Annotated in this window: 108 protein-coding genes and 2 tRNA genes; 57 read left to right on the forward strand and 53 right to left on the reverse strand. The window is 38.8% G+C overall.

Features of this window, described 5'->3' with window-relative positions; all coding sequences use genetic code 11:
• Positions 1-108: 108 nt before the first annotated feature.
• From RMB03_RS11075 to RMB03_RS11085, 3 genes are all read right to left on the reverse strand, one after another.
• Positions 109-193, reverse strand: a tRNA-Leu gene (locus RMB03_RS11075).
• A 102-nt stretch (positions 194-295) separates the two neighbouring features.
• Positions 296-1,102, reverse strand: coding sequence for a protein kinase domain-containing protein (locus RMB03_RS11080; RefSeq protein WP_311076139.1), 807 nt, complete (start codon positions 1,100-1,102; stop codon positions 296-298).
• Positions 1,089-2,597 (reverse strand): DUF3336 domain-containing protein, encoded by a 1,509-nt coding sequence (locus RMB03_RS11085; protein ID WP_311076141.1) that lies wholly within the window; start codon positions 2,595-2,597, stop codon positions 1,089-1,091. The genes RMB03_RS11080 and RMB03_RS11085 overlap by 14 nt, the downstream gene beginning before the upstream one ends.
• A gap of 177 nt (positions 2,598-2,774) precedes the next feature.
• On the opposite strand from RMB03_RS11085, the gene RMB03_RS11090 reads away from it, so the two are divergent.
• Entirely contained in the window at positions 2,775-3,656 is an 882-nt protein-coding gene (locus tag RMB03_RS11090; protein ID WP_311076142.1) for an ATP-binding protein, read from the forward strand.
• A 110-nt stretch (positions 3,657-3,766) separates the two neighbouring features.
• Positions 3,767-4,864, forward strand: a complete 1,098-nt coding sequence (locus RMB03_RS11095) for a DUF6670 family protein (RefSeq protein WP_311076144.1) — start codon at positions 3,767-3,769, stop codon at positions 4,862-4,864.
• Here the strand turns inward: RMB03_RS11095 and tsaD are convergent.
• Positions 4,857-5,867, reverse strand: coding sequence for a tRNA (adenosine(37)-N6)-threonylcarbamoyltransferase complex transferase subunit TsaD (gene tsaD / locus RMB03_RS11100; protein WP_311076146.1), 1,011 nt, complete (start codon positions 5,865-5,867; stop codon positions 4,857-4,859). The two genes, RMB03_RS11095 and tsaD, sit on opposite strands and share 8 nt — an antisense overlap.
• A 145-nt stretch (positions 5,868-6,012) precedes the next feature.
• On the opposite strand from tsaD, the gene rpsU reads away from it, so the two are divergent.
• Positions 6,013-6,228: a 30S ribosomal protein S21 gene (gene rpsU, locus RMB03_RS11105; protein WP_001136722.1), complete on the forward strand. Its 216-nt coding sequence runs from the start codon at positions 6,013-6,015 to the stop codon at positions 6,226-6,228.
• 25 nt (positions 6,229-6,253) lie between these two features.
• Positions 6,254-6,700 (forward strand): GatB/YqeY domain-containing protein, encoded by a 447-nt coding sequence (locus tag RMB03_RS11110; RefSeq protein ID WP_311076148.1) that lies wholly within the window; start codon positions 6,254-6,256, stop codon positions 6,698-6,700.
• Between the two features lie 91 nt (positions 6,701-6,791).
• On the opposite strand, the gene RMB03_RS11115 is transcribed toward RMB03_RS11110, so the two are convergent.
• From RMB03_RS11115 to RMB03_RS11170, 12 genes are all read right to left on the reverse strand, one after another.
• Entirely contained in the window at positions 6,792-8,219 is a 1,428-nt protein-coding gene (locus tag RMB03_RS11115) for a M48 family metalloprotease (protein WP_311076266.1), read from the reverse strand.
• A gap of 142 nt (positions 8,220-8,361) precedes the next feature.
• Entirely contained in the window at positions 8,362-9,327 is a 966-nt protein-coding gene (locus RMB03_RS11120; protein ID WP_311076150.1) for a D-glycerate dehydrogenase, read from the reverse strand.
• A gap of 11 nt (positions 9,328-9,338) precedes the next feature.
• Entirely contained in the window at positions 9,339-9,986 is a 648-nt protein-coding gene (locus tag RMB03_RS11125; protein WP_311076152.1) for a hypothetical protein, read from the reverse strand.
• A 100-nt stretch (positions 9,987-10,086) separates the two neighbouring features.
• Positions 10,087-11,976 (reverse strand): M48 family metalloprotease, encoded by a 1,890-nt coding sequence (locus RMB03_RS11130; RefSeq protein ID WP_004643441.1) that lies wholly within the window; start codon positions 11,974-11,976, stop codon positions 10,087-10,089.
• A gap of 78 nt (positions 11,977-12,054) precedes the next feature.
• Complete coding sequence (gene purF, locus RMB03_RS11135; protein ID WP_017391993.1) at positions 12,055-13,596, reverse strand: amidophosphoribosyltransferase; 1,542 nt, start codon at positions 13,594-13,596, stop codon at positions 12,055-12,057.
• A gap of 25 nt (positions 13,597-13,621) precedes the next feature.
• A complete protein-coding gene (locus RMB03_RS11140; RefSeq protein WP_311076155.1) occupies positions 13,622-14,209 on the reverse strand; it encodes a CvpA family protein in 588 nt (195 codons plus the stop codon).
• Positions 14,210-14,215: 6 nt separating this feature from the next.
• On the reverse strand, positions 14,216-15,220 hold the full coding sequence (locus tag RMB03_RS11145; RefSeq protein ID WP_311076157.1) for a quinone-dependent dihydroorotate dehydrogenase: 1,005 nt from the start codon (positions 15,218-15,220) through the stop codon (positions 14,216-14,218).
• Positions 15,221-15,309: 89 nt separating this feature from the next.
• Positions 15,310-15,789 carry a type II secretion system protein GspM gene (gspM, locus tag RMB03_RS11150; protein ID WP_017388004.1) on the reverse strand — a complete coding sequence of 160 codons (480 nt, stop codon included), beginning with the start codon at positions 15,787-15,789 and terminating at the stop codon, positions 15,310-15,312.
• The gene (gene gspL / locus RMB03_RS11155) at positions 15,789-16,928 is read right to left on the reverse strand and encodes a type II secretion system protein GspL (protein ID WP_005039412.1); all 1,140 of its coding nucleotides are present in this window, start codon (positions 16,926-16,928) and stop codon (positions 15,789-15,791) included. The genes gspM and gspL overlap by 1 nt, the downstream gene beginning before the upstream one ends.
• Positions 16,929-16,950: 22 nt before the next feature.
• A complete protein-coding gene (locus RMB03_RS11160) occupies positions 16,951-17,406 on the reverse strand; it encodes a histidine phosphatase family protein (protein ID WP_003650745.1) in 456 nt (151 codons plus the stop codon).
• A 56-nt stretch (positions 17,407-17,462) separates the two neighbouring features.
• Complete coding sequence (locus RMB03_RS11165) at positions 17,463-18,536, reverse strand: NAD(P)H-dependent glycerol-3-phosphate dehydrogenase (protein ID WP_003650743.1); 1,074 nt, start codon at positions 18,534-18,536, stop codon at positions 17,463-17,465.
• Positions 18,537-18,570: 34 nt separating this feature from the next.
• Complete coding sequence (locus RMB03_RS11170) at positions 18,571-19,146, reverse strand: nitroreductase (RefSeq protein ID WP_003650741.1); 576 nt, start codon at positions 19,144-19,146, stop codon at positions 18,571-18,573.
• A gap of 210 nt (positions 19,147-19,356) precedes the next feature.
• Here RMB03_RS11170 and RMB03_RS11175 point away from each other — a divergent pair, with 210 nt between their 5' ends.
• Positions 19,357-19,737, forward strand: a complete 381-nt coding sequence (locus tag RMB03_RS11175) for a hypothetical protein (protein WP_005046134.1) — start codon at positions 19,357-19,359, stop codon at positions 19,735-19,737.
• A 39-nt stretch (positions 19,738-19,776) separates the two neighbouring features.
• On the opposite strand, the gene rhlB is transcribed toward RMB03_RS11175, so the two are convergent.
• On the reverse strand, positions 19,777-20,928 hold the full coding sequence (gene rhlB / locus RMB03_RS11180; protein WP_311076163.1) for an ATP-dependent RNA helicase RhlB: 1,152 nt from the start codon (positions 20,926-20,928) through the stop codon (positions 19,777-19,779).
• 102 nt (positions 20,929-21,030) lie between these two features.
• Complete coding sequence (locus RMB03_RS11185; protein WP_000126912.1) at positions 21,031-21,243, reverse strand: cold-shock protein; 213 nt, start codon at positions 21,241-21,243, stop codon at positions 21,031-21,033.
• 374 nt (positions 21,244-21,617) lie between these two features.
• Here RMB03_RS11185 and RMB03_RS11190 point away from each other — a divergent pair, with 374 nt between their 5' ends.
• The 5 genes from RMB03_RS11190 to RMB03_RS11210 all read left to right on the forward strand — a co-directional run bounded on the left by RMB03_RS11190 (position 21,618) and on the right by RMB03_RS11210 (position 24,349).
• Positions 21,618-21,863 carry a sulfurtransferase TusA family protein gene (locus tag RMB03_RS11190; protein ID WP_080027474.1) on the forward strand — a complete coding sequence of 82 codons (246 nt, stop codon included), beginning with the start codon at positions 21,618-21,620 and terminating at the stop codon, positions 21,861-21,863.
• A gap of 133 nt (positions 21,864-21,996) precedes the next feature.
• Positions 21,997-22,863 (forward strand): RNA polymerase sigma factor RpoH, encoded by an 867-nt coding sequence (gene rpoH / locus RMB03_RS11195; RefSeq protein ID WP_003650733.1) that lies wholly within the window; start codon positions 21,997-21,999, stop codon positions 22,861-22,863.
• 110 nt (positions 22,864-22,973) lie between these two features.
• Entirely contained in the window at positions 22,974-23,339 is a 366-nt protein-coding gene (locus tag RMB03_RS11200) for a DUF423 domain-containing protein (RefSeq protein ID WP_004643452.1), read from the forward strand.
• Between the two features lie 13 nt (positions 23,340-23,352).
• Positions 23,353-23,550 carry a sulfur carrier protein ThiS gene (thiS, locus tag RMB03_RS11205; RefSeq protein ID WP_003650729.1) on the forward strand — a complete coding sequence of 66 codons (198 nt, stop codon included), beginning with the start codon at positions 23,353-23,355 and terminating at the stop codon, positions 23,548-23,550.
• A 13-nt stretch (positions 23,551-23,563) separates the two neighbouring features.
• Positions 23,564-24,349 carry a thiazole synthase gene (locus RMB03_RS11210; protein WP_005039404.1) on the forward strand — a complete coding sequence of 262 codons (786 nt, stop codon included), beginning with the start codon at positions 23,564-23,566 and terminating at the stop codon, positions 24,347-24,349.
• A gap of 129 nt (positions 24,350-24,478) precedes the next feature.
• On the opposite strand, the gene RMB03_RS11215 is transcribed toward RMB03_RS11210, so the two are convergent.
• Both RMB03_RS11215 and yaaA read right to left on the reverse strand, forming a co-directional pair.
• On the reverse strand, positions 24,479-25,108 hold the full coding sequence (locus RMB03_RS11215) for a metal-dependent hydrolase (protein ID WP_231764884.1): 630 nt from the start codon (positions 25,106-25,108) through the stop codon (positions 24,479-24,481).
• A gap of 19 nt (positions 25,109-25,127) precedes the next feature.
• On the reverse strand, positions 25,128-25,901 hold the full coding sequence (yaaA, locus tag RMB03_RS11220; protein WP_231764883.1) for a peroxide stress protein YaaA: 774 nt from the start codon (positions 25,899-25,901) through the stop codon (positions 25,128-25,130).
• Positions 25,902-26,026: 125 nt separating this feature from the next.
• Between yaaA and RMB03_RS11225 the strand changes: the two genes are divergently transcribed.
• Complete coding sequence (locus tag RMB03_RS11225; RefSeq protein ID WP_004643457.1) at positions 26,027-26,659, forward strand: alpha/beta hydrolase; 633 nt, start codon at positions 26,027-26,029, stop codon at positions 26,657-26,659.
• Between the two features lie 60 nt (positions 26,660-26,719).
• Here the strand turns inward: RMB03_RS11225 and rtcR are convergent, their stop codons facing one another.
• The gene (gene rtcR / locus RMB03_RS11230; RefSeq protein WP_311076172.1) at positions 26,720-28,324 is read right to left on the reverse strand and encodes an RNA repair transcriptional activator RtcR; all 1,605 of its coding nucleotides are present in this window, start codon (positions 28,322-28,324) and stop codon (positions 26,720-26,722) included.
• Positions 28,325-28,391: 67 nt separating this feature from the next.
• On the opposite strand from rtcR, the gene RMB03_RS11235 reads away from it, so the two are divergent.
• The 5 genes from RMB03_RS11235 to rtcA all read left to right on the forward strand — a co-directional run bounded on the left by RMB03_RS11235 (position 28,392) and on the right by rtcA (position 33,053).
• Positions 28,392-29,366, forward strand: a complete 975-nt coding sequence (locus tag RMB03_RS11235; RefSeq protein ID WP_311076174.1) for a ribonuclease Z — start codon at positions 28,392-28,394, stop codon at positions 29,364-29,366.
• A 255-nt stretch (positions 29,367-29,621) separates the two neighbouring features.
• The gene (locus RMB03_RS11240) at positions 29,622-30,890 is read left to right on the forward strand and encodes an RtcB family protein (RefSeq protein ID WP_311076176.1); all 1,269 of its coding nucleotides are present in this window, start codon (positions 29,622-29,624) and stop codon (positions 30,888-30,890) included.
• 2 nt (positions 30,891-30,892) lie between these two features.
• Positions 30,893-31,276 (forward strand): hypothetical protein, encoded by a 384-nt coding sequence (locus tag RMB03_RS11245; RefSeq protein WP_311076177.1) that lies wholly within the window; start codon positions 30,893-30,895, stop codon positions 31,274-31,276.
• Between the two features lie 12 nt (positions 31,277-31,288).
• Complete coding sequence (locus tag RMB03_RS11250) at positions 31,289-31,747, forward strand: DIP1984 family protein (RefSeq protein ID WP_068933431.1); 459 nt, start codon at positions 31,289-31,291, stop codon at positions 31,745-31,747.
• 259 nt (positions 31,748-32,006) lie between these two features.
• The gene (gene rtcA / locus RMB03_RS11255; RefSeq protein ID WP_311076180.1) at positions 32,007-33,053 is read left to right on the forward strand and encodes an RNA 3'-terminal phosphate cyclase; all 1,047 of its coding nucleotides are present in this window, start codon (positions 32,007-32,009) and stop codon (positions 33,051-33,053) included.
• Between the two features lie 34 nt (positions 33,054-33,087).
• Here the strand turns inward: rtcA and RMB03_RS11260 are convergent, their stop codons facing one another.
• The 4 genes from RMB03_RS11260 to pheA all read right to left on the reverse strand — a co-directional run bounded on the left by RMB03_RS11260 (position 33,088) and on the right by pheA (position 38,693).
• Positions 33,088-34,548 carry an aminoacyl-histidine dipeptidase gene (locus RMB03_RS11260; protein WP_311076182.1) on the reverse strand — a complete coding sequence of 487 codons (1,461 nt, stop codon included), beginning with the start codon at positions 34,546-34,548 and terminating at the stop codon, positions 33,088-33,090.
• Between the two features lie 170 nt (positions 34,549-34,718).
• Positions 34,719-35,102 carry a hypothetical protein gene (locus RMB03_RS11265; RefSeq protein ID WP_004643460.1) on the reverse strand — a complete coding sequence of 128 codons (384 nt, stop codon included), beginning with the start codon at positions 35,100-35,102 and terminating at the stop codon, positions 34,719-34,721.
• A 127-nt stretch (positions 35,103-35,229) separates the two neighbouring features.
• Complete coding sequence (locus RMB03_RS11270) at positions 35,230-37,476, reverse strand: bifunctional prephenate dehydrogenase/3-phosphoshikimate 1-carboxyvinyltransferase (RefSeq protein ID WP_281834854.1); 2,247 nt, start codon at positions 37,474-37,476, stop codon at positions 35,230-35,232.
• A gap of 107 nt (positions 37,477-37,583) precedes the next feature.
• Positions 37,584-38,693 (reverse strand): prephenate dehydratase, encoded by a 1,110-nt coding sequence (gene pheA, locus RMB03_RS11275; protein WP_003650703.1) that lies wholly within the window; start codon positions 38,691-38,693, stop codon positions 37,584-37,586.
• 185 nt (positions 38,694-38,878) lie between these two features.
• On the opposite strand from pheA, the gene RMB03_RS11280 reads away from it, so the two are divergent.
• Both RMB03_RS11280 and RMB03_RS11285 read left to right on the forward strand, forming a co-directional pair.
• Positions 38,879-39,823 carry an alpha/beta hydrolase-fold protein gene (locus RMB03_RS11280; protein WP_311076186.1) on the forward strand — a complete coding sequence of 315 codons (945 nt, stop codon included), beginning with the start codon at positions 38,879-38,881 and terminating at the stop codon, positions 39,821-39,823.
• Positions 39,824-39,931: 108 nt separating this feature from the next.
• Positions 39,932-40,558 (forward strand): hypothetical protein, encoded by a 627-nt coding sequence (locus tag RMB03_RS11285; RefSeq protein WP_311076188.1) that lies wholly within the window; start codon positions 39,932-39,934, stop codon positions 40,556-40,558.
• A gap of 50 nt (positions 40,559-40,608) precedes the next feature.
• Here the strand turns inward: RMB03_RS11285 and RMB03_RS11290 are convergent, their stop codons facing one another.
• Positions 40,609-41,754, reverse strand: coding sequence for an acyl-CoA dehydrogenase family protein (locus tag RMB03_RS11290; RefSeq protein ID WP_056481145.1), 1,146 nt, complete (start codon positions 41,752-41,754; stop codon positions 40,609-40,611).
• Between the two features lie 163 nt (positions 41,755-41,917).
• A complete protein-coding gene (locus RMB03_RS11295; RefSeq protein WP_056481146.1) occupies positions 41,918-43,276 on the reverse strand; it encodes a dicarboxylate/amino acid:cation symporter in 1,359 nt (452 codons plus the stop codon).
• Between the two features lie 503 nt (positions 43,277-43,779).
• Here RMB03_RS11295 and RMB03_RS11300 point away from each other — a divergent pair.
• On the forward strand, positions 43,780-44,775 hold the full coding sequence (locus RMB03_RS11300) for a glycosyl transferase family protein (protein ID WP_017391973.1): 996 nt from the start codon (positions 43,780-43,782) through the stop codon (positions 44,773-44,775).
• A gap of 38 nt (positions 44,776-44,813) precedes the next feature.
• Here RMB03_RS11300 and RMB03_RS11305 read toward each other — a convergent pair whose 3' ends face one another.
• The 3 genes from RMB03_RS11305 to RMB03_RS11315 form a co-directional block, all read right to left on the reverse strand.
• Positions 44,814-45,221: a hypothetical protein gene (locus tag RMB03_RS11305; RefSeq protein ID WP_003650692.1), complete on the reverse strand. Its 408-nt coding sequence runs from the start codon at positions 45,219-45,221 to the stop codon at positions 44,814-44,816.
• 61 nt (positions 45,222-45,282) lie between these two features.
• Positions 45,283-45,555, reverse strand: coding sequence for a YeaC family protein (locus RMB03_RS11310; RefSeq protein ID WP_004643467.1), 273 nt, complete (start codon positions 45,553-45,555; stop codon positions 45,283-45,285).
• On the reverse strand, positions 45,552-46,460 hold the full coding sequence (locus RMB03_RS11315; RefSeq protein ID WP_003650688.1) for an NAD(+) kinase: 909 nt from the start codon (positions 46,458-46,460) through the stop codon (positions 45,552-45,554). The genes RMB03_RS11310 and RMB03_RS11315 overlap by 4 nt, the downstream gene beginning before the upstream one ends.
• A gap of 185 nt (positions 46,461-46,645) precedes the next feature.
• On the opposite strand from RMB03_RS11315, the gene mrcB reads away from it, so the two are divergent.
• Together mrcB and RMB03_RS11325 are read left to right on the forward strand one after the other, a co-directional pair.
• Positions 46,646-49,042 (forward strand): penicillin-binding protein 1B, encoded by a 2,397-nt coding sequence (gene mrcB / locus RMB03_RS11320; RefSeq protein ID WP_311076192.1) that lies wholly within the window; start codon positions 46,646-46,648, stop codon positions 49,040-49,042.
• A 21-nt stretch (positions 49,043-49,063) separates the two neighbouring features.
• Positions 49,064-49,615 carry a tetratricopeptide repeat protein gene (locus RMB03_RS11325; RefSeq protein WP_311076194.1) on the forward strand — a complete coding sequence of 184 codons (552 nt, stop codon included), beginning with the start codon at positions 49,064-49,066 and terminating at the stop codon, positions 49,613-49,615.
• A gap of 25 nt (positions 49,616-49,640) precedes the next feature.
• On the opposite strand, the gene RMB03_RS11330 is transcribed toward RMB03_RS11325, so the two are convergent.
• Complete coding sequence (locus RMB03_RS11330) at positions 49,641-50,543, reverse strand: NUDIX domain-containing protein (protein ID WP_311076196.1); 903 nt, start codon at positions 50,541-50,543, stop codon at positions 49,641-49,643.
• 136 nt (positions 50,544-50,679) lie between these two features.
• Between RMB03_RS11330 and hemP the strand changes: the two genes are divergently transcribed.
• On the forward strand, positions 50,680-50,850 hold the full coding sequence (gene hemP, locus RMB03_RS11335; protein ID WP_002118129.1) for a hemin uptake protein HemP: 171 nt from the start codon (positions 50,680-50,682) through the stop codon (positions 50,848-50,850).
• Between the two features lie 72 nt (positions 50,851-50,922).
• Here hemP and RMB03_RS11340 read toward each other — a convergent pair whose 3' ends face one another.
• The 4 genes from RMB03_RS11340 to RMB03_RS11355 all read right to left on the reverse strand — a co-directional run bounded on the left by RMB03_RS11340 (position 50,923) and on the right by RMB03_RS11355 (position 55,225).
• Entirely contained in the window at positions 50,923-52,263 is a 1,341-nt protein-coding gene (locus RMB03_RS11340) for a cell wall metabolism sensor histidine kinase WalK (protein ID WP_017391970.1), read from the reverse strand.
• Positions 52,260-52,922 carry a response regulator transcription factor gene (locus RMB03_RS11345; RefSeq protein WP_004643474.1) on the reverse strand — a complete coding sequence of 221 codons (663 nt, stop codon included), beginning with the start codon at positions 52,920-52,922 and terminating at the stop codon, positions 52,260-52,262. Before RMB03_RS11345 ends, RMB03_RS11340 begins: the two co-directional genes overlap by 4 nt.
• Before the next feature lie 105 nt (positions 52,923-53,027).
• Positions 53,028-53,387, reverse strand: a complete 360-nt coding sequence (locus RMB03_RS11350; RefSeq protein ID WP_005046092.1) for a NirD/YgiW/YdeI family stress tolerance protein — start codon at positions 53,385-53,387, stop codon at positions 53,028-53,030.
• An 80-nt stretch (positions 53,388-53,467) separates the two neighbouring features.
• On the reverse strand, positions 53,468-55,225 hold the full coding sequence (locus RMB03_RS11355) for a GspE/PulE family protein (RefSeq protein ID WP_311076203.1): 1,758 nt from the start codon (positions 55,223-55,225) through the stop codon (positions 53,468-53,470).
• Positions 55,226-55,513: 288 nt separating this feature from the next.
• Between RMB03_RS11355 and RMB03_RS11360 the strand changes: the two genes are divergently transcribed.
• The gene (locus tag RMB03_RS11360; RefSeq protein WP_311076204.1) at positions 55,514-56,785 is read left to right on the forward strand and encodes a DUF4010 domain-containing protein; all 1,272 of its coding nucleotides are present in this window, start codon (positions 55,514-55,516) and stop codon (positions 56,783-56,785) included.
• Between the two features lie 8 nt (positions 56,786-56,793).
• On the opposite strand, the gene tsaA is transcribed toward RMB03_RS11360, so the two are convergent.
• Positions 56,794-57,525, reverse strand: coding sequence for a tRNA (N6-threonylcarbamoyladenosine(37)-N6)-methyltransferase TrmO (gene tsaA, locus RMB03_RS11365; RefSeq protein WP_080632494.1), 732 nt, complete (start codon positions 57,523-57,525; stop codon positions 56,794-56,796).
• Positions 57,526-57,626: 101 nt separating this feature from the next.
• On the opposite strand from tsaA, the gene RMB03_RS11370 reads away from it, so the two are divergent.
• Positions 57,627-58,406 (forward strand): ferredoxin--NADP reductase, encoded by a 780-nt coding sequence (locus RMB03_RS11370; RefSeq protein WP_005039353.1) that lies wholly within the window; start codon positions 57,627-57,629, stop codon positions 58,404-58,406.
• A 53-nt stretch (positions 58,407-58,459) separates the two neighbouring features.
• Here RMB03_RS11370 and RMB03_RS11375 read toward each other — a convergent pair whose 3' ends face one another.
• Complete coding sequence (locus RMB03_RS11375) at positions 58,460-59,329, reverse strand: PhzF family phenazine biosynthesis protein (protein WP_311076208.1); 870 nt, start codon at positions 59,327-59,329, stop codon at positions 58,460-58,462.
• A gap of 231 nt (positions 59,330-59,560) precedes the next feature.
• Here RMB03_RS11375 and RMB03_RS11380 point away from each other — a divergent pair, with 231 nt between their 5' ends.
• Together RMB03_RS11380 and abeS are read left to right on the forward strand one after the other, a co-directional pair.
• Positions 59,561-61,021 carry a PLP-dependent aminotransferase family protein gene (locus RMB03_RS11380; RefSeq protein ID WP_311076267.1) on the forward strand — a complete coding sequence of 487 codons (1,461 nt, stop codon included), beginning with the start codon at positions 59,561-59,563 and terminating at the stop codon, positions 61,019-61,021.
• A gap of 258 nt (positions 61,022-61,279) precedes the next feature.
• Positions 61,280-61,609: a multidrug efflux SMR transporter AbeS gene (gene abeS, locus RMB03_RS11385; protein WP_003650669.1), complete on the forward strand. Its 330-nt coding sequence runs from the start codon at positions 61,280-61,282 to the stop codon at positions 61,607-61,609.
• 75 nt (positions 61,610-61,684) lie between these two features.
• Here the strand turns inward: abeS and RMB03_RS11390 are convergent, their stop codons facing one another.
• From RMB03_RS11390 to RMB03_RS11410, 5 genes are all read right to left on the reverse strand, one after another.
• A complete protein-coding gene (locus tag RMB03_RS11390) occupies positions 61,685-62,461 on the reverse strand; it encodes an ABC transporter ATP-binding protein (RefSeq protein ID WP_003650668.1) in 777 nt (258 codons plus the stop codon).
• Between the two features lie 12 nt (positions 62,462-62,473).
• Positions 62,474-63,187, reverse strand: a complete 714-nt coding sequence (locus RMB03_RS11395; protein WP_017387975.1) for an ABC transporter permease — start codon at positions 63,185-63,187, stop codon at positions 62,474-62,476.
• Positions 63,184-63,873: an ABC transporter permease gene (locus RMB03_RS11400; protein WP_005039343.1), complete on the reverse strand. Its 690-nt coding sequence runs from the start codon at positions 63,871-63,873 to the stop codon at positions 63,184-63,186. Before RMB03_RS11400 ends, RMB03_RS11395 begins: the two co-directional genes overlap by 4 nt.
• A gap of 91 nt (positions 63,874-63,964) precedes the next feature.
• A complete protein-coding gene (locus RMB03_RS11405) occupies positions 63,965-64,750 on the reverse strand; it encodes an ABC transporter substrate-binding protein (RefSeq protein WP_045125743.1) in 786 nt (261 codons plus the stop codon).
• Positions 64,751-64,924: 174 nt separating this feature from the next.
• A complete protein-coding gene (locus RMB03_RS11410) occupies positions 64,925-65,953 on the reverse strand; it encodes a LysR family transcriptional regulator (RefSeq protein WP_017391960.1) in 1,029 nt (342 codons plus the stop codon).
• A 197-nt stretch (positions 65,954-66,150) separates the two neighbouring features.
• On the opposite strand from RMB03_RS11410, the gene adeF reads away from it, so the two are divergent.
• From adeF to RMB03_RS11425, 3 genes are read left to right on the forward strand one after another with little or no spacing between them, the layout of a single operon-like run.
• Complete coding sequence (gene adeF / locus RMB03_RS11415) at positions 66,151-67,371, forward strand: multidrug efflux RND transporter periplasmic adaptor subunit AdeF (RefSeq protein WP_311076216.1); 1,221 nt, start codon at positions 66,151-66,153, stop codon at positions 67,369-67,371.
• Positions 67,372-67,377: 6 nt separating this feature from the next.
• The gene (gene adeG, locus RMB03_RS11420) at positions 67,378-70,557 is read left to right on the forward strand and encodes a multidrug efflux RND transporter permease subunit AdeG (protein ID WP_056481168.1); all 3,180 of its coding nucleotides are present in this window, start codon (positions 67,378-67,380) and stop codon (positions 70,555-70,557) included.
• A 12-nt stretch (positions 70,558-70,569) separates the two neighbouring features.
• Entirely contained in the window at positions 70,570-72,045 is a 1,476-nt protein-coding gene (locus tag RMB03_RS11425; RefSeq protein WP_281834879.1) for an efflux transporter outer membrane subunit, read from the forward strand.
• A gap of 62 nt (positions 72,046-72,107) precedes the next feature.
• Here the strand turns inward: RMB03_RS11425 and glyA are convergent, their stop codons facing one another.
• A complete protein-coding gene (gene glyA / locus RMB03_RS11430; RefSeq protein ID WP_311076221.1) occupies positions 72,108-73,361 on the reverse strand; it encodes a serine hydroxymethyltransferase in 1,254 nt (417 codons plus the stop codon).
• A gap of 59 nt (positions 73,362-73,420) precedes the next feature.
• Here glyA and RMB03_RS11435 point away from each other — a divergent pair, with 59 nt between their 5' ends.
• Positions 73,421-73,573 (forward strand): hypothetical protein, encoded by a 153-nt coding sequence (locus tag RMB03_RS11435; protein ID WP_080027506.1) that lies wholly within the window; start codon positions 73,421-73,423, stop codon positions 73,571-73,573.
• 32 nt (positions 73,574-73,605) lie between these two features.
• On the opposite strand, the gene RMB03_RS11440 is transcribed toward RMB03_RS11435, so the two are convergent.
• Positions 73,606-74,835 (reverse strand): alpha/beta fold hydrolase, encoded by a 1,230-nt coding sequence (locus RMB03_RS11440; RefSeq protein WP_311076224.1) that lies wholly within the window; start codon positions 74,833-74,835, stop codon positions 73,606-73,608.
• 247 nt (positions 74,836-75,082) lie between these two features.
• Here RMB03_RS11440 and RMB03_RS11445 point away from each other — a divergent pair, with 247 nt between their 5' ends.
• From RMB03_RS11445 to RMB03_RS11495, 11 genes are all read left to right on the forward strand, one after another.
• Positions 75,083-75,769, forward strand: coding sequence for a 3'-5' exonuclease (locus RMB03_RS11445; protein ID WP_205468767.1), 687 nt, complete (start codon positions 75,083-75,085; stop codon positions 75,767-75,769).
• A gap of 148 nt (positions 75,770-75,917) precedes the next feature.
• Entirely contained in the window at positions 75,918-76,550 is a 633-nt protein-coding gene (locus tag RMB03_RS11450) for a hypothetical protein (protein WP_311076227.1), read from the forward strand.
• Between the two features lie 101 nt (positions 76,551-76,651).
• A tRNA-Arg gene (locus RMB03_RS11455) sits at positions 76,652-76,728 on the forward strand.
• A 116-nt stretch (positions 76,729-76,844) separates the two neighbouring features.
• A complete protein-coding gene (locus RMB03_RS11460) occupies positions 76,845-77,780 on the forward strand; it encodes an ABC transporter ATP-binding protein (protein ID WP_003650650.1) in 936 nt (311 codons plus the stop codon).
• On the forward strand, positions 77,777-78,550 hold the full coding sequence (locus RMB03_RS11465) for an ABC transporter permease (RefSeq protein WP_005039203.1): 774 nt from the start codon (positions 77,777-77,779) through the stop codon (positions 78,548-78,550). The genes RMB03_RS11460 and RMB03_RS11465 overlap by 4 nt, the downstream gene beginning before the upstream one ends.
• Positions 78,547-79,359, forward strand: coding sequence for an NADPH-dependent 7-cyano-7-deazaguanine reductase QueF (gene queF / locus RMB03_RS11470; RefSeq protein ID WP_004643495.1), 813 nt, complete (start codon positions 78,547-78,549; stop codon positions 79,357-79,359). Before RMB03_RS11465 ends, queF begins: the two co-directional genes overlap by 4 nt.
• 23 nt (positions 79,360-79,382) lie before the next feature.
• Positions 79,383-80,033 (forward strand): hypothetical protein, encoded by a 651-nt coding sequence (locus RMB03_RS11475; RefSeq protein ID WP_017391955.1) that lies wholly within the window; start codon positions 79,383-79,385, stop codon positions 80,031-80,033.
• 127 nt (positions 80,034-80,160) lie between these two features.
• A complete protein-coding gene (rodA, locus tag RMB03_RS11480; protein WP_311076231.1) occupies positions 80,161-81,303 on the forward strand; it encodes a rod shape-determining protein RodA in 1,143 nt (380 codons plus the stop codon).
• A gap of 19 nt (positions 81,304-81,322) precedes the next feature.
• Positions 81,323-82,324: a lytic murein transglycosylase B gene (gene mltB / locus RMB03_RS11485; protein ID WP_017391953.1), complete on the forward strand. Its 1,002-nt coding sequence runs from the start codon at positions 81,323-81,325 to the stop codon at positions 82,322-82,324.
• 289 nt (positions 82,325-82,613) lie between these two features.
• Complete coding sequence (locus tag RMB03_RS11490; protein WP_003650639.1) at positions 82,614-83,225, forward strand: septal ring lytic transglycosylase RlpA family protein; 612 nt, start codon at positions 82,614-82,616, stop codon at positions 83,223-83,225.
• A gap of 570 nt (positions 83,226-83,795) precedes the next feature.
• Complete coding sequence (locus RMB03_RS11495) at positions 83,796-84,245, forward strand: Mpo1-like protein (protein WP_311076234.1); 450 nt, start codon at positions 83,796-83,798, stop codon at positions 84,243-84,245.
• Positions 84,246-84,288: 43 nt separating this feature from the next.
• On the opposite strand, the gene RMB03_RS11500 is transcribed toward RMB03_RS11495, so the two are convergent.
• From RMB03_RS11500 to rpsB, 6 genes are all read right to left on the reverse strand, one after another.
• Positions 84,289-84,606, reverse strand: coding sequence for an AzlD domain-containing protein (locus RMB03_RS11500; RefSeq protein WP_080027512.1), 318 nt, complete (start codon positions 84,604-84,606; stop codon positions 84,289-84,291).
• A gap of 1 nt (position 84,607) precedes the next feature.
• A complete protein-coding gene (locus tag RMB03_RS11505; protein ID WP_311076237.1) occupies positions 84,608-85,324 on the reverse strand; it encodes an AzlC family ABC transporter permease in 717 nt (238 codons plus the stop codon).
• Positions 85,325-85,417: 93 nt separating this feature from the next.
• Positions 85,418-86,242: an AraC family transcriptional regulator gene (locus RMB03_RS11510; protein ID WP_311076239.1), complete on the reverse strand. Its 825-nt coding sequence runs from the start codon at positions 86,240-86,242 to the stop codon at positions 85,418-85,420.
• Between the two features lie 105 nt (positions 86,243-86,347).
• On the reverse strand, positions 86,348-86,833 hold the full coding sequence (locus RMB03_RS11515) for a DUF3465 domain-containing protein (protein WP_311076241.1): 486 nt from the start codon (positions 86,831-86,833) through the stop codon (positions 86,348-86,350).
• 65 nt (positions 86,834-86,898) lie between these two features.
• The gene (gene tsf / locus RMB03_RS11520) at positions 86,899-87,774 is read right to left on the reverse strand and encodes a translation elongation factor Ts (protein WP_017391947.1); all 876 of its coding nucleotides are present in this window, start codon (positions 87,772-87,774) and stop codon (positions 86,899-86,901) included.
• 137 nt (positions 87,775-87,911) lie between these two features.
• Complete coding sequence (gene rpsB / locus RMB03_RS11525; protein ID WP_002118204.1) at positions 87,912-88,664, reverse strand: 30S ribosomal protein S2; 753 nt, start codon at positions 88,662-88,664, stop codon at positions 87,912-87,914.
• 210 nt (positions 88,665-88,874) lie between these two features.
• Here rpsB and map point away from each other — a divergent pair, with 210 nt between their 5' ends.
• The 5 genes from map to RMB03_RS11550 all read left to right on the forward strand — a co-directional run bounded on the left by map (position 88,875) and on the right by RMB03_RS11550 (position 94,246).
• The gene (gene map / locus RMB03_RS11530; protein WP_004643502.1) at positions 88,875-89,699 is read left to right on the forward strand and encodes a type I methionyl aminopeptidase; all 825 of its coding nucleotides are present in this window, start codon (positions 88,875-88,877) and stop codon (positions 89,697-89,699) included.
• A gap of 206 nt (positions 89,700-89,905) precedes the next feature.
• Complete coding sequence (locus RMB03_RS11535; protein ID WP_003650621.1) at positions 89,906-90,976, forward strand: OmpW family protein; 1,071 nt, start codon at positions 89,906-89,908, stop codon at positions 90,974-90,976.
• A gap of 413 nt (positions 90,977-91,389) precedes the next feature.
• Positions 91,390-92,736 carry an MFS transporter gene (locus RMB03_RS11540; protein WP_017391946.1) on the forward strand — a complete coding sequence of 449 codons (1,347 nt, stop codon included), beginning with the start codon at positions 91,390-91,392 and terminating at the stop codon, positions 92,734-92,736.
• 171 nt (positions 92,737-92,907) lie between these two features.
• Positions 92,908-94,122 (forward strand): MFS transporter, encoded by a 1,215-nt coding sequence (locus RMB03_RS11545; RefSeq protein WP_151743295.1) that lies wholly within the window; start codon positions 92,908-92,910, stop codon positions 94,120-94,122.
• Positions 94,112-94,246 carry a hypothetical protein gene (locus tag RMB03_RS11550; protein ID WP_005039176.1) on the forward strand — a complete coding sequence of 45 codons (135 nt, stop codon included), beginning with the start codon at positions 94,112-94,114 and terminating at the stop codon, positions 94,244-94,246. Before RMB03_RS11545 ends, RMB03_RS11550 begins: the two co-directional genes overlap by 11 nt.
• 119 nt (positions 94,247-94,365) lie before the next feature.
• On the opposite strand, the gene sthA is transcribed toward RMB03_RS11550, so the two are convergent.
• Positions 94,366-95,778: a Si-specific NAD(P)(+) transhydrogenase gene (gene sthA / locus RMB03_RS11555; protein WP_003650611.1), complete on the reverse strand. Its 1,413-nt coding sequence runs from the start codon at positions 95,776-95,778 to the stop codon at positions 94,366-94,368.
• Between the two features lie 196 nt (positions 95,779-95,974).
• Here sthA and lipA point away from each other — a divergent pair, with 196 nt between their 5' ends.
• The 3 genes from lipA (at position 95,975) to RMB03_RS11570 (ending at position 100,223) form a co-directional block, all read left to right on the forward strand.
• Complete coding sequence (gene lipA / locus RMB03_RS11560; RefSeq protein WP_003650609.1) at positions 95,975-96,988, forward strand: lipoyl synthase; 1,014 nt, start codon at positions 95,975-95,977, stop codon at positions 96,986-96,988.
• A 282-nt stretch (positions 96,989-97,270) separates the two neighbouring features.
• Positions 97,271-99,733 carry an acyl-CoA dehydrogenase gene (locus tag RMB03_RS11565; protein ID WP_311076249.1) on the forward strand — a complete coding sequence of 821 codons (2,463 nt, stop codon included), beginning with the start codon at positions 97,271-97,273 and terminating at the stop codon, positions 99,731-99,733.
• Positions 99,734-99,839: 106 nt separating this feature from the next.
• Entirely contained in the window at positions 99,840-100,223 is a 384-nt protein-coding gene (locus RMB03_RS11570; protein WP_311076251.1) for a carboxymuconolactone decarboxylase family protein, read from the forward strand.
• A gap of 38 nt (positions 100,224-100,261) precedes the next feature.
• On the opposite strand, the gene RMB03_RS11575 is transcribed toward RMB03_RS11570, so the two are convergent.
• Positions 100,262-100,798, reverse strand: a complete 537-nt coding sequence (locus RMB03_RS11575) for a cysteine peptidase family C39 domain-containing protein (protein WP_311076253.1) — start codon at positions 100,796-100,798, stop codon at positions 100,262-100,264.
• 223 nt (positions 100,799-101,021) lie between these two features.
• On the opposite strand from RMB03_RS11575, the gene ahcY reads away from it, so the two are divergent.
• The 6 genes from ahcY (at position 101,022) to RMB03_RS11605 (ending at position 110,882) form a co-directional block, all read left to right on the forward strand.
• Complete coding sequence (gene ahcY / locus RMB03_RS11580) at positions 101,022-102,404, forward strand: adenosylhomocysteinase (RefSeq protein WP_045125749.1); 1,383 nt, start codon at positions 101,022-101,024, stop codon at positions 102,402-102,404.
• A gap of 74 nt (positions 102,405-102,478) precedes the next feature.
• Complete coding sequence (gene metF, locus RMB03_RS11585) at positions 102,479-103,315, forward strand: methylenetetrahydrofolate reductase [NAD(P)H] (protein WP_004643512.1); 837 nt, start codon at positions 102,479-102,481, stop codon at positions 103,313-103,315.
• An 18-nt stretch (positions 103,316-103,333) separates the two neighbouring features.
• A complete protein-coding gene (locus tag RMB03_RS11590) occupies positions 103,334-104,056 on the forward strand; it encodes a 16S rRNA (uracil(1498)-N(3))-methyltransferase (protein ID WP_311076256.1) in 723 nt (240 codons plus the stop codon).
• Between the two features lie 135 nt (positions 104,057-104,191).
• Complete coding sequence (locus tag RMB03_RS11595; protein WP_311076258.1) at positions 104,192-107,044, forward strand: EAL domain-containing protein; 2,853 nt, start codon at positions 104,192-104,194, stop codon at positions 107,042-107,044.
• 237 nt (positions 107,045-107,281) lie between these two features.
• Complete coding sequence (locus RMB03_RS11600) at positions 107,282-109,552, forward strand: NADP-dependent malic enzyme (protein WP_003650593.1); 2,271 nt, start codon at positions 107,282-107,284, stop codon at positions 109,550-109,552.
• A gap of 91 nt (positions 109,553-109,643) precedes the next feature.
• Positions 109,644-110,882, forward strand: coding sequence for a multifunctional CCA addition/repair protein (locus RMB03_RS11605; protein ID WP_045430015.1), 1,239 nt, complete (start codon positions 109,644-109,646; stop codon positions 110,880-110,882).
• A gap of 42 nt (positions 110,883-110,924) precedes the next feature.
• Here the strand turns inward: RMB03_RS11605 and RMB03_RS11610 are convergent, their stop codons facing one another.
• Positions 110,925-112,100: a trypsin-like peptidase domain-containing protein gene (locus RMB03_RS11610; protein WP_311076262.1), complete on the reverse strand. Its 1,176-nt coding sequence runs from the start codon at positions 112,098-112,100 to the stop codon at positions 110,925-110,927.
• Between the two features lie 194 nt (positions 112,101-112,294).
• Between RMB03_RS11610 and RMB03_RS11615 the strand changes: the two genes are divergently transcribed.
• Together RMB03_RS11615 and RMB03_RS11620 are read left to right on the forward strand one after the other, a co-directional pair.
• A complete protein-coding gene (locus tag RMB03_RS11615; RefSeq protein ID WP_270902833.1) occupies positions 112,295-113,053 on the forward strand; it encodes a Nif3-like dinuclear metal center hexameric protein in 759 nt (252 codons plus the stop codon).
• 145 nt (positions 113,054-113,198) lie between these two features.
• Complete coding sequence (locus RMB03_RS11620; RefSeq protein WP_003650584.1) at positions 113,199-113,825, forward strand: superoxide dismutase; 627 nt, start codon at positions 113,199-113,201, stop codon at positions 113,823-113,825.
• The last annotated feature ends 197 nt before the right edge of the window (positions 113,826-114,022 follow it).

Below are 114,022 nucleotides of genomic sequence, written 5' to 3' on the forward strand. Positions count from 1 at the left end.
CGAACCTTGACGAACGGTTTTGGAGACCGTCATGCTACCATTACACCAATCCTCTTCCAAGATCTAGATGACTTAACATCCAAATCAACTTTAAGATTTAACTTAAAGTGGTGGGGGCGAAGAGACTCGAACTCTTACACCTTGCGGCGCTGGAACCTAAATCCAGTGCGTCTACCAATTTCGCCACGCCCCCGATGGCTGTGTATATTAGCGATAAGATCTAACAGTGACAAGTGTTTTTTTTCTAAAAAAAACTGACCGTGTAAATTGTATACAGATACTAGATCGATGATTTTTATAAGTTTGAATGTGCTTTTAAACAATTCAGCGCTTCAAACGCGTTTGCGAACCTATTTTTTTGTTGTTTTTGCAATAAACCTGAAAGGAATGGATAAAAATTCATAAACTGTGTTGGTAATTGAATGGTTAAATTTTGGCAATGCAATACTGCCCAATCATAGTAATTCCCTGCATCTAAGCGAGTTTGGGCTAACCATTCATACAAAACAATTCCAAGTGCATATAAATCGCTTTGCACACTCTTGCCATGACCTTGATAGAGTTCAGGTGCCATATAATGTGGTGTTGCATCCATCACTGAATCTGAACTCGTCAAAAGTCGGGCTTTCTCAAAATCAATCAAGTAAGGTTTTTGCTGAAACTTTCGAAAATGCTCTTTCTTAATATCCCCATGAATCCAACCCAATCTATGAAGTTCCGCAAGCTTATCTAGTGCGAACAAAATTGTATGGTACACATCTGTTAAATGAGTTTCATGAGGCAATGAACCAAACCACAAATCAGTATCAGGTAAAATTAAAACCTGACCTAAAGAATGGTTTAATTGAGGAAGTGCAGTAACTTCGATTAATTTATAGGGTAAAAGCCACGCAGGGTTCTTGTGATTAATTTCTTCGTAAAACAATTGTTCGTGTATGAAGTCTTGCTCACTTTGAACATGCGTTTCAGGTAAATGATATTTTAACCAGTAATTTCTAGCATCTACAGAACATGCCCATAGATGCCGTCCTAAAGCTGAACTTCTGGGCTTTGTAACATATGTTAAGTTTTCTATATGAGAAGCAAACTCATGCTTCAACATAGTATGACTCTGGCTGTTGTTGCTTTTCTTCAAAACGTAAAACTTCCAAGCAATGCTGAATCGTCTTGCCAATACGAGCATGGGTCTCAATCGAAGAAATTTTTGGCCAAGTCGCGCGTTCCCCTTCTCGTTGCAAACGTTTAAACAAATGTGGACGCGGGTTTTGCAAAGTATAGGTATAGTGACTCAAGCCATATTTAGCAATAATATTAACATCGCCATAATAACGCTGCCCCATTACGCCATATCCATGATCGAGTAATCTCCTAATCGGAGAAATAGAACCAAGTCTTTGACGCGTAAAGTCCATAAGTCCCATCGATAGTACTTTGCCTTGACGTCTTAAAATACGTTCGGGCCAACTTAAAACGTCTTTACGAAAGCGATCTGCATCATTTTGCATAAATGGCACAATATGCGGGTTCACTTGACTGGCGATGGTGTAATTTAAATTATATAGACGTGCCATTCTTTCTTGTGGAAAATCATTTCTTACACTGCCATCAACCCATTTTGTATTTGCCATATAAGGTGTATGTTCACCGTCATAACGTTTACTGGTTAAACGCACTGGTGGAAATAATACCGGTACAGCACATGAAGCCAACACAGCACTCCATACCAAAACGTTAGGGGTCATAATGGCATTCATAATTCGCGGGTTTTCTGTTGCATCATAGGGTGCAACCGCAACATTAATATTTAAACCAGATTTTTTGAAAGCTTCCTCAAAAGTAAGATCCCCTAAGTTTTCAACAAGGAATTTTTTCAAATAGTGCACATCGGCAATTCCACCATTTCCCTTAATGAGTTCACGAAGTTTTCTAAAATGGAAAGCATCGCTAAAGAATTGTTCTCCATTTAATAAATTTTGAACATCTTCACTGGCAGAAGTTCCAAGCATGCCTGTCATAATTGCCCCTGCACTTGAGCCAGACAACACTTTAGGCATTAAATCTTGTTCAATTAAAGCTTTACAAACCCCTGTGTGGAAAAGCCCCAAAGTCGCTCCACCCGAGAACATAAGAGCCGGTTGTCCATATGCTTTTTCACAATTTTCAAAAAACTCAATTTTTTCTTTGCGTTGGAAAGTAATACATTCACTTGAAGCTATATACGCCAAGCTTTGGCTAACTTCTTCAATATAATCCTCAATTAGTTTTTTTGTGCCCACATGCGTTGCAGCAAAAAGCATTGGGTGACCAATATTTGCAATATCGTAGGTTAGGCCTTCTTTGAGTAAATAAATGAGGTCTAGCGTTCGATGTTGCTGACGATATCTTTTCAGTAAGGTATATCGATAAGAAATGAGTTCTGCATCAAAATAAGGTGAACTATTATCGAATTTCCACTCTTGCACCCCTGTTTCTTCATCTAGTTTTAATGCAAAAGACTTCCACTCTTCATAAGATTCAGCCATGTCTAATTGACGTTGTAATTTTTTGATACGGTAAGCCTGATGCGGATTCATATCACTTCGTATTTTTTCAAACATATTTCGTCCTCATCTTCACAGATGATTTTACTGAATAGACATAACCACACTATGCGCGGTCTGAAGATTTCAATCAATTGCAAAACTGATAAACTGTATAGCAACAACTTTTTTGTCAGCCTGTTAATTTCGGTGTTAGTATCCTAGTAAATTACTGTTTAACATGATTGACTTACCATGGCTACCATTGATTTACCAGACAATTTAGTTCAGACATTATCACTTGTATTAAATCAGTTACAGCAGGTCTTACCTGAACCTAAACAAGAGACAGATTTTACTGCACCTGCCTTTAGATGGGAAAATCAGCAACTTAAAGCCATCTATACTCCAAAGAATATTTATTTAGATGACTTAAAAGGCATTGAACGCCAAAAAGAAAAAATCATCCAAAATACTTTGCAATTTTTAAATGGCTTACCAGCAAATGATGTACTTTTAACTGGCTCACGTGGTACAGGTAAATCATCTATTGTTCGTGCTTTATTGACTGAATATGCCCCTCAAGGGTTACGTTTAATTGAAATAGAACGTGATGACTTGGCAGATTTACCTAAAATTCAAAAACTCATTCAAAATCGACCTGAAAAATACATCGTATATTGCGATGACTTGGCTTTTAATGCTGAAGATGAAAACTATCGTAGTTTAAAAAGTGTATTGGATGGCTCATTACAATCTGGTGCGAGTAATTTTATTATTTATGCGACCAGTAATCGTCGCCATTTGTTACCCGAATTCATGCATGAAAATACACCTGTAACCAAGGTCGATGTTCCTCAATATACTGAACTACACCCTCAAGAAGCGATTGAAGAAAAGATCTCTTTGTCAGATCGTTTTGGTTTGTGGTTATCTTTTTATCCAATGGATCAGAATTTATATTTAGAAATCGTAGAACATTATATTCAAAAGGCAAATATGCCTTTTAATGATGAAGTTCGTGCCGAGAGTTTACGTTGGTGCCAAATGCGTGGTCAGCGCTCTGGTCGTGCTGCTTACCAGTTTTCAAAGCACTGGATTGGTTTAAATGGGTTAAAACTGTTGTCTAATAATTAAATGACGAATGTCCCGCAAAGCCTTGGCTTTGGCCTGAAAACCGCTTAGATTTGGCAGTTGTTTTTCATAACCTAAAACAAAGATAGTCCTATCCTTATTTAGGTTTATATATGAAAAAACAATTGCCAAAAATTTCCATAGGCAGCAAAGTCCTTGGTAAAAGCTTATTGCTCGCGCAAGGTGCCTTGGATCAAGCAGAAAAATACTCAACTCTTCCTTTTACTCAGCCTCATATCATCCGCCCACGAGTTGACGAAAAATATTATAGCTGGACACATTACGGTATCTTTTTTCCACTTTTACCCGAACCGCATCGTTATCTAAACATTATGATTTTATTAGGCACGCCTGGTGTGCTAGCCTTTGATCATGACAACATAATTAATGAAGACCCAAGAAAAACAGCCACGTTCTTTTCAAGTACTGCCGCGGTTGAGCAAGCTTTGCTTAAGGCTTATATCATTCCCAAAGATACACAAATTAATAAAGATGGAAGCTTAATAGAATTAGGCAAAGAAATTTCAATTCAAGGAAAATTCCCGCAAGTTCATATCCATGGACATTATGATGGGCTTGATTTCGACTTTGATATTGATGTTACAACACATGTTTCGTGGTTTATAAAAACACCAATTTATGATCATTTTAGTTTATTAGCAAAATTTAAAGGCTTTTTAAGTTATCAAGCAGAACGCATTGAAAGTGAAGGACTCTGTACGTATGAATATGCACGAACAGCTGGTCCACATAGTTTTATAAACAAACTTCTTCCTGACGCTTATAAACTGCCGCTTGATTTTTTTACTTATCAAATTATTAATTTAAACGAGACCACTCAACTTCTTCTTACTAAAGCAGATATTGCAGGAAAGACGGTAGCTTATAGCCTGCATATTAGATATCTTGATCAGCCAGCTGAAATTTATACAGATGTTAGCTTTGACGTTATTTCTCATCAAGTCGATGACTACATCTCACTGACTGGGGAAAAGATGCGACTTCCGAAATACTTTTCGTGGATTGCTCGAAATGAGAATAAACAAATTATTTTGAATATTCAGGCAGAAATTGACTGCCCATTCCGCTATGGTCATGGGCGTGGTTATGCTAGTGGCTATAAATTTACTGGTAATTACTTCGGCAATGAAGTTCAAGGCCGTGGTTATATCGAATACATTGATATCGAAAACCAAGAAGCTTTTAAATAGGAATAGTGAGTTCCGTCATTGGCCAACGTGGTGTCGTGGTTACAGCCAAACCATCATGTTGGCCTGCTTTTAACCGTTGATAACCAGCAAAAGCAATCATTGCACCATTATCAGTACATAAGGCAGGTTCAGCATAGTAAACTTGTGCCTTAATTTTACCCAATGAAGTTTCCAACTGTTCACGTAATCGTAAATTTGCGCTTACGCCACCTGCGATAACTAAACGTTTCAGTCCAGTTTGCTTTAGAGCTTTTACTGATTTTTTTACCAAGGTATCTACAATTGCTTCTTGGAATGAAGCTGCAATATCCGCGTCTCGGTTTTCACCATTCAATTTTTTCAATTGCACAGAAACCGCTGTTTTCAAACCACTAAAAGAAAAATTTAAACCTTGGTGAAGCATAGGTCGCGGAAATTCAAATGCTGACGGATTACCACTTAAAGCTAATTTTGCAATATTGGGACCGCCTGGGTATGGCAAGCTCATCATTTTTGCAACTTTATCAAAAGCTTCTCCAGCTGCATCATCAATAGACTCACCCAAAAGTTCATATTGACCAATGCCGTGAGCTGCCATTAATTGTGTATGTCCACCTGAAACTAATAAAGCCACAAATGGAAATTCGGGTGGCTGACTTGAAAGTAGAGGTGCCAACATGTGCCCCTCCATATGATGAACACCAATTGCAGGTTTATTTAAAGAAAAAGCTAAAGTTCTTCCAAATAAAGCCCCTGTCATTAAGGCTCCCATTAAGCCAGGACCACGCGTATAAGCAACTGCATCAATCTCTTGTTTTTTTATTCCACTTTGTTCAAGCAGTTGATTCATTAAAGGAATTAATTTACGAACATGGTCACGAGAAGCAAGTTCAGGTACTACTCCACCATATTCGGCATGAAGTTTAATCTGGCTATAAAGAACCTGTCCCCGCAAGCCGAGTTCGCTATCATAAAGTGCCAACCCTGTTTCATCACAAGAAGTTTCCAAGCCTAAAACAATCATCAAAACTGCCTTTTATATGAGTCAAAATATTGCAATCGCTATTATAGACTTGTGATATGAGTTGTAAATGAGTAAAATACTGACCTTCACTTGTGATCCGGCACAATAGTGTGCTTGATCTTATCCATAATCTAGAGGATTTTACATGCCACAAGTTAAGTTGAAAGAAGGCGAACCAGTTGACGTAGCTATCCGTCGTTTCAAACGTTCATGCGAAAAAGCTGGTGTTTTAGCTGACGTTCGTAAACGTGAATTCTACGAAAAACCAACTCAAGAACGTAAGCGTAAAAAAGCTGCTGCAGTTAAACGCTACCAAAAGAAATTGGCTCGCGAATCTGTACGTACTACTCGCCTTTACTAATTAATTTGTGATTGACTGCTGAATTATGACTACTTTAAAAAACCAAATTACTGATGCATTAAAAACTTCTATGCGTGCCAAAGATATGGCAACAGTGACGGTTTTGCGTAGTCTACAAGCAGCAATTAAGCAAATCGAAGTCGATGAGCGCATAGAGCTTGGCGACGCTCAGGTTCTTGCGGTCATTGAAAAGCAAATTAAACAACGTAAAGAATCGATCAAAGCCTTTGAAGGTGCTGGTCGTGATGATTTAGCTAGTAAAGAACAAGCCGAAACTGAGATTTTATCTCAGTTTCTACCAGAAGCTATGACTGAGGAAGAGCTTGATTCTCTCATTGAGCAAACGATTTCTGCTCAAGAAGCAACTAGCATGAAAGATATGGGTAAGGTGATGAATTCTCTACGTCCGATCATAGCCGGGCGTGCCGATCCTTCTATCGTTTCAGCAAAAATTAAAGCTAAATTAGCTTAATTTCCTCTCTTAAATTTTATATTCCTTCAAACCAAAATTCCTTTTAGTTTGTGCATATTCGCATATCTAAAAAAATTTAAAAGATATATTTTTAGATTTTCATTCGTCGCTCATCTTGCATTTGTTTTAATCTGCTGTCTATTCTAGCCGACATTGCTTGATTGTCTTTTGCTAATCGTTGAGCATGCAACATCGATTTAATTGCATTCTCTTCACTCCCCGACCAATATTCAGCTTCTGCTCGATAGCGCAAAACATTAACGGCTCTCAACTTTCCTGCCTTGTCCAAATTAGCAGCTTGCTGTAAAAATTGCCAACCTTGTATATCTCTTGGGTTTTTATTAATAAATCGCTGAACAAGCGTTTGAACTTGTGCAAATTTTCCTTGACGTAATAGCACTTCAGCCAATTTATAGCTGAAAGCTCTATTTTCAGGCATAGTCATTTGTGTAGAAGCAATTGAAGTATAGGCTTCATCCAGCTTGTTTTGCCCTAGATAAATATCTGTCTGCAATAGCACAACAAGAGGTTTTCCGCTAGATTTGGCTTGATCTAAGGTAGACTGTGCCTGTGCATAATCACCTTGTTTTACGTAAAAAGCTGCCAAAGCAATAAGACCTGCAATATTTTTTTGAGAGGCCAAACTCTGTAGTTGATTTTCAGTAGCCTGATTTGAAACCACCATTGTGTACCATTTTAAAATTTCAAAATCAGCATCATATATGCGATTTTTGACTTTAGGCATCTGGTTCGCACGAAGTCGAGCTTCACTCATACGCTCAGTCGTCAATGGATGAGTCAACCAGAAATCTGGTAAAAAACTTACCCGACTCGTCGCACGGTGCATTGTTTCAAAATAGTCTGCCATACTTTGAGGGTTGTAACCCGCTGCATACATATATTGCATGCCGATACGGTCTGCTTCACGCTCCTGATTTCGACTATATGTTAACTGGCTATCCATTAGTGCAGCTTGTGTTCCCAACATCACTGCTGCCCCAGCATCTCCACCGCCCTGTGCAGCGATTGCCACACCTGCCAAAAGCCCAGCCAAACTTAATAAAGTTTGCCCCTTAAAGGCTTCCTCTGAACGACTAAAATGTCTTTGAGATACGTGTGCAATTTCATGCGCCATAACCCCAGCAATTTCATCAATATTGCGAGCTGAAGCAATAAGGCCAGTATTAAGCGCGAATAAGCCACCCGGAACAGCAAATGCATTGATTTGTGGATCTTTAATTACAACTAGACCAATAGGCTGACCAAGTTGAGTCTCACTCAAAATACTTGAAAATACTTGGAAAAATTGATCTTCGAGCCAGATATCTTGGAGAACTGGCATTTGTTTATGAACTTCACGGAATACTTTTTCACCAATAAATTTTTCTTTTTGCTGATCAAGCAAACCTATCCCACTTCCAATATTTGGAATTTCCACCTGATTCGCAGATGACCGAGGGTCGAAAGACTGTGCATACGCAGCATTTGCTATAAAAGTCGCACTTAAAATAACTGGCAAAAATCTCAAAAGTTTTTCTCTATTAAAATTAAACCATAAAAAAAGTCTACTGATGTGAACCATAAAAAATGATGTTCAATCAATAGACTTTTACTATATCACTGGAAATCGACTAGTTTTGCAATGAAGTGTTATTCATCACTTATATAAAGTTTGGGTTTACCAGATATCTAGGTGTTTTATCCTCTAAAGCCTCAACCAGATTTTTATAGGCAAGATTTGCCATTTTTTTACGGGTTTCAGCAGTAGCTGAACCAACATGAGGTAAAGTGACTACGTTCGGCAATTTAAAAAGTGCTGAATCTTGTAAAGGTTCTTTTTCATACACATCTAAACCAGCAGCAAAGATCTGATTTTGCTGCAAAGCCTCAATCAAAGCTTGCTCATCAACTACCGAACCGCGCGCAATATTAATAAAAATAGCGTGTTTTTGCATAAGCTCAAATTGAGCTTTGCCCATTAAAGCTTTCGATTCGTTATTTAAATCAACTGCGGTTACTACAAAATCAGACTGTTGTAGTAATTGATCCAAACCAAGATATTGTGCGTTTAATGGCTCAGCTAATTCAGGCTTTTCACGACGATTATGGTAAACAATATTCATGTTAAATCCATAAAAACCACGTCGAGCAATTGCAGCCCCAATATTGCCAAGTCCAATAATTCCTAGTGTTTTTCCAAAAACATCTAAACCGAATTGCTGAGGCCCTACAGTTCTTTTCCATTCACCTTGCTTTGTCCAATGATCAAGAAAAGGAACTTTTCTAGCAGCACTTAGTAATAATGTAAAAGCAAGATCAGCTGTTGTTTCTGTTAAAACATGAGGCGTATTTGATAACCAGATTTTTCTTTGATTTAAATAAGCCAGATCATAATTGTCATAGCCCACCGTTACAGATGAAATAATTTTTAGTTTTTGGGCTGGTGCAAGGTTACTTTCATTCAGTAACCGTCCTGCACCAATCATCCCGTCAGCATCTACAACGTGTTGTCGTATTTGTTCATTAATATCACCCAGTTTTGGGTTAAGAACTACAACATGATAATTCTGTTGTAATTGAGACAAAATTTCTTCATCAATTTGGCTAAATACTACAACTTTTTTCATGTAAATCCCTACTACTCGTTGTTATCTTGCATTAATTTCCATAACCTTTTTTTAAGGAGTGGTTTCTCCAGCATTTCTTTTAAACTTGCTAAATAAATAATATTCGCGTGTTGAATATAAGAACAGTCACCAAGACACAATATCTTTTTCTCTGCTGCAACAGCATCTAAAAAGCCTTGTATATATGAACCAGCGCCCCGTTGATCTTGATAAGTCGCTAAAGGGAAAGGCCATTTCAATTCAGCATACTGCCCTATTTTTGCTTTTTGTATGTTACTCCAAAGCTGTTTTTCTTCTTCGCTTAAATTCGTAACATCCAAAAAAATAACACATTTTTCAAGAGAAAAAGCCTGCAACTCAAATGATGCAATCTTAATTACAGGTACTTGCACTTCATTGTGAGGTGCTATAACGGGCTGAACATCTATTGAGACTGGTGCCACAATTTCAGGTTCAACTTTTGGAATCTCGTTGATTTGTGGCTTTGTAGGCTGCTCAGGAACGACTGGTTCTACAGAAGGCAATATAATCGGTTCAGGTTCTTCAACAACATGATCTCGCCAAAGGCTTTGAGCATTATTTTTTTGGCACACTTGTGTCTTAGGAATCCATAAATCAATTCCTAAAGTTGCCAGTATATTTCTTTGCTGCCCAATCATGTTTGAATCAATACCTCTACTCAATCTACATTCTAACGGGCTTCAGTTTTTTTTTCAGTGTTTTATTTCGTTCAGCTGTTTTTATAATTGTAGATGTCTTTTAAATAATCATAACACTATTTCTTTTTTGCATTTGCTCAACAATTTCTTCTGTCTCAAAGCCGAAACGCCAATAAAGCAATTCAAGTACATCCAACTCATCTTGAGTGATAATGCGATCGCTCCACAAGCACATTTCCGCAATCGCTAAAATACTCAGACGGTCACGTAACAATAAACCCGCAATATCATTTAAAATTTCAGCCAAATCTAAAGGCTCATCCGAAATTTCATCATAAATATTCATTTCATCAGGATTGAGCAAAGAACGTAAAATACGATCACGGACTTCTAACTGATTTGGGCTGTTAATTTGTTGAACATGAAGTAAAGCATCAACCAAGCGAACAATTTGGGGTTTTACTTCTTCAAATGCAGTTGGTAAATGCAGCGGCATCAAATTCAGTTCATATTTAACCCGTTCTAACAAAAGTGCATCCAGCAACCCAATCTCGCCATCTTCTTGAATAATGAGCGCTAGTTTTGTGAGAAATTGCCGCGCAATGCTTGCCGGCATATGTCCAATGTTTTTACAGGCATCATGGAATATCTGAATATGAATACGACCATCCAGATTTAATAAGGCATCAATAATGGCATGGCTAACTGGCGCATCTTTAGGGATGAATTCTCGATATTGACGAATCATCAAAATAGCCACCATTACTTCACGTGACCCTGTAGCCGTTTGTAGCGCACGCTGAATTAGCTCAGGGCGCTTTTTATTGCGACGCACATCACTACTAAGGGGCTTAATCGCATCATTTAGTGCAAAACTAATAGGCGACAACCTTAGTAAAGGCAAGGGCTGTGGAGATGACCACGGAATATAAATTTCTTTCTCAGATTCCTCTAAAAAATGAAATAAGCTAAATAACGGACGGTTACGTAGTTTTTTCAAATTTTCTAATTGTAAATCTTGAAGCAAAGTCGGGTTTAATTCATAAATGCGTTCACGAATACTCGGATGAATATTCATCCAGCTTTGAGGGCTAAGTGAGTTTGCAAAACACATATGTGCGATTGATTCTGAATAAGCACTATGAATTTGAGAACCGGAATGATGAACATAAATACGCAATAAAGTCTGGGTATTCGCACTATTTTTTAATAACCGTACTGTTTTTTGGTCATTACGAAATGTGCGGCCACTCAAAGTTAAATACTTAATGAATCGAGTAATCAATACACCAAGGCTACCCGCCAACCAAATTACCCCACCAACTGCAACAAAGACGGTTTCAAACTTATGCTTATAACCTGGGCTATAGCGTTTAAAACCTTGTTTCGCTAATTTACTCCCCCACTGACTAAAAGTTGTTAAACCACTATATAAAATCTTTAATTTAGTGTTTTCAACTGCCTCCCCCGATAAAATCTGATTAAACTCATGGCCCAACAAGCCATATAGTTCAAGTTTATCCAGATTCTGCAAGGCTCCCCATGTCAGAATAATCACAATATCTTTAGGGTGAAAACCTGCTGTGAGTGCATTGACCCCAACTTCATCAGGTAAAACATACAAGGTTGGAACTTTTAGTGAGAAATTCTGCGCCAAATTTTCTGTAATTTTTAATGCTGCAAGTTCTTCTGGGGTACTTTCTTCTTTCACCAAACGACGTGCTTTAAGTTGTTTCGCTAAAGAATGTCCACCTTTACGCAGGATATAAAGTTCGGTAACTACAGACCAAACCATAATAAAAAGTAATAGTGCGACAAAATAAGGACTTAAAGTATGCCACCAAATTGGCTGACTATAATCAAAAAAATGAACGAGCAAACCTAAAATTAAATTTAAAATAAAAATAGTAAGCAGCACAGCAACCAAACACATAGTGATGGACCATGCCATATTCTTATTTTCGATTAGATAGTGGCTTACTTCTTTCAATGTAAATAATCCCAATTACATTGTTAGGTTTAATCATAAAAGAAAAAAGCGGGAAACACCCGCTTTTTTCAGCTATTCCTATTCTTCTTTAATGCCTGTTAAATCTACAGAAGCAGCATCAACATTAACATCAATGTAACCATCTTTTTTCTTTTTAGCAGAATCATTACGCTTCTGCTCCAAATTATTTAGATAAGCACCATCAATATCACCTGTTACATAGATTCCATCAAATACAGAGCAATCAAACTCAGTTAGATCAGGCACTTTGCTCGTACGTACAGCATTTTTCAAGTCTTCCAATTCTTGGAAAACCAAACGATCCGCACCAATAATTTCTTGGATCTCTTCTACGCTGCGTTCTGAAGCAATTAGCTCAGTTTTAGCAGGCATATCAATACCGTAAACGTTTGGATACATAACCTGAGGTGCAGCTGATGCAAAGTATACTTTTTTTGCACCAGAATCACGTGCCATTTGGATGATTTCGTTACAGGTTGTACCACGAACAATTGAGTCATCAACTAATAAAACGTTCTTGCCTTTAAATTCCAACTCAACAGGGTTTAATTTCTGACGTACAGATTTTTTACGCTGTTGCTGACCTGGCATAATGAAGGTACGACCGATATAACGGTTTTTCATAAAACCTTCACGGAACTTAACACCTAGAATATTTGCAAGTTCTAATGCTGAAGTACGGCTCGTATCTGGGATTGGAATAACCACATCAATATCGTGGTCTTCACCCCAGTCACGTAAAATTTTATGAGCAAGCTTTTCACCCATTTTTAAACGGGCTTTATAAACTGAAATTCCGTCAATAATGGCATCAGGACGTGCAAAATAAACATATTCAAAAATACATGGACGGTATTTTGGATTAGCCGCACATTGTCTTGAGAACAACTCACCATCAGCAGTGATAAAAATTGCTTCACCAGGTTCAATGTCACGCTCAATTTTGAAACCAAGCGCTGTAATAGCAACTGATTCAGAAGCGATGATGTATTCCATCTCGCCTTGTTCAGTCATACGTGAACCATAAATGAGTGGGCGGATACCGTTTGGATCGCGGAAACCAACCAAACCATGACCGGTAATCATCGCCACTACGCCATATGCACCTAGACAGCGCTCGTGTACACGAGTAACTGTATGGAAAATATCATCTGGTGTAGGGTTTAAAGTACCGTTCTTCTGCAACTCATGCGCGAATACGTTCAAAAGAACTTCTGAGTCCGAATCTGTATTCATATGACGTAAATCTGTTTTAAACAGGTCATCATGAATATCTTCAGCATTGGTTAAATTACCATTATGTGCAAGCGTAATACCGTAAGGTGAGTTCACATAAAATGGTTGTGCTTCAGCACTGCTAGCAGAACCAGCAGTTGGGTAACGTACATGGCCAATACCATAATTACCAAGTAATGCTCTCATATGACGAGTATGAAAAACATCACGCACCATACCGTTATCCTTACGAAGGAAAAGACGGCCTTCATGGCAGGTTACTATTCCAGCTGCATCTTGCCCACGATGTTGCAACATCGTTAAAGCATCAAACAACATTTGGTTCACTGGCGATTTACCGGCTATACCAACAACTCCACACATAGCAACCTCGCAGACAAGCTAGGAATTAATAAAAAGGATTCTTTGTCGAATGGTCGGATCGGTTTTCTAAATTTTCCGATTCGTCCATTGGTTTTGAAGGGGTGCTTGATGCACTACCTCCAGATGTTATTTGATGAAATGCCTCACTTGCTGCATCTTTAGACAATTCGGTAGCTAAAGGCGCATAAGGCATTAAAAATTGTATAAGTTTGGACTGTTTCCAGTGTGGTGAACTTTCAACCCAAGGCCCTACCCCCTGCATTGTAATCAACACAACCAACAAGCCTTTTAAAGAACCAAAAGCACCACCCGCTAAACGATTTAATGGCCCCAATTTCAGACTTTTCAAGAGGCCATTTAAAAATGCAGTGACGATCCATGTTAAAACAATGATCATAAGTGCGATAAATGCGAAAGCTGCAATTTTTTGAACAACCGGATCATGACTTAAACCTGACATGGACGGCGCAAGAAGGACAGCATATTTTGCACCCATAATTAATGCAATGATCCATCCTACCAAGTTCGCAAAGGCTTTGATAAATCCTTGTCGCAAACCGTTTAGCCCCCCAATGAGCAAAAGTATCAGAATAATGATATCAATTGTGTTCATATTCACTTAAATCATGGCTGCAACACATTGTTTTACTAATATAGGACCGGTATAAATCAATCCGCTATAGATCTGTACTAGTGTTGCTCCAGCTTGTTGTTTGGCTGCTGCTTGTTCACCCGACAAAATTCCACCCACGCCAATTAATGGGATTTGTCCTTTTAACGTTTGGGCAAATAAACGTAAGCATTCGGTACTTTTTTCAAAAACAGGCGCACCTGATAAGCCACCTGACTCATTACCATAAGGAAGATTCTCTACACCTTCTCTAGATAAAGTCGTATTGGTAACGATTAAACCATCAATTTTAAATTGCAATAATTGTGCTGCAATAAACTCGACATCTTCTGCTGTTAAATCAGGCGCAACTTTTAAAACCAAAGGAACATAATGGTTATATTGCTCGGCAAGCTCAAGTTGTCTTTCTTTTAAGGTTTGCAATAATTCAGTTAATGCATCACCACTTTGTAAACTTCTTAAGTTCTTAGTATTTGGAGATGAGATATTAACGGTAATATAAGAAGCGTAGTTATAAACTTTCTCAAGGCAAATCAGGTAATCATCAACAGCCTTTTCTACAGGCGTATCTGCATTCTTACCAATATTAATGCCTAGAATTCCTTTAAATTTTGAAGCTTTGACATTCTCAACAAGTTTATCAACACCATCATTATTAAAACCCATGCGGTTAATAATGGCTTTCGCTTCAGGAATACGGAACAATCGTGGTTGTGGATTACCCGATTGAGGACGAGGTGTAATTGTTCCAATTTCAATAAAACCGAAACCCAGTCCGGCTAAAGAATCAATATGTGCACCATTCTTATCAAGTCCAGCTGCCAAACCTACCGGATTTGGAAATTCAATTCCCATACAGGTTGTCGGTTTTGATTCTACGCTCTGGCGCAGCAGGCCGAACTTATGTGCTTTATCAAGCATAGATAATGTTAATTCATGGGCACGCTCTGGTGCTAAACTAAACAACATCGGGCGAGCAAGTGAATATAACATACCAATCACAGTCTACTGATTTTAGGTAGGCATATTATAGGCACAGGTAGCACAAAACACCATGCTTAAGAACACCATATTTTAATATGTTATTGAACCGTCGCTGTTAATTTAATCTGTCCATCACTTGAAACCATTTCCATTTTTTCAATACTTAAGCCCATTTGCGCAAGTTGGGTTAAAAAGTTCGCTAAAATTGCATAATTCTGATGAGTAACAATAATTTGTAACTGCTCACCATTTTGTTGAGAAGTGACTGTTAAGCCTTGCTGCTGAGCTACTCGTTGTATTTTTTCCGATTGGCCTAATTCGAGTTCATTCGCTGGTTTCATGGTAACTGCATTACTCTGCATCCATACCATTAAATCTTTTAAATCATTTAACCGTTTTTGCTGTTGTTCTGCCAAGGAATGCATTTTCCAAAGTGAAGCACCTACAATGGCAACCACAACAAAAATTGTAGTAAAGACCACCATAACCCGCTCACGTACAGTTAAACGATCTAAATATTGAGTGACTTGTTCAATCCACTGGTCAAAGCGGTTTTGCAATTGAGTTATCATTTTCATTATTGTATTTTCACCACCCCAATTGCCCCACCACCATCGGCTTGAACATTACCTAGCTCCGCTTTGAATCCCTGCTGGTTAAGTTGCTGTGTTAAAGCTTGCAAATCATCTGCCGACTTTGCTTTTAATGCCATAGTTAGTGTTGATGCATCATAAGCTAACTGCTGAGCTAAAATTTGTCTTTGCATTAAAATAGGACCAACACGGCTCAATAAAGAAAGTGCTTGTGTATCACCTTGCTTACTCATGCGTAAATGACTTTCAAATTGGCTTTTTATATTTTGCTCATTTACCCGACTTGAAGGACCAAACCAATATTTATATTGCTCGACCGTCTGTTCGGCGGTTTGATTCGCTACATTTCTTAATTTTACCCAACGCAATAAATCATAACTGAACTGGACCACTATAATTGCTAAAACAATAGCAGCACACGCTTTCCAATAACCAGAAACCGTGTGCTCTTGCCCTTTAGCTTTAGGCAGAACATTAAAAGGATGCTGTTTAGGTTTATCTAAACCCTGAAATTGATAGATAAATTCAGAATGATGCTCGGCATCCGATGCTGCCACCAAACTTTCGAGTTGCTCTGTTGTCAAACCACTATATTGATAATGAGTTTCGACTGATTGAAACTCTAAAAATAATGCTAAATCATCTAGTGAATTACCCACCCATTTACTTTCACGCACAAGTAATTTCTGGTCAATATTACATAAGACCACTTGCTGCTCTTGAGGTTCCGGTAAAATTAGAAAGTCTGGCAATAAAGCAACGAGTTTAATAGGCAGTAAAGCCATTGCATGCTGCCATGTTTCCACTGTTGTTTTTGCCACTCCCAATACGGTTAATTGATCAGCATGAAAATGATGCACCACTTTCATATGATCAATAGGCAAAGTTACAAATTCTTCAAGCAAATATTTAACGCCATCTGCCCCAAGTTGTTTGTAATGAGACTTTGCCATGTGCTGCTGGAGTACCTGAGCATGGCGACTAGGGAAAAAGATGACAGCTTCTTTTCCTTGATGTAATTGCAGGTCTTGTATTAATTGATCAAGACTTGCTGCCTGCAACCAGTTTTCTCCGTTAGACCAATGCCATATTCCATTGGTTTCAGGCATCCATAAATACAGCATAATGGGCTAAATGACCTTTTAATTATATTGTGGGTATAAAACTATTTTTTTGTGTTGATAAACCAGTTGCAATAACAGCCTGATCATAAATTCGGGCTTCGGCAAGTGCAAATGGATTAAAGTTTTCATGTGTCAGTAGTTCAGCAATATGCCCTACCACGTTCATATGACACACGACTACAATTGACTCATAAGGAACCTGAGACAACCATTCAACTGCTTCTTTCGCATTATCATCTGGTTTAATTTTATCGCATAACAACACAGGAACATCTTTAAAATAAGCTTGAATATGCGCCAATGTCTCTTGAGCACGTAATAAAGGACTAACTACAAAAATATCAGGCTTAACAATATCTTTTAAAAATGTTGCTGTCTGCTCAGCTTGAGCATGCCCACGAGCGGTAAGTGGACGTTTAGTGTCATTACCATTCACTGGAGGAGCGGCTTCCCCATGACGAACCAATGTCAGTTGCATAAATATTCCTTGTTAATAATTCTTGCATTATAACCGTAATTTATGACATTTCTTCTTCAGACTTCATGATGAGGTAAAACAAACTCAACATCACTACGGTGTCCATTTTTCATAAGAGATAAAGCAATATTTAAAGGTGGCGCACCCTCAAAAATAACCTCATATAAAGCATTGGTAATAGGCATATATACGTCGAGCTCTTCTGCTTTACCACGCACTTGAACAATCGTATTAATTCCTTCAGCGGTTTGCCCCAACTCTTTACTCGCTTGGTCAAGTGTTTTACCTGAACCCAAAGCATAACCAATCTGATAATTACGGCTTAAAGGGCTATTACAGGTTGCAAATAAATCACCAACGCCAGATAAACCTAAGAACGTTAACGGGTTTGCCCCTTGTTTGACTGCAAAACGGCTCATTTCAGCCAAGGCACGCGTTAAAATCATACTCTTGGTATTTTCACCAATCTTGTAAGCAGCACCAATTCCCATTGCAACTGCATAAATATTTTTAAGTGCGCCCCCTAGTTCAACACCATGCACATCATCACTACCGAAAACTCGGAATAAAGCACTATGAAGAGCATGCTGCACAGCATAACGAACTAACTCAGAATCACTGGCAATAACAGTACCCGATGGCATACCTGCCATAATCTCCTTAGCGAGATTTGGTCCAGATAACACACCATAAGGAACTTCCGGCAATTCTTCACGAATAATATCGCTCATGAAGCTAAAAGTTTTAGCCTCGACGCCCTTCGTTAGAGAGACAACCGCTTGTGCCGTAATAAAAGGCGCAATTTGTTTTAATACATCACGAAATGAATGACTAGGAATTGCCACCAAAATAATATCTCGATCACACACGGCTTGTTCTAGATCAGACACAGCGCGTAATGATGACTCTAAAACAAAGTCTGGCAAATAACGTTTATTAATATGGGTTTTATTGATTTCTTCTGCTGTTTCGGCATCACGAATCCAGATCATGGTGTCGCAACCATTACGTGCAGCTAAATTGGCCATCGCCGTACCAAAGCTACCTCCACCTAACACAGTAATACGTAATGCTGTTTTTTTATCAACCGCAACAGGTTCCACTAAATCTGTAAACTTAAATTCAGCCATGCTTTATTATCCTATTTCTTACTTTTGAGGCTCGTTAAGCCTGCCAAACCTTTACAAATTCTTTACTTTCAATCTCTGCACGCGGTGCAATCGCTTTAGCTGCTGTGCCCACATAAATAATACCTGAAATTAAATCATGTGGTTGCAATCCTAAATGCTGCTTTAACCAATTTGATTCAACAACCGCGCCACTACGCCACATGGTGGAAAAGCCTTGAACTTGTAAAGACAATAAAAGGTTCTGTACGGCAGCCCCAGTACTTAAAATCTGTTCAAAATGCGGAACCTTAGGATGGTCTTGCAATTGCGTAAGCGCTAAAATGAGTAAAGGGGCGCGAAAAGGATGTTGCTTAACTCGTTCAAGTTGCGCTGAGTCAGTTTCACCCAAATCAGCCAATGCTTTTGCTAAAACCTCACCAAATGCAGCACGTTGTTCAGCCTCGATAACGACAAAACGTGTTGGTTTAAGCCTATGATGGTCAGGAGCAGTTAAAGCAGCTTGAAAGGCCAACTCTAATTGATCTGCATTTGGTGCAGGCTCAATCAATTGACCAATAGATTGACGTTGGTGAATATTCTGATGAATTATCTGTGTTGCTGAATCCGTCATTAATATTGATCTAACTCAAAAAATTCAAAATAGATTAGCATAATCTACAGATAATCCACCATTGTATCTAGAACATAAAAAACAACGAGCTCATGCTTTGACATATTTTTAAGACAAAACATCAAAACTAATACAACGTCTTCAAAGTCAATTAGAAAACTTGTGTTCAAATAGTGAGATCTTTTGACGATTAACGATATTAGGTGAAACATGAAAAAAATAATTTTAGCGAGTGCGTTGAGCAGTGTTGTTTTATTACTAGGAGCTTGTGCCACTACCCCTAAAAACACCTTAGCGGTTCAAAAAGAAAATAATCAATTTGAAGTCACAGGCATTGGTAAAACAAATCTAATTGCAAAAAATAATGCGATTACTGCCGCTCAAAAAACTTGTTCAAAAAATACTACGCCCGTTGTTGTAGATGAAAAAACAACATACAACGGTGTATTAAAAGATGTAGTAAGCGAGAAAACAGGCCAAATGGTCGAAGCAGCAGCTGGTGTGATTGGTACATTAACTGGTAAAAATGCATCTCTAGCAAAAGATGATGATTATCAAACAACACTTACCTTCTATTGCAAAATTAATTAATCAAAAAAAATCCCAATCAAATGATTGGGATTTTTTTTATTAGCAATAACCCTCTAGACGGGTTAATGGCAATTTCTTACCAATTGCTTTTTCAATTTCCGGCAAGTAAAAAGCATCATCTTCTGAAAGAAAACTAATACTTACACCTTGTGACCCAGCACGGCCTGTACGACCAATACGGTGCACATAATCGTCTGACTGCTCAGGTAAGGTATAGTTAACCACATGAGATACACCATCAACATGAATACCACGGCCAGCAACATCAGTTGCGATCATGATGTTATTTTTACCCTGCTTAAACTGGTCTAACATTTTTAAACGTTTATCTTGAGCAATTTCACCTGAAAGCATCCCGACCCGATATCCATCTCTCTTTAAATGGTCATAAAGACGGCGTACTTGATCACGTCGATTAGCAAAAATCATGACTTTATCGATAGGCTCTTCACGCAAAATATCTTGTAGCAAACGATATTTATCTTGTTTAGCTACTACATAAACACGTTGCTCGACATCGTTATTGGTTTTTTGCTCAGGCTCAATTTCAACAGTGATTGGTTCAAACAACCATTGTCTCGCCAAATTAAGCACGTCATAACTAAAAGTAGCCGAGAACATGAGGGTTTGACGTTCTTCCTTACGCGGGGAATAACGCACGATACGTTTTACAGACGGAATAAAACCCATGTCCAATAAGCGATCTGCTTCATCAATTACTAGGAATTCAATTTGATCGAGCCAAACTTCTTTTTGTTCTACAAAATCAATTAGACGCCCAGGCGTAGCAACCATGATATCGACAAAATTAGCATCTAGCTGTTTCTTTTGCTTATCAAAATCTACACCACCTAATAGTGTCACGACGTGTAAATCTGAAAATTTTGTGAGTAACTTCGCATCGCTTTCAATTTGCAATGCCAATTCACGAGTAGGCGCCAAAATCAAGGCACGTGGCTCACCACGAAAGCGCTGCTCTTGAATCGGGTTATGTAACAAGTCATTAATTACACTAATCAGGAAAGCAGCAGTTTTACCTGTTCCTGTTTGTGCTCTACCAATTGCATCATGCCCGCCCAACGTATATTTTAAAACCTTTTGCTGAATCGGGGTCATTTGCTTAAACCCTAAAGCATCAATCGCCTTTTTAAGTTGCGGATGTAAATTCAAGGTTTCAAAACCAGATGTCATAAATACGTGCTCTAACAAACAATCTCTCTAATGAGAAGATCATTATAAACAAAAACGCCCCAATTCAAAAATTGGAGCGTCCATGATTCATCAAAAGATGAATTAGTCTAAAGGCTGAACGTTCTCAGCTTGAAAACCTTTTTGACCTTGTACTACACTAAATTCTACGCGTTGGCCGTCACGTAAAGAACGGTGACCGTCACCAACGATTGCACGGAAATGAACGAATACGTCGTCACCGCCGTTACGTTGAATAAAGCCAAAACCTTTAGTGTCGTTAAACCACTTTACTACGCCTTGTTCGCGAGCTGTCATAAGTCAATCCTCAGATGTTGAAAAAAGGACCTTCCGGTGTTGCAAACAGCAGAGCAAACAAGTTTTTAAAATATTTATAATCTTAAAGCTTGTAATCATTCTGTGAAACTATCAACAATTTCCGGTTACATCCATTTGTTATAGGATTTTAAACCAATTTAAGTGTGTGGTAAATCCTAAAACGGTTCGAGCTTACCACGGGTTTATGACAATTAATAGAATTTTTTTCAATTATTCCCCCTATTTTTAGTCCTTTTTTTAAACAGCTTATTACAATATTTTTTATAGGTAATTGCTTGTTTCTTCTTTTATAAAATGTGCGGTGTTTATAAAAAAATTTGTTAGAATAATCTTTTTAGTTGTTTTGATGATGAATGACCAACACTTCTTCTACTCCAGCACTTATTGAAATTAATGCCTTGGGCCAACCTTGTCCGATGCCTTTATTAATGCTTAAACGCGAACTCAAAAAAGTATCGGGTAAACAGCTATTTTTATTAAAATCTTCCGATCCCCATAGTGAAATAGATGTAACTCGTTACTGTGGTTTACATCATTTTATGTGTCAAACCACGCATATCTCCGAAAGAGAATTTCACTATTTAATTGAAACTCAATAATTCTTTGATAAACTAAAAGATTAGAAATTGCATAAAATTTTACATTTCTCTACCCAATTTTCCTTAATTATGAAGCTGATTCAAACTAAGATGAATTTATTGGTTATCCCATCCGATCCTATAAGGAGAAATCATGAGTGACAGCAGCAATCAATTGATGCCCCTGTCATTGTCTGCGCCCGGTGTAAACCTTGGTGCATATATCAGTACTGTCAATCAGATTCCTATTTTAACGGCCGAGCAAGAAAAAGAACTTGCTGAACGTTATTATTATGACCAAGATCTTGATGCCGCAAAAATGCTGGTAATGTCGCATTTACGTTTCGTCGTTCACATTGCGCGCAGCTATGCAGGTTATGGCCTACCACAAGGCGACCTTATTCAAGAAGGTAATTTAGGCTTAATGAAAGCCGTGAAGCGTTTCGACCCAAATATGGGCGTGCGTCTTGTATCTTTTGCCGTCCACTGGATTAAGGCAGAAATTCACGAATACGTTATCCGTAACTGGCGTATTGTCAAAATTGCAACGACCAAAGCGCAGCGTAAATTATTTTTTAATTTACGTAGTTTAAAAAAATCGAGTAAAAAATTAACGCTCGAAGAAGCTCAATCGATTGCGAATGACTTAAATGTAACTGCAGAACAAGTTCTGGAGATGGAAGGTCGTTTAACCGCTTATGATGCTGCTTTCGAAGCTCAAGGTGACGACGACGATGACACCCCACATACTGCACCGGCATTGTATCTTGAAGATAATCGCTATGATCCAGCCCGTTTAGTCGAAAATGAGGACTGGGAAGAGCAAAGTACATCTGCCCTACATAATGCAATGGATCAGTTAGATGACCGTTCGCGTAATATTTTACAACGTCGTTGGTTAGATGATGACAAATCTACTCTCCACGAGTTAGCGGCCGAATATAATGTATCAGCAGAACGTATTCGCCAGCTTGAAAAGAATGCAATGGAAAAAATTAAAATTGCCATGTCTGCAAGCTAAAATAAGTTTAAAAATAAAAGGGCGATTAGCCCTTTTGTTTTATCTGGCTATGTTTAGCCAACCCAATCTATGATAACGTTGCCCTTCATTATTCATTTGCGTTTTTTGTTATGTGGATTGCCATTTCAGCCCTTAATCTTGCCTTTGCAGTCATGTTGGGTGCTTTTGGAGCACATGGTCTTAAAGCTCATGCGAGTCCTGAGCAACTTGTTTGGTGGCATACTGCAACCGACTACTTTTTCTACCATGCTTTAGGTCTCTTAGCACTTGGTATTTTAAGCAAAGTTATCCTTACGTTCCCCATTAAATTGCCATTCATATTGATTCAGATTGGTATTTTATTCTTCTGTGGTTCACTCTATATCATGGCGCTTGGATTACCGAGAATTTTGGGGGCAATTACCCCAATTGGTGGAGCATTTATGATAGCTGGATGGCTCGTTTTGGCTTGGAATGCCCTCAAATACGCAAAATAATTGGAATGTGATCATGCAAATTTATTTAAATGGCGAATTAACGGACACGCCTTGTCAAAACCTAATGCAGCTCATTCAGGCTTTGGCACTTGAAGGAAAAAGATTTGCGGTCGAATACAACCAGCAAATTATTCCAAAAAGCAAATTAGAGCAGATTTCTATCGCTCAACATGACCGTATCGAAATTATTCACGCTGTTGGCGGCGGCTAAGTCGGAGTTATCCATGCAAGACACCCCTCTCATTATTGGTTCACGTTCTTTTCAATCTCGTTTATTGGTAGGAACTGGCAAATATAAAGACTTAAATGAAACAGATTTAGCCATTCAAGCGAGTGGTGCAGAAATCGTTACTGTTGCAATCCGCCGTGTGAATATTGGACAACATCCAGATCAGCCAAATTTACTCTCTGTCATTCCGCCAGAAAAGTATACAATTTTGCCAAATACCGCAGGTTGTTTTGATGCTGACAGCGCAGTACGTACTTGCATGTTAGCGCGTGAACTTCTAGACGGTCACAACTTGGTAAAACTTGAAGTTTTGGGTGACGAAAAGACCTTATACCCAAATGTAACCGAGACTTTAAAAGCGGCACGTACTTTGATTGATGACGGTTTTGAGATTATGGTTTACACCTCTGATGACCCAATCATTGCTCAAGAACTTGAAAGTATGGGCTGTGTTGCAATTATGCCTTTGGGTAGTCTGATTGGTTCAGGTTTAGGTATTTTAAACCCCCATACTATTTCAATTATTAAAGAAAATGCAAAAGTGCCAGTTTTGGTAGATGCAGGCGTTGGTACAGCAAGTGATGCCGCTATTGCTATGGAACTCGGTTGTGACGGCGTATTAATGAATACTGCGATTGCTGCGGCTCAAAACCCTATTTTAATGGCTTCTGCAATGAAAAAAGCTGTTGAAGCTGGGCGTGAAGCATTTTTAGCTGGTCGCATGCCACGTAAACGTATGGCAAATGCAAGCTCACCAGAAACAGGTTATTTCTTTAAATAATTTATTTCTAAGGAATCACTGATTTTTCAGTGGTTCCTCTCCCCCTCATATAACCATTTTTAATTTTCTAAAAGTTTTAAAATCTATATCGCTTTATTCAAATCAACAGATCTAAATTCTTATATTTACTTAGGCTATGCCTAATGTCCTCTGTAAATTTTGCTTTGCTCTTAACTCAAAATTCTGTTGAAAATAAGTCGTCTGATAAAGTGGGTCTAACTGATAAAAATGCGCTAGAACTTCTTTTCTTTTGATTGAATATACTTCTGGATCGACCCAAGCATATTCCTGCTGAATTTGCTGTTCATATTGCATAAAACGCTCTGGTGTAGCTGCCAAAATAGCTAAATCGATATCCAATAAAAATTGTAAATCTAACTCATCAGTCGCTATATGTTTTTGCGTGGCAAGAATCCACTGTTTTATTTTCTGAGCGGTATTTACTGGTAAATCTTGAGCCATACATTGCTCAAAGAGTTCAGCACTTTTAAGTTCATTGTCTTTAGCTTGTGGGTTATAGATCGCATCGTGGAACCAGAGTGCCAATGCAACCGCATAGGCATCATTCAAATCAGATCGAACTGATTCGAGCAAAGCTAAGCATTCATATAAATGTTGAACAGTATGATAGGCCCGCTGCTTTTCACTATAAGCAGCGATGAGTATATTTAAGATTTTTTGTGGGTCAGAAAAATGATAATGCTGATGCAGCTCAAACCAAACATGTTCCAGTTTTAATAAGTAAAGCTGCATCATCATATATTAACCACGCTCAGGATTATTGCTCATCGCGTTTAAATACTAGCTCTTTTGCTGATGAGTTTTCAGCATCAAAGTAGTATCCATCGGTATTGAACGCTTTAATATCCTCAGCTTTATTTAATTGGTTTTCAATCATAAAACGAGCCATTAAACCGCGTGCTTTTTTCGCATAGAAACTAATGACTTTATATTTGCCATTTTTCTGATCAAGAAAAATAGGCTTAACAATTTCAGCCTTAATTTTCTTCTCGTTGACCGATTTGTAATACTCATCTGAAGCTAGATTTACAAGTAACTCAGATTTAATTGCCGCTAAGTCTTCATTAATCTGGTTCGTGATAATTTCGCCCCAGAACTCATACAAATTATGACCACGTAAATTTTTTAATTTAGTGCCCATCTCAAGACGATAAGGCATCATTAAATCTAAAGGACGTAATAAACCATATAAGCCAGATAGCATACGTAAATGCTGCTGTGCAAAATCAATATCTTTATCTTTTAAATGATAGGCATCTAAACCTGTATACACATCACCTTTAAACGCATAAATCGCCTGACGAGCATTTGAAAAATCAAATTCGGGCTTCCAATCTCTAAATCGGTCTGCATTTAGTGTGGCAATTTTTTCACTGACACTCATTAAATTGGCAATTTCGGAAGCAGAAAGTTTTCGGCTAACCTCAATTAATTGTGCTGAGTGTTCTAACAAGCGAGGCTGAGTAAACTCATCTGTAGGTAACGCCGTTTCATAATCTAAAGTTTTTGCAGGAGAAATTAAAGCAAGCATAGACAACCTGAAAAAATTATTCTTAATCCCAACTATAACAGTAGATATTTTTTAATGCTAACTCGTGTTTTCAATGACGACTATCGGTAAAATAGCATCACGTATTGTTATTTAGCGGTTCTTATATGTCTGAGCAAACTTTCATCCAGGGTCCAGTAGGTAAAATTGAACTTTTCGTTGACCGCCCTGAAGGTGAAATCAAAGGCTTTGCGGTTGTTTGCCATCCGCATCCATTGCAAGGTGGAACCCCTCAACATAAAGTCCCTGCCCTCTTAACCCAAATCTTTAATGAATATGGCTGTATTGTTTATCGCCCTAGTTTCCGTGGCTTAGGCGGCAGTGAAGGTATTCATGATGAAGGTCATGGCGAAACCGAAGATATTTTAGCCGTAATTGAACATGTTCGTAAGCTACATGAAGGCTTGCCATTTTATGCAGGCGGCTTTAGCTTCGGCTCACATGTTTTGGCAAAATGCTTTGCACAGCTTAATCCTGAATTACGACCTGTACAGTTAATTTTGTGTGGTTTACCAACGGCTACCGTAGTGGGTTTGCGCCACTATAAAACTCCAGAAATTCAAGGTGATATTCTACTCATTCATGGTGAGCAAGATGACATTACCTTGCTTTCAGATGCAATTGCATGGGCAAAACCACAAAAGCACCCTATTACGATTTTACCGGGCGCTAACCACTTCTTTACAGGCTATTTAAAACAGCTTCGCCAAATCATTACACGCTTTATTATTATGAAATAAGCAGTAGTTTGATGGACATAGATTGAGTCTATGTCCATCATTTCATAAGCCCTGTAACTACTAAAAACTATTCCAACTTAATCCAAAACGGGCCAAATATTTTTTCACTCGATCACTATCGTTCGTTGTATTACGTTGTTGACGAGACACCGAAAAGAGTTGTCTTCCCACCTCTGCCATTGATTTTGAATTTTCACAAACTTTAAGTACCCCACGTAATTGAATCTGGTCAAACTCATCTATTTGCTCTAGTTGTTCAGAACTCAAATAGTTCAATAGAATGTCTGCGTCTCTATTTCCATCATTGCAAGATGCGGTCTGAATAAGCCAAAGTTGCTTTAACCGTTGAATTTCTTTTTCTACAGTTTCACGGCGAATTAACTCACCTTGCGATAAAGTTGCTAAACGAGTCACGCTTGCGGCTAAATCTCTAAAATTTCCTTGCCATGATGCATCTGCTGATTTAGCAAATTTTAAATACATTTCTAAAGCATCACGTTGAAAACGTAATTGTCTTTGATGAATTGCTGCAAAACGTTGTAGCTCAAATTCAATGTTGGGAGCAATATCTTCTATACGGTCTTTTAAATTTGGTAAAAAGAATGTCCATGTATTCAAACGGGCCCATAAATCTTCACGAAAACGACCTGCCTGAACTTCATTACGTAAATCACGGTTAGTACCCGCAATCAGCTGAAAATCTGCCTGAATTTCCTTATCACTTCCAACTGGAAAGAAGCTTTTGTCTTCAAGCGCTTTAAGAAGCATTGCTTGTTCATCAAGCCCTAACTCACCAATTTCATCTAAAAACAAAATGCCTTGGTCAGCACTTTTTAGTAGACCAGCACGAGAAGCTGCTGCTCCTGTGAATGCACCTTTTATATGACCAAATAAAGTGGACATGGCACTATCACCGCGTAAAGTCGCACAGTTAACATCAATAAAACGACCGCTTAATTGAAATTTATCTTTCTTTAACTGAAAAATCTGTTTTGCCAAATGAGACTTACCAACACCTGTTGCACCCATAATTAAAATAGGCGCACTAGAGCGGGTTGCAACTAATTCAACCTCCTCAATAAGCTGATTAAACGCTTTATTATGAGTAGAAATATTTTCTTTAAGTTGTTGCCAATTTTGCTTTAGTTCATCATCGAATCGCTGTTTTAAAACATCGTATCGAGATAAATCCAGATCAATAATTCTATATTCACCTTCTGGGGTCTTTTGTTGATTAGGTGAACTCTGAATAAGTTGAGCTGGCAAATAATGTGCATCGACTAATAAATACCAACAAATTTGGGCAACATGTGTTCCCGTAGTGATATGCAATAAATAGTTATTTTTTTCGACATCAAACGGATATGTTTTTACAAAATCATAAAGTGCCCCATACACCTCTGCAAAATCCCAAGGATCTTTAATACTGACTTTATGTCCAGAAATCTGTGTTTGTGGAGAAATTTCTTTCGCGTCTGCTGCTATAGATTTAACTAAATTATGATGCTGTCGATCATGTAACAACACCAATTCATCTACAAGCAAATCTTCATGCATTAACAGGCTAATTGTAGGACGCCAACGCTGCCAGCGATCTGGCCTTCTTCCCTGATCAAGTGTAGAACCGACAAAGCCAATAACGACTGTTTTCTTTGCATCCGCCATAATTTCTATAAAATTTTATAAGTGTCTATAATATACAATACGCATTTGACCAAAAAATTCCAAGAATATGCTTCATTTTACTTTTTTAGGCACATCTTCAGGTGTACCCACCCTGACACGTAATGTTTCAGGATTAGCAGTTCGCAATAACAAGAATAAGGACTGGGTTTTAATTGATGCAGGCGAAGGGACACAACACCGCATTCAACAAGCCAAACTTTCCTTACAAAACCTAGTTGCCATTTGTATTACACACGTTCACGGCGACCATTGTTATGGTCTAGTTGGTTTACTTGCAAGTGCAGGCATGAATGCCCGCAGCAAACCATTAATCGTGATTGCACCAAAAGAAATTCAGCAATGGTTTGAAATCACCGCCCAACTTACAGATTTATATTTGCCCTATTCACTCCAATTTATTGATGTGAATGAAGTAATAAAGCCACAACAGATCACTGATGAATTCATTGTTCAAGCACACCCACTAAGCCATCGTGTTCCAAGTTTTGCTTTTAGCATTTACATCAAATCGATTCAGAAGAAGTTAGATACCCAAGCTCTAACTCAGCTTGGCGTACCTCAAGGTGATATGTGGGGCTATTTAAAACGAGGCTACAATGTTGAATTTGAGGGACAAACTTTAAAAGCTCAAGACTTTATCAAAATACAAAATCAACAAGTTCATGCAATTATAGGTGGTGATAATGACCAACCTGAACTATTAGCTAATGCTTGCAAAGATGCTCAACTACTTATTCACGAATCAACTTACTTGCAAACGGTTTTAGATAAAGTCGGCAAAGGTCCAATGCATAGCTCAGCAAAAATGGTGGCTGAATTTGCAGAACAGCAATCTTTGAGTAATTTAATTCTGACGCATTTTAGCCCACGACACCAGGATAAAGCTGGACAGCACGCTATTGCTGAAGAAGTTCGCCAGTTTTATAAAGGTCATTTTTATTTAGCAAATGATTTTGATGAGTTTACTTTAAACGAAGCTGGACAGCTTTTAAAAGTCGATAAAAATCGTAAAGCCCATTAATAACATATATCTAAAAATATATTTAAATATCTTTTTAGATATATGTTAAACGTTAAAATCTCCAATAAAAATTAAACACACAGAGAAACCAATTATTTTTACATATTAATTTCAATAATTTAATTTAAAGTTAAGTGCTTTTTAAAAAAGTTGGCACACTCAGTGCAATAGTATAAAGCACACAACATCATTGGGATATTGTGAATAACACCTGCCTGCAAACGCTTGGCAGGCAGGCTTTGAAAGGAAAAGAAAATGTCTGTCGTTGAAGAAATTAACCAACAAGCTCAGTTTGAACAAAAGCCGCAAGAACGTGCTTACCAAGTTCTGCAAAATGAAAAAACTATGCCAGTCAAAATGTGGACTAAAGGCGTGCTTGTTGATGACAACTCAAAACAACAATTATTGCAAACTGCTCAAATGCCTTTTATTTATAAATGGATGGCTGTAATGCCAGATGTACACTTCGGTTTAGGCGCAACTATTGGTAGTGTGATTCCAACCAAAGGGGCAATTATTCCTGCTGCTGTGGGTGTAGATATTGGGTGTGGAATGATGGCAACCCGTACAAGTTTAACTGCTTCAGATTTACCAGATAACTTACATGCTCTACGTACTGAACTAGAACGTTTAATCCCACATGGAATGACTAAACGCGGACGCGATCGTGGTTCATGGGAAACTCCACCAGAAATGGTAGATCAAGCTTGGGCTGATTTGGTTGCAGATTTTGAATACATTTGTGCCAAACATCCACGTTTAAAAAACACCAATAACCGCAAGCATTTGGGAACTTTAGGTACAGGAAACCACTTTGTCGAAATCTGTTTAGATGAGCATGATCATGTGTGGATTATGTTGCATTCAGGTTCTCGTGGTGTAGGAAATGCTATCGGTAATCATTTTATTGAAATTGCACGTAAAGACATGCAGAAACATTTCATTAACTTACCAAATAAAGATTTAGCATATTTAGTCGAAGGAACTGAACACTTTGATGATTACTGGTTTGCTGTAGGTTGGGCTCAGCGCTTTGCCATGAAGAACCGAGAAATCATGATGCAATCTGCGATTAAAGCCTTGGCTACGATTGTACCAAAGCCTTTTCAAGCACGTTTGGAAGCAGTGAACTGTCACCATAACTATGTGGAAAAGGAAGAACACTACGGTGAAGAAGTGATGGTCACCCGTAAAGGTGCTGTCCGTGCACGTCTAGGTGAATATGGAATTATTCCAGGTTCAATGGGTGCGAAATCATTTATTGTACGTGGACTTGGAAATCAGGAATCTTTCTGTTCATGTTCGCATGGTGCAGGCCGTGTTATGAGCCGTACTGAAGCAAAACGACGCTTTACTGTTGAAGATCAAATTGCACAAACTGAAGGTGTGGAATGCCGTAAAGATGCCGCTGTCATTGATGAAATTCCTTCTGCATATAAGCCTATTGAAGATGTAATGAAAGCTCAAAGTGATTTGGTTGAGGTGGTTTATACATTAAGACAAGTGGTGTGTGTTAAGGGTTAAATATGGAAAAAGGTTGTTTAAATATTCGAAGCTATAGAATCAGGGCAACTGAAGAAAAGCATCTGATTCTGCCTGAACAACCCTATTACATCCTTTTGGTTGTGGAAACCGATCAAATTCTGCCTAAATGGCGTAATTGGATTTGTGAGCAGATTGTCTATTCCAAACTCTGTATTCAAGCGATGGTTACAGGATATGAGTGTTCTGTTTGGCATGATGTCCTAGATGAAACATATCTAGTTCTTTATAACTATCAACCACCAGCCGATCATTGCTTTATGACAACTTGGCATGAAGATGAAACTTTAGAAGACATTACTGAATGTGCAAAAACTACTATGCAATTAGAAGATATTTCGAACTTAGTGATTGTGCATATTGAATAAAAGGTAAATAAAATGAAACTCGCAGAAGCACTTTTACTTCGAAGCGATCAACAAAAAAAGCTCGCTTCGTTAAAACAACGAATCAATGCGAATGTATTGGTACAAGATGGTGATGAACCCAGCGAAGATCCAAATGAACTGATCAAACAGATATTTGCTTTAACTCAGGAAAGCAATCAATTGATTTGTCGTATTCATTTGACCAATGCACAAGCAAAACTGGAAGATGGTAAAGTATTGTTGTCCCTATTAAGCTTGCGTGATAGTTATGCTGAACAGCATAAGATTTTAATAGATGCGATTGCCAACACACATCGAGAACCTGATCGTTATAGCTCACGTGAAATTAAGTGGAAGAAAGTCATTCCTGTTTCTAGCTTACAAAAGCAAGCTGATGATATCAGTGCGAAACTCCGTGACTTAAACGTAAAAATTCAGGCTGCTAATTGGCAAATTGATCTAATCGATTAAACAATAGATTTTGTGAAATCATTTTCACAACCAAAGTTTGGGCATACTGGGCGAGCACAAGATCCTGCGTTACTCCGATCTGAGGGATTGAAAATAATTCAGGCGGCTATGGCAGCATGTGAGCCGTGCATCGATATTCACTTATCAGGCTCAGCACTATGCACCTTGTAAACCTTTGCCGAAAGCAAAGTTACACATTACTTCGCATTACCATGTACTGACAGTATGTTCAATTAAATGAAAAATAAGGAAAATAGAAGTGAATAAAGTTTTGGCAAATATGCCAACAACCATTCAAATTGATGGCTCACAAGGTGAAGGTGGTGGACAGATTTTAAGAACTGCCCTTGCCCTTTCAATGATTACAGGCCAGCCGTTTGAATTAATTAATATACGCGCGGGACGTAAAAAACCAGGTTTAATGCGTCAACATTTGGTTTGTGTACAGGCATCTCAACAAATTAGCCAAGCTTATGTAGAGGGTGCTGAATTACATAGCCAACGTTTATATTTCGTACCCCAGCATGTTCAAAGTGGTAAATATCAATTTCAAATCGGTTCAGCAGGTAGTACAACACTGGTTTTACAAACGCTTCTACCTGTTTTGTTATTACAAAATGAAGCCTCTGAGCTTATCATTTCAGGGGGTACACATAACCCGCTTGTACCAACAGCAGATTTTATTGAACACTGCTTTTTACCTGCTCTAACGAAGATTGGAATTAACGTAGATTTTAAATTAAATAAAGCTGGCTTCTTTCCAATTGGTGCGGGTGAAATTCAAATTACCGTTCAGCCATGGCAACATCGAAACAGCTTAAATTTATTAGATCGTGGTGCTTTGCAATGCAATGAAGCTTTTGCAGCAATATTAAATCTTTCAGAAGAAGCACAAATTGCACAACGTGAATTAACTACATTAAGTAAAAAGCTAAATTTAAGCTCTCAGCAGCAATTTCATTTAAATGGAATTAGCCAAGGCAATACAGTGTATGTGAAAGTTACTCATCAATATCACACTCAACTATTTACAGCTTTAGGTGAAATGCGAAAAAGTGCAGAACAAATTGCCAATCATTTGGCTGAACAAGTGAAGCAATATATGGAAACTAATGCTGCTGTGGATGAGTATTTAGCAGATCAGTTGTTATTGCCGTTAGCCTTGGGTCAAGGTGGTGAGTTCACCGCACAATGTATTAGCGAGCATACGCGTACTCAAGCAGCTATGATTGAAAAATTTATTGATTGTGAAATCGAGTTTGTCGAGTTAAGTCCAGATCATTTTCATGTAAAGGTCAACGTTTAAGAAGCTCACTAATGAGCTTCTTATTTCTAAAAAATTACTCTACAAATGCCAAAGCCATCACCAACAACTTCCAGCAATTATCTACAGTATCAACTTTTACTCGCTCACCCGGTGCATGTGCACCTTGTATATCCGGCCCAAATGAAACCATCTGTAAATCTGGATAGTGCTCGGCAATAATCCCGCACTCCAAGCCTGCATGAATCACTTTAAGATTTGGCTCAATATTAAATGCCTTTTGATAGGCTTGCTGTAAGCACTTTAAAGCAGCCGAATCTGGATTTGGCGTCCACCCCGAAACCAACGGCGTGAGTGTAGAAGCGATATTAAATTGACTAAAATGCGCCTGAATTTTCTTTGCAAAATCTTCAGCTTCTTGGTTCACCATTGAGCGGACCATTAAGACAGCTTTTCCACCCTCTCGATTTAATTTTACAACCCCAATATTATTTGAAGTCTCAACCACATCTGGAAGAGCTTGACTCATACTTGCAACGCCGTATGGGCTTGTTGCCAAAGCTTGTAGCCATTCGCCTTGCTGTTGCTGAGTAATCACTTCAGTCACGTCAGCGCTATTCGGTTGAATAGTTAATTGTAGATTGTCATCAATACCCTGTAGCTGTTTTTTCCATGTCGTTTGATATTCAGCAAGTAATTTTTCTAGTTCAGGTAACTGGCTAGGTGAAAATGCAATGGTTGCGACTGCTTCTCGAGGTAAAGCATTACGAGCTGAACCACCACTAAACTCAACAAGTCTTCCACCAAACTTTGCTAAATACTCATTTAAAAAGCGAGCTAAAATAACGTTGGCATTACCACGTCCTAAATGAATATCTACACCAGAATGACCACCTTTGAGGCCAGCAACCTGAATGTTTACAATGGTCAAGTTTTCAGGGATTTTTTCATAATTAAGTGGCTGCTCAACTTCAACATCAATACTACCAGCACATCCGAGATATAACTCGCCCCACTCTTCTGTATCAATATTGAATAACCATTTGCCTTTTAGCACACCTGCCTGTAAAAGCCGCGCACCACTCATGCCTGCTTCTTCATCAACTGTTAAAAGAACTTCAATAGGGCCATGAGCAATATCATTTGAATCTAATACAGCTAAAGCTAAGGCTACCCCAATGCCATTGTCTGCACCCAAAGTGGTGTCTTTGGCAATTAACCAGCCATCCTCAAGTATTGGGCGAATCGGGTCTTTAAAGAAGTCATGTACTGTGCCAGTGTTGGCTTGTGTAACCATATCTAAATGCCCCTGAAGAATAACTCCAGACACATGTTCTTTACCCGCAGTCGCATTTTTACGAATAATCAAATTACCGACTTCATCTACATAAGTTTCTAGATTCCGACTTTCAGCCCAGTTTTTTAAAAACTTACGCAGTTGCTGTTCATGCTTTGATGGACGAGGAATAATGCAAAGTGTTTGAAAATGCTGCCAAACGACTTGAGGAGATAATGCTGCAATATCAACTTGTGTCATGAAAACCACACTCTAATTATGTAAATATCGTAATAATTTCAATATACACAACGCATTAAAGATAGGTAGAGATTTGAGTAAAGATTTTGTATTTTTATATTTAATTTAAACAGAAAGTACGACTTTTCTAAAAGCCGTACTTCATGAAAAAGTTTTAAGAATCGCTTTATTTAATTTTTCCATTCAAATGCTGAAAAGCTTTGATCGGCTTTCAAACTATTTTCAACAGCCTGAGCGAGCTGACGAATAATGCTTTGTGTTTCAATCTTCTCAAACCAGTCTTGTTCTTCATCTGGGTTGGCAGAGATTTCACACATCAAATGCCCATCATGGTCTGTTTTTTGGCAAGTAATAGACAAAGGTAAAAGATGATTATCAATACTCACTTCTACTTTTTCATGTTCATGCACAATATGTTGCGCATCAAAACCATAATGCCCCAATTGTTTAAATAATAAAGCCGCTACATATTCTTGGGTGATATGGCATTCATTTGGTGGATGATCAAGCACCCCATGTTGTGGGCAACTGGCAATAAATTGTAATTTTTTCATCCTTTGTCCTAACACTATTATCATTATCTGCGCTTAGCATAAGCAATAAACAAACAGCAGCCAAGCCTTTAGCCTGCTGCTGCCGTTGCTATTGTGTTAGCAATTATAAAATGTGTTAGGTAAAAAGTTATTGGCTAACTTCGATCGTTAAGCCTGCACGATTCGCCAACTCAGTAAAAGTTGGGAAGCTGGTAGCAACTGTTTCCGTACCCTGAATCGTAATCGGACCAGAATTACGAAGGCCTGCCATACTAAAACTCATGGCAATACGGTGGTCATGATGTGATTCAACTTCACCACCAGTAAAAATTGGTGACCAATCGCCAGACTTACCCTTACCTTCAATAATGATGCCATCTTCAGTTGGTGTGCAGTCAATACCCATGATTTTTAAGCCATCTGCCATGACCTGAATGCGGTCAGACTCTTTCACGCGAAGCTCTGCTGCGCCAGTTAATACGGTCTGTCCTTCTGCACAAGCTGCTGCAATAAATAAAGCTGGGAATTCATCAATTGCTAAAGGCACTTGGTCTTCTGGCATATGAATGCCTTTAAGTGTACGTGAGCCTTTAATATGAATATCAGCAATAGGTTCTCCACCAGCAATACGCTCATTTTCAACAGTTAGGTCAGCACCCATCTGTTTTAAAATTTCGATTACGCCAGTACGCGTTGGGTTAATACCTACAGCTTCAAGCACAACGTCGGCGCCTTCAGTAATTGCCGCACCCACCATAAAGAAAGCAGCAGATGAAATATCAGATGGTACTTGAATGTCAGTGCCCACTAATTTACCGCCACCAACAAGGGAAATTTTGTTGCCTTCAGTCTTAACATCATAACCAAATGCACGAAGCATGCGTTCAGTATGATCACGTGTTGGCTCTGGTTCAGTTACCGAAGTTTCACCTTCAGCCCATAAGCCAGCAAGTAAAATACCAGACTTTACTTGAGCAGATGCCATAGGTAAATCGTATTGAATACCTTTTAATTGCTGAGCACCAGTAATGCTTACAGGTGGTGTACCTTTTTCACCTGTAGTCTGAATTTGTGCGCCCATTAAACGCAATGGCTTAGCAATACGCTCCATTGGACGTTTAGAAAGTGAAGCATCACCTGTCATGACTGAATCAAATTTCTGTGCAGATAACATGCCTGAAAGCAAACGCATGCTTGTACCAGAGTTACCCATATACAATGCACTTGCAGGTGCTTTTAAACCATGCATGCCTACACCATGAATGGTCACTTCACCATTTTTAGGGCCTTCAATGCTTACACCCATATCACGGAAAGCTTGCAAAGTTGCTAACGCGTCTTCACCTTCAAGGAAGCCAGTGACATGGGTAGTGCCTTCGGCAATAGCACCAAACATAATGGAGCGATGTGACACAGATTTGTCACCCGGTACGGTAAATTTACCTTTAAAAGTTTTATTTCCCGGTAAGATACTGAATTGCTGTGTCACCTTATTTTTCTCCATTAAAGGTTTTTTGGCTAACATATGATTGAAATGCTGACGTGCTGCCTGAGCATGGCCAAGCAAACCCATTAATGCATGAGAGTCTTCGTTTTCAATCAATTTTCTAAGTACAGTAAGCTGCTTTTCGAAGCCATCTACAGCATTTAATATCGCTGTTTTATTGGCAAAGAAAATGTCATGCCACATTTGGGGATCACTGGCAGCAATCCGCGAAAAGTCACGAAAACCACCTGCTGCATAGCGGAAGATATCAAGATTATCTTCACGGTTTGCAAGTTGCTCGACCAGATTAAATGCCATTAAATGTGGTAGATGACTCGTATGTGCCAGCACTTCATCATGCTTGGCAACATCCATACAAATGACTTCAGCTTTTGCTGCCGACCAAAGTTGAATCAGTTTATCAACAGCCCATTCTGCACTTGTTGATAACGGCGTTAAAATCACTTTATGATTTGCAAATAAGTCAACTTTACCCGCGTGAACGCCTGTATGTTCACTACCCGCAATAGGATGCCCTGGCACAAAACCTTCTGGTAAATCTTCACCAAATACAGCTTTTGCTGCATCAACGACATTACCTTTTGTACTTCCCACATCGGTTAAAATTGTGGTTGCTGACAAATAAGGTTTAATTTGCTCAAGCACTTTTTGCGTAGCACGCACTGGCAAGGCTAAAACGACTAAATCTGCCCCTTTCACGGCTTCAACTGGATCAGAAAATCCTTCATGTATTAAACCAAGTGATTTTGCATCTTCTAAAGTTTTATGTGAGCGTGTAGATGCAACAATAGTTGTCGCCAACTTTTCTGCAACAATAACACGAGCTAAACTCGACCCGATGAGTCCTAAACCAATAAATGCAACTTTTTTAAATAGGGGTTGTGACATAACTTCAACTTTGCTTTTGCTCAAAGATATTTAAACCATTAAGCAATTTGTTTTTAAGCATAATGACATGCTTATCTTAATGCATGTCATTATTCCAACATAAGTGATTACAGAACAGCAGCAGGATAAGAACCTAAAATACGAATCTCTTTCACCATTGGGCGAATATCATTAATCGCAGCAGCAACATTCTCTTGTTCGATATGACCTTCCAAATCGATAAAGAATACATAGGCCCATTTTTCAGGTAATGCTGGACGAGTCTCAATACTTGTTAAGCTAATATTATGTTTTGCAAATGGTGCTAAAATTTCTAATAAAGCACCCGCACGGTCATGCGCTGAAATCAATAATGATGTTTTATCATTGCCACTTTGTGGAATTTTTTCACGACCAATCACTAAGAAACGTGTGGTATTTTCCGGATTATCTTCAATATTGCTATGTAAGATTTCAAGGTTATACATGCCTGCTGCAATATCAGATGCAATCGCTGCCGAATGCCATTCATTACGAATACGACGTGCAGCTTCTGCATTTGAGTTTAAAGCAACGCGCTCAACACCCGGATAATGTGCATCTAACCATTGGCGACATTGAGCCAAAGTTTGTTGATGCGCATAAATCTGCTTAATACTGTCTTTACGTGTATTTTCAGAGACTAGGAATTGATGATGAATACGTAATTCAACTTCACCAATCACGTTTAAATTCGATGTTTTAAAGCAATCTAAGGTATGGTTTACAACACCTTCAGATGAGTTTTCAACTGGAACTACACCGTAATGTGCACTACCCGCTTCCACTTCACGGAAGACTTCATCAATTGTTGGAAGTGGGCGTACAACCGCATCTTTACCAAAATGCTTAAGCACAGCAGATTGAGTAAAAGTACCTTCTGGCCCTAAAAACGCAATACTTTGCGGAGCTTCTAAAGCAAGGCAAGCAGACATAATTTCACGGAACAAACGCGCCATAGTTACATCAGACAAAGGACCTTGATTGCGCTCCATGACTTTACGTAAGACCTGTGCTTCACGTTCAGGACGATAAAACAAAGGATTCTCTTCGGAAGCAAATTTAGCTTTCGCAACTGCTTCAGCAAGGCTTGCGCGTCGATTTAATAATTCTTGAATCTGTTGATCCACGCTATCAATATCTTCGCGAATTTGTTCTAAACTAAGAGAAGTCGTTTTGTTTTGATCATCGTTGATCATTGGAATGCAGCCTCAGCAAAATCATCTTTTAAACGAGAGTATAACAATAGTCTGCTTTGATTTGTTAGGCAATATGGCTGTATTGGCTTTTTTCATTAAACCGTCTTGGTCGGATTCCTCAGATCGCTTTATTTGATAATGATTTTCATTTATCATTTGCATAATAAATTTTATTCTTGTTTATTATGCATAACTCATTTTTCTTTTTATCTTGCAGTTTTCTTTTGAGCTCATTAGTAAGTGGCTCTGTTTTGGCTCAAACTTCTACACAAAATCAATCAAAAATCGTTTTTCAAAACAATCAGGCACAATTTCAAATTAAATCTAAAAATACAGGTCATGATTATTTTATCCAAATTTATAAACCACCCGTCGCCCCACCCCAACATGGTTATCCCGTACTTTATATATTAGATGGCAATGCAACCTTTCCAAGTGCAGTCAATATCGCTCAATCTATTGGGGCAGGTTCTACAAAATTAGGTTTAGACCCGCTCATGATCGTTGCGGTCGGTTACCCCAAACAAAAAACTTTTGATGTACAAAAACGTGCTTATGACTATACCCCTAAATCTTCTGCTGAATTTCAAAAGCAAGGCAGATATAAGTATGGTGGTGCGGACCAGTTCATCACATTTTTAAACGATGAGCTCAAACCGGAAATCGCCAAACAGTTTCCAATTAATAACCAACAGCAAAGTATTTATGGCCACTCATTTGGAGGCTTGTTTGTTCTTTATCATTTTTTTCAAAAACCTAAAGCATTTCAACGTTACATCGCAGCCAGCCCTTCCCTCTGGTTTGATCAAGGCATACTATTTCAAAAATTAAACCATTGGCAAAGTCAAAAACAAAGTAATTCTCCGATGCTTTTGACTACAGTCGGCACTCATGAGCAAGGAGGACCTCGTACTCAATCTGATCATAACTTTAACGAAAAAGATTTCTTTAAAGCTTTGGAAAATCGCCGCTCAGCCCAATTTGCTTATTGGCATTTTTATAATCCTGCTGAACAACATATTACCAATTTGTATGCGAGTTTGCCGAAAGCACTTATGTTTGCTGCATGCCAAAATTTAGAAAACTGCAAATCTTTATTTGATGAGCCTACAGAACAAACAACTAAATAAAAACCCACTTAAATTTAAAGAGGAGCATTTCACTCCTCTTAAAGACAAAGCTCTCAATCGAGAGATTAGTTATACTGTCTGAAGATGTCATAACAACAGTAAAATAGAATGAATAAAATTATTGTTTTAGGTCTACTGAGTTTAATTAGTGTCAGTCTAACGGCTTGTGGTGGCTGTCCCCTCATCGCGGGGTGCAATGGTACTGATCCGTCCCCGTACTATATGACGACTGCCAGCAATCAAGTTCGTGGTATTCCAATCCCACCCCAAACCAAGCTGACCTACCAATCGCAACATTTCAGGCAGAAATTTGAGCAAACACATGCCTTAAAAGAGAAAAATTTAACAGCTATCGCGTTACCAGAAAATACGGCAATCGTTTGGGGAGGCATGCCAGTAGACATGTTCATACAGTTTTATAATCCCGAAATGAAAGGATTTTCAGTCTATCCTGCGAAAGGATTTAAAACAGAATTATCAAATGAGTTTTTACGTTTATGGAAAAGTTGTGAAAGTGATTTAAACATTAACCTAAAGGATCCTAATGACTGGTCATTTAATCCTAAAAATATGGAAATAACTGGTTGTGGTGTCGTCTTTCAAAAACGCAGTGAGTATACCGAAGACTCATTTCGTCAAGATGAAGCCGATGAGTTTTTAAAAAAGATGAATCATGCATTACAGCAATTACCGAAACAACAAGACTACCCTGTCATTCAACAGAAGACCAAATAGTTAAAAATAAAACAGCCTGTTCTAGGACAGGCTGTTTTTACTCTGCTTAATTAGGCTTTGCCAATTAATCCACGCGCTACGATTTCTTTCATAATTTCATTTGTACCACCGTAAATACGCTGAATACGGGCATCTACAAAGAAACGTGAAATTGGATATTCGGTCATATAACCATAACCACCAAAAAGCTGAAGCAAGTTATCTGCAACCTTCATTTGCATATCACTACTGAAACTTTTCAATGCTGCAGCCGTTTCTACATCTAGTTTACCTTCTTGATATAGAGCAATATTTCTTTCATAAAAAGCTGCTGTAGCAAGTTCATCAATTTTCGCTTGCGCCAAAACAAAACGCGTATTTTGGAATTGTGAAATAGGTTGACCAAATGCTTGGCGTTCTTTTACATAAGCCGTTGTCAAATCAATTGCACCGCGGATTGCACCAATTGCAGTGGATGCAATTGCAGTACGTTCACGTGGTAATTCTTGCATTAAATAAGCAAAACCTTGCCCAGCTTGACCAAGTAACTGGTTTTTAGGCACTTTCACATTATCAAAAAACAGCTCAGATGTGTCTTGAGAATGCAGGCCGATTTTGTCGAGGTTGGTTCCTTTTTTAAAGCCTTCTAAGTGAGTATCTGCCAATAATAAAGATACGCCTTTAGCACGGGCTTGAGGATCTGTTTTTACCGCAAGAACAACAAGGTCAGCATGTTGGCCATTTGAAATAAATGTTTTTGAACCATTTAATACATAATGATCATCTTGCAAGATGGCGCTAGTACGCATTGATTGTAAATCCGAACCTGCTCCTGGTTCAGTCATACCAATTGCACCAACAACTTCACCTGTTACCATTTTCGGTAACCAATATTGTTTTTGCTCTTCTGTCCCGATGTGTAAAATATAGGGTGCAGCAATTTCAGAGTGGCAAGAAATGGCTGTTGATAATGCACAAAAACCGGCACGTGCAGACTCTTCAACCAACATTAATGAATAGTATGTCGGAACCCCATAACCACCGTATTCTTCAGGGACATCCACACATAAATAGCCATTTTCGCCCAATTGGTTCCAAACAGAACGAGGCATAATGCCTTCACGTTCCCATTGGTCGTAGTGTGGTGCAATATGCTCACTCATAAAACGTTTAAAATTATCACGGAATAATTCTAAATCTGCATCGTATGCCAACATAATATTTTCCTTCAGCTTTATTGTTTTATCGAATCTCGTTGTTGTGCATGCTAATCATTTTTCAAGCAACTGTCATGGCATAGCTGCTCATTAAAACTGTACTTTTCAGTCAGCCAATAAAAAAGGAAGCCATAGCTTCCTTTTTTATATAGGTTTATTCGAATTAATCTAGACCTTCAGCGACTTGAGGAGTTTTTTGTTCCATCATTTTTCTGTCGACTTCATCCGGATTGTTTAAAGCTTCATTCAGCTTATCTTTATCTAAAGCACCCACCCATTTAGCAACAACAATCGTTGCTAAAGAGTTACCGACAAGGTTGGTTAAAGCACGTGCTTCTGACATGAAACGATCAATACCTAAAATCAATGCTAAACCTGCAACTGGAATATGTCCAACAGCAGACAAAGTTGCTGCCATAACAATAAAGCCAGAGCCAGTTACACCCGCCGCCCCCTTAGATGAGATTAAGAGTACCAATAACAAAGTGATCTGATGTTGAATATCAAGCTGAGTATTCGTTGCTTGAGCAATAAAGATTGCAGCCATAGTCAAATAGATTGACGTTCCATCAAGGTTAAATGAATAACCTGTTGGAATAACTAAACCGACTACAGATTTTTCACAACCTGCAATTTCGAGTTTACGCAACATACGCGGCAAAACAGATTCAGAAGAAGATGTACCAAGTACAATTAATAACTCTTCACGAATCATGCGAATCATCTTGAGGATACTAAATCCACTAATACGGCTGATTGTACCCAAGATCAAGAAGATAAAGAGTAAACACGTAATATAGAAGCAAATAATGAGTTGCCCTAATTGTACGAGTGAACCAACACCATATTTACCAATGGTGAATGCCATTGCGCCAAATGCGCCAATCGGTGCCAGTTTCATGACCATGTTCACGATGTTAAAGAACACATGTGCAACTTGATCAATAAATTTTAAAACTGGACGTCCTGCATCACCTAATTTATGTAAAGCAAAACCAAAGAGAATTGCAAAAAGAAGGACTTGTAAGATTTCACCATTTGCAAATGCACCAACCACCGTATCAGGGATGATATGCATTAAGAAATCAATGGTAGATTGTGACTCACCAGAACTGACGTATTTTTGAATGCCCGAAGTATCCAAAGTAGTAGGGTCAACATTCATCCCTACACCCGGTTTAGCGATGTTAATTACAACAAGGCCAATTAGAAGTGCAATTGTTGAAACAACTTCAAAGTATAACAAGGCAACGCCGCCAGTTTTTCCGACTGACTTCATGCTTTCCATGCCAGCAATACCGCTCACCACGGTACAGAAAATAACGGGTGCGATGATCATCTTGATCAAACGAATAAAGGCATCACCTAATGGCTTGAGTTTTTCACCTAAACCTGGAATATGCTGTTCGACACCATTGACAATTTGCGTTGAGCTTGGGGAAAAATGCCCTACCAAGATACCCGCAATAATCGCAATAATCACTTGAAAATAAAGTGATTTATAAATCGGTTTTTTAGCCATAACTTTACTTCAATCTATATTTCCAAGTCCGTTGGAAATACCAAAATGAAACGTCTATTCTTTACGAATACACAGCCCTAACCTTTCACATGAACACCGCAAAAGGGAAACGGTTCTTTGTAAACAAAAAACCTTCCTACTACCTCAATGAAAACAAAAAAGCTGTTTTCTAAAACAGGAGAATACCTGAAGTTCCTAACCACTTTGAGTAGTTAGAAATAACCTCTTACTTTTTAATAAAAAGCTGAAGATATAGGAGAATCACAGAAAATTATGATATGAGTGCTCAAAAAAGCACGAGAAAGTGTACTCGAATTAAATAATGATTCGATTAAATTTTTGGCTAATACGCGCAAAAAACACTCATGTGGCCCTAAGACTTTAGTATAAGAAACACTTTTGATATTTTTTCGACAGTTTTTTATGTCATATTGATTAAATACTTGTGGACATTTCATTTTGAGCTGCCTGCATCCCATCATTTTTATTGTTTTTGAACTACGATGAATACTAAACGTAATATCTATAAAGATGCTGAACACCCCTTCGCTCAATATGTCCGTATTTTAGGTAAAGGAAAAAGTGGTTCACGCTCTTTAAGCTATGAAGAAGCGTATCAAGCGTTTACCATGATTTTAAAAGGTGAAGTGCTTGATGTGCAGTTAGGCGCTTTTTTAATGCTGCTTCGGGTTAAAGAAGAATCTATTGATGAACTCGCAGGATTTGTTCAAGCGACTAGAGACCAGCTTAATTTCCAGCCTTTAGAAGTTGATTTAGACTGGTCATCTTATGCAGGTAAACGTAAACATTATCCTTGGTTCTTATTAGCGGCCCTCACCCTTGCTCAACACGGTTATAAAATTGTTATGCACGGTGCATCAGGCCATACCCTTAACCGCGTCTATACCGAGCAGGTTTTAGAATATCTTGGTTATCCAATTTGTCATTCAGAACAAGAAGTGCGTACTCAGTTAGCAGAGCAAAATTTCGCTTACTTACCTTTAGACGTGATTTCACCTGTTTTAAGTGAACTGATTTCTTTAAGAAATGTGATGGGATTACGCTCGCCTATTCATACTTTAGCCCGCTTAATAAATCCTTTTAATGCAAAAGCCACCTTACAAGCTATATTCCATCCAGCTTATAGAACTTCCCATCAACATAGTGCACTGCGCTTAGGCTATCAAAATAGTGCAGTCATTAAGGGTGAAGGCGGTGAATTTGAGCGAAATCCAGATGCAAAAACACTCATTTGTGGTATTAAAAATGGTGAACTCTATGAACATGAGTTACCAAAGCTCACACCTGAACGTAGTCCAACTGAAGAAGAATTAGATTTAGCAACTTTTAAAGCAGTATGGTTAGGTCAGCAGCACCATGAATACGGTGAAATGGCAGTAACAGAAACCATCGGAATTGCACTATATACCATGGGAGTTGTTACTAGTTTTGAAGAGGCGATGCAGAAAGCAAAAGTGTTATGGAATAGTCGTTTCTAATATATGAATGACCAAGGTTATATCGGATAGCCTTGGTTTTAAGGTTCAATATAATAAAAATCTGGCCAAAATGGATATTCCTGACCTGAAGAATGAATATTTCTTAGTTTCAAGTGATCACCTATTTTGATTGTAATCTTATTAGAATCGTAGGAACCCGAAAGATAAGCATCTCGTTGTTGACCAATAAGTGTCTTACAATATAAATGATGCGCTTTGATCTTTTGGGAGCTTCGTATTGTTTGCGACTCCAGCACCTGAATCCCAATCAATAACATGGGATAACCGTCGTTCTTTATACTTGTATATTTAGCTTGAGGTGAAGTGTATTTCCGACTCGCAACAACCTTCACGTTGAGTAAACATTCAATCGGCTGTTTGGCTAATGCAGCACCACTAAACAATATTAGAAATAATAGTACGTAAATAGGTTTTAAACGTTTCATAGGATTCTTTATTATATTTTGATAAACATAAAAAAGCCCAGTAATCACTGAGCTTCTTAAATTAAACAAAACGAATTGGTTTAAACTCAGGTTCATGCTTGTGATGATCATCATCACACTCTTCACCTTCTTCTTTCGTACCACGGTCAATATAGCCGCTACGCTGTTCTTCTGGTAAGTTTTTCAACTCCCAAGCAATGACAGCTTGCATACAAGTCTCACGCTGCTCTTTTGTTAAAACAACGCCATTTGGCCATTTACCAATTTCTACTGCTGTTTTTAAACGCTCTACAATTTCAGGGTTTAAAACAGATAGCATTTGTTCAATATTCATGATTCATCTCTTTGAAAAGATTCAAAATCTTGGTTCCAACCAAGTTTGGTACGGCAGGCCATATAGAAATCATAACCTGGTGGATGCAATAAACTTAGTTTAAATGGATGTTTACGGATGTGTAAACTATCTCCGACATTCAGCGATATACTATGTTGTCCATCAGCACTCACCATCGGTAACACCCGATTTTCGCGAATAACGATTTTAATTTCACTCTGACCACCGACTACGATGGGACGTGATGACAATGTATGGGGATGCATTGGAACTAATGCAATCGCATCCATACTTGGATGTAAAATTGGTCCACCACCTGACAACGCATAAGCCGTTGATCCTGTTGGAGTAGAAACAATTAAACCATCACTATGCTGACGATAAACATATTGACCATCAATGTTGAGTTCAAAGTCAATCATATGGACGGACTTACCTGAATGCAAAACAACATCATTTAAAGCGATTGCATCATAAATAACTTCGCCATTTGTTCGTACTTCCATTTCAAGTAAGAAACGGCGATCAAGTTGAAAATGCCCTTGAAGCACTTGGTCAAGTTTAAAAATGGCTTCTGAAGGTTTGATATCAGTTAAAAAACCCAATCGCCCACGGTTAATGCCAATAACAGGAGTATTATAACGGACCAATGCTCTCGCTGCATGGAGTAGAGAACCATCGCCTCCAACCACAATAACTAAATCAGCAACTTCACCTAATAGATGACGGCTTACTATCTGTGCATGATCATAAGGCACTAATTCGGCTGTTTCCTGATCAAAAATGGGGTTCAAACCTAAGTTCAATAAATGATCATGAATTAAACATAGTGTTTCTACAACTGATGATTTATCTGGTCGACCGATTAACCCGACGTTTCTGAAGGACTTATGTGAAATTTGCACGAATGAGTAAGCTCCGCTGCGATACTCGGCTATAATAACATTAACCCGATTAATTTAAAAAAACATAACTACAAGATGCTGTAAAATTCAATCTAACTTTTCCAATTATTCACAGTTTTATCATTGCAAATTGATGACAAGCTATCGCATCATTACAGGCATTGTTAGGGTTTTATCTCATTTTTATGAAGTTTGAACGTGGTATCGGTTTCTTTGCACTAATATTTTCCATTTTGGTCATTGGTGCTTTTATTGCTCTTAGTATCTATCTGATTCGTTTAGATAATATTATCCGTGAAAAATTTGAAGGACAGCGGTGGGATATTCCTGCCAAAGTGTTTGCACGACCTTTGGAAATTTATAATAACGCGCCTATTTCTCAAGCAAATTTCACTCAAGAATTAAAGTTATTGGGTTACAAAACTTCAAGTAATTATGACAAGTCTGGAAGCTATGTTGCTCAAGGCAGCAATATGTATATCCACACACGGGGTTTTGACTACGGTGATAGCGTTGAACCAGAACAAGTCTTAGAGTTAAGTTTTGCAAATGATCAAGTTGTTGAAGTTCGAAGCACTAAACCCTCTTCAACCGGCGTTGCACGCTTAGAACCGCTACTCATTGGAGGAATTTATCCTCAACACAATGAAGACCGTGTACTCATTAAACTGGATAATGTCCCTAAACCACTCATTGAAGCTTTAATTTCTACAGAAGACCGTAATTTTTATCATCATCATGGTATTTCAATTCGCGGTACAGCTCGTGCATTGGTCAGTAATGTCACTGGTGGAAAACGTCAAGGTGGCTCAACCCTGACTCAACAATTAGTTAAAAACTTCTATCTCACCCCTGAACGCACACTAAAACGTAAAGTCAATGAAGCATTAATGGCTTTACTCATCGAACTGCATTACAGCAAAGATGAAATTTTAGAGGCGTATTTAAATGAAGTGAATCTGGGCCAAAATGGTAGCTATTCAATTAATGGTTATGGTTTGGCTTCACAATTTTATTTTGGTTTACCGTTACGTGAACTCAGTGTCGCACAACAAGCTTATTTAGTTGGACTCGTTCAAGGCCCTTCTTTATATAACCCTTGGAAAAACCCTGAAGGTGCAAAAAAACGCCGCGATACCGTGTTAAATAACATGCGTGTGATGGGTTATTTAACTCAAGCCGAATATGAAGATGAAATTGCACGTCCTTTAAATGTGTTAAGTAAACCAAGTTTAGGCCCTGCAAAATTCCCAGACTTTTTAGATATTGTACGTCGTCAATTACGTACAGAGTATCAAGAAAGTGATTTAACCAATCAGGGATTACGTATTTTTACGACCTTAGATCCAATTACTCAAACTCAAGTTCAAAATGCGTTTAAAGCTTCAGTAGATCGCTTAGCCAACAGCAACCCAGCACGTTTGAAAAATCTACAAGGTGCTGTACTGATTGCACATCCTGAAAACGGTGAGTTAGTTGCAGCGGTTGGTTCTACACAAGACTTTACTGGTTTTAACCGTGCTTTAGATGCGAAACGTCAAGTCGGTTCTTTATTGAAACCTGTGATTTATTTAAGTGCTATTGAATCTGGACGTTATAACTGGGCAAGCCAAATTGAAGATGCACCAATCAGTGTTCCTGTAGATGGTGGTAAAAGCTGGACTCCTAAAAACTATAGTGGTGGTGGACATGGTGTAGTCAGTCTGAGTGAAGCATTAGCAAATTCATATAACTTATCTGCTGTACGCATGGGTCAAGAGTTTGGTTTATCTACTTTTACTAATAATTTAAGAAAATTTGGTGTTGAATCAACGATTCCTGCCTACCCTTCTATTTTCCTTGGGGCAGTCAATATGTCACCAATGGAAGTACTTGGAATTTATGAAAACTTCGCTACAGGTGGTTTTAAATATCCAACTCGTGCGATTCGATCTGTCGTAGACGCGAATGGTCGTCTGCTTGACCGTTATGGCCTTAATGTTCAACAAACGATTGATCCTTCTGTCGGCTATATCATGAATTATGGCCTACAACAGGTGATGTCTTCGGGTACTGGTCGTGCAGCTTATAACAGCTTATCTCCAGCTTTAAAATTGGCAGGTAAATCAGGTACGACTAACGATACACGTGACTCATGGTTTGCGGGTTACTCAGGTAATCACGTTGCTGTAGTTTGGTTAGGTTTAGATGACAACAAAGTGACTGGTTTAACAGGTTCATCTGGTGCATTGCCAGTATGGATTAATGTGATGAAGCAATTACGTCAAACTCCTGTGAATATACGTCAACCAGACTCTGTACAGTGGCAATGGATTGACCGTGCATCTGGTGATTTATCAGCACAGGCTTGTGATGGTGCTATGTATATTCCGATGTTAACGCATACGGTTCCGCACCGTGCTACGCCATGTGGAGCACCTTATTATCAAGTTGATCCAACATATACGCCACAAAGTGATAACACAATTCCTGACTCTCAAGATGATAATACCGACAGTTATATTCGTGAAAGTGAAAGCCAGATGGAACAAGATCTGTCAAATAACTCACGTGTGATTTCAAGTGGTAGTTATAACAACTAAGCGTTAACAGGAAAGTAGGATATGTTGAAGAAAGGTGTTTTTTATATTGGTGCTGTACTTATGGTCGGCTGTACAACTTTGCCTGATCAATCTGGCTCCAAAGACAAAGCACCTGCTCCACCAGCGAAAAAGAGCACGGAAACTCCATCGGGTGTAAAGATTACGCCTTATGATCATCCGGAAATTCACCGCAAGAACTTGCAGGTTATTGTTCCTCAGCAGAAAAAGCCGCAACGCTTTAATGATGATGGAAGCCAATTACCTGCATTTAAAGTCTTAATGCAGAAAACCCAACAGGCTTACAAAAATCAGCAATGGTCAGAAGCTGAGCGCTATGCGCTTCAAGCACAGCGTTTAGCTCCTCAAGCCGCAGAAACATATCTATTTCTTGCCCTTACGGCAAATCATAAACAGCAATATTCTAATGCCGAATCTCTAGCGCGACGTGGTTTAAGTTTTGCTCAAAGTCAGGCCATGAAAAAGCAACTTTGGTTGATCATCTTAAAAGCTGGACAACAACGCAATAATCAAAAAACTGTTCAAGAAGCGCAACAAGCATTAAAAGCCCTCTAGCTTTTAATGCTTTTCTATTTTCTTATTAGAAATTACGAATACCTGCTAAGCCATAGGCACCATGCTGTTGTGCAGTAGCTAAATCATCAGGATGCACTCCCCCCAATGCAAAAACCGGAATCTGGCTTTTTTGGGCTAGATCAGCAAAACGTTCCCAACCTAATGCCAAGGCTTCTGGATGAGTGGTTGTCGGTTTTACAGGACTAATAAAAACAGCATCACAACCAATCTGCTCAGCCTGCTTTAAAGAAACCGCATCATGACAAGCGGCAATATAACGTACGCCTACTGTTAAATCACCCTTATGCAAATTCATGAGCTGAGATTGTTTTAAATGAACGGTCTTAATCTGTTTCTTTAAATCAGGGCTCAACTGCTGCCAAAAATCTGTATTAATAATTAAGTTTGATAACTGATTTTCATCTAAAGCACTTAATTGCTCTAAATATCTCTGATCAGCATCGGCTTCTTCTATACGCCAATATAATAAAGCATCACTGCCTTTTACAGGTGTAAGCATATTGCTGATTTTGATGAGATGAGGCCAATAGAGTCGCTTTATGATGTCTTTATTGGCTTTTGGAAAGTTTAAATGAAGTAACTGTTCCCGTGTGTACCACGCCCATGGCTGATGAATAAGATTTAATAGTTCATCAGGCACATAACTATGAAATAAATGTAAATTGACAATAATGTCTTCATATTCATGGTGAATATAATCAAACTGATGCCAATCTTTTAAACCAATACCCACTTCTTCATAGATTTCACGGCGGCAGGCTTCTTCTGGTGTTTCACCCTGCTCAACCTTTCCTCCTGGAAACTCATGCTTTCCACCTTGATGCTGCTGCTCTTCGCGCCATCCTACTAATATTTTTCCACGATGGATCAAGATTGCTATAGCAACATCGACTATTGGTTTGGGCATCTTTTTACTCTCTAAAACTTTTCTCAAGTGTAAGCAAATTTTATCATTTTATAAAATTTTAAAAATCTCATTGACAGACCTATTCGATAATGATTATCATTTAAATCGTTCAAGAACATACCACGGAGCACAACAAATGAACGCACCTTTTAGCTTATTTACCCGTAACAATGACACAGCTCACGCCTTACCAATGTTACATTCTAATAACCTCTTTGCATTAGGCCGTGAAATCCGCATTATGCATGCTGGCGAGGAATATCGTTTACGCCTCACTCGCAACAACCGTCTAATTTTAACTAAATAAAAAATACACTCGCGTTTCAATAATATTCGTGGGAAAACAAAAAATGGATAGCATGGGTAACCATGCTATTTTTTATGACGGAAGAATAATCTCTGCTCTTAGGCCCCCTTGTTCAGCATGCATAAAACGTAATGTGCCATTATGCAATTCAATAATTTTTCGGGTAATTGAAATTCCTAACCCCGAACCTTGCTGCTGAGTACCTAAGACTCGAAAAAAACGCTGCCCTAAACGTAATAGCACTTCGTCATCTACACCATTTCCCGTATCTTCTATAGACACCTTAATTTGCTGTTCATGCTGACTAATCTCCACATGAATAGAGCCTAAAGTCGGGCTATAACGAATGGCGTTATCAAATAAATTTCTAAAAGCAATAAACAGCAATTCTTCATTTGCATATGTTTTAGTTTCTGTCGACAAGGTATTTGTTTCTATCAACATTTGTTTAGCTTGCGCATCTAAAGTTACAGTTTCAATGACTCTAGCCAATAAATAATTTAAATCGATAATCGTCTTGGGAAGTTGTGGCTGCTCTGCTTCATTGGGTTCTAAGCGAGCCAGAAGGAGTAAATTTTCAAGTATTTTTGTACTTCTAGAAACGTCTTCTTGTATACGTTCAAAGTCCTGATGAAGCTCTGGAACATGTTGATATTTACGCTGTAAAACCTGAAGACGCATTTGTATGGCAGATAATGGAGATCGCAACTCATGAGAAGCATCTGCGGTAAAACGCTGTTCAGCGACTAATGCCCTTTGCAACCTTGCAAGTAATTGGTTTAGCGCATCAATCACAGGCTGAATTTCTGTAATGACATCTGGTTCTTGAATGGGTTCTAAGTTTGATGCGGTTTTTTGAGCAATTCTTCTAGAAAGCAAATTTAGCGCAGCCAATTGATGCTCGGTACGCCAACTTACAATGACCCATTGTAGCAGCCAGAACAACACCATAAGGCCGCTATACCCAGCAAGTGCTTTGAGTACTTCTTCGATACGTGTACTGATTGGCTGAAAAACTTCAACTTGTAACTTTGAGTCTTCTTGCTGTGCAGCTAAGCTACGCCATAATTGGCCATCAAACCAAAAATATGAAAAACCTTCTGATAAATTACCTTGTTCAAAAAGCTCGTGCTGATAGCTATGAGAATGAGTAAGTAATTGCCCAGAACTTAATAATTCATACTGAATATCAAATTCATCACTGAGTTCATCAAACTGTTTCATAGAGTGCCCAGAAATATCAGAAACCAGCAAAGTATCTGATATTTCATCCATGATTTCGTCTTGCACCGACATGTTGTGATAAATAGAAAATATGGTGAGTAAGCTTAAAGCCAGCAAGCCCACCACGACACTACTCCACATCGTGGTTTTAACCAGTTGCGACTGCAAGGATGAGCGATTAGATTTCATTTTAAATCTCCCATACGGTAGCCTAACCCCCGTATGGTTTTAATGCTGCTACTTCCGATTTTTTTTCGAAGTTGATAAATAAATACTTCTATTGCGTTACTTTCAATTTCTTCACCCCATGCATAGAGTGCTTCTTCTAATTGATCACGCGTAATAATATGCTCAGGATGGACCATAAGCTTACGTAATATTTGGAACTCTTTAGCTGTTAAATCAATAGACTTGCCAGCGCATGATACAACTTTTGCTTGTGTATCGAGTTGCAGATCGCCCCACGTTAAGACTGATTGCTGACTCAACGTTTGCTTACGTAATTGAGCGCGGATTCGGGCAGATAACTCTTCTAAGCTAAAAGGCTTAACCAAGTAATCATTTGCACCTAAATCTAGTCCTTCCACCCTGTCATGAATACTGTCACGCGCTGTAATAAAAATAACAGGAACATTTTTTTGTTTATGGCGGATCGTTGTTAAAACTTTTTCACCAGCCAGTTGAGGCAACCCCCGATCAAGCAAAATACAGTCATAGTCATGCTGCTCGATTGCCGTAAGCGCATAATCGCCTCTTTCTACCCAATCTACCTGATAACCGTCTAACTCTAGCCACGATTGAATACTTTCAGCTTGAGAGCGATCATCTTCTGCAAGCAAAATTCTCATCTGTTTTTCCTGTTATATCCTGATTTGATCTTGCCAAGCCTTTCTAGAAAAAGCAAAGCCGCATTATTAAAATGCGGCTAAAGACAATACATCTAAGATTATTAATTAAAACTGAACTTGATCCACATCAATTTCGACGCGTTTTAAAGGTTTATAATCAATGTCTACTTCACCAATTAAAGTTACATTTGTATTTGGTGAAATAGGACGACCTTGCCAAAGTTCATCATCTACATCAACTGTAATGCTACCTGTCTTGTCACGAAATTGATATTTTTCATCACCTAAAGATTTTACAACCTGACCATGTAATTTTATCGGTGTACTATCTTTAGCCGTTAATGCCTGTTTTACCGTGGTGACAGTTGCCGGAGCAATTGCAGCCTGATTCACTGGTGTATTCGCTACAACTATGCCAGCAGTAGCCATACCAGCAGTCAACAACATTACTTTAAGCATATTCATATAATTACCCTCTGTTTATGGTTTCCTCTTGGGATAAAGCAATTAAATCAAGCATAAATGAGGTGAATCTTAAGAAAAACTTAATTTAATGGAACAACCCGTAAGACCTCTTCTAATGTCGTAACACCATCAATGACTTTACGTGCACCCGCAATTCTCAAAAGTTCTATACCTTCTTTTTTAGTTTGAGTTCTTAAATCATTTAACGTCACATGACTACTAATAAGATGCTTAAGCTCTAGACTGACTGACATAAACTCATAAATACCGATTCGTCCTTTATAGCCTGTATGACGACATTGTTCACATCCAACAGCCTGATAAACTTTTTCTGGCATGTCCATAATGTAGTCGAATGTTAGGTGCTGCCACTCGTCCTCATTAATTTGTGTGTGTTGTTTACAGTGTGGGCAAAGCTGTCGCACTAAACGCTGCGCGAGCACACCTAGAATTGTGGCTGCTGTTAAAAATGGCTGCACACCTAAATCGTGCAAGCGAGTCAAACTAGACGGCGCATCATTGGTGTGTAAAGTTGATAATACTAAATGACCTGTTAATGCTGCTTGAATTGCCATATTCGCTGTATCTTGATCACGGATTTCCCCAATCATAATAATATCGGGGTCTTGACGCATGAGCGCACGAACACCATCTGCAAAGCTTAATTCAATTGCATTGTTGACCTGCATCTGGTTAAAACTAGGCTCTAACATTTCAATTGGATCTTCAATGGTACATACATTGACCTGATCTGTTGCAAGCTGCTTTAACGAAGAATATAGCGTGGTCGTTTTACCTGAACCTGTAGGACCAGTGACTAAAATAATGCCATGGCTATTTTTTGTTAACTGTTGCCACTGTTGTAATAAACTCTCTTCAAAACCCAGTTGATGAAAAGAACGTACCAGTACATCTGGGTCGAAAATACGCATAACCAGTTTTTCACCAAAGGCTGTTGGCAAGGTTGATAAACGTAGCTCTGTTTCTTGCCCCTTTGGCGTCCGAGTTTTTAATCGACCATCTTGCGGTTTGCGCTTTTCGGCGACATTTAAACGTCCTAAAATTTTAATTCGAGAAATCACGGCGGTCAGTGTATTTGAAGGCATGTTATAAATGGTGTGCAAAACACCATCGATACGAAACCTGACTTTGCCATTGTCTTTGCGTGGTTCCATATGAATGTCACTGGCACTCTGCTCGAACGCAAACTGTAAAATCCAGTCGACTAATTTCACAATATGCTGATCATTGGCATCAGGGTTCTGGCTATCCCCAAGTTGTAAAAGAGCTTCAACATTTTTATTATCACGGTCATGAGCTGCATCTTTTTGAGCTGAGTTTACCGCTCGACTGACCTGATAATATTCGCGTAAATAACGTTGCAACTGTTCGGGATTAAGTAGTACCCGCTCAATTTTTTTAGGAGCTAGACTTCTTTCAAGATTATTGAGCCAATCTGTTTGAAATGGCTGGTCTGTTCCAATCACAATTCGATCGGCATGGATTTCAACAGCTAAAATATGATTGCGAATAGCAAATTCTTGTGACATGACTTGAGTTAAAGCACTCACATCTGCCTTTAAAGGATCAATCACAAATAAAGGAAGTTGAACCCGATCTGCAAACCATAAACACAAACGATTTAAACTTAAATGAGCGTGTGTGTGCTGCTGATCTTTTAAATTAAAATGTGCAATCCACTGTAAAGGATGCCATTTCAACTGGTCCTTTTGGCGGTGGCTTGACTGTACCAGTAATTTATCTCGTTCTGTGATACGGCCTTCTTGTAATAGTTGTTCTAGACACCAATAGGTATCTATTTCTACATGTGCATTCATGCTTTATCCCCAATATACTTTTATAATATAGCAGAGATGTTTTAGATTTAACTCACCCCAAAATCGTTAAATCCACTATTTAAATATCCTTCAACTTCAATTAATTAAACCAATTCTCAACTTGAACTTTTTTTGCGTCATAGGTCATGTTTATAAAGTTATTTTGTAAGTTGCATTGTCTAAAAAAGATACTATGATCAGTCTCATAAAAAGCATAAACTGAACGTGAATATATGATTTTAAAATGATTCAAATCTACATATAACAATAAACCAAAGAGGAAGTAATATGGAACTTCCAATGACAATGTCATTACAAACAACATCCTTTGAAGAATTCATTACAGTCATTGCAGCTGCCCTTGGCTGTGGCTTATTAATCGGCTTAGAACGAGAGCGCAGTAAACTCAAACACGAATATAAAACTTTCGCTGGTTTTAGATCTTTTGCAATTAGCGCTTTATTAGGCGCGATCTGTTTTTTATTCGGCACTCCTATGGGGATTGTTGGAGCTTTAATCATCGGTGCAATCAGCATCGTTTCCCTCAAAAATCAGCCAAATGATCCGGGCGTTACTACCGAACTTGCATTTATCATGACTTATTTCATTGGAGCACTCTGTATTTGGAATATTTCATTGGCAGCAAGTTTAGCAGTCATCATGACGGCTATCTTAATAGCTAAGCAGTCTATGCATGGTATTGCTAGCCAATGGATTACCGAGGCAGAATTGCGCGATGGAATTTTCCTACTCGCCTTACTTTTAATTGCTTTACCTTTAGTCCCGAATAAACCCTTTTGGGGTCCAGTTTTAAATCCGAATGTTATTTTAAAATTGCTCACTTTAATTTTATTTGTACAGGCACTGGCACATATTGCCAAACGCTTATTATCTTCCAAAAATGCCTTATTACTTTCGTCTTTGGCTTCAGGTTTTGTTTCCAGTACAGCAGCTATTGCCAGTCTGGGTTTAGAGGTACGTTCCGGTCGTGCAAATGCAACGACTAATGCGGGCGCTGCATTAATGTCCTGCGTTTCAACACTTATTCAAACATTAATTATTGTGATAGGTATCAGCTTTACTTGGTTTAAGCTAATTATATTTCCTGCCCTTATTGCATTAGTTGTTTTAGCGGTATGGGCTTTTATTTTATTACGTAAAGGAGAGCCTAGTACTACTTTACCCGAACTCGACTCAAGAATGTTTAGTCTTAAAGAAGCCATTATTATTGCTGGCACACTCACGCTTATTCAGGCAGGTGTTTATGGTTTAAGTATATCTTTAGGCGATGCAGGATTAATAGCCGGAACGTTACTCGCTTCTTTGTTTGAGATCCATGCTGCTATAGCCGCAGTAATTGTACAAGGTGAACCTGATAGTGCTCATATGTCCCCTTTATTAATTGCTTTTATGGGAGGCTTTGCAGTGCATGCAATTGCCAAAAGTATAAACTCTGTAATTTCGGGCGGGCTACCTTATGCTCTTGCCTTCGTTCCCGCCCAGCTTATTCATATGGCTATTTTTATTACTTTACTTTGGCTCAACATCCATTGGTTCTAAAATAGAATTTATTGCACAGCAGAAGCTTTCACCATATCCACTACAGTAACTTCAAGCTGACCGACTTTAAAATGAATATCGAAACTGGAAAATTTCATTTTATAAATTCTGTCTGAATCTTCTTGATAAGCAGGCCGAGGATCTAAGGCTAACACTTGCTCAAGCTCATCAAGGTATTGATCGTCCATTTCTTTATTTTGTAAAAAATATTTTTGAGTATTTAGAGCAGGTTCAGACCAAATGACTGATTTACGCTCTGGTTCTGCATGTGCATAACCACTTTGTGCATCAACAATCGCATCAGAATATTGAATATAGGGTTTAATATCTAGAATTGGAGTTCCATCTAATAAATCGCTGCCAGTGACGTACACTCGTACTGACTTACCGACTTTTTCAACCTTCTTTAACCGTACTACAGACAAGCCCACTGGTGCTGGTCGATACATGCTACGTGTAGCAAATACGCCAATTTTTTCATTACCCCCTAAACGTGGGGGACGAACTTGCGGACGGAATTTATCTGCACTACCCTGATTTTTATTGTCATGAAACTGCCAAACTAGCCAGAGATGACTAAATTGCTCAATTCCTTCAAAAGCCAACAAGTCATTATAAGGTTCTATCATGTCGATATATGACTCGATATTTACCAGATTAGGCTGGCGTGGAATACCGAATTTTTCTCGATATGGAGAGCACATGTGGCCGATTATGGGAAGGGTGACAGAATTGATCATCACTTTTTCTTATAAACACAATTAAATATATTCAGTTTATCGGGAATGAATTTAGATTAGAATAGCAATCTGTTTTCTTTTAATCGTGATCGAGACCTTTAATGGCTGCTTTTAACGTCGAACGCATTACTCATGTTCACCACTGGAATGACACCCTTTTCAGTTTTAAAACTACACGCGACACTAGCTTACGTTTTAAAAATGGTCAGTTCGTAATGATCGGACTTGAAGTGAATGGCAAACCGTTAATGCGTGCGTATTCGATTGCAAGTGCAAACTACGAAGAAGAGTTAGAATTCTTCTCAATTAAAGTACAAGATGGTCCTTTAACTTCGATTTTGCAAAAAGTACAAGTTGGCGATGAGATTCTGATTTCTAAAAAACCAACAGGTACTTTGGTTCATGATGACCTTTTACCAGGTAAAAACTTGTACCTTTTATCTTCTGGTACTGGTCTTGCTCCATTCTTGTCAATTATTCGTGACCCAGAAACTTACGAACGTTTTGAAAAAGTAATCGTTGTTCATGGTACACGTTATATTTCTGAATTAGCTTATCAAGACCTTATCTTGAACGAATTACCAAACCATGAGTTCTTTGAAGAGTTAGGTATTAAAGACAAACTTGTTTACTACCCTACTGTAACTCGTGAACCTTTCCACACTCAAGGCCGTGTTACCACTGCAATTGAAACTGGTGCTTTATTCGAAAAAGTTGGTTTACCACGATTTAACCGTGAAACTGACCGCGCAATGCTTTGCGGTAGCCCTGCTTTCTTGAAAGACGTTGCTGCGTTACTTGACGAACATGGTTTAGTTGAATCACCTCGTATGGGTGTAATGGGCGACTACGTAATTGAACGTGCGTTCGTAGAAAAATAAGATTTTCTAATTAAAAAAACCGAGGCCAAGTCCTCGGTTTTTTTATATTTGTTTTATAACTTGATTATGCCATCGATACAGGTAACAGCGCTTCCACCCACTAAAATTTTATCTTGATATAAATTTAGTTGAAGCTGTCCGTCACGTCCTAAAACGCGACCTTGTGAAGACATTACCTGATCATTTTGTGCGGGCAAAATACCATGGTAACGAATAAAAGACGCTACGCTACCATTACCACTACCACAAACTGGATCTTCATTTATTCCAATTGAAGGAGCAAATGAACGAACTTCTATATGTTTTTGTTCATCATTATTTTCATAGAAACCATAAACCGTCGCTCCACCAACTTTCATTTCTAAATCATGTTGTTTTAAAGCAGCGAAGTCTGGTTGAGTCGCTAAAACAGCTTCGGCATTGACAGCTTGTAATACAACCCAACGTGCCCCAACATCAACCAATGCAGCATTCCATTGAGTGTCAATCTGACATTTTAAAATCTCTGCCAATTTTTGAGTCTGTGTCGTATCTAATGGCGTAATTTTAGGTTGTGGTAGTTCAAAGGAAATATGATTCAATTCACTTACCGTAAGAGCAACTAAACCTGCACCACATTGCTGTACCAATTTTCCTTCTTTAGCAGTAATTAGACCAGCTTCAAGTAAAGCATGGGCTGTGCCGATTGTAGGATGGCCTGCAAATGGTAATTCATTTTGCGGAGTAAAAATTCGAACCTGATAATCAGCTTGCGAATCTGTGGCAGGCAGTACAAATGTAGTTTCAGAGAGATTGGTCCAATTGGCAATCGCCTGCATTTGCTCAGATGTTAAGGTACTAGCGTCCATAATCACCGCGACAGGATTTCCTTTAAATGCTTGTGAAGTAAAAACATCAACTTGTTTAAATGCTACAACGGACATAGACCACTCCTACTCATTTTGATATTAAAAAATTATGGTTTTAAATCCTCACCATGCTTTTGATCTTACTGAGATATCTTTAATGGTTACAGTATCAGTTAATATGAAAAGTAATAGACACAGTTCTTAAGTGTAAAACTCGATTAAATGGACCAACCTAAAGTAGTCACAATATTTGAGATAAATAACAGATCACTATAAAGTGTACCCATTACTTTGGCTTTTTAATGAATTGATATGTACAAATATAAAAAAGTGAGTGATGACTTAACCCTTCAAATCCATAATGGAAGGCAGCCTATTGGTTCGCGTCTACCTTCAATACGAGACTGTGCAAACCATTATCAGGTCAGCATTAACACCGTAAAAGAAGCGTATCGTCAACTTGAAGATCAAGGTTTGATTTCTGTTCGTCCTCAATCTGGTTACTATGTTTGTCATGCACCTTCAAACTTGCTAGAACTCGAAGAACGTTATGTCAGTGAAGAAAAAGTGCCACTTTCAGGTATCAGCTGCTTCCTCGCACAAATCGTTAAAAAGCAAATGGACCCAAGCTATATTAATTTGGCCCTAGCTTGCCCCTCAGGAGAAAATTTCTATCCAATTGAGCGATTAAAACGTTTAACTGCTCAAGTTTTACGGACACAACCAGATATTTTTAAAAGCTATACCTTACCACCAGGGTCAACACGACTACGCACACAAATTGCTAGACGAAGCTTGCAACTCGGTATGTTTCTTTCAGCAGATGATATTGTACTCACCCATGGCACCATGGAGGCTTTAAGTCTCGCAATTATGGCAACAACTCAAGCGGGTGACAGCATCGCCCTTGAGATCCCGACTTTTCATAATTTGTACCCACTCCTGCATAATTTAGGCCGAAAAATTGTAGAAGTTCCCACTTCGCCACATACAGGCATGTGTCTAGATACACTTGAAGAACTCTTAAAATCTCAAAGTGTACAAGCCATATTAACGATTCCAACAGGACACAATCCCCTCGGTTTCAGTATGCCTGAAAGCAGCCGCCGTCGCTTGGCAGAGCTAGCCAATCATTTTCAAGTTCCTGTTATTGAAGATGCGATGTATGCCGAATTGCAACTAGCCGAACCTCTCTTACCCAACATTAAGGCATTTGATCAAAATGGATGGGTGTTGGTATGTAGTAGCTACACCAAGACTGTAGCACCCGACTATCGAATCGGTTGGTTAGAAGCTGGGCGCTTCCGTAATATTGTGCAGCAGCTAAAATTTACAACAACGGTAGCCGAGCCTGCTTTGCTTACTGAAACCTTAGGACTTTTCTTAGAAAATGGTGGTTATGACCTGCATTTACGACAGCTCAAAAAACGCTATCAACAACAAATTGATACCATCAAATCTTATATTTGTCGTTATTTCCCACTTGGTACCCGAGTCAGTCGCCCACAAGCAGGGTTTATTTTATGGTTAGAATTGCCCGAATCTATTGATACGCTAGAACTGTTTCATCAAACTATGGATGAAAAAATCTTATGTATGCCGGGAATCTTATGTTCTGCTGATAAACGTTTTAGTCATTGTTTACGTATTGCAGCGTGTTTTGAGTTAAATCCCAAAATGTTAAATGCTTTGATACGCTTAGGAGAGTTAGCAAAAAATATGCTTTCATCTCAAAACCATATGGACAAAATCACTACTCACTCATAATTTACAGCATGCGAAGAGAGATATGACAGTATCAACCCTAGCTTATGATGTAGGTTAAACATAGCACTTTAATCATTGCGATTAGTTTTTAATATAATTAATGGTTTATACCGTTTTGCTAGTGATAAAATCAAACTATCAGTTCAGTTTGATTTACTTGTATTTGTGTACCAAAAAAATTGCACAATCGTTAAAACTGGTCAAATCATTTCAACATTTCATATAGATTGATTAAAACTCATTCTGGCGTAGCTCCCCATGTCTTATCTTTATTTAGCAATTGCGATTGCTTGTGAAGTCATTGCAACTTCAGCTTTAAAAGCATCTCAAGGTTTTACTGTTCCAATTCCTTCGATTATTACTGTTGTGGGTTATGCAATTGCTTTTTATTTATTGTCTCTGACGCTAAAAACAATTCCGATCGGAATTGCATATGCTATTTGGTCGGGTGCAGGTATTATTTTAATTTCAGCAATTGGCTGGATATTTTACAAACAGCATTTAGACTTGGCAGCCTGCATTGGTCTTACTTTAATGATCGCAGGCATTATCATTATTAATGTGTTTTCTAAAAATACTCATCTATAAAATATAATTAAAAAAAACAACCGAGTACGGTGAGAATCTTTTATAAAAAATTTCACCATACTCGGTATAAACAGCTTATTTTAAACTGCCCGTTAGAAACTGCTTTAAGCGTTCACTTTTAGGGTTATTGAGTACTTCATCAGGATGACCCTGTTCTTCAATCTTCCCTTGATGCAAAAAAATTACTTGATTAGATACATGACGCGCAAAGCCCATTTCATGTGTCACCACAATCATAGTACGTCCTTCTTCAGCCAAGCCCTGCATTACTTTTAGTACTTCACCCACTAACTCTGGATCAAGCGCACTGGTTGGTTCATCAAACAACATAACTTCCGGTTCCATAGCCAAAGCACGGGCAATCGCTACACGCTGCTGCTGACCACCAGATAAAAATGCAGGATATTTACTTTCAACGCTTTCAGGCAAACCAACTTTACGTAGATATTTCCGCGCACGCTCTTCTGCCTCGGCACGTTTTACCCCAAGTACGTGAATTGGCCCTTCAATCACATTTTCCAGCACTGTCATGTGTGACCATAAATTAAAATGCTGAAACACCATCATGAGCTGGGTACGCATTTTTTGTAGTTGCTTTGGTTCAACCACTTTTAAATTGCCTTTTTTATCAAAGACTGTGCGCAGTTTTTCACCATTGAGCTTAATGGTGCCATTACTCGGTTGTTCTAAAAAGTTAATACAACGTAGCAAGGTACTTTTACCTGAACCAGATGAACCGATGATACTAATGACATCACCAGCATTTGCATCAAGTGATATCCCTTTCAGTACTTCATGATCGCCAAATGTCTTATGTAAATCACGAATCACTAGTTTTGCAACTTGTTCCATTATTTATGTCTCCTAATGATTCGATGGCTTTAAAAATGCCAACCAACGTTTTTCCAACTTACGAAATAGCCAAATCAAAATAAATGCCAGCATCGCATACAACACTGCAGCAATTCCAAAAGCATTGAAGGTGTCATAGGTTGCCGCATTCACATCACGCGCAATTTTTAAAATGTCAGGAACAGTTGCTGTAAATGCAATGGTTGTCGCATGCAACATTAAAATGACTTCATTACCGTAAAATGGTAAAGCACGGCGCAACATCGACGGAATAATAATGCGGGTATAGCGTTTCCATTTTGACATTCCAAAAGCTTGTGCAGCTTCAATCTCGCCATGTGGAATAGAACGGATCGCCCCAGCGAAGATTTCAGTGGTATATGCACCAGTATTGAGCGCGAATGCCAAAATGGTGCAATTTATGCCCTCTCGAAAAAATGCATCAAGCGTCTGATGTTCATGGATGTAATCAAAGCTGTAAATGCCTGAGTAAATAATCAGCAATTGGATGTACAGGGGTGTGCCACGAAAAACATATGTATACAACCAAACTGGACCACGCAACCAAAGATTTTCTGATACTCGTGCAAGTGATAAAGGCACAGCAAGCACAAAACCAATACCAATAGAAAGCACCAATAACCAAGCAGTCATCGCGACACCGGTCATTTGTAAACCATCGGTCCAAAGGTATGCCTGCCAATATTGTTGAAGGATTTCAATCATAATTGTCCCTTCCTCACACCAGCAGAATAACGACGCTCAAGCCACATTAAAATCAGGTTCGACACAGTGGTAATTGCCAAATAAATCGCGGCAGCGACGATGCTGAAAAAGAACAGCTGCATGGTACTTCTACCTGCATCTTGGGTAATTTTCACAATGTCAGTCAGGCCAATAATTGAAACCAGTGCGGTTGCCTTAATCAAGACTTGCCAGTTGTTACCAATGCCGGGCAATGCAAAACGCATCATTTGAGGGAATAATACACGTCGAAAAACCTGCCAAGGGGTCATACCATAGGCCATTGCTGCTTCAATTTGACCCGTTGGAACAGATTGAAATGCACCACGAAAGGTCTCGGTAAAATATGCACCATAAATGAACGCTAAAGTAATCACACCCGCCACAAAAGGATTGATATCAATTTGATCCATTTGCAGTGATTCAGTAATTTGGTTCAGACCCAACTGCAAGCTATAAAATAACAGCAGCATAATCACCAAATCAGGCACACTACGGATGAGTGTGGTATAGGCGGTTGCAATATAGCGTAAGGCTTTAAAACTAGAGAGTTTTGAGCTCGCACCAATTAAGCCAATAATGACAGAAAGCAAAAGTGACAACAGCGCAAGCTGAAGGGTCATCCATGTCCCGCTGAGAAGGAGTGGCCCATAGCCAGATAAAAACATGACTCATCTTCTCCTTAAAAACAATATCCAATATTGATGAGATGAGAATAGATTTAAAAATGTCGGCACTCAGCCGACATTTTTCACATCATTAGTAAATGTTAAAGGAGAAATATTTTTTCTCTAGTTTCTTGTATGTACCATCTGCAATGATTGCTGCGAGTGCTTTATCAATATTCGCTTTCAAATCTGCATCTTCTTTGCGTAAACCAATAGCAGCACCTACACCCAGTGTTTTTGCATCAACTACATTGCCACCGACAAATGCAAAGTTTTTGCCTTTTGGTTGTTTTAAGAAAGCACCATCAACCATGATCGCATCTTGTAAAGTTGCATCTAAACGACCTGACATCATGTCTTGATAAATCAAATCTTGGACTGGATAAGGTACAACGGTTACACCTTTTGGTGCCCAATAGGTTTTAGCATAAGTTTCTTGAATTGTGCCCTGTTGTACACCTACACGTTTACCTTTCAATGAGGCAGCTGTCGGTAATAATGGCGAGCCTTTTTTTGCAACCATGCGTGTTGGTGTGTTGTAGATTTTGCTACTAAACAAAATTTGTTTTGCACGTTCATCAGTCACCGTCATTGATGAAAGAATGCCGTCAAATTTTTTCGCTTTAAGGGCTGGAATCATCCCATCAAAAGAGTTTTCAACCCAAACACATTTGGCTTTGAGTTTTGCACAAATGGCATTACCCAAATCAACATCAAAACCAGTTAACTTGCCATCCGGTGTTTTATATTCAAACGGTGCATAAGAGGACTCTGTACCAAAACGAATCACCTTCCAATCCTTTGCTTGCACATTAGTCGCAACAGCAGCCAGAACTAAGGTTGTTGAAACGAACATTTTTTTCATAAAGCTTGCCATCTTGAAGCTTCTCCTTGAAATCCAAATAAGGTGATAAAAACTTGAGTATTTCAAACTTACTCTTCTGCCGAAATAATTGCAATTTTTATACCATAAGTTAAAGAATCAGGAAGATGTCAAAACAGCAGATCGTATTAACTGATTAAATGTTGAAAAATCAATCAAATTGAAAAGTTAATTCTTGAGTGTATAAGCCTCTGCCATATTTTCATTTTCGACCAATGTCCGAATGGTGTATTCATGGTTATGTTCTTTGGCACTGGCAAATTCACATTTCTGATCCCATACCATTGAGCAACCACTCAACAATGGACAACCTGCAAATAATTCGGCCACCCAATCAACAAACACACGAACTTTAGGCGATAAATGACGGTTTTGTAGATATACGACTGATATTGGCATGGGTGCTGGCAACCATTCAGTCAGCACTTCCTTGAGTGAGCCATCCTCCAGATGTTTTGCCACCATATAATATGGGCATTGAATTAAGCCAAAACCCTGTACAGCCAAATCAACATATGAATCACCATCGTTAACAGAAACGCGCCCTTTCACGCCAACGCTATGAATCTCACCATCAACCATAAAATCCCAATCGATATTACGTCCGGTACGACTATTAAAGTAATGCACGACCTGATGTTTTTGTAGATCATCAATGGTTTGCGGTTCACCATGTTCAGCCAAGTAACGAGGTGCAGCAACCGTCACGCACTGAATTGTTCCGATACGACGTGCAACCAAACTTGAATCTTTCAGCTGACCAATACGAATGACACAGTCCACCGCATCTTGTACCAAATCGACTGGACGATCACTCATTCCAATCACCAAATCAATATCGGGATACTTGGCATGAAAATCACAAAGCATCGGAATCAGGATCAGCCGCCCAATCGAGGCTTTAACATCAATACGTAGTCGGCCTCTTGGTCCACGTTCCGAATCATGAAAATTCGATTCAACATCTTCAACATCGGCTAAAATTCGCGAAGTCCGTTCATAATAAACCGCGCCATCGGGTGTCAAACTGAGTTTACGAGTGGTTCGGTTCAATAAGCGAACTTGTAAATGTTTCTCTAAACCCTGAATGGTTGTGGTCACAGAAGCACGCGGTAGGCCTAAACTGTCAGCCGCTAAACTGAAACTATTTGTTTCGACAACTTTGTTAAATACTTTCATGGCATGAAATAGATCCACACGCACACTCCTATCAATGCATTTTCTAATTCAAACACATCAATTGTTATAAAAATACGAATAGTGTTATCAAATTTAATATATTTATTCGTGATTGACAAACTTTTATGCTCCGTCCATTGCCTAAACCCTGTTTCTCCCATACGGACCATAACTAAAAGTCTGAAAACAGGTATCCAAATAAGTAGGAGCACAACATGTCATTTTCCCGCAAACAGTTCGCACTGTCTGCCATCTTTGTCGCCATTTTGGCAACGGGTGGCAGTTTTATCTTCTTACATGAAAATGCCGATGCAAAAGCTGCACCGACCCCTGCCCAACAAGCTGCCACTGTTGATATCTCTAATGTCATCAGCAAAACCATTACCGACTGGCAAGAATATTCCGGTCGCCTAGAGGCGATTGATCAAGTTGATATTCGGCCTCAGGTTTCGGGCAAACTCATTGCCGTTCATTTTAAAGATGGGAGTCTGGTTAGAAAAGGCGAGTTACTTTTTACAATTGACCCTCGTCCATTTGAAGCAGAACTCAATCGTGCACAAGCACAACTTGCTTCAGCCGAAGCGCAAGTCACCTATACAGCAACCAATCTTTCCCGTATTCAACGTCTAATTCAAAGTAATGCTGTATCACGCCAAGAGCTTGATCTGGCAGAAAATGATGCACGCTCAGCCAGTGCCAACCTACAAGCAGCCAGAGCAGCCGTTCAATCTGCACGCTTAAATCTGGAATATACCCGTATTACTGCACCAGTTAGCGGCAGAATTTCTCGTGCTGAAGTGACCGTGGGTAATGTGGTTTCTGCGGGTAACGGAGCACAAGTTTTAACGAGTTTAGTGTCTGTATCTCGTCTCTATGCATCTTTCGATGTTGATGAACAAACTTATCTCAAATACATCAGTAATCAGCGCAACTCAGCACAGGTTCCTGTCTATATGGGACTTGCCAATGAAACTGGTTTTTCTCGTGAGGGAACCATCAACTCAATCGACAATAACCTAGACACAACCTCAGGCACGATTCGTGTTCGCGCGACTTTCGACAATCCAAACGGAGTTTTATTACCGGGTTTATATGCTCGAATTCGTCTTGGTGGCGGCCAACCACGTTCAGCCATTCTCATTAGCCCAACCGCAATTGGGGTCGATCAAGATAAGCGTTTTGTCGTTGTTGTCGATGCTAAAAATCAGACTGCTTACCGCGAAATAAAAATCGGGGCGCAACAAGATGGCTTGCAAATCGTGAATAGCGGATTACAAGCGGGCGACCGTATTGTGGTGAATGGTTTACAGCGTATTCGTCCGGGTGACCCTGTTACGCCGCACCTCGTCCCGATGCCGAATGCACAAATCACTGCAAGTACTAACACGCCCCAACCTCAGCCAACAGAAAAAACTTCAACTCCGGCAAAAGGTTAATCGCATATGAATATTTCCAAATTTTTTATTGATCGGCCGATCTTTGCTGGTGTGTTATCAGTATTGATTTTACTTGCCGGTCTACTTTCCGTATTTCAGTTACCGATTTCCGAATATCCAGAAGTTGTTCCGCCATCTGTGGTGGTGCGTGCTCAATATCCGGGCGCAAACCCAAAAGTAATTGCCGAAACTGTTGCCTCTCCGCTTGAAGAATCAATCAACGGCGTAGAAGACATGTTGTATATGCAATCTCAAGCAAACAGTGACGGTAACTTAACCATTACAGTGAACTTCAAACTCGGTATTGACCCAGACAAAGCTCAACAATTGGTTCAAAACCGCGTATCTCAGGCAATGCCTCGTTTACCTGAAGATGTACAGCGCTTGGGTGTCACCACCTTAAAAAGTTCTCCCACTTTAACCATGGTTGTGCATCTGACTTCACCAGATAACCGCTATGACATGACTTACTTACGTAACTACGCTGTACTGAACGTAAAAGATCGTTTGGCACGCTTACAAGGTGTAGGTGAAGTTGGTTTATTCGGTTCTGGTGACTACGCTATGCGTGTGTGGCTCGACCCACAAAAAGTAGCGCAACGTAATCTCACAGCCACTGAAATTGTGAATGCAATCCGTGAACAAAATATTCAGGTTGCGGCAGGTACAATTGGTGCGTCACCAACCAATTCACCTGTACAACTTTCAGTGAATGCTCAAGGTCGTTTAACGACTGAGCAAGAATTTGCAGACATTATTTTAAAAACTGCACCCGATGGCGCAGTCACCCGATTGGGCGATGTTGCTCGTGTTGAACTTGCAGCCTCACAATATGGCTTGCGTTCATTGCTTGATAATAAACAAGCAGTTGCCATTCCAATTTTCCAAGCACCGGGTGCCAATGCTTTGCAAGTTTCAGATCAAGTGCGTAGCACGATGAAGGAACTTTCAAAAGATTTCCCATCTTCAATTAAATACGACATTGTTTACGACCCAACTCAATTCGTACGCTCTAGTATTAAAGCAGTCGTTCATACCTTACTTGAAGCAATTGCACTGGTTGTTGTGGTTGTTATTTTATTCTTACAAACATGGCGTGCGTCGATTATTCCATTGCTTGCAGTACCGGTTTCTATTATTGGTACATTTGCACTTATGCTTGCCTTTGGGTATTCCATCAATGCGCTTTCACTGTTTGGGATGGTACTTGCCATCGGCATTGTGGTCGATGACGCGATTGTCGTCGTCGAAAATGTCGAGAGGAATATTGAAGCAGGTTTAAGCCCAAGAGACGCAACTTATCGCGCCATGCGAGAAGTGAGTGGTCCAATTATTGCGATTGCCTTAACTCTCGTTGCGGTCTTCGTACCTCTTGCCTTTATGACGGGTTTAACAGGGCAATTTTATAAACAATTTGCCATGACCATTGCCATTTCAACTGTCATTTCGGCATTTAACTCCCTTACGCTCTCTCCTGCTTTAGCAGCCATGTTACTAAAAGGACATGACGCTAAACCTGATGCATTAACACGCATTATGAACCGTGTATTTGGACGTTTCTTTGCACTGTTTAACCGTGTGTTTACCCGTGCGTCAGACAACTATGGTAAAGGCGTGAGTCGTGTCATTTCTCATAAAGCATCGGCAATGGGTGTTTATGCAGCACTTTTAGGTTTAACCGTTGGTATTTCTTATATTGTTCCGGGTGGCTTCGTTCCTGCCCAAGACAAACAATATTTAATTAGCTTTGCTCAATTACCAAACGGCGCGTCTTTAGATCGTACCGAAGCGGTCATTCGTAAAATGAGCGATACAGCACTTAAGCAACCTGGTGTAGAAAGTGCGGTTGCCTTCCCTGGCCTATCCATTAACGGTTTTACCAACAGCTCAAGCGCCGGTATTGTCTTTGTGACGTTAAAGCCATTCGATGAACGTAAGGCCAAAGACTTATCTGCAAATGCAATTGCTGGTGCTCTCAACCAGAAATATTCTGCAATTCAAGATGCCTATATTGCAGTTTTCCCACCACCACCAGTGATGGGCTTAGGTACGATGGGCGGCTTTAAGCTCCAACTTGAAGACCGAGGTGCCTTAGGCTATTCAGCCTTGAATGATGCTGCACAAAACTTTATGAAAGCAGCACAATCAGCCCCTGAACTTGGTCCAATGTTCTCAAGTTATCAAATTAATGTACCTCAGCTTAATGTTGATCTAGACCGTGTAAAAGCCAAGCAGCAAGGTGTGGCTGTAACCGATGTGTTCAACACCATGCAGATTTATTTAGGCTCTCAGTACGTTAACGACTTTAACCGCTTTGGTCGTGTTTATCAGGTTCGTGCTCAAGCCGATGCTCCTTTCCGTGCTAACCCTGAAGATATTTTGCAACTAAAAACCCGCAACAGTGCCGGACAAATGGTGCCTTTATCTTCATTGGTGAACGTGACTCAAACTTATGGTCCAGAAATGGTCGTGCGTTATAACGGCTATACCTCAGCAGATATTAATGGCGGTCCTGCACCGGGCTATTCATCTAGCCAAGCTGAAGCTGCTGTTGAACGTATTGCTGCTCAAACCTTACCACGCGGCATTAAGTTTGAATGGACTGATTTAACCTACCAAAAAATCTTGGCTGGTAATGCAGGACTATGGGTTTTCCCAATCAGTGTATTACTCGTGTTCTTGGTATTGGCAGCACAATACGAAAGCTTAACTCTGCCATTAGCTGTAATTCTCATTGTGCCAATGGGCATCTTGGCGGCTCTAACCGGTGTTTGGCTGACAGGTGGAGATAACAACATCTTTACGCAAATTGGTCTGATGGTACTGGTCGGGCTGGCCTGTAAAAATGCCATCTTAATTGTCGAATTTGCAAGGGAACTTGAAATGCAAGGTGCAACTGCATTTAATGCCGCAGTTGAAGCGAGTCGTCTGCGTTTACGCCCAATTTTAATGACTTCTATTGCATTCATTATGGGTGTAGTCCCACTGGTTACCTCAACAGGTGCAGGTTCTGAAATGCGTCATGCCATGGGTATTGCCGTGTTCTTTGGCATGATCGGTGTAACATTGTTTGGTTTATTCCTCACCCCTGCCTTTTATGTCCTGATTCGTACACTCAACAGCAAACATAAACTGCATTCGGCAGCCGTTCATGAAGCGCCATTAGCTAACCCACATGACCACTAAGGAGGACATTTGATGACATCATCAAAACAAAAATGGTTAGTGTCCTCACTCATGGGAAGCCTGCTCCTTGCAGGCTGCTCATTGGCTCCGGAATATCAACCTGCAAAGGTCATAGTTCCTGTTAAATTTAAAGAGTCAGACCCTAAACTTGAAGATAGCAACTGGAAAATTGCTCAACCTGCCGATGCACAATCACGTGGCGAATGGTGGCGTGTTTTTAATGACCCACTGTTAAACGAACTAGAGCAACAAGCAATTGCTGGTAACCAAAGCCTTAAAGCTGTTGCTGCCAATATTCAGGCTTCACGTGCATTACGTTCAGCAGCGCAAGCGGAACGCTTACCAAGTATTGGTGCTGGCTTTGGCCCAACTCGCCAAAAACCATCTCCCGCTTCACTGGGTTTAGATGATAATGCGCATACATCTGCACAAACTTTATGGCGTGCTCAAGCGAGTATTTCGTATGAGCTCGATTTATTTGGCCGTATCGCCAGTAGTGTTAATGCAGCAACAGCTGATGTACAGCAACAAGAAGCGTTATATCAATCGGCACTTTTAGCATTACAAGCAGATGTTGCACAAGGCTATTTTCTAATTCGCCAGCTTGATGCTGAACAAGTAATTTATAATCGCACTATTAAATTACTTGGTGAGACTCGAGATCTAGTTCAAACTCGATTTCGTAATGGTTTAGTCAGTGAATTAGATGTTTCTCGCGCGCAGACCGAACTGGCTACAGCCCAAACCAATGCCCTAACGATTGCCCGTAACCGAGCAACTGCAGAACATGCACTTGCTGTTTTACTTGGAAAAACGCCAGCTGACTTCAACCTAGCAGCTCAACCCTTAGCAACAAACAGCATTCGCCTTCCAGCAGGTCTACCTTCAACTTTGCTTGAAAGACGGCCTGACATTGCTGCTGCTGAACGTGCTATGGCAGCAGATAATGCGCGTATTGGAATTGCACGCGCTGCTTTTTTTCCAAAACTAGACCTAACAGGTGCACTCGGTTATGAATCATCAACTTTAGGTGATTTAGGTAAATGGTCGAGCCGTACATTCTTGCTTGGGCCAGTCGCAGGCACTATTTTATCTTTGCCATTATTTGACGGCGGGCAACGTAAAGCAGGAGTCGCTCAAGCGCGAGCAGCCTATGAAGAAAGCGTTGCGAATTATCGTCAAACCGTGTTGAATGCATTTCGTGAAGTTGAAAATGGGTTGTCCGATCAACGTATTCTCGATCAACAAATACAAGCTCAAAGCCAAGCACTCTCTTCTTCTCGTCACGCAAATCAGCTTTCTCATCTACGTTATCGAGAAGGTGCTATTAGCTATCTTGATGTAATTGATTCTGACCGTACTATTTTGCAACAAGAACAACTTTCTGCTCAGCTTAACGGCAGCAGAATGATGGCTAGTGTAGATTTAATTCGGGCATTAGGTGGTGGATGGCATGATGCAGATTCATCGGTAAAAACTAAAAGTTAATTCTTACGTAATTAACTAGATATAAAAAAAGCGCCATATGGCGCTTTTTTTATATCTACAACTTATTGTGTGTATACAGGGAATTTTGCACAAACAGTTTCAACTTTTGCTTTTACGTCAGCAATAACTTTTTCGTCACCTTTGCTGTCAATCACGTCAGCGATCCAACCAGCAAGTTCACGAACTTCAGCTTCACCGAAACCACGAGTTGTTACTGCTGGAGTACCGATACGGATACCAGAAGTCACAAATGGAGAGCGTGGATCATTTGGAACTGAGTTTTTGTTAACAGTAATGTGAGCAGCGCCTAACCAAGCATCTGCCTCTTTACCAGTTACGTCTTGTTTAATTAAAGATAACAAGAACAAGTGGTTGTCAGTACCGCCAGAAACAACGTCATAACCACGAGCGATTAATACTTCAGCCATAGCTTGAGCATTTTTCACAACTTGTTGTTGGTAAGCTTTAAAGTCATCAGACATTGCTTCTTTGAAGCAGATTGCTTTAGCAGCAATCGCATGCATCAATGGACCACCTTGGTTACCAGGGAATACAGCTGATTGAAGTTTTTTCTCGATTTCTTCATTCGCTTTCGCAAGGATTAAACCAGAACGTGGACCACGAAGTGTTTTGTGAGTCGTAGTTGTGGTTACGTCAGCAATTTGAACTGGGTTTGGATATACACCAGCAGCTACAAGACCTGCAACGTGAGCCATATCAACAAAAAGGTAAGCGCCAACTTTGTCCGCGATGTCACGGAAACGTTGCCAATCTACAACACGGCTATAAGCAGAGAAACCAGCAACGATCATACGTGGCTTGTGCTCTAATGCTAAACGTTCAACTTCTTCGTAATCGATCTCGCCAGTTTCAGAGTTTAGACCATACTGAACCGCGTTATAAGTTTTACCAGAGAAGCTTACTTTTGCACCGTGAGTCAAGTGACCACCGTGAGCCAAGCTCATACCTAAAACAGTATCGCCTGGGTTAAGAAGCGCTAGATAAACAGCAGAGTTAGCTTGTGAACCAGCGTGTGGTTGAACGTTTGCGTAATCTGCACCAAAAAGTTCTTTAGCACGATCAATCGCCATTTGCTCAATGATATCCACATATTCGCAACCGCCATAATAGCGTTTACCTGGATAACCTTCTGCATATTTGTTCGTAAGTTTTGATCCTTGCGCTTCCATCACAGCAGGAGAGCAATAGTTTTCAGATGCAATTAACTCGATATGTGCTTCTTGACGCTCACCTTCAGAAGCAATTGCTTGAGCTAATTCTGGATCAAATTCAGAAATGGAAATATTGGCAAACATTAGCGGGGGTCCTATAAGTAGGGCTTTTAAGCCGTGCTAAGATTGCGACATATTGTAGCATGAAGTTTATAATTAAACAGAATCAAGTTAGCTCAGTTTTAAATAAAAATGGCTCAAGTTTTATAAAAAATGAGCCATTGTTTATAAATCAATTAAAAAGCCCGCTTAAAGCTTATATTTTTAATTTTCCCATCATTAACTTTATCTTATAACAATGTTAAAAATACTTTAAATATCAATAACTCTATTGTGCTGTTAGCAAAGTTTGAACATTTCCAACGATGTTGTCTACATTAGTACTCATGACCGTACCATGGTCCCAATTACCTGTAACATAACTATTAATTTTAGTACCTACTACTGTGGCATTAGATATCAAGATATCCGTTGCGACTTTAGGTACTGTCGTATCGCCTACCCCTTGATAAATAATAATCGGTGTGGTGACTTTTGCTTGCAGTGGCTGCGAATCTTTATCTAAAAAGGTTTTAACCAACGCCACTGCCATAAAGTTAGGTTGTGTACGCGTATAGCCATCCAGTGTTCCATTATGGTCTGTAGCATACTTAGTCATGCCTGCACCAAAGGCTTGGCCCAATGGTCCAGAGCAAAGAGTTTCTGCTTGTGCGGCAATACCTGAGATTTGCGAAGTAAATACTTGTGAATAATCAAAGTTCGGCTGTGTGTTACGCATACCCGCCGTAACTAGAGCGGTATATGTATCAAGCTGTGCATACATCGGAATCTTTTTATCCAAAGTTGCATTCACAACAGATTGCTCCCCTGCTACTAAAATAAAACCTAAATTAGAAGCTGGAGCTACCGCTACCGTACCTTTATAGTCTAGCTGCGCACGACTCGCATATTGTGCAGTGCTCAGCGCAGCATGCCCACCTTGGGAATGCCCGACTGTAAGCCATTTTTTTGAAGTTAATAAATTACGCTGTGATAAATAGTTACGTGTTGCAACTACCGCATCCGTAATTGAAAAAGCCTCACTTTTAACATTTAAAAATGGATGTATTCCTGGTGTGCCCAAGCCTTCATAGTCAGGTGCAACGACAACATAACCTGCTGCAAGTAGCTTACTAATTAAATCTTTTGTACTGTCTGCTAAAGCTGCTTTACTTGGTGCACAAGTATCTGCAACACCTGTGGTTCCATGTGCCCAAACTACAATTGGCCAACCACCTGCTGGTGGCGGTGTATTTGGTGTGAATACCAAACTGGTTGCCTGCACCTCTTGCCCACTTTGGCCCAACATTTTATAAGTCAAAATACTACTTTCTGCAGCAACCGATCCTAAGTTGGTACTGGTGTAAGCATCAACTTTAACAACTGGATTTTGTATGTTGTTGGCAGGAGTACCGGATGGATCAACAATCGGTGAGTCATCATCACTACTCCCTCCTCCACAGGCGACTAAAAATAAACTCGTGCTGAGAACGCTGGTCATTAATAGTTTTATTTTCATTGGTATATCCCTTAAATTCCATTTTTGTTGTGCTTTAGTTTTTTAATCAACATTTTCCAATGCCTTAAAAATAATTACGCCTAATCTTTATTTTTCGCAAGTTCTATTTGATGAAATTAATCCATGAAAGACTCTATTTTTAATATAAATTGTCATTCTCCTCACTTTCTAGTTGCACTTCATGTTTTAAAGTGAATAGCCAACTGTTACCATTCATAGCTACTCGTAATTATTTAAAGGGCCAGATATGCAAGCCATTATTTTAGATACAGAAACTCATACACTAAATGGTTTGCCTATTGAAATTGCGTATGCTCCGATCGAACTTAATGAAGGTAAACTCACCTTAGATAAAAGCAAATTGTTTGATCAGTTATATCAAGTGGGTGTGCCTATCTCTTATGCTGCGATGGCAGTACACCACATATTAGAAACAGATTTAGAAAACCAGCCTCACTATAAAACCTTTAAATTGCCAGAGACTACAACTTATATTATTGGCCACAATATTGATTACGATATTGCCGCGATTGCTCGCTGTGGTGTTGATGTATCGAATATTAAACCGATTTGTACTTTGGCTTTAGCACGTAAAGTTTGGGCAGATGCAGAGGCTCATAATATCTCAGCACTGATCTATATGATTTCTCAAGGCAGCAGCAAAGCTCGGGAAATGCTTAAAGGTGCTCACCGTGCCGATGCTGATATTATTTTGACTGCTAATATTTTGATGCATATTGTCTATCATTTAAATATTCAAGATATTGAAGAGCTCTACCGAATTTCTGAAGAAGCACGTATCCCTACTACTGTTAACTTTGGTAAGCATAAAGGCACAGCAATTGCTGAACTTCCTAAAGACTATATTCAATGGCTATTACGCCAAGATGAGCTTGATGTCTATCTTCGCAAAGCATTAGAAAGTGCCTTTTAATATTTTAACCAAATGATATTTATAGATTATTCATCATATTGTCATTTTTAAGTTTTATTGTTAACCCCATTTATATTTTATTAAAAACAGTACTGTTCGACTCAGAAGATTGGACAGTCTGATTTATTTTTTATATTGGGGAAAAGTAATGGCTGGTTTTTATAGAACCAATTTGGGAAGAGTTGCGCTTCAACAACGCAATATTGTTTTAAATGCAAAACAAAGACGTTTATTACTCTTAATAGACCATGAAGATTTTCAGAACTTAAATGGTGAGTTTAAAAAACGTATTGCATCTCCAGAACTTATTCAACAACTTATAGACTTAAAACTTATTGCTCCAATTGCCTCTACCAAACCCGCTACTAATGAAGAAATTATTTTAAAAACATCAGCCATAAATAAAGTAGAAGAAAATCAAAAAGAATCTGTTGATAGTTCTATACTGCATTCCCCTCATCTTGTTGGAGAAATCCAGCTTTCCGAGCAAAAAACTTTAGATCAGTCCAGTACTACATATTTTCAACCACTAATACCTTCTCAGACTCTTTCTTTCGAAGAAATACAACAGTTAATGATAAAAACACTTAGCAGCTATTGCGGACTAATGACCAAACCACTTGTTCAAAAAATAGAGAAAGCTACAACAATACAAGAGCTTAAATTATGTCAGGTACAATGGATTACAAGTTTGCAAGAATCACGTATTCCTCCTCAGGAACTTGCAAGAGCTTTACGTACAATTAACTATTCAATTCAGCTTCTTTCACAAAGCATATAAAATATTGAACAACTTGCTGTTTAATTAAGCATTAAAATCACTTGGCATGTATTTCGTGCTTTACCTGCAAGTGTTTTTTTCCTATGATGTGCCCCACACATGCGCTCGTAGCTCAGTTGGATAGAGTACAGGTTTCCGAAACCTGGGGTCGTGGGTTCGATCCCCGCCGGGCGCACCAGCTTTTATATAATAATTTCTCAATTTATCTTAATTTTATAAAATTCCGACTATTTTACTTGGTTTATTAATCATTATCGCTCAAAATATACCCCTCTTTCATAATGTGAGAATTTCATGACTGATGCTTTGGTTTTAAGAGATTTGTCCAAAACATATCGTAATGGTTTTCAGGCGTTAAAAGGTATTAACCTCACTGTGCCTGAAGGTGAATTTTATGCGTTGTTAGGCCCAAATGGTGCCGGCAAATCAACAACCATTGGTATTATCAGCTCCCTCACAAAAAAAACCTCAGGAACAGTTGAGATTTTTGGGCACAACCTCGATACCCATCCTTCTCTGGCAAAACAGCAGCTTGGCGTCGTTCCTCAAGAATTTAACTTCGGGCAGTTTGAAAAAACATTCGATATTTTAGTCACTCAAGCTGGCTACTACGGTATCCATAAAAAGATTGCAGAAAAACGTGCCGAACATTATTTAGAAAAACTCGGTTTGTGGGAAAAACGTAATATACAAGCACGTATGCTGTCTGGCGGTATGAAACGTCGTCTGATGATTGCCCGTGCCATGATGCATGAGCCTAAACTGCTGATTTTAGATGAACCTACTGCGGGTGTAGATATTGAATTACGCCGTTCTATGTGGGATTTTCTAACCGAAATGAACGAAAGCGGTACTTCTATTATTTTAACGACCCACTATTTAGAAGAAGCAGAAATGTTGTGTCGTCGCATTGCCATTATTGATCGCGGTGTAATTAAAGAAGATACCAGCATGAAGAGCTTCCTTAATCAGCTCAATGAAGAATCATTTATCTTCGATTTAGCCGAACCGATTGGGCCGCTCCAGTTAAACATTATTGGTGTCAAGTTCAACTTAATTGATAGCAATACCTTAGAAGTAACGATGGATAGAGCGCATACATTGAATGACCTATTCCAGTTATTAGAATCTCAAGGTATTCGTGTTCACAGTATGCGTAATAAATCGAACCGTCTAGAAGAGTTATTTGTCAAAATGGTCGAGAAAAATCTTGAAGGAGAGGCAAAATGAATTTTAGCCAACTGCAAATTGCTCTCTGGACCATAGTTCGTAAAGAAGTACGCCGATTTCTACGCATTTGGCCACAAACCTTATTACCACCAGCAATTACAATGAGTTTGTACTTCGTCATTTTTGGTAATTTGGTGGGTTCACGCATTGGACAAATGGGTGGCGTGAGCTATATGCAATTTATTGTGCCTGGCTTAATTATGATGGCTGTCATTACTAATAGTTATGCCAACGTGTCTTCCAGTTTCTTTAGCGTAAAATTCCAAAAAAGTATTGAAGAACTCATCATGAGTCCTGTGCCACTCCATATTATTCTGTGGGGCTATGTGATTGGTGGTATTTGCCGTGGTGTATTAGTTGGTACAATTGTGACTGCAATGAGCATGTTCTTTACTGACCTTTTCATACACAACTGGTTCGTAACTATATATACAGTCCTAATTACTTCGGTTCTTTTCTCATTAGGTGGTTTTATTAATGCAGTCTATGCAAAATCATTTGATGATATTTCTATTATTCCAACCTTTGTTCTTACACCTTTAACTTATTTAGGTGGTGTGTTTTATGCCATTAGTGCACTTAGTCCTTTTTGGCAAAAACTTTCTTTAATTAACCCTATTGTTTATATGGTTAATGCTTTCCGTTTCGGCATTTTAGGTCATAGCGATGTGAATGTTTCATTCTCTTTAATCATTGTGACATCATGCTGTGTTGTACTTTACGGAATTGCTTACTATTTACTTGCTCGTGGTTCAGGAATGCGTGAATGAGTGTCGAACAGTCTTTATTGGGTAAAGAAACCCAATATCCAACTAACTATCAACCTGATGTTTTATTTCCAATTGCTCGTGCTCAGTCTCGTGAAGCCTACTCGCATATTGAAGGCATCACACAAGGTAAAGATTGGTGGCATGTTTTTGAAATTTCATGGTTAAACGCTCATGCTATCCCGCAAGTTGCTATTGGCAGAATTACGCTACCTGCATCTTCACCGAATTTGATTGAATCTAAGTCATTAAAACTTTACTTCAATAGTCTTAACTTCACTCAGTTTGAGTCTAAACAATCATTTATTGAAACTGTTGAAAAAGACCTCTCGGCGGCGGCAGGTGCAAAAGTTGAGTTAACCCTATTTCAAGTAGATGATTTAGAGATTTCTAAGCCTCAAGGTATTTGTGTTGATGACCTCACTCCAGAGCGTTTAGAGCAGCATCCTGATGCCACTCTTTTAAAACTTGATGATTCTGGTGAAGAAGTCGAAGTTGAATTGTATTCTCATCTTTTAAGAAGTAACTGCCCAGTCACCGGACAACCGGATTGGGGTACAGTTTTTATTCGTTTTAAAGGCAAAAAACCTTGTTATCGTAGTGTTTTAGCTTATATTATCTCGTACCGTCAGCATAACGGCTTTCACGAACAGTGTGTTGAGCAGATCTTTGCCGATATTTGGCAAAATCTACAGCCTGAAAAGCTGATGGTTTATGCAACTTATACTCGTCGCGGCGGACTTGATATTAACCCTTGCCGAGTATCGGATCTTTCATGGATGCCAAAACCGATTCGATTGGCACGACAATAAAACGAATAATTTGAGGATATACCATGCCGTTTTTTGGTTTTACCCCTTCTGAAGGCTTATTGAACGATATGCAGACTGGAATTGCGAATAAAAATTCTAGTGAACCTTTATATCCACTTCGCGATAAGATTGCTTTACAACTTAATGAAGAGATTATTGATAATGTCTTGATTCAGTTAGTTCAACATTTTCCTGCAAGTGAAAAGCGTGATACTGCCGAAAAACTAGCAGGTTATGTCAAATCAACCGTTGCTGTTCTTTTAAAGCAATTGTTAAGCAAAGCACCTAACGATGTAGTTAAACAGTCAGTTGAGTTCTCTGAAAAAAGCTTATTTAAAGACCCACAAGGTCAATATAAAGTAGGCGTAAATTTAGATGCAGGCTTAGTGACTAACCTTAAGCATAATTTTACTGAGCTTGAAGCCGGCAATGACATTAATAAAGCTGCTTTAGCTGAATTATATAAACAATTCGGCGATGCGATGATCAAACACTTCATGTCTGATTTTAATAAAACATTAGACCTCGGTATGATCAAACGTAAAGCAGCAGATATTGGTGCAGCAGCTGTAACAAAAGCTGTTCACATTGCAATCGACAAACTGATTCCAAGCTTAAATCGCACTGAACTTAAAGCGATGGCTGAATACCATGATGGTCTATTCTTTAACTAATAAAAAATAGACTATCGGAAACCTAGCGAGAGCTAGGTTTTTTTATTGCAAAATATTGATATACATTGCCATTCACCACGTTTATGTTAGCATGCGCCAAGCACTGATTGACCTTAGTTAACGCCGCATGTCTCCTAGCCCACAATATAAATTTTTACGCCAAGCTCCTCGAGATGGTCTTAGCACCGCTATGCAACCATCAAAGTGGCAACAACTCCATGTTGACCCTTGGTTATGCCTATTTCTGCTCTTAAATGCTTTATTAGGTTTAACCGTACTATATAGTGCTTCTGCACAGGATGTGGGGTTAGTGAGTAAACAAGCCATGAGTTTTGGTATTGGCTTTTTAGTTATGTTTGGTCTAGCCCAAATTCCGCCCAAGGTCTATCAAGCTTTTTCTCCATATTTTTATTTGTTTGGCTTATTTTCACTTGTGGCAGTCATGGTGTTTGGCGAAGTCCGAATGGGTGCTCAGCGCTGGATTGATATTCCCGGTTTCGGAAGTGTCCAACCCAGTGAGTTCATGAAAATCGGTATGCCCATGATGGTTGCATGGTTTTTAGCGCGTAAACCTCTTCCCCCTAGCTTTTCACAAGTTGTTTTATCCTTAATGTTAATTGGTATTCCTTTTTTACTAATTGCAGAACAACCCGATTTAGGGACATCAGTGTTAGTGCTAGCAAGTGGCATATTTGTTTTATTTTTAAGTGGACTATCATGGCGTATGATCGGTGCTGCGGGAGCGTGCGCTACAGTCATCATTCCGATTGCGTGGGAATTTCTTTTACACGACTATCAACGTCAAAGGGTTTTAACGTTGCTTGACCCAGAGGCGGATGCACTCGGTACAGGTTGGAATATTATTCAATCTAAAACTGCGATTGGTTCCGGTGGTTTTTCAGGTAAAGGATTTCTTGAAGGAACTCAATCACATTTGCACTTTTTACCCGAAGGTCATACCGACTTTATTATTGCTGCGTATTCCGAAGAATTTGGGCTCATCGGTGTACTTATTTTAGTTATTCTTTATTTTGCTATTATTTTTAGAACATTCCAAATCGGCTTACAAAGCTTCCATAACTATGGACGTTTAGTTGCTGGCGCCTTTGGTTTGTCTTTTTTTGTTTATGTATTTGTAAATGCGGGAATGGTCAGTGGTATTTTACCTGTAGTAGGTGTTCCTTTACCTTTTATGAGTTATGGTGGAACAGCTATTATTACTTTAATGGCCACCTTTGGTTTAGTCATGTCCATTCATACACATCGATAATCTGGAATTTTAAAACGATATGTTGTCTCAACACTTAAATAAAACTTTAAAAATGCTTGCTTTGTGTACTGGTTTAATCAGTACAAGTCACTTCGCTCAGGCCAACGATTTTGCAACACATCCTGATTATGTAAATTTTAAACAAAAAACGATGAGCGCTTATGGGTTAAGTGGCGATCAAGTTGATGCAGCCATGAATGGTGCAAAAAATTTACCAAACATTCTAAATATTATGACTCGTCCAGGGGAAAGCAAACCTTGGTATGACTATCGTTCTATGTTTTTGGTTGAAGGGACAATTCAACGTGGCGTCCGTTTTAAAAACCAATATGCAGATGCTTTAAATCGCGCTGAACAACAATATGGTGTATCTCAAGCTGTCATTTTGGGCATTTTGGGTGTTGAGACAGGTTATGGCGCGAATAAAGGTTCTTTTATTACACGTGATGCCTTAGCCACACTTGCTTTTGGCTACCCTCGCCGCGCTGAATATTTTGGTGATGAACTCGCCGCTCTTATTGCATGGACCTATAAGGAAGGTTACCCAACAAGTAGTATTGTAGGTTCCTACGCAGGCGCAATTGGCTATCCACAATTTATGCCGAGCAATATTAGTAAATATGGTGTCGATTATGACGGTAATGGACATATCGATTTAAGAAACTCGGCAGAAGATGCAATTGGTTCAATCGCAAACTACTTAGCAAAACAAGGATGGCAACGCGATCAGCCTATCGGGTTTATGGCGCGTTACACTGGGTCAAATCCGGAAAGTATTATTGCTAAAGATTTAACTCAGCCTTTTCCATATGGTGCATTAAAGACACTAGGCATCTCACCATTAAATCCTTTAGTTAAAATTGATGATCTGGATATGGTGAATGTTATTCAATTACAAGACTATAACGGTCCAATTTACTATTTAACTTACCCGAATTTTCAAGTGATTACGACCTATAATAAGAGCCGTATGTATGCGACTGCTGTATGGTTATTAGGCACTGAAGTGGCTAGCCGATAGGCTAGCTTTTTTGTAAGTTATGTAAAAGTCAATAAATATTTTTGTTAAACAGATCACAATACGCACAAATTTAATATTTTGTTACATTTTTGATTATTTTTTAACCCAGAACTGTAAGTTTTTGCCCTTTTTGTAACGATTTCTCGTTAAAGACTAGACACTCTCCGTAAGCGATGAATATTATCCACCCCAATGTAGCAATTGCAAAAGTGAATAATCAGACATGTTCACTTTAAATTTCAGTCAATCGCTGAAAGAAAAAAGTACATGTTCTCAGGAGTTTATACAAATGCAGTTATCGCTGAAATACGTTCTTGCACTGACGGCTAGTTTAAGCATGGCCCCATTGCATGCTGAAATGGTGCAATCATCATCATTAAATAGTGATGTAGATGGCTCTAATTTAGCAGCTCGTGTATTGAGTAAAGATACTCAAAATTTTAATTCTCGTTTTTCTAACATTAACAGTCTTTCAATCACTGAACGTTCTGGCGATCAAATCCGTCGTCAAGCGATCGCAGCAAAAATTGAAATCCCTGAAGATGAGCCTTCAGTGATTGAAAAACTTAACACAGTAGCTTCAAACACTGTTCGTAAGTTTAGCCAAACTGGCATGGCTTCATGGTATGGTCGTCAATTCCATGGACGCAAAACAGCAAGTGGTGATACATTCGATATGAATGCTCTCACTGCTGCTCACCGTAGCCTACCATTGAACTGTTACATCCGAGTAACTAACAAAGACAATGGTAAAAGTGTGGTTGTAAAAGTAAATGACCGTGGTCCTTTCCATGGCAATCGTGTACTTGACTTATCATACGGTGCTGCTAAACGTCTTGGTATTACCAATGCGGGAACTGCAAAAGTAAATATTGAACGTGTTGATGGTCCAACTTCATAAGTTATAGCCTCTAGAGTTCATGTAAAAAGCCGCAATTTTTTCTGCGGCTTTTTTATGTTTTAAACTATAAAAATAATTTCTAACTTAGGTTTTAAAAATTATCTTTTTTAGCCCTTCTCCACCCTTAAATTTGAATATTTTTTACACAAAAAAGTACGTTTATCTTATCCAAGCTTATTTTGCTTCTAAATTGCGTTTAGAGCGATTTTATTAAATTTCCGCTACCCTAGTACCATTTTTACAAAATTAAGGCTAATTATGGCGTTTTTAGAGTAGATAAGTAGAGCTTTTTCATGCAATTTTCCCACCTATCTCAAAATCACACTTTTTTTGATGATTTCATCATCTAGCAACCTATAAAAAATATTCTGAAATATTGCATCATTCTCAAGGTTACATTGAGTACTTTTTCTATCACCCCGGCATTACATTTTTCTCATGTTTTTTTTAAATCTTTATTGCCAAATTCCTATAGTTGAATAATACCGCTTTCTTGTCGCCTACCTTAAGAACAAGATAAAATATAATCAGAAAAAATAAATCAAAGTTAAAACAAGGAGTGTGCCATTAATGAAATCTATTACAGAATGGTTTGATGAATATAGCGAAAGCCATCAAAACCCAACCAATAAACAAATTCACTGGCTCTGCGTTCCCGCCATTTTATTTTCTATTATTGGAATTATTGCCCATTTCAGCGCTTTACTCACAGCTCTATTACTTGTACTCACTTTAATATTTTATGCACGTTTAGATCTTGTACTTGCTATTGCAATGGCTGCTTTACTGGTTGTTATGGCGTGGCTCATTTACACCCTACCTGTAGGAGTAGGATTTTATATCGCTATTTTTGTGGTTGCTTGGGTCGGGCAGTTTTATGGCCATAAAATCGAGGGCAAAAAACCATCTTTTTTTAAAGATTTACAATTTCTACTAATTGGACCAGTTTGGTGCATGGATGCCTATCTAGGAAAAATCTTACCTAAATGGAAAAGCAGACAAAAACACGCTCTTTCCTAATGATTAAATTAAAGCTGGATCATCTCGATTCAGCTTTTACATTTTACTGATTTATTAGAAAATTTATAAAATAGAAAAAAACTAAACTAGCGATAACACTTAAAAGCACTCTTTTTAGATAAATGGAAATTAAAATACAAAAGATTGCTGCATAAATATAAGAATTATCTAAAACTCCTTTTAAATTATCGCCATCAAAAAAAACAATCGGAATACAAATTGCTGTTAATAAGCAGGGAGCAGAATAATTAAGCATCTTATTCATAATAAGAGGCAGTTTAATTTTAACGTTAGGCTCTAAAAAATAATAACGATTAAAAAAGACGATTGCTGCCAAGCCTAAAATCATGAACCAAGACATATTATCGCTCCTTCTCTTTTTTTTCAGTTAACACAGCAACCAACATCCCTAGTAATCCTGAAAGTAAAATCGCCCCTTCAACCTGATAAAATTTAAAGAAAAATCCGCTAAAACAGGTCATTAGCACACCAGCAAGTACAGGCAAGCCCTTACATAACGGTACGATCATGGCAACAAAAATAGCCACAATTGAAAAATCTAAATGATAATTTAATAAATCAGGAATCACTGTTGCTAAAAGTATTCCTACCAAGCTAAACACTACCCAGAATAAATAAAAAGATAGGCCTGCACCCAACAGATATTCTGGCTGCCTTTTTTCACCGGATGCACACACCGCAAATAATTCATCTGTTAATAAAAAACCCAAACTTAATCGTTTCGAAAGAGGCAAAATAGAAATGTCATTTCTTAAAGTTAATGCATAAATAAAATGCTGAGCTGTTAAAAAGAAAATCGTCACATAAATTGTAAAAGTGGATGCACCTTCCATGACCATGCTTAAGCTAACTAATTGCGCTGCTCCAGCAAAGACAATTCCTGACATCGCAAGCGCCTTATAGAAAGATAAACCTGCATGAATTGCCATAGAGCCTGCTAAAATTGCCCATGGAATAACAGAAATTGACAACGGCAAAATATCCATTGCACCGCGCAAAAAAAGATAGGATGGCTTATTTTTTGGAAACTCAACCGATTGATTAAGCTGAATATTCATATATAGAATCCAATATAAGAAGCATCTCTATAAAATGCTTGATGAGAGCCGACTTATATTGAATAAAATTGCTGTAAATAAATTTTTAATAATTTAGTTATTTAGACTAGCTACATATTGAGTTGGTGTCACTCCCATTGCTTTTTTAAAGTGGCGATTAAAATGGCTTTGATCAGAAAAGCCACACTGCTGTGCCACCATCGCAATTTGGTCACCCTGTTTTAATAATTGTCTTGCTTTTTGTAAGCGTGCTTGAACAAGCCAGGCATGAGGTGGCAAGCCCACATATTTTTTAAATTGTCTTAAGAAATGCCATGCGCTCAATCCCACCATGTCAGCCAGATCTTGCAAAGAAAAATTCGTTTCAGGCATTTCCACCAGTAATTCTTTAACTCTTAATATTTTGGAATATGCCTCTGGCAGCTCACTAAAAGTCTGATTTGATTTACCATGTCGCTTCATTAGACAGGCTAAAGTCGATAAATACATTGTTTCTTTGAGCAAGAAGTTATCTTTTTGTTCTAATAAATCAAAGAGTAAACAAAGTTGTTGGGCTAAACCTAGGTCACGAATCACAGCTTGAGGAAACCATGGTGCACCATGCGGATTTTCAAAAAAATCTTGGCTAACTTCTGCCAACATTTCAGGTGTGGGATAAATCGCCCGATATCGCCAACCCGACTCAACAGCAGATGAACCCGTATGAATCTCGTCAGCATTTACTAAAATAATATCGCCTTTGGGAGCTACATGTAGCTGGCCTGTCCTAAAAAAAGACTGTGCGCCCTCTTCAATCACGCCAATACAATACCCTTCATGAGTATGCTTCGAAAATTGTGTTTGGTGATAATGTGCTTTTAATAACTCTAAACCGCCCAGCTCTCGCACATGCAGATAATCGGCTTGCTCCCGCTGCATAAATACGTCTCATCCATTCAATAAAAAAAACCATAGCACGTTTTAAGAAACTGAATAGAATAAAATTGCTCTATAAAAACAATCTCTTTATTCGTTTATTCGGCTTTATTGATAGATTTGCCCATCATGTTTGAGCCAACCGCTTTCATGACGACTTTGTGGATCACGATGAGTCCAGTGCAATACACCACCTTTAGGGTTGTATTCATATTCGCCATAAAACTCTACCATGTCACCTTTTTTTAAATTAGGAATTTTAGGGGCTAAATCGATATTATGTGCGACTAAAATTGAAAGGCCATTTTTTAATACAAGAATAAATTTCTGGTGTCTCGACCCATCATTATCATCTCTTAAAATTGCTTTTACTCGACCACTTCCCTGCACTTGAACATTACTTTGTCTCTGCTCATGAGCAGCTTTTATGTTGTCGACCCCATTACTTGGTAATGTAGTTTCTGTATGCCGAGCTTCGGGTATGGTTGATGACGGTAATTGATTTTGCTTATGCCCAGATAAATCCAGACCAAAATATCCAGCAACCAATAAAATAATGACACTGCCAATACTAAGATTTTTTTTATTTATCATTCTAAGCCCTCATTTTAGTCGAGATAAAAAAAGCCCCAAAGGGGCTTTTTTTATAGTGATACGAATTACTTCGCAGCAGCTTGAGCAGCAGCAACTTCTTCAGCGAAGCTAAGTTCTACTTTCTTCTCGATACCTTCACCAACTTCGAAACGTACGAAGTTAGCAACATTAGTACCAGTTGCTTTTAATACATCAGCAACTTTTTTGTCGTTGTCGATTACGTACATTTGACGATCAAGAGCAACTTCGTTCAAATACTTATCAACAGAACCAGTTACCATTTTTTCAACGATATTAGCTGGTTTGCCAGATTCTAACGCTTTCGCTTCAGCAATTTCTTTTTCTTTAGCGATAAGGTCAGCAGGAACAGCTTCAGCATTTACAGCTACTGGGTTGAATGCAGCAATGTGCATTGCAATACCTTTACCAGTATCAGCATCACCAGTATAAGAAACTACAACACCGATTTTTAAACCGTGTTTGTAGATAGCCAAACTTTCGCCTTCAACGATTTTCGCGCGACGAACTTGGATGTTTTCACCGATTTTTTGAACAAGTGCAATACGAGCTTCTTCAACTGTTTGACCGTCTGCTAATTTTAATTCAGCGATTTTAGCAGCATCAGTTTCACCAGCAGCTAATGCAGCAGTAGCAACAGCTTTTGAGAAGTTAGAGAAGTTTTCGTCTTTAGCAACGAAGTCAGTTTGACAGTTAACTTCAACTAAAATTGCTTTGTTGCCTTCTTGAACGATTGTGATTGCACCGTCAGCAGCAATGTTACCTGCTTTTTTAGCAGCTTTAGCTTGACCAGATTTACGAAGGTTATCAATAGCAAGCTCGATGTCACCGTTCGCTTCTGTTAATGCTTTTTTGCATTCCATCATTGCAAGACCAGTACGGTCACGTAATTCTTTTACCATGCTTGCAGTAATTGCAGTCATGTTGATCTCCTAAAATCGGTAGAAAATAAATCTTTTCAACAAAAACGGCCCAAAGAAACTCTGGGCCGTTTGCACTCTCGACGCTTAATTTGCCACCATTACATGTCGCAAAAATGACAAGCCTGCGTCAAAACGCATTAAGCCTCAGAAGCGTCTTTCGCAGCGTCATCGCCTTTTGCTTGAGCGTTCGCTTGAGATTGAGCGTATTCTTTACCAGCAAGAATTGCATCAGCCATAGCTGAAGCATATAGAGTTACTGCACGGATCGCATCGTCGTTACCCGGAATAACGTAATCAACGTTGTCTGGGTTAGAGTTTGTATCAACGATACCGATAACAGGAATACCTAAGTTCTTCGCTTCTTTGATTGCAATCGCTTCGTGATCAACGTCGATTACAAATAATGCGTCAGGTAAACCACCCATGTTTTTAACGCCGCCTAAAGAGCGCTCAAGTTTTTCCATCTCACGAGCACGTTCTAAAGCTTCACGTTTAGTAAGCTTAGCAAAAGTACCATCTTGAGATTGAGTTTGAAGATCTTTTAAACGGTTGATAGATTGGCGAAGTGTTTTCCAGTTCGTCAACATACCACCTAACCAGCGGTGATCTACATATGGTTGACCAGCGCGTTGAGCTTGTTCACGGATGATGTTAGAAGCAGCACGTTTTGTACCAACAAACAAAACTTTGTTCTTTTTGCTTGCTAATTGGTTAGCGAAGTTCAAAGCATCATTTAACGCAGGAACAGTGTGCTCAAGGTTGATGATGTGAATTTTGTTACGCGCGCCAAAAATGTATTGACGCATTTTTGGGTTCCAGAAACGTGTTTGGTGACCAAAGTGCGCGCCAGCTTGAAGAAGGTCGCGCATGCTTACGTTGTAATCTGCCATTTTCTTTACCTTAAAGTTTGGGTTAGGCCTCCATATATCCGCATTCTCCACCCTTTTACAGGCACCCAGAGTAATGTGACGATATATGTGCGGATTTTTTACCCCATCTATCAAAATTGTTCGTAAAAGATATTCACGAAAAGCATTTGATAAAATGGGCGGCTATTTATACCATAGACACTTGTAAATTACCAAAAGTTTTTAGAGATCATGAACAGTACTTATACAGCTCCACGTCGATTAATCAAAACTCCAGATGAAATTGAAAAAATGCGCATTGCAGGACGACTGGCGGCTGAAGTTCTAGAGATGATCAAGCCCTATATTAAGGCAGGTGTTAGTACACTTGAACTTGATACCATTTGCCGTAACCACATTGAAAATGTACAGCATGCTATTCCTGCCTGTGTCGGCTATGGTGGCGCTCCTGGACGCCCTGCTTTTCAGCACTCTATTTGTACTTCGGTTAACCATGTTGTCTGTCATGGTATTCCTTCTGAAAATAAAATCTTAAAAAATGGTGACATCCTTAATATTGACGTAACTGTGATTAAAGATGGCTATCATGGTGATACCAATATGATGTACGTAATCGGTGGCGAAACTTCTATTTTAGCTAACCGTCTATGCAAGGTTGCTCAAGAAGCTATGTACCGAGGTATGGCAACTGTTAAAGATGGTTCATATTTAGGTGATATTGGCCATGCAATCCAAAAATATGTCGAATCAGAACGTTTTAGTGTAGTACGTGAATATTGTGGTCACGGTATTGGAACTGTTTTCCATGATGAGCCTCAAGTATTACATTATGGTCAAGCTGGTACCGGTATGCGTCTGGAAGCAGGTATGACTTTTACCATTGAACCTATGGTAAATGCAGGCGTATGGCAAACTAAACTGTTAGGCGACAAATGGACTGTTGTAACGAAAGACCATAAACTTTCAGCTCAATATGAACATACTATTTTAGTGACTCAAACGGGCATTGAAGTTTTAACTGCACGCCCTGAAGAAGACTTATCTCGCTTCAACTAATCATTTAATTACATTTAATAAAAGGCTACTTTATGTAGCCTTTTATTATTTATTATGTATTTTTAATTAATAAATATTGCTAAATATAAACAATTATTTCAAAAAAATTACAATTATTAATTTTTAATAAACAATCATTTTTATAAAACACGGTATGGTTGGCTCAATAAAAATCAGTAAACAAATGCCGGACATGGAGTCCTTTTATGATGAAAAAGTCATTATTTTGTATGACAGCTGCCTTTTTTGCTCTGCCAACAGTCACCTCCGCCGCTTCACCATACTTTAGTTTAAAAGATGGTGATGGCTTCAAACGTTTTTCAGTCTCTGCTGGTCCTTTATATGTCAAGCCTACAGGAAAAGCTCAGCCCTTCAGAATTAATACTTCTGTTAAAGAAAATGAGCAGTCTAAGGTCGGAGATATTAAAGTAAAAACCATTCAAGATAATATTTCGGACAGTAATAGTAATGTTGTGCTGGAAGAGCTCATTGATGTTATTGGTTTAGGTACTGATACTATTCCCGCATGGTTAAGTGGAACAGCTGAAATTCGCGGTTTAAGTCAGTGGGAAGCTGAGAATACAGGGCTAGAGGCCGATGACGTTACTACCTTAGGACTCATGAGTAATTACTTTTTTACAGATAATTTTTCATTGGAGTTAAAAGCTGGTATTCCCCCTAAAGTTGATCTACAGGGTAAAGGTAAAATTTATGCACCTTTTTCTGCTACTGCAAAACCTGCTGGTGGAATCCTTGGTTCGATGGAACTTGAAAATAATCTTTTCATTACAGATCTTGAAGGACATGGAAGTGCCGCTTCAGCACGCGCTTGGACACCCGCATTTGAATTTCAATATCATTTCGGCAAAACTGGCGTAAATAAATTTAGACCTTATGTAGGTCTAGGTGTGATGTATGCCTATTTTAGCGAATTAGAAATGAACCCAGAAATTGAGAAAGATTTAGTCAATGCTGGCCATATGATTGTAAATATTAAAGATGGTAAATCAGGAGCTGCTTTAGAAAGAAAAACTAGCTCTGGTGATCCAAAAGTTGACCTTGAAGCATCCGATGCTATTGCTCCAGTAGCAACTTTAGGATTTACCTATGACTTTAATGACAAATGGTACGCTGTAGGTTCTGTCTCTTATGCTCACTTAAAAACAGATACAACCATTACAGTGAGCGACGCCAAATATGGCGAATTAATTAATGCAAAAGCAGACATCGAAATTAACCCAATTTTAGGTTATGCAGGGATCGGTTACCGCTTCTAACTTTTGTTTTATATAAAGCTATAAAAACTTATGCACGTTTTTATAGCTTTCTTTCAATCTATAAATTCCTACAAATTGCTTCTTTTTAAATCAAAATGCTAAAAAAATGAGCATTCTTTATAAAAACTACAGATATAAAGGCCTTCTTATATTCTTATTACGGCCTCCTCATTTTCGGAATCTTTTTGATTATTTTTATCTTCACAAACTAACTTAATAAAATTAGAAAGTAATTTTTTCTTTTTAGTAAAATTCATTTTTTGGCACGCCCTTTGCTTTATTCACTGCATGATGAATCAATGATGATTCAATGAATAAACCAAGACGGCCAACGATGTCCGCTCTGATCGGTCTGCAGATAGGCAACTTATTGCCATGCAAATTAAATTTCGTTCAGTTCAGGGGGACGGCGTATGTCTTCAAATGTAAATCTAGATGCAAAAAAAGCAACTGAGATTAAATTATTCAGTTTTTCAACTCCAGCAATGCGTGCCTTCCACATGACATGGCTCGCTTTCTTTGTATGTTTCTTCGCATGGTTTGCGTGTGCACCATTAATGCCCGTTATTAAAGGTGAGTTTGGCTTAACAAAAGATCAAATTGCCAATATTAATATTGCTGCTGTTGCCATTACGATTTTAGTTCGGCTTATTGTCGGGCCACTCTGCGACAAATATGGTCCACGTATTACATACACCACCCTCCTATTAGTTGGCAGTATTCCAGTATTTGGTGTAGCTGCTGCCAATAGTTATGAATCTTTTCTGTTCTTTCGCTTACTCATTGGCGCAATTGGCGCAAGCTTCGTAATTACGCAATACCATACAAGCGTTATGTTTGCTCCTAACGTTGTAGGCACAGCAAATGCAGCGGCGGCTGGTTGGGGAAATGCTGGTGGGGGTGCAACTCAAGCATTAATGCCTTTATTGCTCGGTGCCATTGTGATGTTTGGTGTTGAGCAAGCCATGGGATGGCGTGTGGCATTAATTGTACCCGGCATAATGATGGTTATTGTCGGCATCCTTTACTGGAAATTAACTCAAGATTGCCCTCAAGGGAACTTTAAAGAAGTTCGCGCGCAAGGCATGGATGTTGGTAGTGGTAAAAAAGGTGGTACAGCAATTTTAATGCAAGCTGCTCGCAACTACCGTGTCTGGATTTTATTTGTAGCTTACGGCGCATGCTTCGGTATTGAAATTTTTATTCATAACGTTGCAGCAATGTACTATGTCGATCAGTTCAAAATGGATCTGAAAACCGCTGGTTTAACTGCTGGGATATTTGGTTTACTGGCATTATTTGCTCGTGCACTTGGCGGGATCATTTCCGATAAAGTTGCACTCAAAAAAGGATTAGATGGTCGTACAAAAGTACTCGTACTCATGATCTTAGGTGAAGGTTTATTCTTAATACTCTTCTCACAAATGAATGTGGTTGCTCTTGCAATCATTTCTATGACCATTTTTGCACTGTTTACTCATATGGCTTGTGGTGCAACTTATGCACTCGTACCATTTATTGATCGTAATGCATTAGGCGGCGTTGCAGGAATTATTGGTGCAGGTGGTAACGTTGGTGCTGTCGCAGCTGGTTTCTTACTCAAAGGATTGCTTGATGTTCAAACTTGCCTGTTTATTTTAGGTGGTTTAGTTATGGTCGCAGGCTGTAGCGTAATTTTAATTCGCTTCACCACCGAACATAAAGAAAAAGAACAAGTTCTTTTTGAACAAGCATTACTTGAACGTAATTCCGCAGCTTAATTTTTATAAGAAGCAGAGATCAAATAGGCTCTGCTTCTTCTCTTTTTTTCACAAAGCAATACAACCTTACTAACTCTTTAGCCCGCCTTAAATATTCTCTCTAAATATATCGATATTACTCGATATATCTTCTACAATAAATCACCACATTATTATAATTTTCCATTAATCATGACTAAAACTGGCAATCAATTTTCTCAGCCCCTCATCTATATGTTGATTGGCAGTGCAATTATTCTAGCTCTTTCTCTAGGAGTCAGACATGGTTTCGGACTCTATCTAGTACCGATGAGTCATGAGTTTGGTTGGGGGCAACATGTTTTTAGCCTTGCTATTGCTATGCAAAACCTGATCTGGGGAGTCGTTCAACCTTTTACCGGCGCAATCGCAGACAAATATGGCAGTCGAATTGTTGTCGCAGTCGGTGGCATGCTCTATGCCCTCGGCTTACTCTTAATGGCTTTTAGTTCAAGCGTATTAATCTTAAATTTAAGTCTGGGGTTAATTATTGGCTTAGCTTTATCAGCAACCTCATTTACGGTTTTACTCAGTGCAGTAGGTCGAGCTGCTCCACCAGAAAAAAGAAGCATGGCAATGGGTATTGCGAGTGCTGCTGGATCTTTCGGTCAGTTCATTATGTTGCCATCTACCCTGCTCTTACTTAAAACGGTGGGATGGTCAGCAGCCTTAATGGTGAGTGCGCTATTAATTGCTTTTATTATTCCGCTAGCGCTTATGTTAAAAGGGTCAAGCAATCAAACACCAAAAGCAATTGCTCAACCTCAACTCACATTTAAACAAGTGCTTAACATTGCCAGAAAACATAAGCCCTTCTGGTGGTTAGCTTTAGGCTTTTTAGTTTGTGGATTCCAAGTTGTCTTCTTAGGCGTTCACTTGCCTGGCTATTTAATCGACCATGGATTTGACGCGGCTACTGGCACTGTATTTCTGGCATTGGTGGGCCTATTTAACGTAGTGGGAACTTACGGTGCTGGTTGGTTAGGAGATCGTTTCTCAAAGCCTAAACTATTAATGGCACTTTACGGCAGCCGTGGCATCGCGATCATTGCCTTTTTACTATTACCTTTAAGCACTTATACGGTATATGCTTTTGGCGTCATTATGGGCCTTTTATGGCTCTCTACAGTTCCGCTCACAAATGGCATTGTGGCAAATATGTTTGGGGTAAAATATCTATCGATGCTGAGTGGTATTGTGTTTTTCACCCATCAAGTCGGTTCTTTCTTTGGTGGATGGCTTGGCGGCGTTAACCATGACTTAACAGGTAATTACAATGCGATTTGGCTATGTTCTATAGCCTTAAGTATACTAGGGGTAATCGTACACTTCTTTGTTAATGAGGAGGCAGTTATTCATGACGCATAATGCCTTACTTTTGAAAACAATTATGACTTTTATCATAGCTGCGCTTTTGGTGCTTTCTATAATTTTATGGAAACAAACACCGGATTTATTTGAATATTTTAACCAAGCGTTTTGTGCCCACTAAAATATAAAGCACGTAACTCACTTTTCAGAACTGTCATAAAAATATAAAAATCGTATGATCTAATGCAAATAAAAAAGCCCGCAGATTTGCGGGCTTTTTTATTAAAAACTTATTTAAAATCAAAACAAGCGATTCATACCATTGAGCGCAGCTACACGATATGCTTCAGCCATTGTTGGATAGTTAAATGTCGTTTCAACAAAATATTTCAAGGTATTATTTGGGCTGTGCATAACTGCTTGCCCGATGTGGATAATTTCAGCAGCGTTATTACCGAAACAGTGAATACCTAAAATTTCCATAGTGTCACGATGGAAAAGAATCTTTAACTCACCCACCGTATCACCCGTAATTTGTGCACGAGCTAAATGACGGAAAGATGCTTGACCTACTTCATACGGAATTTTCTCTTCCGTTAATTCCTGTTCATTTTTACCAATTGATGAGATTTCCGGAATGGTATAAATACCTGTAGGAATATCACGTACTGGTTTAGCATCTTCACCACTCATGTTTGCGCCAGCACAGCGCCCTTGGTCATAAGCAGCCGAAGCTAATGAAGGCCAACCAATCACGTCACCAGCAGCATAGATATTTTCAACTTCAGTTTGGTACTGATCATTTACTGAAAGTTGACCACGGCTATTTGGTACTAACCCAACATTCTCAAGGCCTAAACCTTCTGTGTTTCCTGAACGGCCATTACACCAAAGAATGGCATCGGCTTTAATCTTTTTACCACTTTGTAAATGTAGAACCACATGGTCATCAAACGTTTCAAGATGATCCATTTGTTCATTGTGACGAATTAAGACACCTTGTTCACGCAAGTGATAAGACAAAGCATCAGCAATTTCATCATCTAAATAACTTAATAGTTTTTGCTGAGTGTTAATCAAATCAACTTTATGGTCTAAACCAATAAAGATTGAGGCATATTCACAGCCAATAACACCTGCGCCGTAAATAATGATTTTTTGAATTGAGTAATCAAGATCAAGAATTTTGTCCGAATCAAATACGCGAGGATGATCAAAGTCGAGACCTTGCGGATGATAAGGACGACTACCTGTCGCAATCACAACTTGTTTACAAATAATTGTTTCTTTAATGCCTTCATGGCTAAAAACTAAGACTGTATTTTTATCTTGAATATATGCACGCCCGTGGAATACACCGATCTTGTTACGATCATAAAAACGTGTATGTGTATCAACCTGTTGTTGAATCACTTTATGTGCATTACGCAAAACCTGTTTCATGGTGAACTGTTTCCATTCACCTACTTTTTGAAACATTGGATCACGCTGATAGCGGATAATACTAGAAACTGTTTGACGTAATGCTTTACTTGGAATGGTTCCTACGTGTGCACAGTTACCACCAAGTTGATCACGCACATCTACAATTGCAACACGCTTACCAGCTTTTGCAAGCTTCATTGCCGCGCCTTCACCCGCAGGTCCAGAACCGAGAACTACCGCATCGTATTTAACGAAATTCCCACTAACGACCTCTTTTTTACGTGGCATTGAAAGCTCCTTCCTCTCTTGAATGACCATATTTTATAATAGATTATGACTAATATGCGGTGAATTTATGTATTTCTCAACCCTATATTTCTGAATAGCCACATTTATTATATGAATAGTTATTTTCCGCTATTAACTGAAGAACTTCGCTATAATACAATGTCAATGTCTCTATAAACGAGTGGAAAAGTTAGATATGTCAGAACACCGTAAACCTGAACAGGGTGTAAAACTTCGTGGCGCAGAAAAAGTCGCAAGAATTCCTGTAAAAGTTGTACCTACGGTTGAAGTGCCGCGTAAACCTGACTGGATTCGTGTCAAGATGACGGCACCAGAAGAAGTTCAGCGTATTAAAACGACTTTACGTGCTCAAAAACTCCATACCGTTTGTGAAGAAGCTGCTTGTCCTAACCTACCAGAATGTTTTGGCGGCGGTACGGCAACATTCATGATTATGGGCGATATTTGTACACGCCGTTGTCCTTTCTGTGATGTAGCACATGGTCGTCCAAATGCACTCGATGCTGACGAACCTCGTCACATGGCTGAAACCATTTCTAACCTGAAACTCAAGTATGCAGTAATTACTTCAGTTGACCGTGATGACTTACTTGACGGCGGTGCACAACACTTTGTGGACTGTATTAAAGAAGCTCGCGCGCTTAGCCCGACGACATTGCTTGAGATTTTAGTACCTGACTTCCGTGGACGTATGGATATTGCTTTACGCATTATGACTGAATGTCCGCCAGACGTATTTAACCACAACATTGAGACTGTGCCTCGTCTATATAAAGCAATGCGCCCAGGTTCAGACTATCAACACTCTTTAACCTTATTAAAAATGTTTAAAGAATACTGCCCAGATATCCCAACAAAATGTGGTTTGATGGTCGGTATTGGTGAAACTGAAGAAGAAGTGATTGCATTGCTTGATGACTTACGTGCTCACGATGTTGACTATGTGACGATTGGTCAATATTTACAGCCATCTAAACAACATGCGCCAATTGACCGCTTTGTAACGCCAGAAGAGTTTGAACGTTATGCAGAGCATGGTCGTAAACTTGGCTTTAGAAATATCTGGTCTGCACCAATGGTTCGTTCAAGTTACTTTGCTGATCGTCAATACCATGGTGAACCAGTACCAGAAGTTCGTCGTAAAGTAGATCCTGCTAAGAAAATTGCTGTTCAGGTCGTCGAAGCTTAATAAATTAAATATCTATAAAAGGCCCTCTGTATTAGAGGGCTTTTTATTTGTATAAGAAAATCAATAACATTTCTTGACAAATCAATAAAATAACCCCTTACACTTTCACTCAAAAATATCTTATACCTAAAAGTACGATATATCCCTGCTCTAGCATATACATCAATATTTGCGACATAAAAACTCAAATTTAAACAGCAACAAAATAGCTAGTTAAGCCTTAAATATCTCCTCGCTTTTGTAACTTCATCCACTTGAGGGCTTAGCTAGTAAGGAGCAAGTATGATTTTCCTACTCTTTATATTAAGTATTATTATTCAGCTTATTGCAGTATGGGCAATTTTCTTTTTTAACTTAAATAAAGTTCTTGGTAGCGGTGTGGCCATTATTATTGCCATACTTTCGGCATTCTTGCTAACACCATGGTCTCTGCTTTTAGGTATTCCAATTATTGCACTCAGCATCATTATTTTAGTTGAACCATTACGATTTAACCTAATTACCAAGCCAGCCTATAAGACTTTAGCGAATTCAATGCCGAGCATTAGTACCACCGAACAAGAGGCTTTAGAGGCTGGTACCAGTTGGTGGGAAAAAGAATTATTTATGGGAGCACCTGATTGGTCTCAATTTGAAAAGTATCCCTACCCAACTTTATCAGAAGAAGAGCAAAGTTTTATAGACAATGAAGTTGAACTACTTTGTAGCATGCTCAATGAATGGGAAATTCATCATCACTTAAAAGACCTTCCTCCTGAAGTTTGGCAATTTATTAAAGATAAAGGTTTTTTAGGACTCATTATTCCAAAGTCTTTTGGCGGTAAAGAATTTAGTTCATTCGCACAAAGTCGTATTATGAGCAAAATTGCTTCACGCTCACTCACCACCGCGGTGAGTTGTATGGTTCCAAACTCGTTGGGACCGGGTGAGCTGCTTATGCATTACGGTACCGATGCTCAAAAACAACAATATCTACCCGGTCTTGCCAAAGGTGAAGAAATTCCGTGCTTTGGTTTAACCAGTCCAGAAGCGGGTTCAGATGCAGGTGCCATTCCAGATTCAGGGGTTGTTTGTTACGGCGAATATGAAGGTACTCAAGTTCTTGGTCTACGCATGAATTTCTCTAAACGCTGGATTACGCTTGCTCCAATTGCCACAGTCGTAGGTCTTGCATTTAAACTGTATGACCCTGAGGGTCTACTCGGCGATAAAAATAAAACAGAATACGGTATTACCTGTGCACTCATTCCTGCAAGTCATGCTGGGGTAAAAATAGGTGCACGCCATTTCCCAGGTTCTCCATTTATGAATGGAACCGTAGAAGGAGAAGATGTTTTTATTCCAATTGACTGGATTATTGGTGGGCAAGAAAATGCTGGTAAAGGCTGGCGCATGCTCATGGAATGTTTAGGTGTTGGCCGTGGTATTTCACTTCCAGCTTTAGCAACAGCCGCAGGTGAAATGAGCTATCTCACCGTAGGGGCTTTTGCGAAAATTCGCCAGCAATTTAATATCTCTGTTGGTAAATTTGAAGGTGTACAAGAGGCAACCAGTGAAATTGCAAGTGATGCCTATATGCTTGAGGCATTCCGTTATTTAGTCACTTGTGGATTAAATCAAGGTGGAACACCCGCCGTGATGACTGCGATGGCAAAATATTATGCAACTGAAACGATGCGCAAAGTGGTTAATCACGGAATGGATATTGCCGGAGGACGTGCAATTCAACTTGGACCACGTAACTTCCTTGCACTCACCTATCAAGCAATTCCAATCGCAATTACAGTGGAAGGCGCAAATATTTTAACCCGTTCATTGATGATTTTTGGTCAAGGTTCAATGCGTTGTCACCCTTACCTTTTTGAAGAGTTGCAACTACTTCAGTCTGAAGATAAAAGCACTTCAGTCAAAAAATTCGATGATCTTTTATTTAAACATTTAGCCTATACCTTTAACCGCGGAGCAAAATCATTTGCTTATGGTTGGACAGGTGGCTCAAGCGATGCTCCGCAGTCAGTAGATCAATTTACTGCCAGTTACTATAAAACGATTAACCGTTTTAGTGCCAACTTTGCTTTAGTTGCAGATATGGCGCTTGGGTTACTTGCAGGAGACTTGAAACGCAAAGAAATGTTATCAGGCCGCTTGGCCGATATTCATGCCCACCTCTTTATTTCTACTGCAATTTTAAAGTTTTATGAAGCTGGTCAAAAAACTGAAGCTGAACAACTTCACGCTAAATTAGCTCTGCAAAAAGCTTTCTTGAATATTCAGGAAGCATTTTGGGGCTTATTTGAAAACTTCCCAGCTAAACTTCCCGCAGCATTTGTGAAATGGATCTGTTTCCCTTTTGGTCGTGTGATTTCAAAACCCGATGATGAGTTAAAAAAGCAAGTTGCTGAACTTATGATGCAAGAGCATCCTTTTAGAGAACAACTAAAACATCACGTATTTTATTCAACCAAAGCCGATGATGTGACTGGTCGTTTAGAACATACATTCCAAATTTTACGAACTCTTGAACCACTTTGGGATAAGTTTAAAAAAGCTGCATCTAAAGGTAAATTTAAAGGACTTACTTTCGAAGAGAATATCGAACACGCTACAAAAGAAGGTTTTATTTCTGAAAGCGAAGCTCAACAATTATTGCAATACAACGTAATTCGATTCGACAGCATGCTTACAGATGTTTTTGATGAACATTTAAATAAAGATCTTCCTTTATCTAACCCTCATCAAATTTAGTGACTGATGCCTCCACTAATTCACTATTGCAATCATTTTTGATTCGCATTAATTAATAAACAGCCATAAAAGCGTCAATCGACGCTTTTATTTTTAGGAGAAATTAATGTCTAAGCAAGATTACGAAAATGGATTAAAAGTTCGCACAGAAGTGATGGGAGAAGCTTTTGTAAAACGTGCGCAAGAGAATACGGTACCATTTACTCAGCCATTGCAAGACTGGATTAATGAACATGCATGGGGATCTACTTGGCAGCGTGAAGGTGTGCTGCCGCGCAAATATCGTTCATTAATTACTTTGGCAATGTTAACTGCACTTAAGTCACCAACGGAACTCAAAGGCCATGTTCGTGGTGCTCTCAACAATGGTTGTACAGTTGAAGAAATTCAAGAAACGTTATTGCATAGCCTGCCATATTGTGGTGCCCCTGCTACTCAAGAAGCCTTTCGAGCGGCTTTAGAAGTGATTCAAGAACACCAACAAAAATAACTTTAATATGAGCCAGCACTCTACTGGCTCTTTTTTATCTAATTCAATTTGATTGAATGCATTTGAAAATTACGATCATCAATCACGATAGCCTGACGACAAATCCCTTCCACTTGACGTTGCTTTTCAAAGACTGCCGCTGACATCGGTTCAAAACTATCAAAAAAACAGATTTCATTTTGATCTATAGAATAAATGAGTGACTGATTTCCGATACCTTCTAAAGTGTCGTAATACACAATCACCATTTTTCCATTTTGAATTGTAGCTTGAATATCCTGATAGCTTAACGCTGGGCCCGTTGGTATTTTCAATACATTTGCTTCTTTATAACTCATACGTTCGCTTGGGCTAATATTTGGATCTTTATCCGAATAAAATGACACATCAAACCCAAATTTTTTTAAAGCAACAGCCAAGGCAATTGTATAGGTGCCGTCTTCATCATATCGACAAATTTGAATCAGTTCGGGAATATCAATTTGAACCCCATGATGCCGAAGTACCATCCAAACCGCAAAAACACCGCTATTCGCTTCGAGGTTTGCCAAAGATTCGGGAATATTTAAGGCCATAATTTAAATCTAAAGTCGTAATTAAGCAGATAATAAACAAAACTGGATTGGCACTAAAAGCTTTTCCAAGTACAATGTTTCGCTAGTCGAGGGATGCTGCGACAAGTGATCAGCACTAAAGATCAATTTGCCAGGCTCGACAATCGGTTAAACGCTCGTTTTTAACCAACAACGGCATCCGCGAACAGAACGATCCATACTATTTTTTCCCTAGGAGATCCTGATGAACGCGGTTAATGCTTCATTTACAGATTATAAAGTTGCTGACATCTCACTTGCTGACTACGGTCGTAAAGAAATCAAACTTGCTGAAGCAGAAATGCCAGCTCTAATTGGTTTACGTAAACGTTATGCAGCCTCTAAACCACTTGCTGGCGCAAAAATTCTTGGTTGTATCCACATGACCATTCAAACAGCGGTTCTTATTGAAACGCTTATTGAATTAGGTGCTGAAGTTCGTTGGACTTCATGTAACATTTTCTCGACTCAAGACCATGCTGCTGCTGCAATTGCTGCTCGTGGTATTCCTGTTTTTGCTTGGAAAGGTGAAACTGAAGAAGAATATGTATGGTGTTTAGAACAACAAGTTAATGTTAATGGTCAACCTTGGGATGCCAACATGATCTTGGATGATGGTGGTGACTTAACTGCTCTTGTTCACGACAAATACCCTGCACTATTAGAACGTATTCACGGTATTACTGAAGAAACCACAACAGGTGTTCAACGTCTTATCGAAATGTGGAAAGATGGTTCTTTGAAAGTACCTGCTATCAACGTAAATGACTCTGTTACTAAGTCTAAAAACGACAACAAATATGGTTGCCGTCACTCATTAAATGATGCAATCAAACGTGCAACTGACATGCTTTTGTCTGGTCGCCGTGCGCTTGTGATCGGTTATGGTGACGTTGGTAAAGGTTCTGCTCAATCTTTACGTCAAGAAGGCATGATTGTTCGTGTAACTGAAGTTGACCCAATTTGTGCAATGCAAGCATGTATGGACGGCTATGAAGTTGTATCTCCATACAAAAACGGCGTACAAACAGGCAAAAAAGAAGATATTAACCAAGACTTACTTGGCAACACTGACCTTGTTGTAACTACTACTGGTAACTACCACGTATGTGATGCTGCAATGTTAGATAGCTTAAAAGCTGGTGCAGTTGTATGTAACATCGGTCACTTCGACACAGAAATTGATACTGCTTATTTACGTGGTTACAAGTGGGTTGAAGTTAAGCCACAAGTTCACCAAGTTTATCGTTCTGAAGATGAAAATAACTACCTCATTCTTCTTTCTGAAGGTCGCCTTGTAAATCTTGGTAATGCAACTGGTCACCCATCACGTGTGATGGACGGTTCTTTTGCTAACCAAGTTTTAGGTCAAATTCACTTATTCCAAGAGAAATTTGCTGACCTTCCTGCAAACGAAAAAGCTGCAAAAATTCGTGTAGAAGTTCTTCCTAAGAAACTCGATGAAGAAGTTGCTGCGGCAATGGTTGCAGGTTTTGGTGGTGTACTTACTCAATTAACTCAAGAGCAAGCTGGCTATTTAGGTGTTGCTGTTGAGGGACCATTCAAGTCTGACGCTTACAAATACTAAGAACTTAAGGGCAGACGGTGAACCGACTGCCCTTTTTTCTAAAAATATTGTTTCGCTGTTTACAAGGATTTGACATGACTAAACGTATACCCATTTCTTTTGAATTTTTCCCACCGAAAACTGATGCAGGTGCTGAAAAACTTCGTATTGTTCATCAAGAATTACAACCATTAAATCCAGATTTCTTCTCGATTACTTATGGCGCTGGTGGTTCTACTCGCGAACGTACTCTTGCGGCTATTGACGATTTCAATGGTAAAGGTACACCAGTTGCTCCTCACCTTTCTTGTATTGGTGATGATAAAGCTCGTATTGCTGAGTTACTAGATTTATATAAAGCTCAAGGCATTAACCGTATTGTCGCTTTACGGGGTGATTTACCGTCTGGTCAGGTCGGACTTGGCGAACTTCCTTATGCTCAAGATTTAGTACGTTTCATTCGTCAGCATTCAGGTGATCATTTTCATATTGAAGTTGCAGCTTATCCAGAAATGCACCCTCAAGCTGAGAACCTTGATTCAGATATCCAACGTTTTATCGAAAAAGTACAAGCTGGTGCTAATGCAGGAATTACTCAATTCTTCTTTAATCCAGACTCATACTTTTATTTTATTGAGCGCTTAGAAAAAGCTGGAGTTAATATTCCGGTAGCTCCTGGCATCATGCCTATTACCAATGCCAGCAACTTAATTCGCTTTGCTGATGGTACTGGTGCAGAAATTCCTCGCTGGATCCGTAAGCAATTACAAGCCTATGGCGATGACAGTGAGAGTATTAAAGCTTTTGGTCATGAAGTTGTTGTGAAGCTATGTGAACGCCTCATTGCAGGTGGTGCACCAAGCTTACATTTCTATTCAATGAATCAAGTCGAACCAACTCGTCAACTCGTCGTTGATCTTGGTTTAAATTAATTTTGTAAGGCGTACCCAATGAATCGTTTTTTTATCGAAACTGAACTTGCTGTTGGCTCAACAATTCAATTGACAGAAACAGTATTTCATCATTGGGTGCGTGTTTTACGTGCACAATTACAAGAACAAGCCACTCTCTTTAATGGTCAAGGTGGCGAATATCTCACGACACTGACCGAAATTAATAAAAAAAATGCTTTTGTCACGATTGAGAGTTTTAACCCTACTAACCGTAGTGCCCCATTTAAAGCTGTCCTTGGTCAAGTCATGAGTAAAGGTGACCGAATGGACTATGCCATTCAGAAAGCCACTGAACTTGGAGTAAGTCAAATTCAGTTGCTTACTAGTGAGCGCTGTGAAATGCGCTTAAAATACGACCGAGATCAAAAAAAATTAGATCACTGGCAAGCTGTTGCAATTGCTGCTTGTGAACAATGTGGTCTTAATATCGTTCCAGAAGTGTTAGCACCCATTTCTCTAAGTGAATGGTTTAGCTCTACTCAGCTTCCCGCTTCAAAATTTGTTTTAGCGCCAGAAAAAGAACAAAAAGATGTATTAGCAGGCATACAACCTGAACTTGCCTTATTGATTGGCCCAGAAGGCGGTTTAAGTGAAAATGAAATTACTCAAGCCAATCAAGCTGGTTTTATGAATTGGTGTATTGGTGACCGTGTCTTACGTACAGAAACCGCACCTGTCGTTGCCTTATCCATTTTAAATTATCGGTTTTTATCAACCTAAGTTCATTGAACATTGATTAAATCGTTATTTAAAGTTAATTTACTTTTATTGTATGAATAAAATTTCAAATTCTTTATCACTGATAAATCAGATTCTTTCTGTATATATGTAAAAAAAATAGGATAGAAAAATCTTATGTCCGGGCTTCAGGAAGAATATTTACAGCATCAAACAAAAATTGAGCAGCTAAAACTTTCAATTCAATATATACGCTGGTATTTGATTAGCTTAATACTGTTATGTCTGATCTCATATGCTATTTTTTCTTATTATTTTTCATCTTCAATAACCGTATTTAACTGGACTATCGGCCTCACTATTGCATCTTTTACCTGCCTATTATTTGTTCCAAATATTTTAACCCACTATCGTACTATTAATTTTATTAAAAAAGCTGATCTTATATTACAAAGTATTTGTTTTATTTCAGGAATTTTATTAGGGATAACCGTTACAGTTATTCACTTCTATCTTCCTCAAGAGTTAGTTTCGTTACCAGATGCTCATATTTTAATTGCTTTGTTTATCACTTCTGCCCATATCATTGGCCTGACTTTTTTAACGCAACAGCCTCGATACTTTTATCTTTTATTCATTCCCAGTACATTACCCCTATTAATCGCTCAATTTACACATACACCCATTGCTCAGCTACCTTTTTATTTCGCCTATAATATAGCTTTCGTGGCTACAGTACTCTGCGCATACGCAACTCAACGTAACTATCAAAAGATTTCTAAACTATTATTAAAAAATAAACAGCTTGTTCAAATTTCAGATCAACACACTCAGTGGGCTGAAGAATTATGTGTGCAACTTCAACAAGAAGTGAATAAATCTAAAGATATTGAAGCCCAGCTCCAATTTAATAACCATTTACTTGAGCAAAAGGTACGTGAACGAACTTACGATCTCACAAAAATGAATGAGCAACTCGAAAGCCATCACTACAATTTAGCTTTTGCACATGAAACGGCTGGCATTCGGCCATGGGACTGGGATATTGAAAATCAAAAATTAGAAATTACGTTTTTCGATCAACAAAAACAAACTCAGACGACCATTATTCATCTCAATACCATTTTAGACCGCATACATCCAAGTGATAAAAAGCTTTTTGACGAGCGCTTGAAACAACATTTGGAAGGAATTACAGATCATTTTAATGTCAATTTTCGAATTTTACGTCGTGATGGTTCTTGGCGATGGATTCATGATGTAGGCCGTGTCATTACAAGAGATCCTAAAACACAAAAAGCGCTTCGCATGGTTGGTATGACCCGAGATATACATCAAGAGAAAAAAGATCAAGAACACTTAAGACTATCGGCAATTGTGCTTGAGCAAGCTGCAGAAGGCATATTTATTTTAGATGAACACTTGAACTATATTGATATTAACCCTTACTACGAAAAATTAACCGGATTTTCTAAATCAGAACTCCTAAATAAAGAATTATTTAGCATTACAATTAATCAAAAAGAACTACAACAACAATTTCATACCTCAATTACCCAACAGCTCCTCGAAACTGGAGAATATATGGGCCAATTTGACGAAAAGTTTAGTTCTGGCAAAAGCGTATATTTGTGGTTACACATCAATGTGGTCAAAGATGAGTTCAATCAAATTACAAATTATATTGGATTTGCAAGGGACCTCTCTGAGCAAAAACGTCAGGAACAGCATCTATCCTATTTAAAAAATTACGATAGCCTCACTCACTTGCCTAATCGTCTTTACTATTACAACCAACTTCATCAATACCTTGTAAATCCATCATATAACATTAAAAACTTAGCATTAATACGAGTAAACATTGACCGTTTCAGAGCTTTTAATGAATTTTTAAATAATGATAGTGGTGATGAACTTCTTAAACAGTTTGCACAACGATTACGCTTAATCAATATTAATGCAATTTTAGTTGCCTATTTAAATAGTGACGATTTTGCAATTATTTATGAAATTTCCCCAATTCATCCAAATATTGAACAATATTGCCAAAATATTTTGCAGGCACTCAATGCCCCTTTTTATATTGATAATCAAGAATATTTCATTACCGCATCTATTGGCGTAGCATGCTTTCCTGAGCATGGACGACAAATTGATCATCTAAACAATCATGCAGAACAAGCACTTTCAGAAGCAAAACGCTTAGGAGGCAATACCATTTCTTACTATTGCAATCAAACAACTCACTCGTATAAATCTGCCGATTTAGAGCAAGAGTTACGTAAAGCCATTCAAAATGATGAATTTGTCGTTTATTATCAACCCAAAATCAATCTACAAGATCAATCAATTATAGGTTTTGAAGCATTAATTCGCTGGCAACATCCCGAAAAAGGATTAGTCATGCCAAATATGTTTATACCTTTTGCTGAGCGTAGTAGCCTGATTTCGGATATTGGTAAAGTCGTTTTAGATAAAGTTGGAAAACAATTACAAGAATGGAAAAGCCAAGGCTACACAAACATTCAAGTCTCTGTAAATATTGTTGCTCAGCAAATACATCGAGGCTTATTACTCAATGATATTGATGAAATTTTGCAGAAATATAATATACAAGGTTCAGATCTTGAACTTGAGATTACTGAGTCAGCCCTCTTGGATAATACCGATAACGTAAAAACGTTATTACATGCAATAAAACAACGAGATATTTCAATTGCTCTTGATGACTTTGGTACAGGCTATTCCTCTTTAGCCTATCTGACTGAATACCCAATTGATGTATTAAAAATTGACCGTGCTTTTATTTCTAAAATTGGTGATCACAAACAAGAAGCCATTGTAAATGCCATGATTGCGATGGGTAAAAGTATGGGTCTTAAACTGGTTGCCGAAGGTGTAGAAACAGAGGAACAAGTTGCCTATCTACAAAAACAGCAATGTGATTTTTTACAAGGCTATTTCTTTAGTCGTCCTATCCCGGCTGAGCAGATTATTCCTTATCTACAAACAGATTCGCCTATTTCTTAATGGTTCTCACAGACTATTTTTACATATGCTGCTTTTTCCAAAAATGAGCGTTTTTGACTGTGAGAAATAAAGAAGTAGTGTTATATTCTTTAGCATTTAGCTCACTACAGGGCTATTGGCAATTCGTCTACTATTCTCTTAATTGATAAAAATTAAAGCATAGTAAAAGAACCGAGTTGCCTTCCCCTGAATGAGTGATTTGACTAGTTTGCTTTTTTGTATCAAATAGAGACTCAGATGGACGATCAATCTTTAAAACAGGCCGCTTTAAATTACCATGAATATCCAAACCCAGGGAAAATCAGCGTCACCCCAAGTAAGCAACTTGTCAACCAACGAGATTTGGCTCTAGCCTACTCACCCGGAGTTGCTGCGCCATGTTTAGAGATTGAACGTGATCCTTCAACTGCTGCTAAATATACAGCGCGCGGAAACTTGGTTGCTGTAGTCACTAACGGTACTGCTGTTCTTGGTTTAGGTAATATTGGCCCATTGGCTTCTAAACCTGTAATGGAAGGTAAAGGCGTTCTCTTCAAGAAGTTTGCTGGTGTTGACGTATTTGACATCGAAATTGCAGAAAACGATCCAGATAAAATCGTGGATATTGTTGCCTCTCTTGAGCCAACTTTCGGTGGTATCAACCTCGAAGACATTAAAGCGCCAGAATGTTTCTATATTGAAAAGAAACTTCGTGAACGCATGAAAATTCCTGTATTCCATGACGATCAACATGGTACAAGTATTATTGTAGGTTCAGCTTTGCTCAATGCATTGCAACTTGTAAATAAGAAAATTGATGAAATCAAAATCGTAGCTTCAGGTGCAGGTGCAGCAGCACTTTCATGTTTAGACTTGCTTTGTGCTCTTGGTGCTAAAAAAGAAAATATTATTGTTGCCGATTCTCGTGGTCTATTAACGACTTCTCGCGAAGGCTTAGACGAATCTAAAAAACGTTATGTTCAAGATATTACAGCATCTCAGCTTCATGAAGTAATGACTGGCGCTGATATGTTCTTGGGTCTTTCTGCTGCTGGTATTCTCACCAAAGAAATGGTGAAACAGATGGCAGAGAACCCAATTATTTTTGCTTTGGCAAACCCAGATCCAGAAATTCTACCTGAACATGCACATGAAGTACGCTCTGACGTCATTATGGCAACTGGTCGTTCTGACTATCCAAACCAAGTAAACAACGCATTATGTTTCCCATACATTTTCCGTGGTGCGCTTGATGTTGGTGCAACTACGATTAATGAAGACATGAAAATTGCATGTGTACATGCAATTGCGCGTATGGCTCATGTAGAAGCTGATGCAGCAACTTATGGTGAAAAATCTGCTTCATTTGGTCGTGACTATTTAATTCCACGTCCACTTGATCAACGTTTAATTTTAGAAATTGCACCAGCTGTTGCTAAAGCTGCAATGGACTCAGGCGTAGCAACTCGTCCTATCGAAGATTTCGCTGTGTATCGTCAAAAATTGTCTGAGTTTGTATATAACTCTGCATTCTTGATGAAACCAATTTTTGCTCAAGCAAAAGCTGATCCTAAACGCATTGCATATGCTGAAGGTGAAGACGAACGCGTATTACGTGCAGTACAAATTGCAGTTGATGAAGACTTAGCCAAACCAATTTTAGTAGGTCGTACGGCTGTAATTGAAGCAAATATCAAAAAATTAGGCCTCCGTTTACAACATGGCGTAAATATTGAGATTGTAGATCAAGAACAAAACCCGATGTATGAAGAGTTTTGGAAAGATTACTATCAAACAATGCAACGCAAAGGTATCACTGTTGAATATGCTCAACGTGAAGCTCGCCGTCGTTCGACTTTAATTGCATCTCTACTGGTTAAATTCGGTAAAGCAGACGGTATGTTATGTGGTACTTACAGTAGCTATAACATTCACCTTGACTTTGTACGCAATGTTATCGGTCTTAAAGAAGGCATGAATAACTTCTTCACATTAAATGCATTAATGCTTGAAGATCGCAACTTGTTTATCGCAGATACCTATGTAAACACTAACCCGACTGCTGAACAACTTGCTGAAATGACTATTTTGGCGGCTGAAGAAGTACGTCGTTTTGGTATTACTCCACGTGTAGCACTGCTTTCTCATTCAAGCTTTGGTAGCGACCAAACTGATTCAAGTGCTCAAAAAATGCGTGAAGTTTATCGCATTTTATCTGAACAAGCTCCTGAACTTGAAGTTGAAGGTGAAATGCATGGTGATGCAGCATTAGACGAAAATATTCGTCAATTTGCATTCCCTGGTTCACGTTTTAAAGGTTCTGCAAACTTGCTCATTATGCCAAACCTAGATGCAGCAAATATTTCATTTAACTTGTTGAAAGCGACTTCTGGTAACAACGTTACTATTGGTCCAATTTTGCTTGGCGCAGCAAAACCTGTTCATATTTTGACACCGACAGCAACGACTCGTCGTCTTATCAATATGACTGCTTTAACTGTTGCGGAAATCCAACAACAAGAAAAGTAATTTAGAAAGAGCTTTTTACGAAAAGCCTGTCTAATGACTTGAGAAAACCTCTATTCTGTAGCATGATTGCTTGAAGAATAGAGGTTTTTTCATGCAAGTGTATTTAGTAGGCGGTGCCGTCCGAGATTCTCTACTTGGGCATCCCTATCAAGAAAAAGATTATGTTGTGGTCGGAGCAACGCCTGAACATATGCTCGCCCAAGGTTTTCAACCTGTAGGCAAAGATTTTCCTGTGTTTCTTCATCCTAAAACTAAAGAAGAATATGCACTTGCACGTACTGAGCGAAAGTCCGGTAAGGGCTATCACGGTTTCCAGTTTTTTACTGATACCACAGTAAGTTTAGAAGAAGATTTAATTCGCCGTGATTTAACCATCAATGCCATAGCAATGGATCAAGATGGCAAAATATATGACCCCTATGGTGGTCAGACTGATTTAGAAAATAAAACCTTGCGACATGTTTCAGAAGCTTTTGCTGAAGATCCTTTACGTGTTTTACGTGTGGCACGCTTTGCAGCTCGATATTCTTCATATGGCTTTCATATTGCATCTGAAACCTTACAATTGATGCAAACAATGGCTGAATCAGGTGAACTCGACGCCTTGACACCAGAACGTGTGTGGAAAGAGACGTCTCGCGCACTTTTAGAAGACCATGCAGATATTTATTTTCAGACACTACGGGATTGCGGTGCCTTAAAACATCTTTTTCCTGAAATTGACGCATTGTTTGGTGTACCACAGCGTCCAGAATATCACCCAGAAGTAGACTGCGGCATACATACCCTAATGTCTTTACAGCAAGCGTGTAAGTCAAACTACTCGCTTGATGTTCGGTTTGCTGTTTTAGTACATGATTTAGGTAAAGCATTAACGCCTGTTAACGAACTTCCTCGCCATATCATGCATGAAGAGCGTGGCGTGAAACCCGTTACCGAATTATGTGAACGTTTAAAGGTTCCAACTCAAACTCGACAGTTGGCATTATCGGTGTGTAAAGAACATCTAAAATGCCATCAGATTATGTCGTTAAAACCCGGAACTGTATGGCGTTTATTACAGCGTTTAGATGTATTACGTCGCCCTGAGCGAGTGGAAGCTTTTGTACAGGCATGTGAGTGTGATGCTAGAGGAAGACTAGGTTTAGAAGACCGCCCTTATCCTCAAGCTCAGTATATGTTAGATGCAATGCAAGTGGTTCGCTCTATTAAAGTTCAGGATTTACCCGAGAATATTAAGGGTGCTGAAATTGGTGAAATGTTAATTCAATGTCGCATTGATGCTTTAACTGAGTTCAAACATCAACATCAAACACCCACACATTCTTAATTTAAGCCAATAAAAAAGCCTCATTACGAGGCTTTTTTGTTTTTACTGTTTAGGCAGTGGTATATATTGAGATTGTGTATTTTGGTTTTTTCTTTCCCCAACTGCTACCACAAAGTTTTCTTGCTTCCCAGCTCGCTCAACCACTACATTAATTTCGCTATTAGGCGCTTGTAATGCAACGTAATTAATCAAATGAGATGCCGAAGTGATTGGTTCATTATTGACCTGAACAATCTTATCGCCAACTTTTATACCTGCTGAAGCCGCTGGACCACTTTTTAATACATCAGCAACAACTACACCAATTTGCTGTTTTGGTGCCAATACGTCGTCTTGTGTAGGCGGTACTAAACTAATGCCTAACCATCCACGAACTACACGACCATCTTTCAAAATCGAGTTTAATACTTGTTGGCAAATTTTAGCTGGAATTGCGAAACCAATGCCTAAAGAGCCGCCTGACTGCGAGAAAATTGCGGTATTTACCCCAATTAGGTTACCAGCGACATCAATTAAAGCTCCGCCTGAGTTACCTGGGTTAATTGCAGCATCTGTTTGAATGAAATCTTCATAGGTATTGATGCCTAAATCAGAACGCTCAGTGGCAGAAATAATACCTTGAGTTACCGTTTGCCCTACGCCAAATGGATTACCAATCGCTAAGACAACATCACCCACTTCATTACCGCTAAGCTTAAATGGCAACACGGGTAATTTATCTAAATCGATTTTAATTACAGCTAAATCCGTATCAGGATCTGTTCCAACAATAGTTGCCTCTGCACGACGTCCGTCACGCAATGCAACTACAATTTGGTCAGCCTGAGCAATCACATGATTATTGGTAAGAATATAACCATCAGCACGAACAATAACCCCAGAACCTAAACTATTTTCATTTTGCTGTTGTTGTTCAGGAACCTGATTTCCAAAAAATTCGCGGAATACTGGATCACTTAACAATGGATGATTTTGTTTAACTTTCTGGGTCGTAAAAATATTAACAACTGCCGGCGCTGCAACTTTCACTGCAGCACTATAAGACACCACCCCACCCGCTCGTGAAGTATCAACCAGTGGTTCAACTTTTTCAGCAGGCATTTGCACCCCATCAACTGCAACAGTTGGTTTCGGCTGATGGTATTTTTGCCATGCAATAAAACTGGCAATTACAATAATAAGTAACACCCAAGGTAACCATGTAAAGGTGCGGCGCACGTTCATATCCTCTACGCAAAGAAGCTTTTAATTAAATTAATATATTGAACAAAAAGAGTTTTCAGTTAAGCATTTTAAATTAAATATGTCGATATACATAAAAAACTCAAAAAAGATTTGTCTAGCTTTAGTTACACAACAAAATATGTTTCTATAGCTTTAGCAATTATTTACTACTCAATTCAGGAAATATCATGGCGAATTTGCATGAAATTATTCAATGGTGCGACCAAACCTTAAAAGCAGCAGAATTTAAAGATTACGCACCAAATGGCCTGCAAATTGAAGGTTCAACTGAAGTAAAACGTATCGTTTGTGCCGTTACTGCTTCCGAAGATGCGATTGATGCAGCTATTGCTCAAAATGCCGATCTATTACTCGTACATCATGGTTATTTTTGGAAAGGCGAACCGTACCCAATTACAGGAATGCGCGGTAACCGAATTAAAAAATTAATTCAAAATAATATTTCACTCGTGGCTTACCACCTACCTTTAGATGCACATCCAAGTTTGGGTAACAATGTAGCCATTGCAGAAAAATTGGGCTTACACCATTTAGAACCACTCGATTTAGCCGAAAAACATCCAATTGGAAATATTGGATATTTAGAGCAAGCTGTTTCTGTTGAAGAGTTTAACGCAAAATTACAAGATAGCTTTGATTTTAAAGTGATTCATTTACCAGCCGAGAAGAAAAGCATTCAAAAAGTAGGCTTTTGTACGGGTGGTGCTCAAGATTTTATTGCTAAAGCAGCTTTGCAAAATTGCGATGCTTATATTTCAGGCGAAGTCAGTGAACGAACTTTCTATGAAGCAAAAGAATTAGGAGTTCACTATTTTGCGTGTGGTCATCATGCAACCGAACGTTATGGAGTTCAACGTTTAGCACAAGCAATTTCAAAGCAGTTTGCAATTGAAGCCGAATATTTTGAATTGAATAATCCGATTTAATTAAGTCTTTTTTTCAATCTGTGTTATGCGTATTAATTAGATCTTTATTGTGTATAGTTCTTTAAAACGATGCCCTATTGTGAACAGAATCATTTACAATAGAGCCACTTAATTGTATAACCCAGCAAATGCAAGGAATAGGAACATGACAACCATTACTTTACCTGCACTTCCATATGGCTATGATGATTTAGCGCCACATATTAGTAAAGAAACTTTAGAATACCATCACGATAAACACCACAATACCTATGTTGTTAACTTAAACAACTTAATCAAAGGGACTGACCTTGAAGGTAAAACTTTAGAAGAAATCATCAAAGCAACTGCTGGTGATGCATCTAAAGCTGGTATTTTCAATAACGCTGCTCAAGTTTGGAACCATACATTCTACTGGAATTCTATGAAGCCAAATGGTGGTGGTAAGCCTACTGGCGCAATCGCTGCTAAAATTGAAGAAGCGTTTGGTAGCTACGAAAAATTTGCAGAAGAATTTGCTGCTGCTGCAACAACTCAATTCGGTTCAGGCTGGGCTTGGTTAGTTGCTGATGAAGTAAACGGTAAATTATCTATTACTAAAACTTCTAATGCAGACACTCCACTTGCACATGGTCAAATTGCTGTATTAACAATTGACGTATGGGAACATGCTTACTACATCGATTTCCGTAACCTACGTCCTAAATACATCGCAACTTTCTTAGAAAGCCTTGTGAACTGGGACTATGCGAATGCAAAACTTGCAGGTCAACCAGCTGGTGTAGAGAAATAATTTTATTTCTTTATAAAAAACCACCCTCTTTTGGGTGGTTTTTTTTATTTTTAGTACCTTAAAAGCATATTAATCAAGCAAACGATTCATTTTCTTTAATATTCTTATTGACGCTTTTAGATTTCATCCATAAAATGCGCATCAGATTCTCCAATAGCTCAGTCGGTAGAGCGACGGACTGTTAATCCGCAGGTCCC

Origin of the sequence: Acinetobacter sp. V91_7 (genome assembly GCF_031799075.1) — a bacterium.
Lineage (GTDB): Bacteria > Pseudomonadota > Gammaproteobacteria > Pseudomonadales > Moraxellaceae > Acinetobacter > Acinetobacter calcoaceticus.

Excerpts from the sequence above, each read along its gene's own strand:
- RMB03_RS11080 (WP_311076139.1), bottom strand. The coding sequence starts at position 1,102 with ATGTTGAAGCATGAGTTTGCTTCTCATATAGAAAACTTAACATATGTT.
- RMB03_RS11085 (WP_311076141.1), bottom strand. The coding sequence starts at position 2,597 with ATGTTTGAAAAAATACGAAGTGATATGAATCCGCATCAGGCTTACCGT.
- RMB03_RS11090 (WP_311076142.1), top strand. The coding sequence starts at position 2,775 with ATGGCTACCATTGATTTACCAGACAATTTAGTTCAGACATTATCACTT.
- RMB03_RS11095 (WP_311076144.1), top strand. The coding sequence starts at position 3,767 with ATGAAAAAACAATTGCCAAAAATTTCCATAGGCAGCAAAGTCCTTGGT.
- tsaD (WP_311076146.1), bottom strand. The coding sequence starts at position 5,867 with ATGATTGTTTTAGGCTTGGAAACTTCTTGTGATGAAACAGGGTTGGCA.
- rpsU (WP_001136722.1), top strand. The coding sequence starts at position 6,013 with ATGCCACAAGTTAAGTTGAAAGAAGGCGAACCAGTTGACGTAGCTATC.
- RMB03_RS11110 (WP_311076148.1), top strand. The coding sequence starts at position 6,254 with ATGACTACTTTAAAAAACCAAATTACTGATGCATTAAAAACTTCTATG.
- RMB03_RS11120 (WP_311076150.1), bottom strand. The coding sequence starts at position 9,327 with ATGAAAAAAGTTGTAGTATTTAGCCAAATTGATGAAGAAATTTTGTCT.
- RMB03_RS11125 (WP_311076152.1), bottom strand. The coding sequence starts at position 9,986 with ATGATTGGGCAGCAAAGAAATATACTGGCAACTTTAGGAATTGATTTA.
- purF (WP_017391993.1), bottom strand. The coding sequence starts at position 13,596 with ATGTGTGGAGTTGTTGGTATAGCCGGTAAATCGCCAGTGAACCAAATG.
- RMB03_RS11140 (WP_311076155.1), bottom strand. The coding sequence starts at position 14,209 with ATGAACACAATTGATATCATTATTCTGATACTTTTGCTCATTGGGGGG.
- RMB03_RS11145 (WP_311076157.1), bottom strand. The coding sequence starts at position 15,220 with ATGTTATATTCACTTGCTCGCCCGATGTTGTTTAGTTTAGCACCAGAG.
- gspM (WP_017388004.1), bottom strand. The coding sequence starts at position 15,789 with ATGAAAATGATAACTCAATTGCAAAACCGCTTTGACCAGTGGATTGAA.
- gspL (WP_005039412.1), bottom strand. The coding sequence starts at position 16,928 with ATGCTGTATTTATGGATGCCTGAAACCAATGGAATATGGCATTGGTCT.
- RMB03_RS11160 (WP_003650745.1), bottom strand. The coding sequence starts at position 17,406 with ATGCAACTGACATTGGTTCGTCATGGGGAAGCCGCTCCTCCAGTGAAT.
- RMB03_RS11165 (WP_003650743.1), bottom strand. The coding sequence starts at position 18,536 with ATGGCTGAATTTAAGTTTACAGATTTAGTGGAACCTGTTGCGGTTGAT.
- RMB03_RS11170 (WP_003650741.1), bottom strand. The coding sequence starts at position 19,146 with ATGACGGATTCAGCAACACAGATAATTCATCAGAATATTCACCAACGT.
- RMB03_RS11175 (WP_005046134.1), top strand. The coding sequence starts at position 19,357 with ATGAAAAAAATAATTTTAGCGAGTGCGTTGAGCAGTGTTGTTTTATTA.
- rhlB (WP_311076163.1), bottom strand. The coding sequence starts at position 20,928 with ATGACATCTGGTTTTGAAACCTTGAATTTACATCCGCAACTTAAAAAG.
- RMB03_RS11185 (WP_000126912.1), bottom strand. The coding sequence starts at position 21,243 with ATGACAGCTCGCGAACAAGGCGTAGTAAAGTGGTTTAACGACACTAAA.
- RMB03_RS11190 (WP_080027474.1), top strand. The coding sequence starts at position 21,618 with ATGACCAACACTTCTTCTACTCCAGCACTTATTGAAATTAATGCCTTG.
- rpoH (WP_003650733.1), top strand. The coding sequence starts at position 21,997 with ATGAGTGACAGCAGCAATCAATTGATGCCCCTGTCATTGTCTGCGCCC.
- RMB03_RS11200 (WP_004643452.1), top strand. The coding sequence starts at position 22,974 with ATGTGGATTGCCATTTCAGCCCTTAATCTTGCCTTTGCAGTCATGTTG.
- thiS (WP_003650729.1), top strand. The coding sequence starts at position 23,353 with ATGCAAATTTATTTAAATGGCGAATTAACGGACACGCCTTGTCAAAAC.
- RMB03_RS11210 (WP_005039404.1), top strand. The coding sequence starts at position 23,564 with ATGCAAGACACCCCTCTCATTATTGGTTCACGTTCTTTTCAATCTCGT.
- RMB03_RS11215 (WP_231764884.1), bottom strand. The coding sequence starts at position 25,108 with ATGATGATGCAGCTTTACTTATTAAAACTGGAACATGTTTGGTTTGAG.
- yaaA (WP_231764883.1), bottom strand. The coding sequence starts at position 25,901 with ATGCTTGCTTTAATTTCTCCTGCAAAAACTTTAGATTATGAAACGGCG.
- RMB03_RS11225 (WP_004643457.1), top strand. The coding sequence starts at position 26,027 with ATGTCTGAGCAAACTTTCATCCAGGGTCCAGTAGGTAAAATTGAACTT.
- rtcR (WP_311076172.1), bottom strand. The coding sequence starts at position 28,324 with ATGGCGGATGCAAAGAAAACAGTCGTTATTGGCTTTGTCGGTTCTACA.
- RMB03_RS11235 (WP_311076174.1), top strand. The coding sequence starts at position 28,392 with ATGCTTCATTTTACTTTTTTAGGCACATCTTCAGGTGTACCCACCCTG.
- RMB03_RS11240 (WP_311076176.1), top strand. The coding sequence starts at position 29,622 with ATGTCTGTCGTTGAAGAAATTAACCAACAAGCTCAGTTTGAACAAAAG.
- RMB03_RS11245 (WP_311076177.1), top strand. The coding sequence starts at position 30,893 with ATGGAAAAAGGTTGTTTAAATATTCGAAGCTATAGAATCAGGGCAACT.
- RMB03_RS11250 (WP_068933431.1), top strand. The coding sequence starts at position 31,289 with ATGAAACTCGCAGAAGCACTTTTACTTCGAAGCGATCAACAAAAAAAG.
- RMB03_RS11260 (WP_311076182.1), bottom strand. The coding sequence starts at position 34,548 with ATGACACAAGTTGATATTGCAGCATTATCTCCTCAAGTCGTTTGGCAG.
- RMB03_RS11265 (WP_004643460.1), bottom strand. The coding sequence starts at position 35,102 with ATGAAAAAATTACAATTTATTGCCAGTTGCCCACAACATGGGGTGCTT.
- RMB03_RS11270 (WP_281834854.1), bottom strand. The coding sequence starts at position 37,476 with ATGTCACAACCCCTATTTAAAAAAGTTGCATTTATTGGTTTAGGACTC.
- pheA (WP_003650703.1), bottom strand. The coding sequence starts at position 38,693 with ATGATCAACGATGATCAAAACAAAACGACTTCTCTTAGTTTAGAACAA.
- RMB03_RS11280 (WP_311076186.1), top strand. The coding sequence starts at position 38,879 with ATGCATAACTCATTTTTCTTTTTATCTTGCAGTTTTCTTTTGAGCTCA.
- RMB03_RS11285 (WP_311076188.1), top strand. The coding sequence starts at position 39,932 with ATGAATAAAATTATTGTTTTAGGTCTACTGAGTTTAATTAGTGTCAGT.
- RMB03_RS11290 (WP_056481145.1), bottom strand. The coding sequence starts at position 41,754 with ATGTTGGCATACGATGCAGATTTAGAATTATTCCGTGATAATTTTAAA.
- RMB03_RS11295 (WP_056481146.1), bottom strand. The coding sequence starts at position 43,276 with ATGGCTAAAAAACCGATTTATAAATCACTTTATTTTCAAGTGATTATT.
- RMB03_RS11300 (WP_017391973.1), top strand. The coding sequence starts at position 43,780 with ATGAATACTAAACGTAATATCTATAAAGATGCTGAACACCCCTTCGCT.
- RMB03_RS11305 (WP_003650692.1), bottom strand. The coding sequence starts at position 45,221 with ATGAAACGTTTAAAACCTATTTACGTACTATTATTTCTAATATTGTTT.
- RMB03_RS11310 (WP_004643467.1), bottom strand. The coding sequence starts at position 45,555 with ATGAATATTGAACAAATGCTATCTGTTTTAAACCCTGAAATTGTAGAG.
- mrcB (WP_311076192.1), top strand. The coding sequence starts at position 46,646 with ATGAAGTTTGAACGTGGTATCGGTTTCTTTGCACTAATATTTTCCATT.
- RMB03_RS11325 (WP_311076194.1), top strand. The coding sequence starts at position 49,064 with ATGTTGAAGAAAGGTGTTTTTTATATTGGTGCTGTACTTATGGTCGGC.
- RMB03_RS11330 (WP_311076196.1), bottom strand. The coding sequence starts at position 50,543 with ATGCCCAAACCAATAGTCGATGTTGCTATAGCAATCTTGATCCATCGT.
- hemP (WP_002118129.1), top strand. The coding sequence starts at position 50,680 with ATGAACGCACCTTTTAGCTTATTTACCCGTAACAATGACACAGCTCAC.
- RMB03_RS11340 (WP_017391970.1), bottom strand. The coding sequence starts at position 52,263 with ATGAAATCTAATCGCTCATCCTTGCAGTCGCAACTGGTTAAAACCACG.
- RMB03_RS11345 (WP_004643474.1), bottom strand. The coding sequence starts at position 52,922 with ATGAGAATTTTGCTTGCAGAAGATGATCGCTCTCAAGCTGAAAGTATT.
- RMB03_RS11350 (WP_005046092.1), bottom strand. The coding sequence starts at position 53,387 with ATGAATATGCTTAAAGTAATGTTGTTGACTGCTGGTATGGCTACTGCT.
- RMB03_RS11355 (WP_311076203.1), bottom strand. The coding sequence starts at position 55,225 with ATGAATGCACATGTAGAAATAGATACCTATTGGTGTCTAGAACAACTA.
- RMB03_RS11360 (WP_311076204.1), top strand. The coding sequence starts at position 55,514 with ATGGAACTTCCAATGACAATGTCATTACAAACAACATCCTTTGAAGAA.
- tsaA (WP_080632494.1), bottom strand. The coding sequence starts at position 57,525 with ATGATCAATTCTGTCACCCTTCCCATAATCGGCCACATGTGCTCTCCA.
- RMB03_RS11370 (WP_005039353.1), top strand. The coding sequence starts at position 57,627 with ATGGCTGCTTTTAACGTCGAACGCATTACTCATGTTCACCACTGGAAT.
- RMB03_RS11375 (WP_311076208.1), bottom strand. The coding sequence starts at position 59,329 with ATGTCCGTTGTAGCATTTAAACAAGTTGATGTTTTTACTTCACAAGCA.
- abeS (WP_003650669.1), top strand. The coding sequence starts at position 61,280 with ATGTCTTATCTTTATTTAGCAATTGCGATTGCTTGTGAAGTCATTGCA.
- RMB03_RS11390 (WP_003650668.1), bottom strand. The coding sequence starts at position 62,461 with ATGGAACAAGTTGCAAAACTAGTGATTCGTGATTTACATAAGACATTT.
- RMB03_RS11395 (WP_017387975.1), bottom strand. The coding sequence starts at position 63,187 with ATGATTGAAATCCTTCAACAATATTGGCAGGCATACCTTTGGACCGAT.
- RMB03_RS11400 (WP_005039343.1), bottom strand. The coding sequence starts at position 63,873 with ATGTTTTTATCTGGCTATGGGCCACTCCTTCTCAGCGGGACATGGATG.
- RMB03_RS11405 (WP_045125743.1), bottom strand. The coding sequence starts at position 64,750 with ATGGCAAGCTTTATGAAAAAAATGTTCGTTTCAACAACCTTAGTTCTG.
- adeF (WP_311076216.1), top strand. The coding sequence starts at position 66,151 with ATGTCATTTTCCCGCAAACAGTTCGCACTGTCTGCCATCTTTGTCGCC.
- adeG (WP_056481168.1), top strand. The coding sequence starts at position 67,378 with ATGAATATTTCCAAATTTTTTATTGATCGGCCGATCTTTGCTGGTGTG.
- RMB03_RS11425 (WP_281834879.1), top strand. The coding sequence starts at position 70,570 with ATGACATCATCAAAACAAAAATGGTTAGTGTCCTCACTCATGGGAAGC.
- glyA (WP_311076221.1), bottom strand. The coding sequence starts at position 73,361 with ATGTTTGCCAATATTTCCATTTCTGAATTTGATCCAGAATTAGCTCAA.
- RMB03_RS11435 (WP_080027506.1), top strand. The coding sequence starts at position 73,421 with ATGAAGTTTATAATTAAACAGAATCAAGTTAGCTCAGTTTTAAATAAA.
- RMB03_RS11440 (WP_311076224.1), bottom strand. The coding sequence starts at position 74,835 with ATGAAAATAAAACTATTAATGACCAGCGTTCTCAGCACGAGTTTATTT.
- RMB03_RS11445 (WP_205468767.1), top strand. The coding sequence starts at position 75,083 with ATGCAAGCCATTATTTTAGATACAGAAACTCATACACTAAATGGTTTG.
- RMB03_RS11450 (WP_311076227.1), top strand. The coding sequence starts at position 75,918 with ATGGCTGGTTTTTATAGAACCAATTTGGGAAGAGTTGCGCTTCAACAA.
- RMB03_RS11460 (WP_003650650.1), top strand. The coding sequence starts at position 76,845 with ATGACTGATGCTTTGGTTTTAAGAGATTTGTCCAAAACATATCGTAAT.
- RMB03_RS11465 (WP_005039203.1), top strand. The coding sequence starts at position 77,777 with ATGAATTTTAGCCAACTGCAAATTGCTCTCTGGACCATAGTTCGTAAA.
- queF (WP_004643495.1), top strand. The coding sequence starts at position 78,547 with ATGAGTGTCGAACAGTCTTTATTGGGTAAAGAAACCCAATATCCAACT.
- RMB03_RS11475 (WP_017391955.1), top strand. The coding sequence starts at position 79,383 with ATGCCGTTTTTTGGTTTTACCCCTTCTGAAGGCTTATTGAACGATATG.
- rodA (WP_311076231.1), top strand. The coding sequence starts at position 80,161 with ATGTCTCCTAGCCCACAATATAAATTTTTACGCCAAGCTCCTCGAGAT.
- mltB (WP_017391953.1), top strand. The coding sequence starts at position 81,323 with ATGTTGTCTCAACACTTAAATAAAACTTTAAAAATGCTTGCTTTGTGT.
- RMB03_RS11490 (WP_003650639.1), top strand. The coding sequence starts at position 82,614 with ATGCAGTTATCGCTGAAATACGTTCTTGCACTGACGGCTAGTTTAAGC.
- RMB03_RS11495 (WP_311076234.1), top strand. The coding sequence starts at position 83,796 with ATGAAATCTATTACAGAATGGTTTGATGAATATAGCGAAAGCCATCAA.
- RMB03_RS11500 (WP_080027512.1), bottom strand. The coding sequence starts at position 84,606 with ATGTCTTGGTTCATGATTTTAGGCTTGGCAGCAATCGTCTTTTTTAAT.
- RMB03_RS11505 (WP_311076237.1), bottom strand. The coding sequence starts at position 85,324 with ATGAATATTCAGCTTAATCAATCGGTTGAGTTTCCAAAAAATAAGCCA.
- RMB03_RS11510 (WP_311076239.1), bottom strand. The coding sequence starts at position 86,242 with ATGCAGCGGGAGCAAGCCGATTATCTGCATGTGCGAGAGCTGGGCGGT.
- RMB03_RS11515 (WP_311076241.1), bottom strand. The coding sequence starts at position 86,833 with ATGATAAATAAAAAAAATCTTAGTATTGGCAGTGTCATTATTTTATTG.
- tsf (WP_017391947.1), bottom strand. The coding sequence starts at position 87,774 with ATGACTGCAATTACTGCAAGCATGGTAAAAGAATTACGTGACCGTACT.
- rpsB (WP_002118204.1), bottom strand. The coding sequence starts at position 88,664 with ATGGCAGATTACAACGTAAGCATGCGCGACCTTCTTCAAGCTGGCGCG.
- map (WP_004643502.1), top strand. The coding sequence starts at position 88,875 with ATGAACAGTACTTATACAGCTCCACGTCGATTAATCAAAACTCCAGAT.
- RMB03_RS11535 (WP_003650621.1), top strand. The coding sequence starts at position 89,906 with ATGATGAAAAAGTCATTATTTTGTATGACAGCTGCCTTTTTTGCTCTG.
- RMB03_RS11540 (WP_017391946.1), top strand. The coding sequence starts at position 91,390 with ATGTCTTCAAATGTAAATCTAGATGCAAAAAAAGCAACTGAGATTAAA.
- RMB03_RS11545 (WP_151743295.1), top strand. The coding sequence starts at position 92,908 with ATGACTAAAACTGGCAATCAATTTTCTCAGCCCCTCATCTATATGTTG.
- RMB03_RS11550 (WP_005039176.1), top strand. The coding sequence starts at position 94,112 with ATGACGCATAATGCCTTACTTTTGAAAACAATTATGACTTTTATCATA.
- sthA (WP_003650611.1), bottom strand. The coding sequence starts at position 95,778 with ATGCCACGTAAAAAAGAGGTCGTTAGTGGGAATTTCGTTAAATACGAT.
- lipA (WP_003650609.1), top strand. The coding sequence starts at position 95,975 with ATGTCAGAACACCGTAAACCTGAACAGGGTGTAAAACTTCGTGGCGCA.
- RMB03_RS11565 (WP_311076249.1), top strand. The coding sequence starts at position 97,271 with ATGATTTTCCTACTCTTTATATTAAGTATTATTATTCAGCTTATTGCA.
- RMB03_RS11570 (WP_311076251.1), top strand. The coding sequence starts at position 99,840 with ATGTCTAAGCAAGATTACGAAAATGGATTAAAAGTTCGCACAGAAGTG.
- RMB03_RS11575 (WP_311076253.1), bottom strand. The coding sequence starts at position 100,798 with ATGGCCTTAAATATTCCCGAATCTTTGGCAAACCTCGAAGCGAATAGC.
- ahcY (WP_045125749.1), top strand. The coding sequence starts at position 101,022 with ATGAACGCGGTTAATGCTTCATTTACAGATTATAAAGTTGCTGACATC.
- metF (WP_004643512.1), top strand. The coding sequence starts at position 102,479 with ATGACTAAACGTATACCCATTTCTTTTGAATTTTTCCCACCGAAAACT.
- RMB03_RS11590 (WP_311076256.1), top strand. The coding sequence starts at position 103,334 with ATGAATCGTTTTTTTATCGAAACTGAACTTGCTGTTGGCTCAACAATT.
- RMB03_RS11595 (WP_311076258.1), top strand. The coding sequence starts at position 104,192 with ATGTCCGGGCTTCAGGAAGAATATTTACAGCATCAAACAAAAATTGAG.
- RMB03_RS11600 (WP_003650593.1), top strand. The coding sequence starts at position 107,282 with ATGGACGATCAATCTTTAAAACAGGCCGCTTTAAATTACCATGAATAT.
- RMB03_RS11605 (WP_045430015.1), top strand. The coding sequence starts at position 109,644 with ATGCAAGTGTATTTAGTAGGCGGTGCCGTCCGAGATTCTCTACTTGGG.
- RMB03_RS11615 (WP_270902833.1), top strand. The coding sequence starts at position 112,295 with ATGGCGAATTTGCATGAAATTATTCAATGGTGCGACCAAACCTTAAAA.
- RMB03_RS11620 (WP_003650584.1), top strand. The coding sequence starts at position 113,199 with ATGACAACCATTACTTTACCTGCACTTCCATATGGCTATGATGATTTA.